Annotated in this window: 97 protein-coding genes and 1 pseudogene; 54 read left to right on the forward strand and 44 right to left on the reverse strand. The window is 71.7% G+C overall.

The annotated features are described in order from the left end of the window. The first annotated feature begins 105 nt into the window (after positions 1 to 105). The 7 genes from AB0D94_RS08135 (at position 106) to AB0D94_RS08165 (ending at position 4,543) form a co-directional block, all read left to right on the forward strand. Complete coding sequence (locus AB0D94_RS08135) at positions 106 to 357, forward strand: hypothetical protein (RefSeq protein WP_362047344.1); 252 nt, start codon at positions 106 to 108, stop codon at positions 355 to 357. After that, positions 354 to 545: a hypothetical protein gene (locus AB0D94_RS08140; RefSeq protein WP_362047347.1), complete on the forward strand. Its 192-nt coding sequence runs from the start codon at positions 354 to 356 to the stop codon at positions 543 to 545. Before AB0D94_RS08135 ends, AB0D94_RS08140 begins: the two co-directional genes overlap by 4 nt. Before the next feature lie 277 nt (positions 546 to 822). Further along, positions 823 to 1,320 carry a plasmid mobilization relaxosome protein MobC gene (gene mobC, locus AB0D94_RS08145; RefSeq protein WP_362047350.1) on the forward strand — a complete coding sequence of 166 codons (498 nt, stop codon included), beginning with the start codon at positions 823 to 825 and terminating at the stop codon, positions 1,318 to 1,320. A 15-nt stretch (positions 1,321 to 1,335) separates the two neighbouring features. After that, on the forward strand, positions 1,336 to 3,048 hold the full coding sequence (locus AB0D94_RS08150) for a mobilization protein (protein ID WP_362047353.1): 1,713 nt from the start codon (positions 1,336 to 1,338) through the stop codon (positions 3,046 to 3,048). Positions 3,049 to 3,151: 103 nt separating this feature from the next. Continuing rightward, positions 3,152 to 3,583, forward strand: a complete 432-nt coding sequence (locus AB0D94_RS08155) for a hypothetical protein (RefSeq protein WP_362047356.1) — start codon at positions 3,152 to 3,154, stop codon at positions 3,581 to 3,583. Positions 3,584 to 3,686: 103 nt separating this feature from the next. Next, on the forward strand, positions 3,687 to 4,361 hold the full coding sequence (locus AB0D94_RS08160; protein WP_362047359.1) for a hypothetical protein: 675 nt from the start codon (positions 3,687 to 3,689) through the stop codon (positions 4,359 to 4,361). Positions 4,362 to 4,399: 38 nt separating this feature from the next. Next, positions 4,400 to 4,543 (forward strand): hypothetical protein, encoded by a 144-nt coding sequence (locus AB0D94_RS08165; RefSeq protein WP_362047362.1) that lies wholly within the window; start codon positions 4,400 to 4,402, stop codon positions 4,541 to 4,543. Positions 4,544 to 4,817: 274 nt separating this feature from the next. On the opposite strand, the gene AB0D94_RS08170 is transcribed toward AB0D94_RS08165, so the two are convergent. The 3 genes from AB0D94_RS08170 to AB0D94_RS08180 form a co-directional block, all read right to left on the reverse strand. Beyond that, entirely contained in the window at positions 4,818 to 5,462 is a 645-nt protein-coding gene (locus AB0D94_RS08170; RefSeq protein WP_362047365.1) for a DUF317 domain-containing protein, read from the reverse strand. 150 nt (positions 5,463 to 5,612) lie between these two features. Continuing rightward, on the reverse strand, positions 5,613 to 5,939 hold the full coding sequence (locus tag AB0D94_RS08175; protein WP_362047368.1) for a hypothetical protein: 327 nt from the start codon (positions 5,937 to 5,939) through the stop codon (positions 5,613 to 5,615). Between the two features lie 138 nt (positions 5,940 to 6,077). Then, on the reverse strand, positions 6,078 to 6,437 hold the full coding sequence (locus tag AB0D94_RS08180; protein ID WP_362047371.1) for a DUF317 domain-containing protein: 360 nt from the start codon (positions 6,435 to 6,437) through the stop codon (positions 6,078 to 6,080). Between the two features lie 355 nt (positions 6,438 to 6,792). Between AB0D94_RS08180 and AB0D94_RS08185 the strand changes: the two genes are divergently transcribed. Next, complete coding sequence (locus tag AB0D94_RS08185; protein ID WP_362047374.1) at positions 6,793 to 7,233, forward strand: 6-carboxytetrahydropterin synthase; 441 nt, start codon at positions 6,793 to 6,795, stop codon at positions 7,231 to 7,233. 133 nt (positions 7,234 to 7,366) lie between these two features. Here AB0D94_RS08185 and AB0D94_RS08190 read toward each other — a convergent pair whose 3' ends face one another. Further along, the gene (locus tag AB0D94_RS08190) at positions 7,367 to 8,311 is read right to left on the reverse strand and encodes a hypothetical protein (protein WP_362047377.1); all 945 of its coding nucleotides are present in this window, start codon (positions 8,309 to 8,311) and stop codon (positions 7,367 to 7,369) included. Between the two features lie 293 nt (positions 8,312 to 8,604). Between AB0D94_RS08190 and AB0D94_RS08195 the strand changes: the two genes are divergently transcribed. Next, on the forward strand, positions 8,605 to 9,213 hold the full coding sequence (locus tag AB0D94_RS08195) for a 2'-5' RNA ligase family protein (RefSeq protein WP_362047380.1): 609 nt from the start codon (positions 8,605 to 8,607) through the stop codon (positions 9,211 to 9,213). A gap of 36 nt (positions 9,214 to 9,249) precedes the next feature. Here AB0D94_RS08195 and AB0D94_RS08200 read toward each other — a convergent pair whose 3' ends face one another. From AB0D94_RS08200 to AB0D94_RS08295, 20 genes are all read right to left on the reverse strand, one after another. After that, positions 9,250 to 9,783 (reverse strand): hypothetical protein, encoded by a 534-nt coding sequence (locus AB0D94_RS08200; protein ID WP_362047383.1) that lies wholly within the window; start codon positions 9,781 to 9,783, stop codon positions 9,250 to 9,252. Between the two features lie 41 nt (positions 9,784 to 9,824). Then, entirely contained in the window at positions 9,825 to 10,349 is a 525-nt protein-coding gene (locus AB0D94_RS08205; protein WP_362047386.1) for a hypothetical protein, read from the reverse strand. Positions 10,350 to 10,562: 213 nt separating this feature from the next. Further along, the gene (locus tag AB0D94_RS08210; protein ID WP_362047389.1) at positions 10,563 to 11,612 is read right to left on the reverse strand and encodes a SpaA isopeptide-forming pilin-related protein; all 1,050 of its coding nucleotides are present in this window, start codon (positions 11,610 to 11,612) and stop codon (positions 10,563 to 10,565) included. A gap of 79 nt (positions 11,613 to 11,691) precedes the next feature. Next, positions 11,692 to 13,380 (reverse strand): SpaA isopeptide-forming pilin-related protein, encoded by a 1,689-nt coding sequence (locus tag AB0D94_RS08215; protein ID WP_362047392.1) that lies wholly within the window; start codon positions 13,378 to 13,380, stop codon positions 11,692 to 11,694. Between the two features lie 105 nt (positions 13,381 to 13,485). Beyond that, complete coding sequence (locus AB0D94_RS08220) at positions 13,486 to 13,962, reverse strand: hypothetical protein (RefSeq protein ID WP_362047395.1); 477 nt, start codon at positions 13,960 to 13,962, stop codon at positions 13,486 to 13,488. A 20-nt stretch (positions 13,963 to 13,982) separates the two neighbouring features. Then, positions 13,983 to 14,834: a DUF317 domain-containing protein gene (locus AB0D94_RS08225; RefSeq protein WP_362047398.1), complete on the reverse strand. Its 852-nt coding sequence runs from the start codon at positions 14,832 to 14,834 to the stop codon at positions 13,983 to 13,985. A gap of 29 nt (positions 14,835 to 14,863) precedes the next feature. Further along, on the reverse strand, positions 14,864 to 16,072 hold the full coding sequence (locus AB0D94_RS08230; protein ID WP_362047401.1) for a hypothetical protein: 1,209 nt from the start codon (positions 16,070 to 16,072) through the stop codon (positions 14,864 to 14,866). 34 nt (positions 16,073 to 16,106) lie between these two features. Beyond that, complete coding sequence (locus AB0D94_RS08235) at positions 16,107 to 17,366, reverse strand: MFS transporter (protein WP_362047404.1); 1,260 nt, start codon at positions 17,364 to 17,366, stop codon at positions 16,107 to 16,109. Positions 17,367 to 17,449: 83 nt separating this feature from the next. Beyond that, complete coding sequence (locus AB0D94_RS08240; protein ID WP_362047407.1) at positions 17,450 to 18,745, reverse strand: MFS transporter; 1,296 nt, start codon at positions 18,743 to 18,745, stop codon at positions 17,450 to 17,452. 97 nt (positions 18,746 to 18,842) lie between these two features. Further along, entirely contained in the window at positions 18,843 to 19,700 is an 858-nt protein-coding gene (locus tag AB0D94_RS08245) for a helix-turn-helix domain-containing protein (protein ID WP_362047410.1), read from the reverse strand. A 50-nt stretch (positions 19,701 to 19,750) separates the two neighbouring features. Then, a complete protein-coding gene (locus tag AB0D94_RS08250) occupies positions 19,751 to 20,164 on the reverse strand; it encodes a hypothetical protein (protein ID WP_362047413.1) in 414 nt (137 codons plus the stop codon). After that, the gene (locus tag AB0D94_RS08255) at positions 20,165 to 20,608 is read right to left on the reverse strand and encodes a hypothetical protein (protein ID WP_362047416.1); all 444 of its coding nucleotides are present in this window, start codon (positions 20,606 to 20,608) and stop codon (positions 20,165 to 20,167) included. Continuing rightward, positions 20,605 to 21,048, reverse strand: a complete 444-nt coding sequence (locus tag AB0D94_RS08260) for a hypothetical protein (RefSeq protein ID WP_362047419.1) — start codon at positions 21,046 to 21,048, stop codon at positions 20,605 to 20,607. The genes AB0D94_RS08255 and AB0D94_RS08260 overlap by 4 nt, the downstream gene beginning before the upstream one ends. A gap of 38 nt (positions 21,049 to 21,086) precedes the next feature. After that, the gene (locus tag AB0D94_RS08265; protein ID WP_362047422.1) at positions 21,087 to 21,392 is read right to left on the reverse strand and encodes an SH3 domain-containing protein; all 306 of its coding nucleotides are present in this window, start codon (positions 21,390 to 21,392) and stop codon (positions 21,087 to 21,089) included. Positions 21,393 to 21,554: 162 nt separating this feature from the next. Then, positions 21,555 to 22,262: a hypothetical protein gene (locus AB0D94_RS08270; RefSeq protein ID WP_362047425.1), complete on the reverse strand. Its 708-nt coding sequence runs from the start codon at positions 22,260 to 22,262 to the stop codon at positions 21,555 to 21,557. A 56-nt stretch (positions 22,263 to 22,318) separates the two neighbouring features. Continuing rightward, complete coding sequence (locus AB0D94_RS08275) at positions 22,319 to 22,993, reverse strand: hypothetical protein (protein WP_362047428.1); 675 nt, start codon at positions 22,991 to 22,993, stop codon at positions 22,319 to 22,321. Beyond that, the gene (locus AB0D94_RS08280; RefSeq protein ID WP_362047431.1) at positions 22,990 to 23,628 is read right to left on the reverse strand and encodes a DUF3631 domain-containing protein; all 639 of its coding nucleotides are present in this window, start codon (positions 23,626 to 23,628) and stop codon (positions 22,990 to 22,992) included. The genes AB0D94_RS08275 and AB0D94_RS08280 overlap by 4 nt, the downstream gene beginning before the upstream one ends. Next, complete coding sequence (locus tag AB0D94_RS08285) at positions 23,625 to 24,122, reverse strand: hypothetical protein (protein ID WP_362047434.1); 498 nt, start codon at positions 24,120 to 24,122, stop codon at positions 23,625 to 23,627. The genes AB0D94_RS08280 and AB0D94_RS08285 overlap by 4 nt, the downstream gene beginning before the upstream one ends. Then, entirely contained in the window at positions 24,119 to 24,784 is a 666-nt protein-coding gene (locus AB0D94_RS08290) for a DUF4913 domain-containing protein (protein ID WP_362047436.1), read from the reverse strand. Before AB0D94_RS08290 ends, AB0D94_RS08285 begins: the two co-directional genes overlap by 4 nt. A gap of 132 nt (positions 24,785 to 24,916) precedes the next feature. Continuing rightward, entirely contained in the window at positions 24,917 to 25,672 is a 756-nt protein-coding gene (locus AB0D94_RS08295) for a site-specific DNA-methyltransferase (protein WP_362047439.1), read from the reverse strand. A gap of 284 nt (positions 25,673 to 25,956) precedes the next feature. Between AB0D94_RS08295 and AB0D94_RS08300 the strand changes: the two genes are divergently transcribed. The 30 genes from AB0D94_RS08300 (at position 25,957) to AB0D94_RS08445 (ending at position 52,519) form a co-directional block, all read left to right on the forward strand. After that, positions 25,957 to 26,109 (forward strand): hypothetical protein, encoded by a 153-nt coding sequence (locus tag AB0D94_RS08300; RefSeq protein WP_362047442.1) that lies wholly within the window; start codon positions 25,957 to 25,959, stop codon positions 26,107 to 26,109. A 395-nt stretch (positions 26,110 to 26,504) separates the two neighbouring features. Next, positions 26,505 to 27,617, forward strand: coding sequence for a C40 family peptidase (locus tag AB0D94_RS08305; RefSeq protein ID WP_362047445.1), 1,113 nt, complete (start codon positions 26,505 to 26,507; stop codon positions 27,615 to 27,617). Positions 27,618 to 27,772: 155 nt separating this feature from the next. Next, positions 27,773 to 28,087, forward strand: coding sequence for a DUF6112 family protein (locus AB0D94_RS08310; RefSeq protein WP_362047643.1), 315 nt, complete (start codon positions 27,773 to 27,775; stop codon positions 28,085 to 28,087). Beyond that, on the forward strand, positions 28,087 to 28,767 hold the full coding sequence (locus AB0D94_RS08315) for a hypothetical protein (RefSeq protein WP_362047448.1): 681 nt from the start codon (positions 28,087 to 28,089) through the stop codon (positions 28,765 to 28,767). Before AB0D94_RS08310 ends, AB0D94_RS08315 begins: the two co-directional genes overlap by 1 nt. 30 nt (positions 28,768 to 28,797) lie before the next feature. Then, positions 28,798 to 30,120, forward strand: a complete 1,323-nt coding sequence (locus AB0D94_RS08320) for an ATP-binding protein (RefSeq protein ID WP_362047451.1) — start codon at positions 28,798 to 28,800, stop codon at positions 30,118 to 30,120. Between the two features lie 81 nt (positions 30,121 to 30,201). Next, positions 30,202 to 31,662 (forward strand): SCO6880 family protein, encoded by a 1,461-nt coding sequence (locus AB0D94_RS08325; protein ID WP_362047454.1) that lies wholly within the window; start codon positions 30,202 to 30,204, stop codon positions 31,660 to 31,662. Between the two features lie 48 nt (positions 31,663 to 31,710). After that, on the forward strand, positions 31,711 to 32,172 hold the full coding sequence (locus tag AB0D94_RS08330; protein ID WP_362047457.1) for a DUF6238 family protein: 462 nt from the start codon (positions 31,711 to 31,713) through the stop codon (positions 32,170 to 32,172). A gap of 31 nt (positions 32,173 to 32,203) precedes the next feature. Then, entirely contained in the window at positions 32,204 to 33,694 is a 1,491-nt protein-coding gene (locus AB0D94_RS08335; RefSeq protein WP_362047460.1) for an ATP-binding protein, read from the forward strand. Positions 33,695 to 33,725: 31 nt separating this feature from the next. After that, positions 33,726 to 34,508, forward strand: a complete 783-nt coding sequence (locus tag AB0D94_RS08340) for a hypothetical protein (protein WP_362047462.1) — start codon at positions 33,726 to 33,728, stop codon at positions 34,506 to 34,508. A gap of 365 nt (positions 34,509 to 34,873) precedes the next feature. After that, the gene (locus tag AB0D94_RS08345; protein WP_362047464.1) at positions 34,874 to 35,113 is read left to right on the forward strand and encodes a hypothetical protein; all 240 of its coding nucleotides are present in this window, start codon (positions 34,874 to 34,876) and stop codon (positions 35,111 to 35,113) included. 11 nt (positions 35,114 to 35,124) lie between these two features. Then, entirely contained in the window at positions 35,125 to 35,889 is a 765-nt protein-coding gene (locus tag AB0D94_RS08350) for a glycosyltransferase (RefSeq protein ID WP_362047466.1), read from the forward strand. After that, the gene (locus AB0D94_RS08355) at positions 35,886 to 37,028 is read left to right on the forward strand and encodes a hypothetical protein (protein ID WP_362047469.1); all 1,143 of its coding nucleotides are present in this window, start codon (positions 35,886 to 35,888) and stop codon (positions 37,026 to 37,028) included. The genes AB0D94_RS08350 and AB0D94_RS08355 overlap by 4 nt, the downstream gene beginning before the upstream one ends. 27 nt (positions 37,029 to 37,055) lie before the next feature. Continuing rightward, positions 37,056 to 37,481, forward strand: a complete 426-nt coding sequence (locus AB0D94_RS08360) for a hypothetical protein (RefSeq protein WP_362047472.1) — start codon at positions 37,056 to 37,058, stop codon at positions 37,479 to 37,481. A gap of 196 nt (positions 37,482 to 37,677) precedes the next feature. Next, on the forward strand, positions 37,678 to 37,899 hold the full coding sequence (locus AB0D94_RS08365; RefSeq protein ID WP_362047475.1) for a hypothetical protein: 222 nt from the start codon (positions 37,678 to 37,680) through the stop codon (positions 37,897 to 37,899). 194 nt (positions 37,900 to 38,093) lie between these two features. Next, positions 38,094 to 39,233 carry an AAA family ATPase gene (locus AB0D94_RS08370; RefSeq protein WP_362047646.1) on the forward strand — a complete coding sequence of 380 codons (1,140 nt, stop codon included), beginning with the start codon at positions 38,094 to 38,096 and terminating at the stop codon, positions 39,231 to 39,233. Further along, positions 39,230 to 41,029, forward strand: a complete 1,800-nt coding sequence (locus tag AB0D94_RS08375; protein ID WP_362047478.1) for a hypothetical protein — start codon at positions 39,230 to 39,232, stop codon at positions 41,027 to 41,029. The genes AB0D94_RS08370 and AB0D94_RS08375 overlap by 4 nt, the downstream gene beginning before the upstream one ends. A 34-nt stretch (positions 41,030 to 41,063) precedes the next feature. After that, positions 41,064 to 41,561 carry a hypothetical protein gene (locus AB0D94_RS08380; protein WP_362047481.1) on the forward strand — a complete coding sequence of 166 codons (498 nt, stop codon included), beginning with the start codon at positions 41,064 to 41,066 and terminating at the stop codon, positions 41,559 to 41,561. Positions 41,562 to 41,666: 105 nt separating this feature from the next. Next, a complete protein-coding gene (locus AB0D94_RS08385) occupies positions 41,667 to 42,083 on the forward strand; it encodes a hypothetical protein (protein ID WP_362047484.1) in 417 nt (138 codons plus the stop codon). 96 nt (positions 42,084 to 42,179) lie between these two features. Then, positions 42,180 to 43,046, forward strand: a complete 867-nt coding sequence (locus AB0D94_RS08390) for a relaxase/mobilization nuclease (protein WP_362047487.1) — start codon at positions 42,180 to 42,182, stop codon at positions 43,044 to 43,046. Continuing rightward, complete coding sequence (locus tag AB0D94_RS08395; protein ID WP_362047490.1) at positions 43,043 to 43,696, forward strand: hypothetical protein; 654 nt, start codon at positions 43,043 to 43,045, stop codon at positions 43,694 to 43,696. The genes AB0D94_RS08390 and AB0D94_RS08395 overlap by 4 nt, the downstream gene beginning before the upstream one ends. Before the next feature lie 10 nt (positions 43,697 to 43,706). Further along, a complete protein-coding gene (locus tag AB0D94_RS08400) occupies positions 43,707 to 44,495 on the forward strand; it encodes a hypothetical protein (RefSeq protein WP_362047493.1) in 789 nt (262 codons plus the stop codon). A gap of 250 nt (positions 44,496 to 44,745) precedes the next feature. Continuing rightward, on the forward strand, positions 44,746 to 45,129 hold the full coding sequence (locus AB0D94_RS08405; RefSeq protein ID WP_362047496.1) for a hypothetical protein: 384 nt from the start codon (positions 44,746 to 44,748) through the stop codon (positions 45,127 to 45,129). Further along, complete coding sequence (locus AB0D94_RS08410; RefSeq protein ID WP_362047499.1) at positions 45,126 to 45,917, forward strand: DUF317 domain-containing protein; 792 nt, start codon at positions 45,126 to 45,128, stop codon at positions 45,915 to 45,917. Before AB0D94_RS08405 ends, AB0D94_RS08410 begins: the two co-directional genes overlap by 4 nt. Positions 45,918 to 45,969: 52 nt before the next feature. Continuing rightward, positions 45,970 to 46,335 carry a hypothetical protein gene (locus AB0D94_RS08415; RefSeq protein WP_362047502.1) on the forward strand — a complete coding sequence of 122 codons (366 nt, stop codon included), beginning with the start codon at positions 45,970 to 45,972 and terminating at the stop codon, positions 46,333 to 46,335. Then, entirely contained in the window at positions 46,326 to 47,156 is an 831-nt protein-coding gene (locus tag AB0D94_RS08420; protein ID WP_362047505.1) for a DUF317 domain-containing protein, read from the forward strand. The genes AB0D94_RS08415 and AB0D94_RS08420 overlap by 10 nt, the downstream gene beginning before the upstream one ends. 19 nt (positions 47,157 to 47,175) lie before the next feature. Then, a complete protein-coding gene (locus AB0D94_RS08425) occupies positions 47,176 to 47,769 on the forward strand; it encodes a hypothetical protein (RefSeq protein WP_362047508.1) in 594 nt (197 codons plus the stop codon). A gap of 38 nt (positions 47,770 to 47,807) precedes the next feature. After that, positions 47,808 to 49,049 (forward strand): ATP-grasp domain-containing protein, encoded by a 1,242-nt coding sequence (locus AB0D94_RS08430; protein ID WP_362047511.1) that lies wholly within the window; start codon positions 47,808 to 47,810, stop codon positions 49,047 to 49,049. Continuing rightward, positions 49,046 to 49,825: a DUF317 domain-containing protein gene (locus tag AB0D94_RS08435; RefSeq protein ID WP_362047514.1), complete on the forward strand. Its 780-nt coding sequence runs from the start codon at positions 49,046 to 49,048 to the stop codon at positions 49,823 to 49,825. Before AB0D94_RS08430 ends, AB0D94_RS08435 begins: the two co-directional genes overlap by 4 nt. 48 nt (positions 49,826 to 49,873) lie before the next feature. Next, positions 49,874 to 51,667, forward strand: a complete 1,794-nt coding sequence (locus AB0D94_RS08440; protein ID WP_362047517.1) for a TraM recognition domain-containing protein — start codon at positions 49,874 to 49,876, stop codon at positions 51,665 to 51,667. A gap of 141 nt (positions 51,668 to 51,808) precedes the next feature. Further along, the gene (locus tag AB0D94_RS08445) at positions 51,809 to 52,519 is read left to right on the forward strand and encodes a hypothetical protein (protein WP_362047520.1); all 711 of its coding nucleotides are present in this window, start codon (positions 51,809 to 51,811) and stop codon (positions 52,517 to 52,519) included. Between the two features lie 82 nt (positions 52,520 to 52,601). On the opposite strand, the gene AB0D94_RS08450 is transcribed toward AB0D94_RS08445, so the two are convergent. Further along, positions 52,602 to 52,781 carry a hypothetical protein gene (locus AB0D94_RS08450; protein WP_362047523.1) on the reverse strand — a complete coding sequence of 60 codons (180 nt, stop codon included), beginning with the start codon at positions 52,779 to 52,781 and terminating at the stop codon, positions 52,602 to 52,604. A gap of 167 nt (positions 52,782 to 52,948) precedes the next feature. Beyond that, positions 52,949 to 53,167, reverse strand: a complete 219-nt coding sequence (locus tag AB0D94_RS08455; protein ID WP_362047525.1) for a hypothetical protein — start codon at positions 53,165 to 53,167, stop codon at positions 52,949 to 52,951. Positions 53,168 to 53,436: 269 nt separating this feature from the next. On the opposite strand from AB0D94_RS08455, the gene AB0D94_RS08460 reads away from it, so the two are divergent. The 5 genes from AB0D94_RS08460 to AB0D94_RS08480 all read left to right on the forward strand — a co-directional run bounded on the left by AB0D94_RS08460 (position 53,437) and on the right by AB0D94_RS08480 (position 59,067). Next, positions 53,437 to 54,252: a hypothetical protein gene (locus AB0D94_RS08460; RefSeq protein WP_362047528.1), complete on the forward strand. Its 816-nt coding sequence runs from the start codon at positions 53,437 to 53,439 to the stop codon at positions 54,250 to 54,252. A 203-nt stretch (positions 54,253 to 54,455) separates the two neighbouring features. Next, positions 54,456 to 55,325 (forward strand): hypothetical protein, encoded by an 870-nt coding sequence (locus AB0D94_RS08465; protein ID WP_362047649.1) that lies wholly within the window; start codon positions 54,456 to 54,458, stop codon positions 55,323 to 55,325. Further along, positions 55,322 to 56,572, forward strand: coding sequence for a DNA cytosine methyltransferase (locus AB0D94_RS08470; protein WP_362047531.1), 1,251 nt, complete (start codon positions 55,322 to 55,324; stop codon positions 56,570 to 56,572). Before AB0D94_RS08465 ends, AB0D94_RS08470 begins: the two co-directional genes overlap by 4 nt. Next, positions 56,572 to 57,708, forward strand: coding sequence for a DnaB-like helicase N-terminal domain-containing protein (locus AB0D94_RS08475; protein ID WP_362047534.1), 1,137 nt, complete (start codon positions 56,572 to 56,574; stop codon positions 57,706 to 57,708). Before AB0D94_RS08470 ends, AB0D94_RS08475 begins: the two co-directional genes overlap by 1 nt. Positions 57,709 to 57,735: 27 nt before the next feature. Then, positions 57,736 to 59,067, forward strand: a complete 1,332-nt coding sequence (locus AB0D94_RS08480; RefSeq protein WP_362047537.1) for a DUF317 domain-containing protein — start codon at positions 57,736 to 57,738, stop codon at positions 59,065 to 59,067. A 60-nt stretch (positions 59,068 to 59,127) separates the two neighbouring features. Here the strand turns inward: AB0D94_RS08480 and AB0D94_RS08485 are convergent, their stop codons facing one another. The 5 genes from AB0D94_RS08485 to AB0D94_RS08505 all read right to left on the reverse strand — a co-directional run bounded on the left by AB0D94_RS08485 (position 59,128) and on the right by AB0D94_RS08505 (position 63,435). Next, the gene (locus tag AB0D94_RS08485; RefSeq protein ID WP_362047540.1) at positions 59,128 to 59,961 is read right to left on the reverse strand and encodes an aminoglycoside phosphotransferase; all 834 of its coding nucleotides are present in this window, start codon (positions 59,959 to 59,961) and stop codon (positions 59,128 to 59,130) included. After that, complete coding sequence (locus tag AB0D94_RS08490) at positions 59,942 to 60,682, reverse strand: aldo/keto reductase (RefSeq protein ID WP_362047543.1); 741 nt, start codon at positions 60,680 to 60,682, stop codon at positions 59,942 to 59,944. The genes AB0D94_RS08485 and AB0D94_RS08490 overlap by 20 nt, the downstream gene beginning before the upstream one ends. Before the next feature lie 17 nt (positions 60,683 to 60,699). Next, the gene (locus tag AB0D94_RS08495; RefSeq protein ID WP_362047546.1) at positions 60,700 to 61,923 is read right to left on the reverse strand and encodes a cupin domain-containing protein; all 1,224 of its coding nucleotides are present in this window, start codon (positions 61,921 to 61,923) and stop codon (positions 60,700 to 60,702) included. Between the two features lie 88 nt (positions 61,924 to 62,011). Then, on the reverse strand, positions 62,012 to 62,182 hold the full coding sequence (locus AB0D94_RS08500; RefSeq protein ID WP_362047549.1) for a hypothetical protein: 171 nt from the start codon (positions 62,180 to 62,182) through the stop codon (positions 62,012 to 62,014). 368 nt (positions 62,183 to 62,550) lie between these two features. Then, positions 62,551 to 63,435, reverse strand: a complete 885-nt coding sequence (locus AB0D94_RS08505) for a DUF5655 domain-containing protein (protein ID WP_362047652.1) — start codon at positions 63,433 to 63,435, stop codon at positions 62,551 to 62,553. Positions 63,436 to 63,880: 445 nt separating this feature from the next. Between AB0D94_RS08505 and AB0D94_RS08510 the strand changes: the two are divergent. After that, positions 63,881 to 64,764, forward strand: a pseudogene (locus tag AB0D94_RS08510) (IS5 family transposase). Between the two features lie 254 nt (positions 64,765 to 65,018). Next, complete coding sequence (locus AB0D94_RS08515; RefSeq protein ID WP_362047552.1) at positions 65,019 to 66,017, forward strand: AraC family transcriptional regulator; 999 nt, start codon at positions 65,019 to 65,021, stop codon at positions 66,015 to 66,017. A 393-nt stretch (positions 66,018 to 66,410) separates the two neighbouring features. Here the strand turns inward: AB0D94_RS08515 and AB0D94_RS08520 are convergent, their stop codons facing one another. After that, on the reverse strand, positions 66,411 to 66,692 hold the full coding sequence (locus tag AB0D94_RS08520; RefSeq protein WP_362047555.1) for a hypothetical protein: 282 nt from the start codon (positions 66,690 to 66,692) through the stop codon (positions 66,411 to 66,413). Positions 66,693 to 67,063: 371 nt separating this feature from the next. Next, on the reverse strand, positions 67,064 to 67,648 hold the full coding sequence (locus AB0D94_RS08525) for a hypothetical protein (RefSeq protein ID WP_362047558.1): 585 nt from the start codon (positions 67,646 to 67,648) through the stop codon (positions 67,064 to 67,066). Positions 67,649 to 68,363: 715 nt separating this feature from the next. Here AB0D94_RS08525 and AB0D94_RS08530 point away from each other — a divergent pair. Then, positions 68,364 to 69,347, forward strand: a complete 984-nt coding sequence (locus tag AB0D94_RS08530) for an XdhC family protein (RefSeq protein ID WP_362047561.1) — start codon at positions 68,364 to 68,366, stop codon at positions 69,345 to 69,347. Positions 69,348 to 69,591: 244 nt separating this feature from the next. Here AB0D94_RS08530 and AB0D94_RS08535 read toward each other — a convergent pair whose 3' ends face one another. Further along, complete coding sequence (locus AB0D94_RS08535; protein WP_362047564.1) at positions 69,592 to 69,918, reverse strand: plasmid stabilization protein; 327 nt, start codon at positions 69,916 to 69,918, stop codon at positions 69,592 to 69,594. A gap of 166 nt (positions 69,919 to 70,084) precedes the next feature. On the opposite strand from AB0D94_RS08535, the gene AB0D94_RS08540 reads away from it, so the two are divergent. Next, positions 70,085 to 70,480, forward strand: coding sequence for a DUF6479 family protein (locus AB0D94_RS08540; RefSeq protein WP_362047567.1), 396 nt, complete (start codon positions 70,085 to 70,087; stop codon positions 70,478 to 70,480). Between the two features lie 225 nt (positions 70,481 to 70,705). Here the strand turns inward: AB0D94_RS08540 and AB0D94_RS08545 are convergent, their stop codons facing one another. From AB0D94_RS08545 to AB0D94_RS08565, 5 genes are all read right to left on the reverse strand, one after another. Next, the gene (locus AB0D94_RS08545) at positions 70,706 to 71,590 is read right to left on the reverse strand and encodes an ATP-dependent DNA ligase (RefSeq protein ID WP_362047654.1); all 885 of its coding nucleotides are present in this window, start codon (positions 71,588 to 71,590) and stop codon (positions 70,706 to 70,708) included. Further along, positions 71,590 to 72,486: a non-homologous end-joining DNA ligase gene (ligD, locus tag AB0D94_RS08550; protein WP_362047570.1), complete on the reverse strand. Its 897-nt coding sequence runs from the start codon at positions 72,484 to 72,486 to the stop codon at positions 71,590 to 71,592. Before ligD ends, AB0D94_RS08545 begins: the two co-directional genes overlap by 1 nt. A gap of 148 nt (positions 72,487 to 72,634) precedes the next feature. Further along, positions 72,635 to 73,663, reverse strand: coding sequence for a Ku protein (locus AB0D94_RS08555; protein WP_362047573.1), 1,029 nt, complete (start codon positions 73,661 to 73,663; stop codon positions 72,635 to 72,637). A gap of 161 nt (positions 73,664 to 73,824) precedes the next feature. Then, the gene (locus AB0D94_RS08560; protein ID WP_362047576.1) at positions 73,825 to 74,805 is read right to left on the reverse strand and encodes a GNAT family N-acetyltransferase; all 981 of its coding nucleotides are present in this window, start codon (positions 74,803 to 74,805) and stop codon (positions 73,825 to 73,827) included. A 261-nt stretch (positions 74,806 to 75,066) separates the two neighbouring features. Further along, positions 75,067 to 75,924: a nuclease-related domain-containing protein gene (locus AB0D94_RS08565; RefSeq protein WP_362047579.1), complete on the reverse strand. Its 858-nt coding sequence runs from the start codon at positions 75,922 to 75,924 to the stop codon at positions 75,067 to 75,069. Between the two features lie 184 nt (positions 75,925 to 76,108). On the opposite strand from AB0D94_RS08565, the gene AB0D94_RS08570 reads away from it, so the two are divergent. The 3 genes from AB0D94_RS08570 (at position 76,109) to AB0D94_RS08580 (ending at position 79,000) form a co-directional block, all read left to right on the forward strand. After that, on the forward strand, positions 76,109 to 76,813 hold the full coding sequence (locus AB0D94_RS08570; RefSeq protein ID WP_362047582.1) for a hypothetical protein: 705 nt from the start codon (positions 76,109 to 76,111) through the stop codon (positions 76,811 to 76,813). Between the two features lie 106 nt (positions 76,814 to 76,919). Beyond that, a complete protein-coding gene (locus AB0D94_RS08575; RefSeq protein ID WP_362047585.1) occupies positions 76,920 to 77,735 on the forward strand; it encodes a hypothetical protein in 816 nt (271 codons plus the stop codon). Continuing rightward, a complete protein-coding gene (locus tag AB0D94_RS08580) occupies positions 77,732 to 79,000 on the forward strand; it encodes a HAMP domain-containing sensor histidine kinase (protein ID WP_362047588.1) in 1,269 nt (422 codons plus the stop codon). Before AB0D94_RS08575 ends, AB0D94_RS08580 begins: the two co-directional genes overlap by 4 nt. 63 nt (positions 79,001 to 79,063) lie before the next feature. Here AB0D94_RS08580 and AB0D94_RS08585 read toward each other — a convergent pair whose 3' ends face one another. The 3 genes from AB0D94_RS08585 to AB0D94_RS08595 are packed head-to-tail and all read right to left on the reverse strand — an operon-like array spanning position 79,064 to position 81,010. Beyond that, on the reverse strand, positions 79,064 to 79,333 hold the full coding sequence (locus tag AB0D94_RS08585; protein WP_362047591.1) for a hypothetical protein: 270 nt from the start codon (positions 79,331 to 79,333) through the stop codon (positions 79,064 to 79,066). Between the two features lie 10 nt (positions 79,334 to 79,343). After that, entirely contained in the window at positions 79,344 to 80,057 is a 714-nt protein-coding gene (locus AB0D94_RS08590; protein ID WP_362047594.1) for a helix-turn-helix domain-containing protein, read from the reverse strand. Between the two features lie 23 nt (positions 80,058 to 80,080). Next, entirely contained in the window at positions 80,081 to 81,010 is a 930-nt protein-coding gene (locus AB0D94_RS08595; RefSeq protein ID WP_362047597.1) for a diiron oxygenase, read from the reverse strand. Positions 81,011 to 81,178: 168 nt separating this feature from the next. Between AB0D94_RS08595 and AB0D94_RS08600 the strand changes: the two genes are divergently transcribed. Next, on the forward strand, positions 81,179 to 82,285 hold the full coding sequence (locus tag AB0D94_RS08600; protein WP_362047600.1) for a ferritin-like domain-containing protein: 1,107 nt from the start codon (positions 81,179 to 81,181) through the stop codon (positions 82,283 to 82,285). 29 nt (positions 82,286 to 82,314) lie between these two features. On the opposite strand, the gene AB0D94_RS08605 is transcribed toward AB0D94_RS08600, so the two are convergent. Further along, positions 82,315 to 83,775: a penicillin-binding transpeptidase domain-containing protein gene (locus AB0D94_RS08605; RefSeq protein ID WP_362047603.1), complete on the reverse strand. Its 1,461-nt coding sequence runs from the start codon at positions 83,773 to 83,775 to the stop codon at positions 82,315 to 82,317. Next, the gene (locus AB0D94_RS08610; protein WP_362047606.1) at positions 83,772 to 85,136 is read right to left on the reverse strand and encodes an FtsW/RodA/SpoVE family cell cycle protein; all 1,365 of its coding nucleotides are present in this window, start codon (positions 85,134 to 85,136) and stop codon (positions 83,772 to 83,774) included. The genes AB0D94_RS08605 and AB0D94_RS08610 overlap by 4 nt, the downstream gene beginning before the upstream one ends. A 96-nt stretch (positions 85,137 to 85,232) precedes the next feature. Between AB0D94_RS08610 and AB0D94_RS08615 the strand changes: the two genes are divergently transcribed. After that, a complete protein-coding gene (locus AB0D94_RS08615; protein WP_362047609.1) occupies positions 85,233 to 85,640 on the forward strand; it encodes a DUF6325 family protein in 408 nt (135 codons plus the stop codon). Beyond that, positions 85,640 to 86,011: an SHOCT domain-containing protein gene (locus AB0D94_RS08620; protein ID WP_362047612.1), complete on the forward strand. Its 372-nt coding sequence runs from the start codon at positions 85,640 to 85,642 to the stop codon at positions 86,009 to 86,011. Before AB0D94_RS08615 ends, AB0D94_RS08620 begins: the two co-directional genes overlap by 1 nt. Positions 86,012 to 86,280 lie beyond the last annotated feature (269 nt).

Below are 86,280 nucleotides of genomic sequence, written 5' to 3' on the forward strand. Positions count from 1 at the left end.
ACGTACCGGACCGACACCCCCACCGGACCGCCCCGCCCCGGACCGAAACCCGGACCGCGTCAAACTCGGACCGGCCCGGCTCGCCCCCGGACCGTCCGGGCGAAGGTGCATGCCGGACGGTCGGACCGCCGGACCGGACCGCGTCGCCTGTCCGAGGCCGAGGTCGTCGAGCTGGTCCTCCCGGACGTCCCCGCAGTCCTGGCGGCCGAGGGCAACGAGCAGATCACCAGGACACAGCTGCGGGGCATCATGCGCGCCCGCGGAATCCCCCTCGGCAATGAGCACATCGGTCCCGTCCTGACCGCGCTTCGGGCCGCCACCGCCTCCACATCCTCCGAAGGAGCCACCCGCCGATGAAGACGTGCGACCGATTCACCGACCTGAAGGCCGGATACGAACGCGACATCACGTTCCTGCACAACCACGCCGCCCGTCACGCGGGCAGCACCGCCTCGAAGTCGAGCACGCGTCACGCCCTGGCGGTGAAGCAGAACATGGCCAAGGCCCTCTCCCGCCATTACACGCGCTGCCCCCTGTGCGGGTGAGCTGACCGCTGCCCGTACGGCGGCCCGGACCAGCACCCGGGCCGCCGCCCCGTTCCCGCACCTCGCCTCCCGGAAGGAGCCGAAACGCCACATGACGTCAGCCGAGAACCCGCGCGAAGCGGAGCAGGACCAGCCCGTCAAACGGGCCGAGTCCCCCGAACGTGACCACCGTTCGCCCGGCACCAACTCGTACCCAGGAGGAGCAAGTTATCGGCCAAGACACTCTTCCCCGTCGGGGAAGCGCGTCTTGGCCAAACCCGCCCCAGGAGTGGCGGGAGTGGACCGGAGCCAGGGGGCACCGGTCCACGAGGCAGCGACCGAGGGCGGATCGCAGCCGGAGGAGAAGCCCGCAGCGCGACGCAAACGCCGCGCCACGAAGAACGCCTCCCGCAAGCGCTCGCCGAAGACCGCCGCCGACAAGCGCAGCTACGTGTGCAGCGTCCGCCTCAACGACGACGAGAAGCACCACCTCACCGCAGCTGCCGCAGCAGCCCGCACGAGCCTGCCCGCGTTCCTCGCCCGCAGCGCTCTCGCCGCCGCCCGCGACCCCGAGCATGCCGCCGGCGCCATCGCCGGCGAACGTGAGCTGATCTCCGAGATGTTCGCCGCCCGCCGACACCTCGGCCACGTCGGCAACAACCTCAACCAGCTGGCCAGGGCCATCAACTCCGGCGACCGACCGGCGGACGCCCACCTCGACGCGGTGCTGACCGCCGTACGCCGGGCCACCGACCGGGTCCAGGCCGCCACCGACCGACTCCTCGAACACCGCTAGGAACACCCACCCGTCATGGTCCCCAAGATCCACAAGCGCGGGACGCGCACTATCGGCCTGCTGTACTACCTGTACGGACCCGGCAAGGCCGAAGAACACGTCGACCCGCACCTGGTGGCGTCCTGGGACCACGCCGCCCCCGACCCCGGCCGCGACCCCGAGGCCACGTACAAGCAGCTGCAGCAGCTCCTCGACCAGCCCCTGGCCCTGCTCGACGAAAACGAGCGCCCGAAGAAGCACGTGTGGCACCTGTCCGTACGCAACGGCCCCACCGACCGGATCCTGTCCGACCAGGAGTGGGGCGACGTTGCCCGCCGCATGGTCGCCGCCGCCGGCATCGACGACCCCGAGCAAGGCGCGGGCTGCCGCTGGGTCGCCGTACGGCACGCCGACGACCACATCCACATCCTGGCCACCCTGGTCCGTGAGGACGGCTACCGGCCGGACCTCGACTTCGACGCCGTCCGCGTCCAGGCCGAAGCCCGCAGCCTGGAGCAGGAACTGGGGCTTCGCCGCCTCAACCCCGGTGACGGCACCGCCGCCAAGCGGCCCACCAGCGCCGAACGCCACAAGGCCGACCGCCAGGGCCGTGAGCGCACCGCCCGCGAGGAACTGCGCGAGACCGTCCGACGGGCCGTGGCCGGAGCCGAGAGCGAGAAGGAGTTCTTCGACCGCCTGGGCGCCGCCGGCGTTCTGGTGCGCACACGCGTCGCACCCTCCGGCGACCTCCTCGGATACAAGGTCGCGCTCCCCGGAGACGTCAACGCCCAAGGGGAACCGGTCTTCTACCCCGGCTCGAAGTTGGGCCCGGACCTGTCCCTGCCGCGGATCCGGGAGCGCTGGTCCGGCCGCCGGATTGGCAGCCGGGTTGCCGAGCAGACGGTGCCGTCGGGGCCCGCATCGGCTCGGCGCCGGGCGAGTACGGCGCTGTGGCAGGCGGTGCTGGTCATGGACGGGGCGGACGACGGGGTCGCGTCGGCGTACATCGCGGCTGCCGGTGAGGTCCTGGACGCGCTCGCGAAGACGTCCGCCGCCCACACCCGGCGCGAACTGCGAGAAGCCGCCTTCGTGTTCGAGCGGGCCTCCCGCTCCCACGTGCGGGCCGAACGCGGGCACGACCGCGCTCTTCGTCAGGCTGCCCGTGACCTCGTCTACAGCGGTCCTGCGCTCGGGCGGGGGGAGGACGGGGCGACGACCGCGATGGTGATCGACGCCGTGTTCTTCCTGGTTACCGTGGCCGCGCACTGGCACGGGAAGAAGGCACACGCTCAGCAGGCCGCTGCCGCCCGGCTGGCCGCCGAGCACCTGCGGACGGCCTATCGGGCCGCCGCCGCGCAACCGATGGGTGTACTGGCCGTACGGGGCCGGAGCCTGGCTCTTCCGGTGCTGCGCCGCCAGGTCCTCCGGGTCCGGGAGGCACTGCCGTCGGGGTTGGCGGAGCAGGTCCTGGCGGAGGCCGGGTGGGCGGCGCTGGCGGCGACCCTGGCCGATGCCGAGGCGGCCGGGTACGACGCCACCGCCCTGCTGGCCGATGCGGCGGCCCGCCGGGAGCTGGCGAGCGCCGAGTCGGTGTCCGACGTGCTGGTGTGGCGGCTGCGCCGCGCTGCGGACCTGCCGGCCGACGCCCAGGCGACGCCCCTGCCCGACGGCAGCTCTGTCCCGTCGGACCCCGCCGGACCGAAGGCCGGGAACCCGGCCGCGAAGGGCCCGCAGCGCCGCAGGAGGTGACCGGGCTTTCAGGAATTCGTGAGTTGCCGCAGCTGGGGGCGGTGGGGCACGCTTCATGACCCGCCGCCGTGTGCGGGGAGCCAACTCTGGGAGGGGAGCCCAAGTGTTCGGTCGCAGGAAGGCGAAGCAGGAGCGTGGGGAGCTGGGGCCGGCGGGTGTCCCGTGGCTGGCGTACCCGGAGCCGCAGTGGCCCGAGCCGACTAAGCCGGCGCCCGAACCCGCCCCGTCGGCTCCGGTAGTGGACGACTTCCTGCCGCCGGACTTCCGGATGGACACCGATGAGGAGCTGGCCGGCCGGTTCATGCCGTGGCGGCGCCCCCTGGTCATCGACGGTGAGGTCCGCGCCTGCCCGCAGTGCGAGGCGTACCGGGACTGGGTCATCCTGTGCACCCAGGGCCGGATCTGGCTGCGCTGCCGCGCCGGCCACGAGACCCCCGAGCCCCGACTGGACGTGGCCTGGTACAACCGCAACAGCGGCCCGAGTAACGGCAAGTTCGGCACGCTCGAGGAGGGCCTGCGCTCCCTCGACCACTGATCCAGCACACGCGCCCCTGGACCCCGACCCCCTGTATTCCTGCCCTGCCGCTCCGAGGAGGCGGCCACGGTCAGCCCACTCGCATCCGACCCAGGGAACCCGTATGCGCCTGCGCCATTCCGCCATCCTCACCAGCACCTGCCTCGCCCTCTGGGCCCTGACCGCCTGTTCCGCCCCGCCCTCCGACAGCGAGCCCGCCGCGGCGCGGGCGGAGACGCCCGCATCTACCGCCGGCGACCACGAAGTGCTGCCGCCGGAGCAGCTGGCGGACCGGCTGCTCACCTCCGACGATCTCGGCCCCGGCTACACCGCCCGCCCCGCCGCAACGACGACTTCGCCCGAGGCGTCCGTCGAGGGCTGCCCGCAGCTGGAACAGCTGGGCAGCGCTGCGGACAACCCGTACGCGATGTTCCCGAGCCAAGGGAAGCGGGTCTTCACTGGCCCCGGCGGCACTCAACTGACCGAGGAGCTGTACTCCGCCCCGCCCAAGGACCTCTCCGCGGGGGTCGGGCGCATCATGACCGCGATGGGAGCCTGCCCGTCCTACCAGCTGGTCACCCCCACCACCGTGGCGCAGGTCCGCACCCAGACGGTGCCGGTCCCCCGATCCGGTGACGAGCAGTGGGGGCAGGTCCTCACCGTCACCGCCGGCGGGCGGCGCACCATTGTCCAGCAGACTGTGATCCGCGACGGGGCCGTCCTCCTGGTCGTCTCCGGCAGCCCGGCGGAAGTCGCGGTCCACTGGCACAGCGCTCTGACCAAGGCAACGAATCGCTGATCCCCCCTGTGCCTCCCTTTCTTCTGTACGGAGGTCCCGTGACCGAGTTCATGTCCGCCGAGGCTCTCGCCCGGCTCGCCGCCGCCGGCGATCCGCAGGTGCGGCTGATGCTGGCTCTCGCTGCCCTCGGAGCAGACCAGACGCAGAATCCTTGGCGTCAGGTCCACCACGCGCCGCGGTGAAATCACGCTCCCGGAGAGCGAGCGCGCTACGGCGGCGTTCGCCGAGCTGCAGTTCCTGCTCGGCGCCGTCAACGCCAAGGCGGTACGCCGCTCCGGTAGACGTGCCCGTGCCGCCCACCTCACGGAAAGCCTGGCCGCAGGCGGGGCTCTCCCTGCTCCGCGCTGGCGCAGGCCCGGCGACCAGCCGCCCGGAGATACCGCGGGGCACGGCCGCTGACCGTACCTCGACGCAAAAGGCCGATGGCCGGACCCAAGGGGTCCGGCCATCGGCATATCAGACAGTCGGTTGCACAGTGAGCTGGCCCTCGCTGCTCTCCGGCAAGGTGTGGCGCAGCACCGGTACGGGCGAGGCCACAGAGGTGGCGAAGGCCGCGACGAGATCATGCGGCGTGCTGGCCGAGAACATGGCGGCCCACAGGAGCCCGCCGCCCATCCGCGGCTCACACCATGCCTGCCATCCCGCCGCTTCCGCTTCGGGATCGAGGACGAGCGGGTCGCCGTCCTGAATGCCCTCGTCCGGCAAGGTAGTCAAGACCATGCTGGCGGCCAGGCGCGGATCGGAGAAGGCGGTGGGGGTGTCGATGTCGCGGACCCAGCCGCCGCCCGCCAGCGCATCGAGAACCACCTGCGGTCCGGCGTAGCCGTGGGCGGGATCCGGGCGGTCCTCCAGGGCGAGCAGGAAGTCGGTGACGGCCTCGGGCGGGGTGCCGGCGGAGAAGTACGCATTCCACTGGGGAAGGCTGGCGGGGGTGGCTCGGGCGGAGACAGTCCACGCCACCGGCTGGTCACCCAGGAGGATGGGCTCGTCGGCCAGCACCCACTGCGCCCAGCTCAGTGCGTCCGGAGCGACGTACAGGACGGTGCTGCGAAGAACCTGCCGGGCGGCGGCCGACTCGTCGGGCTCACGCCGGCCTCTCACGAGGGTGAGGCTGGTCCAGCCCGCGGCGGTGAGTTGGGAGCCGACTTGGTCGGCCAGGAGGCCATCGTCGCCGGCGAGATGGCGCGGGGTGACCCAGAACGCGGGAAGGGAAGAGGAATCAGGGGACGGGGGCAGAAGTGCTCCTTGTCGTCAGGGGGTGTCGCGGCTCGTATCGTCGTCGGAGACGGCGCGCAGCCGCCGTCCACGGGCGGGCGGTTCGACCGGAGGCATCCAGGTAAGGGCCTCGGCGACCGGCCTGGGCAGGTTCCCGTATTGCACCGCCTCCGCGTCCTCGGCGAGATAGACGACCGGTCGCCCGTCCAGGTCCGCGCCCACGATCACGGTGCCCATCTTGTGGGCCATGGGGAAGAAGGGGTTGATCGCGAGCCGTACACGGGCGGAGGGGTCCGCCGCGGACAGGTGCTTCATCAGGTCGGCAACCGTCATCTCGGTACCGGGTTCGGGCTGAGGGGCCACGGTTCTCCTCACGGGTGGAAAGCGCTCTGGGGTGGTGCGGATGTGCGCCGCGCGACTTCCGGGAACGGACCCCGGAGGCACGAGCGAGCCGCTGGAGGACGGGAGTCGAGGTCCTGGCCGCCAGGCGGCGGCATGTCACTACCGTCGTCGAGCGGTGGCAAGCACTTCGGAAACGGTAGCGGCCACGAGCCGTGCCGGGGTTTGCGGGTCGAAGACGACACGGTAGCCGGGAACCTTGGCGGTGCCGGTGACGGCCAGGACCCAGCCCTCGTCCTCGGCTCCGGGCCGGCCATCGGGAAACCAGCCGAGATAGAGCCTGCCGTCGGCCGAGGAGATGTGGGTATCAGCCCGGTCGTCGACGATGAGGGTGAAGTCGCCGTTCGCCTCGGGGAAGCAGTCGATGACCTCGGTCGACTGGCCGGGCCCCAAAAGCCAACTATGCAAGCGCAACTTCTCAATCGTGGTACGGAATCCTGCGTTCGACAGCTCGACAGTCACAAGCATCACCTCTCTGACCTGGGAAGATTCCGAGTCCTGGGGAAGGTCGTCTAGGTTGACATGCACCGCAACGTTGCACCAGTCCTTGCGAGCTCTTTCCTGTCTGCCAACGGCGAACTCGACCTTGGGGCGGTGGCTCGTCCGGTCTCGGGCACGGCACACCTCACCCGTCTCGTTCGCACGCGACCACCAGATGGCCGATGCCTTGGATGCGATCGGCCGCGACCAGCAGAAGCTCCGCCGCGGCCCGTTCAGCCGGGCGGGTGGTCTGGCCTATTCGAGTACGGGCACGACTTCGCGATGGCAGACTCACCGTGGCTGGCCATCAGGGCAACGAGAACCAGGGGGACGGATTGTGAACGGCACCCTTACCAGCGGGCACACGCTCGAAGTGGAGATGTACCACCGGTACCCCGCACTACCCGGCTGGCATCCGTGCGCGAAGGCGCATGGGCACATCTACCGCGTTGAGGTGGAGCTGGCGGCGCCGAGGGACCTGGTGACGGAGGAGGTCACGGCTGAGCTACGGGTGGCCGTGGCTCTCCTGGGGCACGTGGACGGCCCGCTGTTCATGGTCTACGTCGACCAGCTCGAAGGCATCGACCAGACGCATCCGAACTCCGCCGCGCTCGCGGCCTGGGTGCACCGGTGGGTCACGGACAGGCTCCCCGACGGGTTCGGCGACTACCTGCTGGTGCGTGCCCGTGCGGGCGCTGTCGATGGTCGACCGGGGGTCCACCGTGGTTCGTTGGTGTCCGCCGAAGCCGACGCGAACCACGAAGGCCACAGCCGATGACCACGACGCGATCCGTTGACCGCGAGCATGGCGATGGGGCAACTGACCGGGTCGTGGCGCAGCTGTCCTGACAGGCAGCCCTCGGCACGGCGTGTCAAGAGAGAACGGCTTATCCCCAGAGTGAACGATCAGCTCACCCGCTGATCAGCCGGCGGATCCTTCCGATGACGCCTTCCTGGCCGACGAGCTCCGTCTGAGCGGCACGGAAGAATACGCTCTGGAGAGGGTCGCTATGGCGGGGCATGGACGCAGCCATGATCAGCAGGTCCTCGACGCGGCACGTGCCCTGCACGGAGGGGCGTACTCCCGTCGCCCGCGCAACGGCGAGCCGGACGTGGGCGGGACTCAGCCGCCAGTCCTGGGACACGTGTCCCTGCTCGCATTCGAACGTGGCAACGGGACCGTCCACCCGTACGACACCCACGCCGTCTTCGGACCGGCGCGGGCACTGTAGCGGCATGACACTGCCGCTGGTCACGATCCGGATCGTCGTGGCCTCGACCAGGAGAGGGCCAGACTCCACCAACGGCGCCGCTGCCCCCTGGCGCTCCAGGGGGGTGTAGTCGGTCAGGAATTCCGCCAGACGCTGGGCAGCTCGGCGCATGGGAGAAGGGCCCGGCACGGGCGGCTCGACATCGAGAGCAGCCATGCTCATGCCGGCGTACGCGATGTAGCGGTCCTTTGCCGCGTCGAAGATCCTTCGTAGCGGAGCAGTCTCTTCCGCCGATCGGACGTCGCGCACCTGACCTGTCGCGGTCAGGGCATCGTCAATCTCGTCAACGATGCGCGGCTCACGGTCAAGGGGTTCGTCGAGGGCTTCGCGCAGCTCCTCGACGGGCACCTCGTGTGGCAGCCGCTCCCCGGTGTAGGTCCGGGCGTACAGGAGGAGCGCGAGGGTGCAGAGCTCGCCTGGCGCCAGGCTCCCCTGTGTCCAGGGGCGCCCCGCGAGAATGCGGGCCGACTCGGTCACCGCGGCGAGCCATGGTGCGGGTGCTGACGCTGCGAGCAGCAGGCTCATTTCGAGATCGAGAGCGTAGGCGCTTTCGGTGGTGGGCTCGGGCGTGAAGGCGTCAGGCATGAGGCCATGGTGCCCTCTTCACGCCCGCGGCAGACCGTGATCACCGAAACTGAACCGGTTCCCGGGATGACGGACGCGAGGGTCGCTGAAGCGCCGGCAGGGCCGCGACGCGGAAGGTGCCCATCGGCAGTCCCCGGCCGGTGATTTGGTTCCGGCCATTTCGTCAGGAGCACCGCCGCGGTGGGTGACGGTCGCTACCCTCCCCGGGAGGGAGCGCAGACCAAGATGCAGCAGCAGGAGGATCCATGCGCCGCTTTACACCCGCCTTCAGGGGCGAGCCGTGGACTGAGGGAATGGGTGTCCTCCACGTTTACGTGCTGCCGCGGCACGACGTCGATGACGACCTGCTGGCCCTGGCGCACGCCTGCCGCCCCGCGCTGCTGGAGCACCCCATCGATCCTGCCTGCCCGCCCGAGCCCGGGGATCCGGGCACACTGCACATCACCGTGGAGATGGTCGCGGACGTCGCCTCTGCGGACATCGGCGCCGACGAGCGCCAGGACCTGATCCGCGCCCTGCGCAAGGAACTGGCCACAGTGGCCCCCTTCGACACCGAAGTGGGCCCGCCCATCGCCAACTCGGCCGGCGCCGTGTTCGACGTGTGGCCCGACGAGCAGGCGGTCATCCTCCAGGAACGGGTCCGGTCCGCGATCCGCGCCACCCGGGGAGATTCTGCCTTGCAGCACAATGGCGGTCGGCCGCACATGTCTTTGGGCTACAGCTGGGCCTCCGCCGACTCCGACGCCCTGAACAGCACCCTGCGCAACACCATCACCCCGCGCAGGGCCCCACTGCGGGTCGACGCCGTGCACCTGCTGGACGTGCGCTACGACATCGCACCGGACACCGGCGGCTGGCGCATGACCTGGGAGTCCCTCGCCGAGGTCCCCCTCACCGGTTGACCGCGGTACCCCGGTACGAGGCGGTGGTTGGGGGGTTCAGCTCCACTCGGTGGGGTCCTGCGGGTCCCGTGCTTCGTACTGGCCGGGCCGCTCCGCTGAGCTGATGCCGAGGCGGACTGTGTCCTGCCCCACCAGTGCGTCCAGCAGGAGGGGCGGGCGCGGGAGCAGGACGTTTCGCGGGTACTCGGCGGGGACGGCCAGCCGCTCCAGCCACCAGCGGGCCCACCCGTAAATCACCGACGGGTACAGGTCCGCCGGCCCCGGGTCCTCGCTGTGCACCATCACCGTGTACCCGGCTGGCTCCCAGACCGATCGCGGCTGGACCCGTACCCACACGAGCGCGCTCCGGTCGCTGGTCACCGCGCCGACAATCCTCGCTCCCGGATGGTCTTGTACCCCGTCGTGCAGAAGGTCGAAGGCCTTCTCGTAGGACGTCGAGCGGGCGTCCGTCACCACGACCGAGGCGCTCTCGCTGATCTTCGGGACGCCCGTCGGCGCCAGGAAGTGTGTGGTGGGGTGATCGTTCTGGAACTCGGGCTCAGGAGGCAGCAGGATAAGCCGGACCCGCACACCCTCATCTTCGGAGACCTCGGTCGCCACGGTCCTCGGGTTCACGCGGTGCCGCCGGTGAAGTCCAGTCGGTCACGCAGCGAGGGAGAGAGGACGTACCGGATGCCCTCCAGCGCCCCAATCCCCCAGCGTCGCAAGGCATCCTCGTCCACCCAGTCGGGGGCGTCGTCCGAGGGGCTGTTGTCGGTGCGCAGGATGCGCCACCGCGTGGCTACCGGGTCGTCGGCGTCGTCCAGGTCGTGCCCCAGCCGGACCAGCTGCGCCTCCCACCGCCTGACGACATCAGGGTCCGCCTCCCCCTGCCGTCGCTCCACGAGGTCCTCGATCTGACCGCGGTCGATATTGCGCGGGTGGGTATCCGTCTCGCGGGCCAGGATGTAGAGCAACGTAGCCAGTCCGGCAGCGCCGTCGGCAAGTTCCCCGCCATCCGGATCACGTTCGTACGCGAAGGAGCCGTCGGGCCATACCGGGCCGAGAATCTCTCGGGCGCGGTCCCATGCCGCTTGCCATTCCGCGGGACCGCCTGCACCTTGCCACCGTCGCGACCGCTCGTCCAGCATCGTCATAGGCCGCATTCTGCCGTCTCAAGGTGACCATCGACAGGACTTTCCGGGTCCTCGCCCGTGAGGACGGCGCGGCGGAATCACCGTCCTGCGGCCGTTTGAGCGTACGCCGGGCATGGGCGAAGGGCGCGAAGCTGACCTCCGGGCAGCTGCGGGATCCTCAACGCCAGGCGGCCCCAGGAACCTGTCTAGTTCCCGGGGCCGGTGGTGGTGAGGTCAGTTGTCGTCGGTCCGCCGGTGCTGGCCGGTGCCGGTCTCGCTGTCGTGGTTCTTGCGGCGGCGGGCGGCGTAGACGGCGCCGCCTCCGGCGGCGAGGAGAAGGCCGCCGGTTGCGAGGAGCCATCCGTTGGTGCTGTCGGCGCCGGTGTGGGCGAGGGAGCCTTCGGGCTTGTGGTCGGGTGCGGTGGGGGTCGAGGTGGCGGTGCCGATGTCCGGGCTGCTGGAGGACGATGCGGTAGCGGTGGGCTCCCCGGTGCCGGTTGAGGGCGAGGTGGTCGGCGTGGGCTGGGCGGTGGGGTCGCCGGTGGGCTTGGCCGTCGGCTTCCCGGTCGGGTCCTCGGTGGGTTTGGCCGTGGCCGTGTTAGTCAGGGCCACGGTGGTCTCGGCGCCAGGCTTGGCCGTGATCTCCACCGGGGTGGTCTCCAGCCGGTAGCCGGCCGGGGCCTTGGTCTCGGTAGCGGTGTAGGCGCTGCCGCTCTTCTTGCCGACGGGGAGCGGGGCCTTGGCGGTGCCGTCCGGGCCGGTGGTGAGGGTGAAGGCGCCCTTGTCGTCCTTGGCGTCCTTCGGGGCGATGTTGACGATGGCTCCGGCCAGGCCCTTGCCGGTGGCCTTGTCGGTGACCTTGAGGGTGAGGCCGGCGGACTTGTACGGGTCGGTGATCGCCAGGACCTGGGGCTCGCCGGGGGCGACGACGACATCCTGGTCAGGGACGGTGCCCAGCAGGGGGCTTCCGGAGGCGGTCTCCTTGAGGCGCACGACGCCGGGGGCGAGGTCGGAGAAGGCCAGGGTGCCGTCGGCGCCGGTCTTGCCCTCGGCGAGCGTCTTGCCCGCGGAGTCGAGCAGCTGGAAGGCGGCTCCAGGGGCGGGCTGGCCTTCGAGGTCCGTCTTGACGATGCGCAGTCCGGCCTTGTCCGCCGGCGCGGGGTCCCCCGGTTCCTTGGGGGCTTCGGCGGACGGGGAGGGGGCTGCGGTGGCGGTGGTGGCCGGGCCGGTCAGAGCGGCGGCGGTCAGGGCGAGCGCGGTGAAAAGGAGAGGGCGGTGCTTCATGAGGGGTGCTCCGGGCGGGATCGTGCGGTGCGGGACGGTGTGGTGCGGGCTCCGATAGCGGGGCCCGGCAGCGCGGGGGTCAGCTGGGGGCGTCGCCCGTACGGCGGCGGCGGTTAATCAGGTAGAGGCCGCCGCCTGCGGCGAGTAGGACGGTGGCTCCGCCGGCGAGCCAGGTGGTGGCGTCGGCGCCGGTGTGGGCGAGGGAGCCGGGCGGCGGCGTCGGCGGGGTTGTGGCCGGGGGTGTCACGGGCGGGGTGCTCGGGCTCGGCGGTGTGGTCGCGGTGGGCTTGTCGGCGAGGGTGACGGTGACGTCGGCGCCGGGCCGGGCGGTGAACGCGACCGGTGCGGCGTCGAGTTGGTAGCCGTCGGGGGCCTTGGTCTCGCTGGCCCAGTAGCGGGTGCCCGCCTTGAGCGTGACGTCGAGGGGGACGGTCGCGGTGCCGTCGGTCCCGGTGGTAAGGCTGGTGATCACCTTGCCGGGGGTGTGCTTGCCGGTCTTGTCCGTCTCGTCGGCGCGGATGGCGATGACCGCGCCCGGCAGGGTCTTGCCGGTGTTCTTGTCGGTCTTCTTCACCGACAGGCGGGCCTTCTTGAACGGGTCGACGAGGTCGAGGGGGTTGGCCTGGGCGGTGCGTCCGGCGGTGATCGTGATGGTCTGTTCGGGGATCAGGTCGTGGATGGGGCTGCCGGAGGAGGTCTCGCGCAGCCGGTAGGTGCCGGCGGGGAGCTTGTCGAAGACGAGGTTGCCCTGTTCATCCGTCTTGCCCGCGGCGATCTGCTTGCCGTCGGAGTCCAGGAGCTGGAACGTGGCGCCGACCAGGCGGGTGCCTTCCGGGTCCTTCTTGCGGATCGTCACGCCGCCGGTGGCCTCGCCGACGGTGATGGCGGCGGAGTCCTTGATGCTGGCGGTGTCCCCGGCGAGCAGCATCCGCTGGGCGGCCGGGTTCTTGGGGGTCAGGACCTGCAGTCCGATGGCGGGCAGCCCCTCGGCCGTCGCGGTGACGCTGGCCGTACCGGGCTTGTCGGCGGTGAACTCCCAGACTCCGGTGCCGTTGTCGTTGGTGGTGACCTTGCCGGAGGCGGTGCCGGAACCGGACTCGGCGAGCGCGACGGCGACCTTGGGGACCGGTGTGCCGGCGGTGGTGGTGACCTTCACCGCGACGGTGACCTTCGTCCCGGCGGTGGTGGTCTTCACCGACGGCGTGATCTGGAGGGTGTACGGGCCCGCGAGCTTCTTGGCCTCGGCGACGTAGCCCTGGGCGAGGGTGCGGGCGGTCGGGGAGACGACCGGATAGGCCAGGCGCTGCTTGCCACGCTCGCCGTCGAGGGCGTAGGTGCCGCCTGCCAGGTACTCGTACACCACGGCGTCCACCGCGGCGGCCTGGGCGTTGTCGCGGGTCTGCCCGTACTTGCCGATCACATACGCGGCCTGCGCCAGGTTCTCCTTGGTGACGGGCTTCCCGGTCACCGACGACGTCCAGGACGGGACCGGCTGCGGGTCGCCGTAGCCCCCGGCGTCGGCCGGGCCCTTGCGCTCGGGGTCGGCGCAGTAGGTCTCCGTGTCGCCGCGGACGGCCGGGCCGGGCGGGCCGTAGGCGCCGATGTGGCTGGAGGCCGCGTGCCCTTCGGAGTCGGGGATGGTGTAGCCGGGGCCCAGCACTGCGGGGGCGTCCGGGGCGGCAACGGCCTGCGCGGGCAGCAGGGTACCCGCGGCCAGGGCGGCGACGGCGACAGCCAGGTGAGCGGGTCGGGCGGAGCGAGGGCTCATATGTGGGAAGAGGTCCTGTCGGTGAAGAAGGGAATGAGGATGCGGACGTAGGTGCGTCAGCGGATACCGCGGGCCGGCGGCGGCAGCCGGGTGGGAGGGATCCGCTTACCGTGTCCGGGACGGGGAGGTCCGGGCCTGCGGCACCGGAGCCGTGACGGGATGCGGGCCGGTGCGTACCGGCGGGGCGCCGGGGATCCACAGGCGTACGTACTGGTCGATCGCGGCTCGCAGCCGGGTGACGCCGATGCCGGCCCACGGCGGGCGCTCGCTGTGGTTCCAGTCGGTGAAGGTGCCGTACCCGTCTTGGCCGGGCTTCCTGTCGCAGCGCCGGTCGCGGGCCTCGAAGGCGCCGTAGTCGGCGAAGGACAGTACGGCGGTGTCGATGCCCCCTTGTTCCAGGTGGACGACCTGCAGACGCAGCCCGTCGTAGCGCCCGGCGCGGATCGTGGGGGCGAAATCGATGCGCAGCCGCAGCGGGAGGTCCGGCACGGGGGCGGCGTAGTAGGCGTCGCCGACGACGGCGGCCTCGGGGTACGGCAGCGTGAGGTGGTCGGCGAACAGCTGCTCGGTGAACAGGGGCACAGGGCTTCCTCGTTGATCAGTCAGCGTCGGGCCGCGGGGCGCGCGGGCAGGGCAGCGGAGGGGGCGGTGGCGGTGCTCCAGCGCGGAACGCTGCCGACCGGGACGGGCGGACGGACTCCGAGGCGGGGGCGGAGGTCACGGGGAGTCGGCACCGGCGGACGGGGCGGCACGACGGGCGTGAGCTGGGCGAGGGCAGCGAGCCTGGGGTGGAGGCTCTGACGCCACCGGGCCGCGGGAGTCGGATCGGTGAAGGCTGCCGCCGTGGCCGCGATCAGGTGGGAGGGCGTACGGGGGCTGAAGGTGATATCCGCGCGGGTGCCCCAGCCCGGAGGGCCGGCCCACAGCTGCGTCCCGTCCTCCAGGTCGCGGCGCGAGCGGTTGATGTAGACGCCCGCGTTGCCGTCGGGGGAATCGAGTTCCACGGTGCCGAGCTCAGCAGCTCCCGAACGCTCCCAGCCAGCCGCGACCAGCGGTGCCACGCCGTCGCGCCAGTACGGCGACGGGGCCGTGAGGAAGCGGTCTTGGCCGTCAGCCCAGTCCTGGGCGAGCGCGGTGGTCAGGGCCGCGACGAGCTCGGGCGGGGTGTTCTGGTTGACGATCGCGGTCCACTGGGGTCCGGAGACGGCGTCCGGTGCGGCGCTGATGGTCCACAGGTCGTAGTCGTCTCCGGCCCAGCCGATCCGGATGCGGTGGTCCGGGCTGGTCACGACGAGCTGGTGCGGGCCTTCGTCGAGATGGTGGTGGGGCCAGTGCGCGACGGGCGCGAAGCCGGCATCGCCGTAGCCGGGTGATCCGGCGAGGTATCGGGGCGTGACGTGCACATCGCCGTCCACGGGAGTAGCGGCGGTGGTTCGGGGGGCGGGTGCGGGCAAGGGCGTCTCCAGGGCGGAAGGGGTGTCGGTCAGCGGGCGGCGAGGGCAGCGGTGGCGGCGATGACCGGGCGGGGCGCGATCGCGGAGGGCAGGACGGTGTCCGGCCTGCGGAGGGCGGCAAGGTCGGCGAGGACCTCGCGCTTGGCCTGGGCGCGCAGGGCCGGGGTGAAGACGTCCTCCGCGAGCCTGCCGTCCGCGGTCGCATACGGGCGGAGCCGGGCCAGGATGCGGGCGGCGGCTGCCGGGTGCTCGGCGACGAGGCGGTCGAGGGCTGCGTCCAGGGCCTGGGATCGCAGGTCGTGGTCGGGGGCGGCGCGGCGCCGGTCGGTGACGGTTCCCGCGTACTGGTGGATCAGTCGGGTGTGTTCGGCCCGGCGCTGCCAGATGGCGACCAGGAACCGGCGCGCGTTGAGGATCTTGAAGGCGTCCTGTTCGGGCATGTGGGAGAAGTCGCTGGGCAGGGCGCCCAGGGCGGACGGGCTGGAGGCGTGGGCCACCGGCACGGTCAGGGTGGCGAGTTCGTCCAGTGCCGTGTTCCAGCGCCGCTGCAGCAGCGGGTGGCGCAGCGCGGGGTCGCGGTCGTTCTGGTTGCGGGCGTCGTCAGCGACGGCGCTGCGGAAGGCTACAACTCCCCTGGCCAGCATCTGCTCCACGCCCGGTGTGCTGGGGGCGGTGAGGTGACCGTCGGCCCAGCCTTCCTCGATGGTGTCGAAGATGTCCTTGGCGAGCGGGCGTGCGGGCAGGCCCGCGGCGGCCTGGGCCTGGGCGAGGAGCTGGGCGAAGCGGGCCGGGTAGGCGTGGGCGAGCCACCCACGGGCGGTGGTAACCGTGTCAATGGCCGAAGTCCCCGCGGCAGCGCCGCGCGTACGGGCTTCGGCTCGGCGCAGCGCGGCGGTTTCCCCGTGGACCTGGTGGAGGGCGGTGCGTACCTGCCGCAGCTGGCGGGAGGTACGGGCGGCGCGGGGGTCTCGGCGGTAGATCATCCGCTCGGCAGCGACCTGCAGGTCGCCCTCGGCGAAGGTGAGGGCGTCGCGCAGGTCGTGGAGGCGGCCGGGGGTGTGGAGGAGGTCGTGCTGGGCGGGGCGCAGGTAGCCGGCGGCGTCGGCTATCGCGGCCGTCACCAGGTGATCGAAACGGTCCTGCAGGTAGTCAGTGAACGCTGTGCCGTCGAGGTCGGCGACTTCGCGCAGGCGGAGTCGTCGGTGCTGCGGCTGGGGAGAGTGGGTGGTCGCGGGCATCGTGGTCCTTTTCGAGTGTTCGGGGCTGGGGCGGTCAGGCGGGGACCGTCCGGCGGGTGGCCGGATGGGTGCGGAGTTTCGCGAAGGACACGGCAAGTCCGGCGGCCTGCAGGACGGCGCAGGCGGTGATGGCGTGGCCGAGCAGGTCGGGCGGGGTGAGCGCGACCAGGGCTCCGGCGAGGGGGAACGGAGCGAGCAGCAGCAGGATGATCAGGCTGAGGGTGCTGCCGAATACCTCGGCGGGGACGAGGTGGGCGCGCAGGGTGCGCAGCACCACGGTCATGCCGGCCTCGCCGGCCATCAGCAGTGCCACCAGGACCAGGAAGGTGGTGTAGGTGTTGGCGGCTGCCAGTGCCAGGCAGGCCAGCGAGGCGAGTGCGGCTGCGGTGGCGCCGACCGGCCACAGGCCGGCCCGGTCGATCGCGAACCGGGCGAGGGCGACCATGGCCAGGGAGGCGACGGCGGCGGCCGACCAGACGAGGCCGACCTGGCTGCTGGTGCCGCCGAGTTGTTGGATGACCAGGACGGGCCCGGCGGCCTGCACGAGGCCGATCGCGGTGTTCGACAGCACCAGCCCGACGCACAGCCAGCCCAGAGCGGGCAAAGAGCGCAAGGTCCGCCATCCGATCCGAAGGCCCTGGGCGACGGGGACCGGGGCGTCCTGGGGCCAGGCGGGGCGCTGGCGGGGGGCCAGGGCCGCGCCGAGCAGGGAGCAGGCGGCGATGGTCAGGAGCATTCCGGTGGCGCCGGTGTACTGCAGCAGGACGCCGGCCAGGGCCGGGCCGGCCAGTGTGGCGCCCTGGTCGATTCCGAGCAGGACGGCCTGGACGCGGTGGGCGTGGCCTCCGGCGTCCCGGCTCGCGGCGCCGCCTGCGGTCTCGGCCGCGATGTAGGAGAACTCCGTGAGGACGCCGGTCAACGCGGCGAGCAGCATGACCGTGGCGATGGCGGCGGTGCCGCCGACGGTGGGGAGCACGAGGGCGGCGGCCAGGACGACGAGCGCTCGCAGGACCGAGGCGATGCGCAGGATCCGGGTGCTGCCGAAGCGGTCTACGGCGGCGCCGGCGAGGGCGAACGCGCCGAGGCGGGGCACCCATTCGAGCATGAAGGCGATGCCGGTCAGGGTGGCCGAGTCGGTGACGGCCAGGACGAGGAGCGGGATGCCGTACGTGCTCATCGCGAAGGCTCCAGCGTCGGCGGTGCGCGGGACGTAGACGCCTCGTACGGGTCCGAATGCGGGGACGCGGACGTGTCGGCCGGTGGGTGGCCGCAGGGCGGCGTGCTTGGGAGGCATCGTGTTTCCGGGGAGGGTGGGACGGATACGTTCGGCGGCCGGACCGTCGCGGTGGTGACCGTCGGGTCGGGCGGTGACGGCCGTTAGTGGCCGGGGCCGTGAGCGGGCGCGGGGAATGCCTCGTGGGGGGCCAGGGCGTGTTGCCGGGAGCGGCGCGGGCGCCGGTGGCGGCCCAGGCGACGGCCGGGGCCGAGCTTGGGGCGGGCGACGATCAGCACGGTCAGCGCGGTGGCGGCGCCTGCTGCGGGCAGGGCGGCGAGGAGCGGCGGGCTGTGCGAGAGGGCTCCGGCGAGCGCGGTGCCGGCGGCCTGTCCCGTGCCGACCGCCAGGATCAGCCAGGCGTACGCCTCGGTGGTGCGGGAGGCGGGGGCCAGGGCGTCCACCGTGTGGAAGCCGTTGGTGATGATCAAGGTGAGGAACAGCCCCGGTACTCCGGCGAGCGCGACGGCCGCTCGGGGGCCGGGGTCGGCTAGCAGGGGCAGCCAGCCGAGAAGGAACAGGGTGCTGGTGGTGATCAGTTGGGTGGTTGTGGTACCGGGCCAGGTCCGGCGGGCGTAGACCAGGCCGCCCAGGAAGCTGCCGGTGGAGAACGCGGCCGGCAGTACCCCGGAGAGCGTGGCCATCTGGTGCGCGGCGGCCATGTCCGCGGCCCAGACGTTCATCGCGCCGAGCGCGAACCCGGTCCCCGCCAGTGCGGTGAACAACAGGACCAGGCCCGTGCTCATGAGGCGTCCGGCGCCCGAGGGACCGTCTGCGGCTGGGCGCCAGTACCGCGACGGGCCGGCGCTCAGGACGATGGCCGATCCCGCGAGCCCGAGCGCCGCCGTGGCCCACAGGGCGGTGTCGGGGTTGTGCGCGGTGGCCAGCCACGAGGCGAGCAGGGGGCCCACGATGTAGAGGAGCCCTTGGGAGCCGGTGTCGAGGCCCTGCACGACGCGGCGCCGCCCCGGATCGGGCAAGACCGTCGGCCACAACGCCCGCAGGCCGGCCTCCAGCGGTGGGGTGATCAGCCCCGCGAACCCCACGACCGCGGTCACGGCCGCCGGCTGCCCGTCCACCCCGATCCACGGGAGCGCCACCAGGCAGGAGGAGTTGAGCAGGACGGCCGGAACGGAGACGCGGGTCTGCCCGTACCGGTCCATCAACCTGCCCTTGACCGGCTGCGAGAGCCCCGAGGCCAGCCCGTAGATCGCGGCGAGGAGTCCGGCGAAGGCCAGCGACCCGCCGCCCGCAGTGATCCACAAGACCAGCGAGACGGGGACCATGCCGTTGGGCAGGCGCCCGATCAGGGTGCCCCCGAGCAGGCGGGCCACGTACCGGCTGCCCAGTACGGCCCCGTACGTGGCCGATGGAACGGTTGCGGTCAAGCGAGCGGTCAACGGGCGAGGCTTTCCGTCAGGGCTCAGCGCCAGGGCGCCGGAAGCGAAGGGGGTACCGGCGGCGGGCGGCCGGCAGGTGGCAGGGAGCGGCGGAGGTTCATCGGCTCGGTCCGCTGGTGGCTGCGGAGAACAGCTCGCCGGGCCGCCAGGCGGTAGCCGGGGCGGGGGCCGGCGGCTGGCGCACAGCGACGGCCTGACTGGTCTTTCGGGCCTGGTGAGCCGCCCACTGCCCGGAGCGGGCGGCGGCCGGGATACGGGGCGTTCCCCACACCGGGTGGGTCTCGGCGTCCGGGAGCGGGCGGGCGGTGGCCCAAGACGACAGGGCCCGGTAGATCGGGGCGAGAGCCTGGCCCGGGGCGGTCAACTGCAGGGAGGCGACGTCATCGCGGGAGACGGAGACGATGCCGTCGTCGATGAGCCGGCGGATCGGCGAGTAGATCGCGCTGGGACTGTGGTCGGCCATCGCCTCGGCCGAGAGCGCGGCCATGGTCGTGGTCCCGCGGGCCTTGAGGGTCCACAGCAGCACGGTGGCGTGCCGGTGGCCGATGACGGCGAGGGTGTCCTCGGCGTTCTGCGCGGCCGGGATCCGCTCCGGTTCGGTCTTCCCGGTCACGCGGTTGAGGACGAGGTTCTTCTCCAGGTGCGCGTCGCCCCAGCCCGCCAGGGCGGTCAAGGACGGCATCAGTTCCCGGCCGCGGGCGGTCAGGCCGTAGGTGACGTGCAGGCGGGTCTGGGCGGTGCGTTCGACGAGTCCGGCATCGGACAGCGCCCGCAGCCGCGGGTGGAGCTGGCCGTCGCCGAGCCACGGCAGGTGCTCCTTGAGCTTGGTGTAGCGCAGCGGACCGGGCTGGGAGGCCAGCGTCATCAGCACCCACACGCTCCAGCGCGGCGCGATCATCTCCAGCGCCTCAGCAACGCGGGGCAGGTCGGTAGAGGGCAGGCGGGCAGCAGCCAAGGCGAGAACTCCAGACAGGGATGGCGGAGAAGAAGGAAAAGGAGGGCGGGTCAGCGCGAGCGGGCGGGCTCGGAGGGCGCAGCCGGTGCGACAGCAGGAGCCTGGGGCGCGGCGAATGCCGGGGAGGTGACGTCGGGGACGCGGACCAGACTGTTCAGCACGTCGCCGAGGACCTGGGCGTGTGAGTCGCGGACGCTGACGGCGTGGGCCAGGCGACGGCTGGCATCGGCGATATGGCCGACGTCTGCGGATTCGATCGCACGGTCGGGGTGAGTCAGCCGGTGGAGCTGCTCGGCATGGAAGATGATGGCGCGGTCGGCGCACTGGAGGGCGTCGAAGCTGTTGAGCAGGGCGTGACGCATGCTGCCGGGTACGGCGTCCGCGGCGAGTTCGGCAACCGGGCGGCCGTAGAGGGCTTCGATCCGCTCGCCCGCCGCCCGGGAGGCAGCGTACGGATCGGGCACTCAGCCTCCCCGGACGGCCGCTCCGCCTCCGGCCCCCGCAGGGACCGGCGGAAGACTGCTGCTCACGGCTGCCGGCCGGAGCGGCCCCGTTGTGGCGGGCGGGCGTACTGCTGGCGGTGGCATCGCGGCGAGCAGCTTGTCCAGTGCGGTCCGGTACCCGCTGCGTGCTGCCAGCGCCGCTTCCAGCCACTCGGCGTCGAACCGCAGCGCGTCCGAGCTCAGCAAGTCCAGCTCCGCGTCGGGGGCCATCGCCGCGTGGACGCGGTCACGGACCCGTACGACCTGGGCCTCGGCCAGGGCGAGGAAGACGCGCAGCTCCAGGGCCCGGACCAGGGCCGGCGAGGCTCCGGGGCGGACCGCGCGCTCGTGGAGCTCGTTCAGCGGGCTGCCGAACACGCCCTCCAGGCGGGCGTCCTGGGTGCTGGGCCTGTGTCCGTCGCTCATCGGACACCGCCCCGGATCCGCGCGGGCTGTGCAGGAACGGGGGTGGGCAGCGTGGTTGTCACCCGGGGCCCGAAGCGCTGCTGGATGCGGGCCTGCTCGGCAGGGGCCTGTAGGAGGAACCGGAGCGTGATGGCCCGGCCGTCACGGGCGGCAACAGCGTGGTTCACCCGGTGGGCCAGCTGCATCACCGGATCGTCCAGCTGATCCCCCACCGCCGTGTCCAATGCCGCGACCAGGGCGTCCTCGGCAGCCTCCAGCACCTGCTGGGCCTGGGAGAGCAGTCCGTACCAGTGGACCGCCTGGGTGGCACCGGGATGAGCCTGGGGGGCGGCGTGGACGGCCTGGGCCAGCTCACTCAGGCCCAGGCCGAACTGGGCCTCGATCCGCGCGGCGAACAGGCCGAGCACGTCGCCGTCGAAGACGTCGGGGATGTCGGACACGAAAGGGGCTCCTGGAATGAAGGGAACGTACGGGCGGATCAGTTCGGGCGAAGCTGGTCGTCACGACGGAGGTCGCCGTCGTCAACCCAGCCGGTGACGCCCGAGGCGGTGGTGACGTGCAGCCAGGCGCCGTCGGTGACGGAAGCCGTGAACGGCTCACCCCGCCGCAGCACACCCACGGCCGTGGAGTCACCGTCGGCACGGGCGTGGACGGCGACGGCGAGCACCGGGTCAGCCCGCCGAGCCGTACCGGGCGCGACCGGGCTGAGTACCGCGGGGGCGGCGGAACGGGAGGGGGCGCTGCTCACGACGGTGGCGGTGATGGACGCGGGTGTGTAGCACACAGCGGATGGCTCCAGACCAGGCAGAACAACAGGAAGTGACCGCCCTCAGTGGGGCGGTGGTGTTGCAAAGGGTCCGGAGAATCCCCGGTTTCCGAAACCGGGGATCGGCGGCTATATTGCGCGCCGCCGGTCCGCCGAAACGGGTCTGGCCGAAGGCCGTGTTCAACGTCCTGGAGGCCGTCGGGAGCCCGGCGGCGCGGGTGTCGCCGGGGCGGTTGGGGCCAGGCTGCGGCGTGTGGTCGGAGCCGGCGGCGGTAGTGACGGGGCCTCCTCGTCCGACCATGCCTCCCACCACTCCACGACCGCCGGGTACGTCTCGAAGCCGCCTTCCCGCAGGGTGTGGGTGTTGGAGTCCCAGTCGAATCGCTCCAGCAGGATCCGGAACTCCGGCACCGCCTGGGGGTCAAGGGAGCGCAGCATCACGGCCGTCTCCACGGGGTCGCGCATGTCGGCGGTGTAGCTGGCGAGCAGGGCGAAGCGGTCACCGTCGCCGCGGACGCGTGCCTCCAGGGCCCGGGTGAGGTCGTCTGCGGGGTCGTGTACGCCCGCCGGCGGGCTGAGCGCGTCGGCGGGACAGCCGCGGGCTATCAGGTACGACTGGGCCATCGCATACAGCGGGAGTTCCTTGGAGTCGACCTCGAAGGTTCGGGTGCGCAGGTCGCGGGATACGTGGACGGCCCGCAGCTGCGGGCTTCCCGGAATGCCCCAGGTGGCTCCCTCGTCGAGCAGCACGAAATAGCTGTCGGTGGGCGTGCGGTACTCGCCGAGCACCTTGAAGGAAGAGATGCCGAGATCGCGGCTGTGCAGCTCGTGACCGTCATCGGCGGGCTCGAAACCGTCGAGTTCGTAGTCGGGTTGATGAAGAGGCACGTGCGGCGGACTGCTTTCTGCAGGGTCGGAAGAAGGCGGACTGCGGGCACCTGCCGTCAGTGGTGTCGGGCTGCTGCCGGCCAGGCTCCGGCCGGGCGGGCGGGCACGGGGGTAGCCATGGCGGGTGGACGGCGGGTGCCCAGCAGCGCGGTCCGGCCGGTGTCGGTCAAGGTGACCGGCTGGCCGACGGTCAGGGCCCGGGACGTGTCCCGGGTGAGCAGCCCGTGGGCCTCCAGGCGCTGGAACGACGGGAGTTCGACGAGACGGCCCTGGACGGTGCGGACCGAGACGCGGTGGGTGAGGAGGTGTTCGCGCATCGTGCCGCCGCCGGCGAGCGAGAGGAGCGCGGCGAAGTCGCGGGGCGTCAGCTCTTCGTCAGCGGGGGCGGGGGCCGGGGCGGCGGCCTTGACCGCCTCCAAGGCGGCAGCGACCCCCTCCTGCAGCCGGTCGCGGGCGGCCGTGGCCTGGGCCAGTTCGTGCACCGTCCGGCGCAGGCGGTCCAGGAGCGGGGTGTCCACGCGGTAGCTGCCGGACGACAGGCGTGTGAGCGCGTTGCGGTGGTAGGTGACCGCGCCCTCGGCAGTCACCAGTTCCCGGTGCACGGCAGCGAGTGCGGCTCGCTCCGCCGGGAGCAGCCCGCGGAGGTGGTCGTGGTGCAGGACGGCCAGGTCGCCGACCGCATGCTCGATGGCGGCGTCCAGGGCGGTTGCCGGGGATTCGCGGGTGGTCACGACGGTCGGCAGTCGCAGTCGGCCGGGATGGCGGCCAGGAGGGCGGAGCGGCGGTAGGACTTGCGGCGCCGGCCGTCGCCGTGGGTGATGTCGCGGCTGGCCACTTCGTACGGGCGCAGCAGGGTGGCCAGGCGGGTCTGGGTGAGTTCCGCGTACGGCCAGCGGCCCTCGGCGATGCCGGGCAGGGTGCGCAGCTCCGCGACGAGGTCGGCGGAGGACAGTGCGTCCGGGCTGCCGTGGAAGGCGAAGGCGTCCAGGCAGGCGGCCAGGATGCACGGGGCGGCGAAGGAGGAGACCGCTTTGCCGGCGGGGCGGCCAGGGACGGTCGGCGGCTGCTCGGAGTCGACGCACGGCGGGCAGCAGCTCTCCGCGCTCAGGAGGTGCGAGACCTGCCGGCCCGCCTTGGCGTGCTCGACCAGCAGAGCGCTCAGGTCGTCGAGTTCCTTGTCCTGCTCGGCGTCGGTGGTGGGCTGCGGTCGGCCGGCCCAGTCGCTCAGTTCCGCCTCAAGTTCCAGCTGGCGTTCGAACGCGTCCAGCAGGGCCTGGTGGCGCGGGTGCGGAGCCGGGCGGGGCTCGAGGAGGGTCGCCATCAGAGCCTGGATCAGGGAGGTGGACTGGGCGGTGAGGTTGGTCATCGCGAAGGACCCTTCGGGGAAGTCGTGGTGATACGGGCGGGTACAGGGAGTCCGGGGACCGGGAACGCTGCGGCGGGAGGCGCCGTCGTAAGCCCGGGATGCGGGCGGACTTGCGGTGAGAGGGATCGAGCCGCGTGCGCCCGGGGCCCGGCCGCGGGGCGGGGGCGGCCGACGCGGGCCCGGACGGTGTCGTAGATGTCGTGCCTGGCGCGGGGGCGTACGGCGACGACGTGTATGTCCGTGGGGTGGCTGGACCCGGGCGGGGCCGGGCGGTGGGCGTAGACGATGCGCCACTCGACGCGGGAGCCGAGGTAGAGCTTGCGGTACCCGGACAGCTCCCCGGTCAGCTTGCCGCCCCTCACCTCGGCGCGGACCACGTCCTGGATGAGGGCGAGCCCCAGGTCCCGCATGTCGCCCGGGGCCGCCAGCAAGTCGTTCAGCGCCTCAGGGTGGAAGGACAGCCCGAACGCCGGGGGCTGGGATGGGTGTGTCACGTGGCGGCCCCGACCGGCGAGGATCCGGCATCAGCCTGCTGGGCTTCGGCGTCGCGGGCGGCGGACTTCGCGGACGGGCCCGGGCCGCGCAGCAGGCGGTGCTCCGGACGCTCCGGGTCGGTCTGGCAGGCGCTCAGGGGCCCGCCGGGGGCTCGGACGTAGGCCAGGCAGTGGGTGAGGTAGTCCCGGTGCCACACGGCCATGCCGCTCAGGCCGGCCTCGGGGTCCTTGTGCTGCTGGTAGGCCAGCCACAGCGCGTGCAGCCACGCAACGACGTCGAGGTGCTCTTGCCACTGGTCGCACCACGGTGCGGCGGTGGTGACCTCGGCGCCGTAGACGTCCATGAGGTGGTCGTCCACCCAGTCGGTGAGCGCAGCCAGCTCGTCCTCGAACTCCTCGCCCTCCAGCTCCAGGATGGGCTTGGGGTCCGGCGGCGGGGCCGGGGCGGCGTACGGGGGCATGCCGGGGAATCCCGCGAAGGGCATGCTCACGGCCATCGGGTCGGCGGGCGGGGCGGAGGCCAGCGTGTCGATCAGGCGTGCCTGCTCGGCCGACTGGTCCAGCAGCTTGCGCACCGACGCCTCGATCGATTCGAGGTCGCCTTCCGGCAGACGGACCGGCTCTATTTCCCCGCCATGACGGGGCTCAGCAGATTCGGACACGAAAAGGGTTCTCCTTGCAGCCGGGGCCGTGGATTCAGTGGCTCCGATGGTCCGGAGAATCCCCGGTTTCGGAAACCGGGGATCTGCCGCTATATTCCGCCCCGCCGCAATCCGGCCGGTGATGCGGGCCGGTCAGGAGGTCAAGTCGAAATCGCCCTGGGAATGGACCTGCTGGAGGGTCTCGGTGAGGCGGTCGGATGCGACGGCCGCGTACTGACTGGTCTTCTCGATGCCGATGAAGCTCCGGCCCTCCAGCAGGGCGGCGACCCCGGTGCTGCCCGATCCGGCGCAGAAGTCCAGGACGGTGCCGCCCGGAGGGGTGATCTGCACCAGCTGCCGCATCACTTCAACGGGCTTCTGCGTGATGTGCCGGCGCGCCTTGCCCGAAGGCTGCGAGGCGCTGAACATCCCCGGCAGGTAGACGGGGTTCGCGGAGGCGTCGATCTTGCCCTTCGCTCCCCAGACGATGTACTCGGTGTCCTGGCGGAACTTGCCCTTCTGCGGCCTGGCCTGCGGCTTGTGCCACGCCAGGAGGCCCAACCAAAGCCATCCGGCCGCCTGGAAAGCATCCGTCGTGGCCGGCAGCTGGCGCCAGTCGGTGAACAGCAGCCCAGTGCCGCCAGGCTTCGTCACACGGTGGGCCTCGGTCATGATCTGCGTCAGCCACAGCGTGTACGAGCGCTGGTCCATGTTCTCGCCGGTGAAGTCCGGCAGGGCGTGCTGGGCGTCCGCGGAGACGTACTTCTGGCGGGCGGAGCGGCTCGTGCGCTCCTTCGCCGTCCGGCCGCCGCTGTTGTACGGCGGGTCGGTGATGACCGAGTCGGCGCAGCCGTCGGGCAGTGTCGCGAGCACGGTCAGCGCGTCGCCCTGGTGGAGGGAAAACGACAAAAGGGGACCCCAATTCGATGAGGGATGCGGGTGGAATGCTCCGGACCGCGCAGAGGCACACGGCAGTACAAGCCGGTGGCGCGCGGGGAGGCCCAAACTGTAGGTCACAATCCCCGGTTGGGAAGCATCGCGGGCCACGAAGCCCGGAATCTCGCGGATTTCGGCGGCGATTTCGGTGACCGGGGATTCGGGCTTACTGTCGTGTCACTGCCCGGCGGACACCGCCGATGGCGTACCCCTTCCCCCTTTCCCCTTTCCCCGCAGGAGGCCCCTGTGTTCCGTCCGTGACCCCGCACGCGGCCATCGCCGCCGCCCCGTCGCACCTCGCCCGCCGCAGACATGAGACGGAGACCGCCCATGTACCGCCCCTGCTGACCTCGCCCGCATCCCCCGCAACTCCGCAGGACCTGGAGGTCCCCCTGATGTTCCGCCCGTAACCCCCACCGGCCTGGTGCGCGAGGCAACGCCCACCTGGCACACCCAGATCCCCCTCGGCTTCCCGCCCCCGCACCGCTCCAGGAGTTCGCTGATGTTCCGCCCGTAAGACGCCCCCGCATCCCCCTTCTTCACCGGCCCGCCGCCGCGGCCCGATCCCTGCACCTTCCTGGAGGCACGCCCATGTTCCGCCCGTAACTCCCCACGTCCCGCCGGGTGCGTGAGGCAACACGCACCCGGGCCGGGGCCCTCCGCTCGCCTCCACCGCTCCGGCCGCACGGCCCTTCCCCTCTCACACCGTGCGGCCGGGGCCCACCCCCGAGGACCCATCCGTGACCCGTTCCTCCCCATCCCCGAGCACCATCCCCGCGGCCCGCCGACCGGAGGCCGCCCGGGAGTGAAAGGCATCGCCGCCGCGATCGGCGCGCTCTGCCTCTCCCCGTTCCTGCTGGCCGGCACCGCTGTGCTCGCCGCCGCCGCGAGCGACTCCTCGGGCCAGGGCACCTCCTGCTTCACCCAGTCGGTCGACACCGACGCCGTACGGCGCCAAGTCGCGTCCGTTCTCGGCGGATCCGGCGCCCAGAAGGTCCACGTCGATGGCCTTGACCTGCCCGACGAGCAGATACCCCACGCCCGCACCATCGTCGCCACCGGCATCACGCTCGAAGTGCCCGAGCGCGGCCAGATCGTGGCCCTGGCTACCGCCATCCAGGAATCCCGGCTGCGCAACCTCGGCTACGGCGACCGCGACTCGCTGGGCTTGTTCCAGCAGCGGCCCAGCCAGGGGTGGGGCACTCCCGCCCAGGTCCGCGATCCCGTCTACGCCAGCACGAAGTTCTACCAGGGCCTGCTGAAGGTCCCCGGCTGGCAGCAGATGACGATCACGCAGGCCGCGCAGGCCGTCCAGCTGAGCGGCTTTCCCGACGCGTACGCCCAGTGGGAGCCTCTCGCCCGCGCGCTGCAGCAGGCCATCGCCCCGACGCTGAAGGGTGCCCGGCCGCCCGCCGACGGCCAGACCCCGGGCCTCCCGGCGACGGACCCGTGCGCCCCGGGCGAAGACGGCAGCGGCTCCGGACCGATCCCCGAAGGCGCCGTCCCCAAGGGGTATTCGATCCCCGCCGACGCCGATCCCCGCGCCAAGACGGCCATCACGTGGGCCATGAACCAGCTCGGCACCCTCTACCAGTGGGGCGGCTCCTGCCTCGCGCCCCACGGCCCGGACCCCATGGGCCGGTGCGACTGCAGCTCGCTGACCCAGCAGGCGTACAAGAAGGCCGGGATCACCCTGACCCGGACCACGTACACCCAGGTCAAGGAAGGCAACGCCGTCCCGCTGAACCAACTTCGCCCCGGCGACCTGGTGTTCAGCCGCGGCACCCCCGCTGTCCCCGAGCACGTCGGCATCTACGCCGGCCACGGCTACGTCATCGAGGCCCCGCGCACCGGAAAGCCGGTCCGCTTCGCCACGGTCGCGGATTTCGCCGCCCACAGCGCACGCCGTCTCCCGTGACACCGGTCCGCCCGGCCAGCCCATGAGGCACCGGGCGGACCGGACCACCTTCGCGCCGCAGAGCGCCCCCTTCCCCTCCCCCTTCTTCCTGTTCCCCGGCAGGGCCCGTCGTGTCCTGCGCATGCAAGGAGCGCACCACCATCTCCCCCGCCAACCTGACCCCACCCCTGTCCGAACGCCTCACCCTGCTTGCCTACGATCCGGGGGTCTCGCCCAAGGGCGGCGGCCTGCCCGGCCTCGAAGTCCTGCGCACCGTCGTCAACAGCATCAACCTCTTCGGCATCGTCGCGGTGGTCGGCGCGCTCGCCGTCAGCCTCGGTGTGTGGGCCTGGGGCCACCACTCCGGCGGCCACCAGGCCGAAGCCAACGGCAAGAAGGGCGCCGTGGTCTCCGCGGGCGCCGCCCTCGGCCTGGGCGCGGCCAACGGCATCGTCGCGTTCTTCAGCGCCCTCGGCTCGCAGGTCCACTGATGAGGAAACGTTCCCTCGATGCTCTCGGCATCGGCTGGCAACCGCCCCGGCGCGTCATGCTCGCCGCCGGCGTCCTGGCCGCGCTGCTCGTGCTGGCCGGAGCCGTCGCCTGGTGGACAGGCCGCGGCCAGAGCACCGACGCGTCCGCCCCGCACACCGGGTCCTCCGCATCACCGAAGAGCACCTCGGCTCCCGTGCCGAAGCCGCCTCCTGGCGGGTCCAAGGTCGCCGGTCCGCCGCCGATCGCCGACCCGCTGGCCTTCGCCCGGGCGAGCGCGGTGATGCTGTGGACCTTCGACGCCCGCACCACCAGCCGTGACGATCAGCTCGCCGGCATGCACACCTGGATGACCGGCGAAACCGCGTACGCGGACTGGGACTCCGTCCAGGCCCAGATTCCCGACCCGCTCCTGTGGTCCCGGCTCAAGGACAACGCCCAGCACGCCAGCGCCACCACCTCCGAGGCGCACTTCCCCTCGGCGTTCAAGCAGGCCCTGGCCGAGAACCCGCAGGCGATCACCGAGGCGTACGTCTACGCCGTCACGGTCCGCGGCAAGACGCAGCTCGCCTGGGCCGGCGGCGGGGGCGGCGCCGAGGACCGCCAGATCACCCTCGCCGTCCAGTGCCGCCCCGGCAGGGACTGCCGCCTGGTCGCCGTGGCCCCACGCGTCGCCCCGTAGCCGTTCCCCTCTCCCCGAAAGGACGCCCGCGTGGGCTTCTGTGACCTGCCCGTCGCCGGCAGACTCTGCGCTGTCGGCGACGTGATCGACTTCGCCTCCGACCCCGTCGGCGCCATCGGGGACTGGATGGCGAAGAGCGCCGGCGACCTCGCCGCCGCCGCGGCCGACCTCGCCGCGAAGGCCATCAACCGGACCACCGACATCGACCTCGGTGCCGGCTGGTTCCGCGACAACTACGAGACGATCCTGCCCATCGGCCTGCTCTTGTTGGTCGCGACGTTCTGCGCCCAACTCGTACGGGCGGCCATCAAACGTGACGGCCAGGCCCTGACCCAGGCCGTCACCGGCACAGCCTCCGGCGTGCTGTTCGCGTTCTGCGCCATCGCCTTCACCACGGTGGCCCTCGAAGTCGTCGACGCGCTGTCCGACGGGCTCTTCAAGGCATCGGGGACAGACATGTCCACGGCCGTCAGGCGCGTCGTCAAGATCTCCCAGATCGGCGCCATCTCGGGCATGGGCTGGCTCGTCGCCGTCGTCGCCGCCTGCGCGAGCGCGATCGGGCTGTTCCTCTTCTGGGGCGTGATGATGGTCCGCAAGGTCGGCATCCTGATCTTGGTGACCCTCGCGGTCTTCGCGGGGGCCGGCGGCGGCTGGGAAGTCGCCCGCCGCTGGCGGCGCGGCTGGATCGAAGCCACCGCAACCCTCGTGGTGTCGAAGCTGCTGATGACCATCATCTTCGTGCTCGGCATCGCGGCCATGAGCAAAACCGAAGCCAAGGACGGCGTGTCCGCCCTCGCCGACATGGCGGCAGGCATGGTGATCATGCTCCTGGTGCTGCTCTGCCCGTACATGGTGTTCAAGTTCGTCCACTGGGCGAGCGAGAGCACCGACGGCGAGTCGATTCACCGAGCCGGTGGCGCGGGCGCCCAGATGGCCCGCCAGCACGCCGAGAACGCCGGGCGCAAGGCCGCTTCCGCAGCAGCCACTGCGGGCACCGGCGGCGCGGCGGCCGGCGCCGGAGCCGCGGGCGGCACCCAGGCCGCAGGGGGCGGAGGCTTCCCCGGCGACATCGCCGCCAATCCCACCGGCGGCATGAGCATGGACAAGGGCGACTCCGGAGGCGACAGCTCCGGCGGCGGCTTCCGTGACCTCATGGAGCAGTCCGGCACCCCGCAGAACCAGAGCGACACGGGTCAGGGCGGCGGCCAGGACAGCGGTCCGCCGAGCTGGGGCGGCGGGGGCGGTCAGCAGGGCGAGTGGAGCAGCAGTGCACCCTCCGATCCGATGCCTCCGGCCCACGGAGCCCGCTCCGCCGGTGACAGCACCCAGTCCACCTCGCCGACCGGCCTGTAACCCCACCAGCCCCGCCCGGGGCAGGGCCCGCCCTCTTCACCGCGCGCCCTGCCCCGGCCCGACCCGACCCGGACCCGAACCTTGTCTTCCGAAGTTCTCCCTCTCACTGTCAAGTTCCCCCACCGGTCCCGGCGCGGCATCCTGCTGGGCCTCAGCCTCCCCCAGCTCGTTCTCGTCTCATTGGCCCTCGCGCTCCTCCTGGTCACCGTGGTGACCTCCGGCCTGATAGGCGCCGTCGTCCTGGCTCCTCTGTGGATCACCACCGCCGTCCTGGTCGGGGTACGGCGGGAGGGCCGGTCCCTGATCGACTGGGCGCCGCTCGTTGCCCGCTACGCCCAGCGCCGCCGGAGCGGGCAGACGGTGTGGCGATCCCGGCCCATCTCCCGGCCCAGGGTCGAAGGGCTCCTCCACCTGCCCGGGACGACCGCGTCGCTGCGGGTGGCCACGGCCACCTCCGGTGCCGCCGCCGTCCACGATCCCCACCGGCAGACCCTGACCGCCGTCGCCAAAGTCAGCTCCCGCGCCTTCGCCCTGCTCGATCCCGCCACCCAGAACAGCAACGTCGCCGCGTGGGGCCGGGCGCTGGCGGGCATCGCCCGGACCGGGCATGTCGCCACCGTCCAGGTGTTGGAGCGCACCGTCCCGGACTCCGGCGACAGCCTTGCCAGGCACTGGGCCGAGCACGGCAACCCCCAGGCCCCCGTCGCCGGTCATATCTACTCCGCACTCGTCGAATCCGCGGGGCCCGCCGCCGCCCCGCACGAGGCGTACCTCGCCATCGCCCTGGACCTCAAGGCCGCGAAGCGGCTGGTCAGCCAGGCCGGGGGCGGACTCGACGGTGCCTTCACGGTCATGGCGCAGACCACCGCGTCCGTCTCCCAGGCCGCCCGCAGCGCCGGTCTGACCGTCACCGGGTGGCTGGGCCCGCGGGAGATCGCAGCTGTGCTGCGCACCGCCTACGACCCGGCCTCCACCGCCCGCCTCCAGCAGTGGTCCTCCACCGGCCGCGCCGAGGCCGACCCCGCTGCCGCCGGCCCGGTCGCCCAGGTTGAGGAAACCGACCGGGTGATCACCGACTCCGCCCGGCACACCACCTACTGGATCGAGAACTGGCCCCGGACCGAAACCCACGCCGGATTCCTGCACAACATCATGTTCAGCACCGGTGTGCGGCGCACCTTCTCCCTCATCTACGCCCCCCAGGGGATCGACTCCGCCCTGCGCGATGTCCAGCGCCGCAAGGCCGCGATCATCGCGGACGCCTCTGAGCGCCGCCGCCGCGGCCAGGTGGAGTCCGAGGCGGACAACGTCGAGTACGCGGACGTCAAGACCCGCGAGAAGCAGCTGATCTCCGGGCACGCGGACGTCGCGCTGACCGGACTGCTCACCGTCTCCGCCGACACCGACGCCCACTTGGACGCCGCCTGCGCGCAGATCGAAACGGCTGCCGCCGGCGCCCAGGTGGACCTGCGGCGTCTGATCTACCAGCAGACGGACGCCTTCACCGCCGGCGCTCTCCCCCTTGCCCGCAACACCCTCTAACCCGTCCGCCCGTCCGCCATCTTGGCGTCCATCCCCAGCGAGAAGCCCTTGTCACCTGACGACCGCCGCGACGCCCTCCCCACGAGCGACGCCCACCCGTATCTGCGGGCGGCCACCGCCGGCCTGCGCCACCACACGCGCACCCTCACCGCACAGACTTCCACCGGCGAGAGCGGCCGACCCTCCGACCGGCCTCACCTCGACAGCCTGCACGCCCACCTCACCGCCCTGCACCGCCTGCTGGACCAGCTCGCTGAACGCACCCGGCCCGAACGCCCCGCCTCCGGGCGACACCTGGCCACCGCCCACGCCCGCCTCTGGCAGGCAGCCGACGCCGTCCACGCGGCATTCCACCTGCTGCCCGCCTCAGCCCCCGGCGGCAGCGACTGCCACCCCGAGCGGCTCCCGGAAGGCCCGCCCGTGCTGACCATCTGCCAGCGCCACCTGGCCGCCTCCCACGCCGTACGGCGCAAGACCACGGCCGCTGACCTCGCCACCCCGGCGTCCTGAACACCTCCGCCCCGGAAACGAGCGAGCACCGTTGTCCCACCGCCGCGCCAGCGCGACCCCCCTGTTCACCCCGCACAACATCGACCGCGCCCAGCGCCGGGCCCTGCGCAAGCAGACAGCCCGCGCCGAAGCCCGAGCGCGCACCGCCGCCGGCCCCGAAGCGGGCCAGCACCCCACCGAGGCCGCCTACCCCGACGCCCTCTACCCGCTCGCCGGACGCCCCGGACCCGCCTCCGCCCGCGGCAGCCGCCTCAAGCTGCCCGCCCACCGCATGACCACGGCCGTGGCCAGTGCCGCCTATCCCTTCCTCGCCGAAGGCGGACTCGGCGCCGACGGCATCTACATCGGCCGCGACCTCCACGCGGAAGGCAGCTTCACCTTCGACCCCTTCAGCCTCTACGGAAAAGTCGAGGGCTTCACCAACCCGAACCTGTTGCTCGCGGGGGTGATCGGGCAGGGCAAGAGCGCCCTGGCCAAGAGCCTGGCCCTGCGCAGCGTCGCGTTCGGATACCGGGTGTACGTGCCGTGCGACCCGAAGGGTGAATGGAGCGCGGTAGCCGCCGCCTTGGGAGGCACGGCCATTGCGCTGGGTCCGGGTCTGCCCGGCAGGCTGAATCCCTTGGACTCGGCGCCCCGTCCGCCGTCCGTACCGGAGGCGGAGTGGGAAGGCGAGGTCCGTAAACGCCGTCTGCTGCTCCTCGGCTCCCTGGCCCGCACCGTCCTGGGCCGGGACCTGCTGCCCATGGAGCACACCGTCCTGGACGTCGCGCTCGACGCAGCCGCCGCCCGCGCAGCGGCCAGTGGCCGGCCCCCGCTGCTCGGCGACATCGCCTACGCCCTGGCCGACGGACCCGGCCTCGACCTCGCCGGCGGCCTGCTGTCCGGATGGCTCGGAGAGGCCGCCCGCGACCTCGCCCACGCCATGCGCCGCCTGGTCTTCGGAGACCTGGCCGGGATGTTCGACGCACCCTCCACCAGCGCCTTCAACCCGTACAGCCCGATGCTGTCAATCGACCTCTCCCGCCTCGGCGGTAGCGACGACACCGCCCTGGTCCTGGCCATGACGTGCGCCTCGGCCTGGATGGAATCCGCGCTCACCGACCCGTACGGCGGCCGACGGTGGGTGATCTACGACGAGGCATGGAGACTGATGAGGCATCCAGCCCTCCTGATGCGCATGCAGGCCCAGTGGAAGCTCTCCCGCGGCCTGGGCATCGCCAACGCCATGGTCATTCACCGGCTGTCAGACCTGCTCACCGCGGGCGACGCCGGTAGCCAAAGCCGGGCACTGGCCGAGGGGTTGCTCGCTGACTGCAGCACCCGCGTGATCTACCGCCAGGAGACCGACCAGCTGCACGCCGCCGCCGGACTCCTCGGACTGACCAGCGTCGAAACCTCCGCACTGTCCCACCTGAGCCGTGGCCGCGGCCTGTGGAAGGTCGCTGGCCGGAGCTTCGTGGTTCAGCACCAGTTGCACCCCGCCGAGCTGCAGCTTTTCGACACAGACGCCCGTATGCATTGATCCGCAGAATCGTTCAACCAACCGGGAACCCATGCCTTCAACACGCGCCGACCTGTCCCTGTTCGCCTCCGCGCTCGCCGCCCGTCTCCCCGGGCAGTGGACGAGCGGCTACCAGCGACACCTCACCTTCGAAAGCCAGTGCGCCACCATCGACCGTCTCTGGGACCGCGGTCATGTCGAATACATCGCCAGCCAGTACGTCCTGGGCCACGAGGCCATCCTCCACGGTCCGGACGGCCAGCACCTCTACGTCACCGACCGGCCGTTGCGACCGCGCCAGTTCGTCGTCGCTGCGCTGGGCCCCGACGTCGAGCCGCACCACTTCGTCGGTATCGAGGAACCCAGCGGGATCGCGGTCCCCAACGATCCCGTTCGGGCCGCCGCCCACATCGCACGACGACTGCTGCCCCGTTACGCAACCGCCCGCGACGCGGTGCGGCGCAGCCTCGTCGAGCGGCCCGAGCCCCCGCGCCGCACGGCCCCGCCGCAGGTCGACCAGACCCTCACCCTGACCTGGTACGAGGACGGCGCGCTCGGAGCGCCGTATGAGGACGTCCTGGAGGAAGCCAGGGAAACGCTCTACGTCCACGGATTCCAGTACGTGCCCCACCAGGCCGCGTTCCTCCTCCCCACCTCGGACGGCGAGGCCGACCGCGCCCTACGTCTCCAGGCCGTCGCACTCCGGCTCGCCTCAGCCGGGATCGGCGTGAACCTGCGTCACGCCACGCCCACCGCCACGATCCCGCCTCGCCCGCTGGCCGTGGCCCGGCCTGTGGCTGCCCTGCCCGCAGCCCCTGCCGCCCGCGCCCGCTGACCACCTGCACGAAGGAAACCGCCATCAGCACCCGCAGCTTCATCGCCCGCCCCACCCTCAAGGACGGCTACGAGGGCATCTACTGCCATTACGACGGCTACCCCGACCACCAGCTCCCCCTTCTGCTCGGCGCCGCCCGCTACCGCTTCGGCGGTGACCTCGACGCCCTGCGCCGGCACCTCATCGATGGCCCCCACGACTGGAAGCAGCTCGGCACGGACCTCCTGGACAGGGCCCCCGACACCGTCCGGGAGCGACTCGATCGCCACGGCGACCTCGGCCCGAGCGCACCCTTCGACAACGTCTTCAACGTCGACGGCACCCCCGCGAAGCCGATACCGGTCACCGACGCCAACGCTGACGCCATGGGTCTGGAATGGGGCTACGTCCTGCACGACCACGGCATCGAGGTCATCGCCCTGACCTGGTACGACAACGGCCCCATCGTGCCCTGGGACACCGACCCCCTCTCCCGGATCTCCGGAACCCCCTCACTGTGGGACCCGCTCCGGCCCGCGCCCATCCAGGCTCCCGCCACCCCACTGAAGATCACCAAGCCGGTCGCCCCGGCACCCGCACCTGCCCGACCGCGGGTCACCCGCTGAACGCCCCGCCCATGGACCGCACTCCGGAGAAGTCCCTGTCCACCCCACAGATCACCGTCGTCATCGCCACCCAGCTACGCCCCGAACGCCTGCCCTACCTGCAGGAGATGCACGCCAGCCTCACCCGGCAGACCGTGCCCTGGGAGGCCGTCCTCGTCCTCGACGGCGCCGACCCCGCCCTCGTACCCGCCCCGATCACCGCCGACCCGCGGATCCGGACCCTCGCCCTGCCCCGACCGGTCGGCGCCGCCTGCGCCCGCAACCTCGGCCTGAACGAGGTGCGGACCGAGTTCGTGAACTGGGCCGACGACGATGACGTCTTCCCCGACTGGAGCCTGGGCGGACGCCTGGAGTCCTTCACCGACGAGCTCGGGTGGGTCGCAGGATGGAGCGAGGACTTGCTACCGGACGGCTCCACGCGCCTGTGGGAATGCCCGGTCCCGCCCGGCCACCACGCCGCCGGCGACGTGGTGACCTACTGGCCCCGGCCGCAGGACACCATCCCGATCGGGCCGACGACCATCCTGGCCCGCACCCGTCTGGTCCGGGCGGCGGGCGGCATGGGCGGCCTGGTCCAGGGCGAGGACTACATGGCGGCCGTCGGCGTCACCGCGCTGGCCCCCGGCGTGCTCCTGCGGCTGCCCGTCTACCGGTACCGCAAGCACGACGGGCAGATGACCCGCGGCGAGCAGTACGAGGAGCTGGAGCTGGCCGCCCGCCGCCATGCCCACGCGTTCGGACACGGCCTGCGCAACGCCCTCACCAGCCGGGCATGAGCATGGACGACCGCACATCGCCCCGCCCCAGGGGCCTGGCGCAGATCATTCTCGCCCTCAGCCCGGCCGACGGTCTGGTCGCCGTCCCTGTGGGCGAGCAGTACCGGTGGGCCGACACCGCCCTGCGGCTCACGCCCGGATTCGATCGGCGCCCCGATGGCACGTACGCCCTGCGCGACGTAGACACCTCGAAACCCAACCTGCTTGCCCTCGCAGAGAACGCCCGCCGACACCGCGTGTTCCTCTTCGGCGGCGCCCGCACCTACCTGGGCGACTACGCCACCGCGCTGGCCGACGGCCTGCCCGGGACGTGGACGGTGAAGGTCGAGGTCTACGCCCACCCGTTGCGGCAGGAAGACCTCGTCCCCATCCTGTGGGACGCGGGCGAACTCATCGACTCCGTGGAGCACGCCCGCATCCCGTACGGCGTGCACCTCACCAACGGTGCCGGCATCGAACTCATCCTGGTCGAACGCCCCGGCAGCGCCCACGAGTACCTGCTCGGAGCCTTCGCCAGTGCCACCTTCGACGACAACTACGCCGACCCGCACGCCCCCAGCTCGGTCGTACTACCGTCCGACGCTGCCCATGCCGCCGGTCTGGTGACCGGCACGTTCCTTCCCGCGTACGAGCAGACCGTCCACGAACGGCTGCTGGCCGTAGTCGAAGCGGCGCACGGCAGGCTCGAGGAACTCCATGCGACATGGACGGCAATCCAGCAGTCCGGCCGCTACAGCGACGGCATCCGCTTGAACCCGGCCGCGCTCGGACACATCGCGCAGCAGTACCTGGAAGAAGGCTCCGTGGAGTGGCGCCGACTGCGCCCCCACGCCGCTGAGCTCCTCTCCCGTATGCGCCCCGCGGCGGGCGCCGAGGACTCCGCCTCCCTGGACCGCCTCCACGAGCTCCTTCACTCGGACGCGGCGATCTCCTCGTGGCCGGCGGCGCCATCCGAGTCTGCCGCCCTGCCGCCCGGCACGGTCGAGACCCTCCGCCGGTGGCGCACCGACGCGCCAGCCCTGCTGCGGCAGGCTCGCGCCACCCGACCCGTCGGCCCTGCGACCACGGTCCGGCTCGCACTTCCCGCTGCAGGCAAGGCTGCTCCATTTGTCCCCGAACGAGCGCTCCGCAGCCGATGACCTCCCCCGACCCATCAGGACGCCCCCATGCAACCGCACTTCCATTTCGGGCTGCACGCCGAGCACGGTGTGGTCGCCCGTCCCACAACAGCCATCACTTCCCACCTCGCGGCCTGGTACCTGGAGCGCGAGCAGTTCGAACCAGTACCGGGCCGAGCGGATCTGTTCCGGCTGACCCAGCCCGATCACGACCTGCGGCGCCGCACCCGACAGACCGTCCATGATCTCCGCCGGCAGGGGTTCATCGTGCAGGCGGACCTGTCCCTCGATCCAGCACAGACCGCCCCGCCGAACGCCCCGATCCACGCGAACTACGCGGCCGAACGACTGGCCCGCATCGCCCGGGCCGCCGCCGCCCGCCCCCCGCAGCACCGCGTGAACGCCTCCCCCGTCGCGTCCATGCCCGTACCCGCGCTCGGCTCCCACTCCTCGGCAGCCAGACGAACCCGGTGACCACGGCGGGCCCCTCCTCGGCCGTGAGGCCCGCCCTGGAGCATGTCGGCAGTCGTTGCCCATCGTTCGCGGTCAGCAACGAACCGTTGATGTGCTGGAAGCTCCGGGACCGCCTCGCCTTCGCCCAATACCCCACTGCTTTCCCGCCACCACAGATAGGAGATCCGCCTTGCCCGAAGCACAAGCAGAGCCGTTCATGACGATCCGGCACACCATCACCGGCGAGATCACCACCACCGGCTACAACGCCGCCGCCCGGCGGATCCTGCTCCAGGACGGCTTTGAAGAGACGCCAGGATGCGCCTGCCGAGCGACTGAACCCGGTACGGAGCGGACCCACGGGCCTGCTCGGCAGCCAGCGAGCTGCTCGTCGCCGGCCGTCCCGTGCACCTGGACCGAGCCCTCGGCCGGCCGGTGAGCGCCGACGGTACGCCCCGGTCGGCCTGGTCTCCGATGTCGGCACAGTCCGTGATCCGCTCCGAGAGCGGCCAGCCTCTCCAGAGCATCACCAACCCCGTCCGAAACCGCACCTATTGAAGGGCCCTCGTTTTGACCACACCCGGACCGCCTACCAGTTCAGCGCGCACCAAGGGCGGCGAACTGCGGGCCAAGGTGGCCCGACTGCTGGCGGACCGGCCGGCGGACACGCTCACCATCGGGGAGATGGCCAGGCAGCTGGGCCATTCCCACGGCGCCGTCCGCAACGCCGCCCTCACCCTTGTGCGACGCGGCGAGGCCGACCAAAGCGGAACCGGACAACCGGAGTTCCGCGCGAACGCGAGAACCGCCGCAGCCGCGCAGACCGCTGTGATCAGCCCACCGGGCACCCACTCTCCCCGCGCCCAGGCGGCCACAGCCCGCACGATCACTCCCGCAGCAGCCACGCCCAGGCAGACCGGCCCGATCCGCCGCGCGGGGGGCCAGGTCTACCACCCCCGGGAGCTGGCCGATCTGCCCGACGTCGAGGCGCTGAACCGGCTGCGTGACGCCGACGTGCCGGTGCTGCTCTACGGCCCTCCGGGCACCGGCAAGACGTCGTTGGTGGAGGCGGCGTTCCCGGACCTGCTTACCGTCGCCGGTGACGGCGACACCACGGTCGGCGACTTGATCGGCGAGTACACACAGGCCGACGGGGGAGGTTACGTCTTCCAGTACGGTCCGCTGGTCACCGCGATGACCGAGGGCCGCGCCCTGCTGATCGACGATGCCACCTTGATCTCGCCGAAGGTCCTGGCGGCGCTGTATCCCGCGATGGACGGGCGCAGGCAGATCCAGGTCAAGGCCCACAAGGGCGAGACCATCAAGGCCGAGCCGGGCTTCTACGTGGTGGCGGGGCACAATCCCGGCGTCCACGGGGCGGTTCTGACGGAGGCGCTGTCGTCCCGGTTCAGCGTGCAGATCCAGATCGGCACGGACTATGACCTCGCCCTGGCGCTGAAGATCGACGCCCGGGTGGTCCGGGTCGCCCGGCATCTCTCCCGCCAAGTCGAGCTCGGTGAGCTGGGCTGGGCCCCCCAACTGCGGGAGCTGCTCAGCTACCAGAAGACCGAGGCCGTCCTCGGCACCAACGCCGCGCTCGCGAACCTCGTCGGCATCGCTCCCCTGGAGGATCGCGACGCCGTCGCCGACGCCGTCATCAAGGCTGTCGGCGTCAAGAAGGTCGCGCCCCTCACCCTCGGCAAGCAGCTTTCCGCCTCGGCCGTCCGGAAGGCGGGCATCGCTGGTTCCGCACTCCGGGGCCGCTCGCGATGAGCGCCCACCAGCACGTCCAGTCCCCCGCCACCACGCGGGACGACGACGCCGAGCTCGCGCGATGGGACGACGACGGCGCCCCGCCCGCGCAGCCCCGTTCCTCCCCGGACGCGTGGCTGCGCGTGGGAGCCGAACTCGGCGATCGGCTGGTCGCCCTCTCCGGCCGCCAGGACCTCCTCGTCACCTGCCGCCCCGGCACGCGCAGCGGCGCACCGGCCGCGTTCTTCCCCACGCTGGGCGAGGTGGAGTTCGACGCCGGCCTGTTCGCCCCGCTGAAGCCTCACGAGATCCATCCGCGGATCGTGGGGGACGAGGAGCGGTATCCCGCCGCCTGGGGGGTGTTCGTCCACGAGGCCGCGCACGCGGCCCACTCCATGTGGACGGCGCCTGCCGGAGCGAACCCCCGTGTCGTCGAGGCCGCGCTCCTGCTGGAGGAGAGCCGTGTCGAAGGCGCACACCTGATCACGCGGCCCACGGACCGCACCTACCTGCGCACCAGTGCCCGGACCCTGGTCGTGCCCGACATCGCCAACCCCACCCTCCAGGGCATCGAGCACGCCGCCGCCGTGGCGGCCCTGGTCCTCGGTCGCCGTGACGTCGGCATCCTGGACGCCGGCGAGACCCGGGCCGTCGCCGATCTGTGCGAAAAGGTGCTGGGCGCAGACCTGCTGGCCACGCTCACCCGCATCTGGACCGCAGCCCACCAGTGCGCCGACCACGACGCCACGACCATGCTCTCGCACGCTCAAGAATGGTGCGACGCTCTGAACATCGCGGCCCCCGCCCTGCCCGTGCCGGAGAACCTCACCGATCTGCTGTCCGGCGCCGTGGGGGTCGTCATGGACAGCACGGCGGCCACCGACGCCGCCGACCTCGCGGCACAGGCCGCAGCGACCGACGCCAAGGCCGCGCAGTCCAAGGCGCAGGCTCAGGACCGCGCCCAGCGGGCCGGCCAGCGTCGCAAAGCCGCCGCCACCGCCAAGTCGGTCTTCAACGCCCGCGGCACCACCGTCACCCCCGACGGCAAACCGGCGCCGTACAGCAACCCGGTCACCGGCACCCGCAGGCCCACCGCCGCCGAGCAGAATGCCGCCGCACGCCTGAGCCGCGCCCTGCGTGCCGCCGCCTACCGCGAGCGGACCGAGGAACGGACCACCAGCCCCACCCCGCCCGGCCGCCTCAACATGCGCGCGGCCCTCGCCCGCGACGCTCAACGCGCGGCCGGGTCGGTCCCCACCGCGGAACCGTTCACCCACACCCGCCGCCGGAACTCCCCGACCCCACCGCTGCGCGTGGGTATCGCCGTCGACGTCTCCGGCTCCATGCGTGCCGCCTGCGCGCCCGTCGCGTCCGCTGCCTGGATCGTGGCACGCGCAGCAGCCCTGACCGACCCCGACTCACGTACCGCCACCATCGCCTACGACATGCACCTGACCGCATTGACCCGACCCACCCACCGAGCACCAGAGCGCGTGACGACGTTCAATGCCAACGGCGGCAACCACAACCTCGGCGACGCCATCGACGCACTCGACCACGGCCTCGAACTCAGCCGCCCCGGCGCCGGCCGCCTCCTCGTGATCGTCACCGACGCCCAGTACAACAGCGACGAAACCGCTCAAGCCGTCACCCGCGTCAAGCAGCTAACGACCGCCGGCTGCGCCGTACTCCAGCTCACCCTCACCGCGAAGTCCCGCCACTTGCCGGGGACCACCTTGCTGCACCTACCCCGGCCCTCCAGCGCTCCCGCCGCCATCGCCACGGCGGCCACAGACGCCATCCGCAGAACACGCTGAGACAACACAGAAGACAGAAAGCAGGAACAACCACATGGCAGTCCCCACATCCTTTGAGATCGTCCACAGCTGTGGACACACCAACACCCATGACCTGTCCAGCCGTTCGGCGGACCAGCGCGCCGGATACGCCCGCTGGCTCGCCGCCCGGCAGTGCACCGACTGCTGGCGGGCCGACCATCAGGCGGATGCCGCCAGCACGGCGGAGTGGCTTGCCGCCAAGCGCGCAGACGAACAGGCCGCCGCAGCGGACTGGGCAACGCAGTTCGACATGCCGCCCCTGGAGGGTCCCGAGAAGATCCTGGGCTGGGGTGAGCGCACCCGTCACCAGCTGGTGACCCGCGCGTACGCCGCCCTAGTTACCGAAGGGACCTGGGACGAAGCCGACTGGGCCCAGTTGGAGGAGCAGGTCCGGCTGCTGACGAGGGCCGGGTGGTGGGTCGACCAGCGCGAGGCCGATGGGACCGATCTGCCCGAGCTGCTGGAGGCCGCCGACGACCGCGACCGGCCCACTGAGAACCCGTTCCGGTAGGCGCGCGGCGCGGAATATAGCGGCGAAGTCCCGGTTTCGGAAACCGGGGATTCTCCGGACCCTTTGTCTTCCACCGCCGCCCAGCGCCTTCGTGGAGGACCCTCCGTGCCCGAGACCCGCCCCGTCTACCTGCCGCCCGACCCGCTCACCCCAGATCGGGACATCACCCACCAGCACTTCCGCCCCGGCGAGCATGTCGTGATCCTCAAGGGCGCCGCCGGCGGAGAGCTGTGGGGCGACGCGATGAAGGTCGTGGCGCCCTCCTGGCACACCCCCACCGACGAAGACGGGTGGCGGCTGCTCGACCCCAACGGCGGCGACCGCTCCTACGTCACGGCCCACCCCCGCTACCTGGTGCACCTCTCCAAGCGGTGCCCGGAGTGCCTGATGCACCAGAAGGCGCTGCGGGAGTACCTGGCCAAGCGCCTCGGGGACGGCGAGGAGGTCGTGGACTGCGGCTGGTACTCCCTGACCGCCCTCAACCAGCTCGTCCACGTCGCCGACGCCCGGCCCGGGCGCTGACCACGGCCATACCGCCGCCCCGAACGCGCCGGCCTTCTGCCCTCGAAATGCAACCCCCCGAGCGAGACCATGATCATTGCCATCCACTCCCGTGATGTGACCGCCGATGAAGCCCTCGCCGAGGCGCTCGGACGGGAAATCAGCATGGCCGAGGGCCTGACCACCGAGCCCGGTGGCACGGTGGTGGCCCACTCGAACCGGCTGGACCACTACGCCGATGAGGACGAGACCTGGAGCTCGGCGACGTGGGCCGACCATCTCGCCGACCCGTCGCTGGAGCACCCGCTCACCTCCGGGCCCGACGGCGACCGGCGCGCAATCCTCCACGTCACCGCGCACATGCATCCGCTGGACCGGGAGCTGAACCACGCTGAGTGGTCCGAGATCGGCTACCGGATCGCCCGTGTCGCCGGCATAGCGCCACCCGGCGACGACCAGGCATGCCAGTGGATCGCCGTCCAGGCCCAGCCCGGCCGCCTGGACGTGATCGCCAACCTCATCCGCCTCGACGGCACCTGGAGTGCCCAGCCCCGACGCCTCCTGCAGACCCTGGTCGCCGAGGCGCGGAACATCGAGGCTGATCTCCTCCTGCACTCCAGCCACCGGCAGACCTCCGCACGCCAGGACCCGGCGCCCGGTCTGGAGCACGTCGTCTCCCCGCGGGTGCCGATCGCGACCGGCCCGCTCGCGGGCATCCTGCGGCAGCTCGCCGCCGAGCAGTCCGGCCCGATTGCAGCGGTGCGTCAGCTCGTGGAAGAGGTCGGCCGACAGGCCGCCGCGCTGCCCGGCGACCAAACCGACGCCGCCGCACGGGACTTGTTCTGGGCAGCCCGCCGCCTGTACGGGCTGCAGGAGCAGCTGGGCGATATCGCCTCGCGACTCCAGCCGCCCGCACCTCCGGCCGCTCTTGCTCCGGCCCGGCCGGTACAGGCGCCTGCAGCATCGCGGGTGGCAGCCAGGTGAACGAGCCGGTCACCCCGCGCAAGGCGCCTCCCGTCACGGTCGCCCGGGACACGGACACCGGCCGGATCATCGCCCGCGGCGGTGACGGGCTGGCCCACGGCATCCTGGAACGAACCTTCTTCCTTCGTGAAGTTCACGACGCGACCTGGCATCGGATGTCGCCGACCGTTCTGCCGGCGGACCAGGCCGCAGTGGCCCAGCTCGCCGTCGCCCGGCTCCAGGCCGCGGGGTACCAGGTCGAGGCCGACGCCGAATGCGCGACGCCGACGACGCAGGACCGCTACGTGACGGACGGCCGGTCCATTGCCAACCTCGCTGCAGCCATCCGCGAGGCGGCCAGCCCGGCCGAAGTGTCTGACCGGCTGGAGGAAGTGACCGCCGCGCACGACGGCATCCTCGCCTCCCTTGACCAGCTCCTCCACTCCCTGGCCGCCGTCTACGACGGCCTCGGCGGACCTGCGGACCGGCACGTCGCGGCCCGCATGCGCTACCTGGCCGAGCACCGGCTCGGTCCCATCACCGCCGACCTGCTCCATACCCGCGCAGAACTCGCCGACCGCACCACGGCCCCAGCTCGGCCGGGCACAGCCCTCCCCGCTGCCGCCCCGCCGGCCACACCCGCGCCTACCGCCTCCGGACGGACCCGATGACCCCCGCCCCATGTTCGAGGAGCCCATGCCCGCCCCCCGCACCCTGCCCGACGACGACAGCCGCGACGTGGAGTCGTTCGCCACCATCCTCTCTGAGGAACTCCCCGGGAACTGGACCGTGCACCATCACCAACACCATCGGCACGACGACCAGTTCCTGCATGCCGAAGAGGTCTGGGACCTCAACGAAGTGGCCGCCGCCCTCGCCGAGTACGCCCTGGGCGCAGACGCCCACCTCATCCGCGACGACGGCACCCGCCTGTACGTCACCCTCCATCCCCGGCACGAAGAGGAGTTCCTGGTGGCCGCCATGGCTCCGTCCGGCGCCGCCCCGGAGGCGTTCGCCGGGGTCCGCGAACCCGACGGGATCGCCGTGCCTGCCGACCCCGAGCGCGCCGCCCGCGCCATCGCCGCCGACCTGCTGCCCCGTTACGACGTCGCTCTCGCCCAGGTCCGGCACAACGCGATGAACCCCCCGCAGCCCCTCCCGGCCCCCGGTGCTCAGGTGCAGCAGGTGGTGATGACCTGGCTCGAGGACGGTTCCCTCGCGGCCGTCACCACCGCCCGGCCGGCAGCCGAAGCCCTGGTCTCCGAAGGGTTCGTCTGGGACACCGCGGCAAGCGCGTACGTGCTCTCCGGGGATGACACCCGGTCCCAGGGCCACGCCGTCCAGGCGGCCGGAGCCCGCCTCGCCCGCCTCGGTATCGCCACCGTGCTGCGCGCTGCCGCCCGCCCTGCCGCGGAGGCCACGCTGCCCGCTGCGCCGCCCGGTGCCCGGACCACCGCCCGCACCCGGTGACCCGTACGCACCGGCCATCCACCGATACCCCCCGCAACCGGCGCCGCGTCCCACCGCTCGACGCCGCCAGCCGCCCGAGGCTCGCCCGTTTCCTGCTGCGCCGGTACCTGCGCGCCGCCGTAGTCAAAGCCGCAGGCAGCGACCTGCCCCGGCCCGAACGGCCACCGCGCGCCGCCGCGCCGGCCGCCCTCAACCACCGCCGTACCCGCTGACCGCCGTCGTGGGTACTGCACAGCCCCCTGGACCGCCCATGACCCCACCCGCCACCGCGCTCACCGGCAGCATCACCCGTCAGCTCGACCAGCTCTCCGCGCACCTGTCCCAGGCCGGGCCGCAGCAGGCCGCACAGATCCTCCAGCAGGTCCTGGACGCCGAGAACGGCGTCCTGGGCAGGCTGTCGGCCCTGGTCGGCACCGGCACCTACGTGACCAAGCACCATGCCCAGAGCGGCGTCTTCCCCGCGGAGATGTGGCTGGCCCTCGGGCGCACCGCCAACACCCTGCACGACCTCGCCCTCGACCTCGACGAACACCAGGAAGTGTTCGAGGAGATCGCCTCCCGCCGAGCCCTGACCACGTCCTCTCCGACGGCCACGCAGGCCACCGCCCTCGTGACGCGGGGGAGGCACCGTTGAGCAAGAGAGCGCAGTGGTCCGGCTGGGGTCAGGCCCAGCAGGCACAGCAGCACTACCTGGTCGAGCCTCGCTACCTCGCCGGCGGCGGGGACCTGCGGCACGTCGGCGAGTACATGCGCGCGTCGGGGTGGAAGGACATCACCCGCCAGTCCGGCACGATGCTCGCCTTCGACTCGCCCGACCAGATGGTGCGCGTCGCCTACCAGCCGCCGGGGGGCTGGCAGGTTCACGGGGCCGCGCACGGACATCAGCCGGCCTGGCAGGTCACCCTGACCCCGCAGACCCCGGTGGAGATCGTCGCGGGCCTGACCGACGCTCTCACCAAGCCGCGCTCGGCGCACGCCCCAAACGTGTGGGCGCCGCTCACCGGGAATTCGTGGAGCGTGCAGCGGGAGGACGGCCACTTCGTCGCCCAGAGCCCCGACCGGCATGCCGTCGTGCAGTACGTCAAGGCCGACGGGAACGGAAGTCAAGAGCACTGGTGGGTCGGCGCCCGCAACGAGCACGGGCCCGTGTGGAACGTGCAGGCCACCGCAAGCACCCCGCTGCACCTGATGCAGTCCCTGACTACGGCCCTGGCCGACCCGGAGCCGGTGATGCGCCCGCTCGGGCACGTACCGCTCAGCAACCGCATCCGTGTCACCTCCGTGTCCGTCCTGCCCGACCAACTCGGCGCCTGGCAGCAGGCCCGTCTCTCCGCCGCCCGCGCCGCAGCCTGGAGCCGCAACTGGGTCTCCTCCCGCGCGCGCACCGGCACCAAGGCGTCCGGCCACGCAAGGACCCGATGAACCGCCCGGCTCCCCGGCGCCGCTGAACCGCCCTCATCCCTTGGAGCTTTCGATGGCTGACGCACACACCACCCGGCTGACCGCCGAGGACATCCGTGCCTCCGCACACACCCTGCACCGCCTCACCGCACACCTGCGGACCGGCCCACACCTGGACGAGGCCCTCGCCTTGATCGCGGCGCTCGTCGACGCGGACACCGGCACCGCCGTCCGCCTCGGCGAAGCCCTGCGCGGCATTGCCCGCTACCTCGCACAGGAGACCACCGTCCCCCGCACCGACACCGTCGAGGCGACCCTGGGCGAGTACATCGAGGCCGCATCCGTCCTGCAGGACCTGCGCCTGCTCGACCTCACCCTCGAACCCCTGCGCACCGCACCCGTCCGTACCGGACCCTCCGTGGCAGCCCCGTGGCAGTAAGCCCCGCCCAGCGGGCCTCCTACGCCAACGACCACCACACGAAGATCCCTTTCGAGAAGTCACCCCGCGCCCTCGCGGGACCCGGCGACCCCCGTCACGTCACCCACGCCCTGCTCGCCTCCGGCTGGACCCTGACCTCCGCCCCCGGCGACCCCCGGATCACCCTGACCGGCCCCGACGAGGCCCGGCACCAGATGGCGATTGATCCGTTCGCCTCCGGCTCGCCGTGGCGAATCCAGTCCGCCGACTGGACGTGGAACGCCTCCTTCGACCGGATGGTGCCGGCGGAAATCATCGCTGGATTCACCGACGGTCTTCTCCACGGACCGCGCCGGGGCGACATCGGCCCGTGGGAGCACATGCAGAAGGCCGGTTGGGCTGTGGAACGCCAACCGGATGGCACCGGCCAGGCCCTCTCGCCCGCCCCGGAGCTACCGGTCCGCGTCGAGCTGCGCCCCATCTTCAACGACTCGTCCGACCACTTCGCGTGGCGCATCACCCAGCCCGACCACATAGGCATGCCGGTCTGGAAGATGTGGATCAGCGGCCCGGTCCCGGACCACCTCATGGCCGGCCTGGCCGAACAGCTCGTCTCCGACGCTCCCGTCCTGCGCGGCATGTACGACCTCGATCACTACAGCGCCCGGCAGGAGCCCAGCCTGCTCACGCCCCAGCAGGCGGTCGAGGCCCACTTCACCCGCATCGACGCCGCACAGGCCCGGGGCCGCTCCCAGCGCCGCACCCGCCTCACCACCCGCTTGCCGGCCCCGGCCGCCGCCCCGGCAGCAGCTGCCGCGTCCTCCCGCGCAACGCGCCCTTAACCCCTCCGAAGGCCCGCCCGTGCCCCACTCCGCTCGCCCCGGCATCGTCTCCGTCCCCGGTCACCGAGAGATGATCCGCCGCCTGTCCGTGTTCCTCCGCGCGGCGGACTCAGCGCTCGACGCCTGGGACCTGTACTCCGACGAGCACGCCGACCTCGACGGCTGGCCGTACGACATTGAGGCATACGACGACCGCAAGGCCGAGCGGGACCGCGCGGTGTGGATGGCGTTCAAGCCCGTGCGCGAGGAGGCCGGCGTCCTGCTCGACGCGGCCGAAGCCGACCTCGGCCGGATCCCCATTCCCTCCGTCCACAACCGGTGGGCCTGGCAACTGGCCCAACTGCGCGACGCACTCGACCAGATAGCAGCCACCAGGACGGAGTATCGAGAACTCCTCGCTGCCCATCCTCATGCGAGTCCCGAGGCCAGAGATGCTGCAGTCGACGCCCGCAACGCGGAGGCATGGAGCGCCCTGTACAGCTGGTCCGTCCACGGCCGCGCCGTCCTGGAGATCCACACCACCGCCGCGCGCACCACCCCGGGCCTGCGAATCACGGCCTTCGCGCCGCCGCCTGTTCCACCCGCCAGCGCCAGTCACACGACCCGCCGCTGAACCGCCCCCTCTCGTTTCTCTTCTGCCTTGGAGTCCGCTTGTCCCTGCGCCCGCTCGTTCTCGTCGTCGCCCCGGGTGACGACATCTATCGCGGCTACTGCCTTCGCCAGGTCGCCGACGCGTACGACGTCGCCGTCATCACCACCGGCCCCCTCACCTGGGAGCAGCCCCACGTCGTCGACCACGAGATCGTCGAGGACTTCGAGGACGAGGCCGGCCTCTTCGCCGCCGGGGAGGCGCTCGCCGCGCGCCACCTGGTCGCGGGCGTGGTGACCTGGGCGGAAGGGCATCTGACCGCAGTGGCCCGTCTGGCCGAGCACCTCGCTCTCGCCACTACCAGCGTGGAGTCGGTCCGCACCTGCCGGGACAAGGCCGCCAGCCGCGCCGTCTTCGCCACCCACGGCGTTCCGTCGGCCCAGTCCACCGCAGCGAACTCCCTGGACGAGGCGCTGGCTGCGGCCAAGGCCATCGGGTACCCGGTCGTCGTCAAGCCCGCCTCGGTCGGCGGCAGCATCGGCGTCACCAAGGCCGAGACGCAGCACGACCTGGCCGCGGCGTACGCCTTCGCCACCCGAGGTGTGCAGCTCCACGGCGGCGACAACACCGTCGTCCTCGTGGAGGAGTACCTGTCCGGCGAGGAAGTCAGCGTCGAGTGCGTCACGTACCAGGGTGTGACCACCTCAGTGGCGGTGACCCGGAAGGAACTCGGGCCGGAGCCGCTGTTCGAGGAGATCGGCCACACCCTGGCCGCCGACGACCCGCTGCTGGCCACCGTCGCGCCCATCGCCGCCTCGGCGGTGGAGGCGACCGGCACCGTGAACGGCATCCAGCACGTGGAGCTGCGGCTCACCACGTCCGGGCCCCGCGTGATCGAGGTCAACGGCCGGATCGGCGGGGACTGGATCGGCTGGGCGGTCTGGCGGGCCACCGGCCTGTCGCTGCCGCGGATCGCCGCCGATCTCGCCGTCGGCCAGGCCCCCGACCTGACCCCCACCCGGCAGGAGGCCGTCGCCATCAAGATCCTCTACGCCCCCGCCTCCGGCACCCTGGCCCAGCGGGCCATCCCCGGCAACTTCGCGGAGACCGCCGGGTGGGTGCACGGCCCCGCCTGGCTGATGGCGGAAGGCGACGAGGTCCTCCTGCCGCCCGAAGGCGACCTCGACTCCGCCCGCGTCGGCCTGTTCGCCACCCACGCCGACACCCTCGACCTCGCCATCGCTCGCCGTACCATCACCGCCAACCACATCGCCCTCACCGTCACCGCCGACGGACAGCAGTGAGCGAGCCCGGCAAGCCGCCGGTACTGGCCCAGGTCGCTCCGCGCTACCTGGCCGGCGGCGGGGACCCCCGTTGGGTGACCGCCCCGCTGCAGCAGGCGTTCCGCTGGCGGGCAGCGCACCTCCCGCTCAGCCCGGTCGTACGGCTGACCCGCCGCGACCACCAGACCGAGCTGCTGCTCAACCCAAGCCCGGACGAGCACTGGTGGACCCTGCGCCACACCGGGGCCGACAACGATGGCAAAGCGTGGACCATGCTCTTCGGCGCTCGTACTCCCGCCGAGATCGTCGCCACCGCCACCGATGCCCTCACCACCAACCCCGCCGTGAACAGCCCGGCGGACCCGCTCCAAGTCCTGGAACAGGCCGGATGGCACCGCTCCATCCTGGACCACCGCGTCGACTCACCCGACGAGTTCGTCACCGTCTCACGCCACCCCCTCGGCGCCGTGCACATCAAGGTCACCGCCTTCGACGGCCCCTGGGCCTCCGAGCCGACCGCCCGACCGGCCTGGCGGGCGTACTTCTCCGACCACACCCCGCCCCACCTGATCGCCGCGGTCCTCGCCGGCCTCGCGTCCCCGGAACCGTTGCTGCGCGACGAGAAGGAGATGGCCTCCTTCCTGCGCTACAGCGTCGGCATCGCCCGCGAACGCGTCCCCGCCCAAACGGCCGAGGACGCCCTGTGGGCCCGAATCAACCGCCTCACCGCCCACCACACCGGCCAGCCCCTGCCTCCCCAGCCGCCCGGCGGGCCGCTGCCGCGCCGCACCCGCTGAACCTCTCCCTCTTTCCCGCCACCGTCCCCTCACGGAACAGCGCCGCCCTTGCCCCAGCCCAACCCCTCCTCATCCGACGGCTACGACATAGCCTTCAAGGTCCTCTTGGGCCTGTTCGCCGTCGCCATCCCCCTCGCCCACATCGCCTGGCTCAGCGGGAACCTCACCGCCCTGCTCACCGGACACCCCTGGGCCGTCTACCGGCCCGCCGACGCCCTCATACGCCCCGACCAACTCTGGCCCGGCCTGGGAGAAACGTCCCTGCTGATCGGTGCCCGAATCCTTCCCGTACTCGCCCTGATCGCCCTCGCCGCTGTCGGCGGCGTGTGGTGGAGGCGCCACAAGGGCACCTTCGGCGGGAAGAACAAGCGCCGGGTCCAGGGCACCGCGAAGGCACGGGACATCGAGCCGCTGCTGGCCAGCGCGATCACCGCCAAGGCCCGCAGCCTGCGCCCCAGCCTGAAGGACGCCGACCGCATCGCGGCCTCCGACACCGGAATCCTCCTGGGCAACCTCCAGGGGACCCGGACCGAGATCCGCATGGGGTACGAGGACGTCGCGGTGGCGATCATGGCACCGCGCTCCGGGAAGACCACCTCGCTGGCGATCCCGTCCATTTTGGCCGCGCCCGGCGCCGTACTCCTGACCAGCAACAAGGCCGCCGGTGACGCCTATACGACCTGCTTCGACGCCCGCTGCAAGGTGGGACGGGTGTGGTCGATGGACCCTCAGCAGATCGCCCACGCCCCCCGAACCATGTGGTGGAACCCTCTGTCGGACGCGAAGTCCCTGGAGGGCGCAAACCGGCTCGCCGGCCACTTCCTCGCCGCCTCCGTGGACGCGAGCCAGCAGGGCGACTTCTGGTCCAAGGCCGGATCCAACATCTTGGCGCAGTTGCTCCTGGCCGCGGCCCTCGACAACCGCCCGATCACTGACGTGATGCAGTGGCTCGCGTTCCCCGCCGACCGCCGACCGCTCGACATCCTGCGCGACCACGGATTCACCTCCGTCGCGGCCCAGTTGAAGGGCACCGTAGAAGGCCCGCCGGAAACCCGAGACGGCATCTACGAGACCGCGAGACAGTACGCGTCCGCCCTGCTCAGCGCCGACATCGCAGCCTGGGTGACCCCCCAGAAGGACGTACCGGAGTTCCGCCCGGCCGAGTTCGTAGCCTCCACCGACACGTTGTTCCTTCTCTCCAAGGACGGTGGCGGCGGAGCCTCTGCGCTGATCGCGGCGTGCGCGGACTCGGTGATGCGGGCCGCGACCGCCCGAGCCGAACGTACCGGCGGACGTCTCGACCCGCCCATGCTCGCGATCCTCGACGAGGCCGCAAATGTGTGCAAAATCAGCGACCTCCCCGACTTGTACTCGCACCTGGGCTCGCGCGGAATCATCCCGATAACGATCTTGCAGTCCTACCGGCAGGGGCAGAAAACCTGGGGCGACGCGGGGATGGACGCCATGTGGAGCGCAGCCACGATCAAGGTCATCGGGTCCGGCATCGATGACCCGGACTTCGCGGACAAGCTCTCCCGGCTGATCGGCGACCACGACGTGGAGACGAAGTCCACCAGCATCTCCGAGTCGGGCAAGTCCACCTCGATCAGCATGCGACAGGAGCGGATCCTGCCCGCGGACCGGATCCGTGCCCTACCCAAGGGGACCGCCCTGCTCTTCGCGACCGGCCTGCGCGCCGCCATGCTCGACCTGCGCCCCTGGTATCTCGAGCCGGGCGCCGGTGAACTCGCCGCGGCGTCCAAGGCCGCCTCCGACGCCATCACCGCCCGCGCCATCTCCAAGGCCGCGCCCACGCAAGCCGACTTCAAGAAGGCCGCCTGACGGCACCCGCCCAAGCACCCCGCCCCTAAGGAGCTCCCCCTGCCTCACGAACTCCCCAACGACGACGAACTGTTCACCCTCACCCAGCGCCTGCTTTCCAGCGCGTTCCGGCTCGATGAGCTCCAGCGGCAACGCGGCGCGGTGCCCGAGCGGCTACAGGAGACAGTCCGGGCCGCCAGCGCGCTGCACCAGACCTCGCTGGTCGCCGGCCAGCTGCTCACCAAGGCCGCGCTGGGCGACGCGGCGACCACCTTCGACGGCCGAGAGGCCATCGCCCTCCTCCGCCATCTCACCGAGGCGGCCTCACTCGCCGCGGTACGCGCGGCGGACACCGTCTCTGCCCTCGCCCACAACGACACCGCGTCCGCGGGCATCCTCCTGGAGCAGGCTGCCGCCCACCTGGCCGGGACCCCGTCGGCGGTCCAGCTCGTCAGCAGCGCTCTGCTGCGGCACGAGGGCTACTTCCACGCCCACGACCGCGCCGCCCGCGAGAACCTCGGGACGGGACAGGGCGCCGTCAAGATCAGCGAAGCCCAGCGGAAGGCGCTCGCTTCCCTCGCCCGAGGCGACGGCGTCCTTCGCGAGGCGAGCAGCGGCCTGCGCGAAGTCGTGGCGCCCCTGGCCGCGTACGTGTCCGTACGGGCCTCCACGATCGACGCCCTCGCCTCCAGGGACCTGCTTACCCTCACGCCGCTCCCGACGCAGCCGGACCACTTCGGCCTGCGTGTCACCTCCGACGGCGTTCGCTCCCTCCTCGCCGCCGCTCCCCGTCCACCCCGCAGCCCGTCCCTCACCGCTCCCCTTGCGGCACCGGCGCCGAAGGCAGCGCCCCTCGTTGGCCCGCGCCGTTGACACCCCCCCTTTCGTCTCACCAGGAAGTCCTGCACCTTCACAACGCTGCCCACCAGCTTGAACTGGCCTCGATCTCCTGCCACTACATCGCCGCGTCCATCGAACGCAGCAGCGCACCGGCAGAGCACCAGAGCAGTCGGGTCCGCCCCTCGACGTTCGCCTTCCCGGCTCCCACGTCGGCGTCCAGCGCCGCTCTGCCCGCCCAGCCCGGCTCCCCGCGCAGCCGATAGCTCCGCCACCGGCAGCCGGCGCCCTCACCCACCCGCAGGAGTTCTCACGTCCCCGACCGATCCCACCGGCAGCCCCACGCCCGCCGACATCGCCCGCGCCCTCGCCACCCGCATCTCCACCGACCCGCCGCCCCCACCCCATGTCGTAACCGTCCACTTCGGGCTGCTGCGCGGCGCCGAATCCCGCTACGGAAACCGCTCATCCGGCGGATCCGTACTCGGCCTCGCCAACGCCCTGCACGCCGAGCTGTACGGCCTGCCGGGCGAACGCCCTCCGCTTCCCGGCGCGCTGGACGAACTGCTCCAGGCCACCGGGCACGACGACGACCAGAAGCTCGTGCTCGGACAGGTCGCCACCCAGCTGGAGGCCGCCGCCGCACTCATTGAGCGGGCCCGTCACCAGGCCCGCTGGCACCACCTGCCGGAGACGGTGGCCTCCCGCCTCGTGACCAGTCAAGCGCTTACTCAGCACCTGTCCGCCGAACTGCGGCAGCTGGCCCCGGCCTTCACACCGAGCGCCGCCACTCCCCCCGCACCGGCGCCGGCCCTCCCCATGCCGGCCCCGACTGCCGGAGCCCCGGTCCGATCCCGTCCCTGAACCACCCGGCCCCGTCCCGGACACCCCGACTCGCCACCGTGCGTCCCCCTGCCGCTCCGGTACCGCCCCCACCGAAAGCCCTCCTGCCCATGCCCGACGATCTCCTGTTCGACGTACCCGAGCCGCTCACCCCCGTCGAGCGACTGCTCACCCTCGCCGGCGAATTCACACGGCACAACGACACCATCGACCTCATCCGGCCCACCGCGGATTCACCTCCAGACCTGCAAGCCCACGCCGGTTCGGCGAATGACCTGGCCCACGACTCCCTCACAGCGGTCAAGTCGGTCTACGACCAGCAGTTGTACGCGAGTGCCGACCTGATCGACGCCCTGGTCCGGATCAAACAGCTCGCCTACCTCAGCAGCGAGGCCGCCCGCCACCTGACCGAGGCGCAAGAAGCACTCGCCGCTGCGCCCGAGCACTCCGGCCTACCCGAAGGCGTCAGCCGCCAGATCCAACTGGCGCAGGAGCTGACCGCCCTCGCCGCGGGAGCGGTCGTCGAGTCGGCCGCCACCGTCGCCCGGGAAACACAGCGGCGACGACCTGCCGCCGCCACGGCAGCCGACGGCCTGAACACCGCCGAGCTCGCTGCGCTCCACGCCGCCGCCCGAGGCCATGTCGTGATGGCCCAGAGCATGGGCCGCGAGTACGTCCACAGCCGCGACCACCGGGTACGGATCAGCACCCTGCGCTCCCTGGAGAGCAAGGGGCTCATCGCACGCGAGCCCGGCTCCGCGCCGCCCGCCTTCTACGGCGGGCCGCCTCAAGACCGCATCGGCCTCACCCGCGGCGGCACGGGCGCCGTGGCGGCACTCCTCGCCGCCCCCGCCGCCGCCCCGACCGTCTCGGCCCCCGCCGCAGTCCCGGCCCCCACGGCGCCGGCGCCCGCACGAAACCGCTGACGGCGAGCGTCTCCTTCCCCCCGACCCGCCCCATGCCGATCCCGCCGAGCCCCGCGGCGGACGGCAGCACCTCGCAAGGACCCCCCATCCCCACCACCACCAGGCCCCTCGCCACGCCCCGACGAACGCCTCCCGCCGGCGAGACCACCACCCGCCCGGCCCTGCGCGCACTGTCGCTAGGTGCCGGGATTCAAAGCTCGGCCCTGCTGTGCCTGTCCGCGGACGGCACCCTCCCCAAGATCGACATCGCGGTCTTCGCCGACACCGGCTGGGAGCCGAGGAAGGTGTACGAGCACCTCGACCGCCTCGAACGGGAAGTCGCCGCACCGGCAGGAATCCCGATCGTTCGCGTGTCCTCGGGCAACATCCGCGAAGACGCACTAAACCCGAGCCACCGTTTCGCCTCCATGCCGCTTTACATCCTCAATAAGGACGGAAAGCAAGGGATGACCCGGCGGCAATGCACGGGTGAATATAAAATCAAACCGATCAAGAAAAAGATCCGCGACATCCTCGGATACCCCTATCCGACCAGGGTACCGAAGGGTGTATTCGTCGAGCAGTGGGTCGGCATCAGTACGGACGAATTCCATCGGGCGAAGGACTCCGGCGTCCAGTACATGCACAACGCCCATCCACTCATCGATATGGGCTGGTCAAGGTCGGACTGCGTCCGCTATCTGAGCAACCTCGGTTTGGCTGACACGCCCAAGTCGAGCTGCCTAGGCTGCCCTTTTCACGGAAATGCCCAGTGGCGGATCATCAGAGATTCCTCCCCGGGCGAGTGGGCCGATGTCGTCGAATTCGACGCGGCCATACGCCAGGGCAACGCCCGCGCGAACGCGAACGGAAACCGGCTGCTCGGACAGGCTTATCTGCACCGATCCCGGGTGCCGCTTTCCGAGGCCCCGATCGACCATGTCACCGCCGCGGAGTGGGCTGCCCTGCAGCAGGAGACCGACGTACGGGACGCCGAGGAACTCGAAGCCGGGGTCGTGGACGGCTGCTCGCCGTGGGCCTGTCGGGGCGAGCAGAGCTCACCGGACCGCGACGGCTTCGGGCTGGCCGTATGAGAGACCTCGTCCTGGACCTCTTCGCCGGTCCGGGCGGCTGGGGGCACGCCCTGCACGTCCTGGGGGTGCGCGACGTCGGCCTGGAGTGGGACGAATGGGCCTGCAAGACCCGTGCGGCAACCGGGCAGACCACGATCCGCACCGACGTCGCGCTCTACCCTGTCCGCCCCTTCGTCGGCCGAACCCGCGGCCTGATAGCGAGCCCGCCCTGCCAGGCGTGGAGCATGGCCGGCAAGCGCCTCGGTCTGGTCGACCAGCCCCTCGTCCACCAGGCCGTGGCAGACCTGGCCGCCGGACGGGACACCCGACCCCAACTCCTCTCAGCCTGCCAGGACCCGCGGTCGCTGCTGGCCGCCGAGCCGATGCGCTACCTCCACGCCCTGCACCAGGCCGGCCAGCCGGAATGGGTGCTGATGGAAGAGGTCCCGGACGTCGCACCGCTGTGGAAGCAGTACGCCGCGGTGCTGCGCACCTGGGGGTTCTCCGCCTGGAGCGGCATCTTGAACGCGGCCGACTTCGGTGTGCCGCAGACCCGGCGGCGGGCGATCCTCATCGCCTCCCGTACGCGCCGGGCGGTCCCGCCCGAACCCACGCACGCCAAGTTCGTCGAACCGGAGTCCCTGTTCGGGCCCGGCCGGCACAAGTGGGTGTCCATGGCTGAGGCCCTCGGCTGGGGCCGCACCGACGGTCCCGTGCCCACCGTGTGCGCCGGCGGCGGTCCCGGCGGCGGACCGGAACCCTTCCCCTCCGGCTCCCGCAAGACGCTGTCCGACGCCCGCGACCGCGGCGCCTGGCAGAACCCCCCGCACCGCCCGACGCCCGGCCGGAATCCCAAGATCGCATCGCCGTGCTGGTGCGGTGCCGGGTCGTCGCCCTCGTCACCGCACTGCGCGGGAGAAGGGGACTGGGTCTTGCGCAGCAACAGCCAGGCGAACGCGGCGGTCCGCGCCGTCACCGAGCCGGCCGCCACTCTGTTCTTCGGGAACCGGGCCAACGAGTGCGTCTGGACCACCCGGTCCACCACCCCCGCGGGCTCAGCGGCAGAGGGAGAACCGCCGGCGATCCGGATCACCGCCGAGGAGGCCGGGATCCTGCAGTCCTTCCCGGCGTCCTACCCGTGGCAGGGCAACAAGGGCCAGCGCTTCTCACAGATCGGCAACGCGGTACCCCCGCTGCTCGCAGCCCACTTGATCGCGCCCCACGTGGAACGCACGGTCAGCCGCGACGACTTCGTCCTGGCGGCGTGATGACCAACCACGCCCGCACCGAGGCAGAGGCAGAGCTCCCCGAGGACCCAGCGCCGACGCCGGTGGTCCACTACGCCGAGCAGGCGCTGCTCGGCGCCCTGCTCCTAGTCCCCGAGAGGCTGAAGACCATCGGGCTCCTCGAGCCCGAGCACTTCGCCAACACCGCCCACAGCGCACTGTTCGCGGCGATGCGCACCGTGTCCCCGCCCGCCCCCGAGGTCCACCGCACCAGCCCCGTGTGGCCGAACCAGCTCCTTGCCGCCGCACAGCCCCAGGCCCGAGCGCTGACGGCGGCCTACCTTCACCTCCTGATCAGCGTCTGCCCCACCGATGCCCACGCCCCGGCCTACGCGCAGATGGTCCGCTCCGGACACGCCCGCCGCGTCCTGCGTCAGCACGCCGGCTTCCTCGCCCAGGCCGCCCGTACCCCCGGGCCCGACCCGGCCGGGGTTGTCCTCGCCCGGGCCGACCAGCTCGCCGTCTATCTCGACGAGCTGGCCACGGCCTTTCCCTCCCACCCCGGTTCAATGCCCCGGACCCCGCCTGCTCCCGAACCGGCAGCGGAGACGTCCACGGAGGCGGAGGACCAGGAGCGGATGCTGCTCGCCACAGCCACCGCCCACCCCGAGGAACTGCCCCGGATGCGGTGGCTGCACGAAAGCGACTTCACGGTCCCCTCGCACGCCGCCCTGTTCGCCTGCCTGACCACACTTGCCCGCCGGGGTGCACCGGTGGACCCCATCACCCTGCTGTGGGAAGCCCAGCAGCGCGGCTTGCTCCACAAGGGTTTCGGGCCCACCGAGTTCCTCGACCTGGTCTCCCACCCCGCCGGGGCACCCGAGCACTGGGGCCAGAAAATCCTCCAGCGCGCTCTCCTCAGCCAGGCCGCCTCCGTCGCGGCCCGCATCGAAACGCTCACCGCGGACCAGGCCACCTCCGTCCACCAACTGGCCACCGGCAGCCGGCGCGCCCTCGCCGCACTGTCATCCACCCGGGCTCGCTGGCACCAGGCCACCAGCTACCCCGTCGAGAACGCCCCCGCCCCTCAGCCCACGGCATCGCGTACTCCATCCGTCCGCAGCCCGACCGCACGAGCCGGCCCCGCCACGCGCACCCCGGCCCGGCCCGGCCGATGACCAACCCACCCCAACCGAAGGCCCCTCATGTCTCACGCCGCCGCCGACGCCCACATCCGATTCACCCTCCACCCGGACCACCACCCGAGCGTCATCGCGACGACATCCGGCCCCACGAGCGACGCCGCCCGCTCTCACCTGCACGACCTCGGCTTCCGCAGCACCGGCCCGGACACCATGGTCCTCGCTCGCATCGATCACGAGGAGCCGTACTACGCCAACGCCGCGGCCACGCAGCTGAGCCGGTATGGCTTCACCGTCGAGATCACCCCGCCCCTCCAGGAAGAGATCGACACGGAGTGGTCCTGGGGCAACTACCCGTACCCCTGGTGCACCCGCGACGAAGTCCGCGAGGTGAGCGCCGAGGCCCAGCGCATCCACGACGACATCGCCGAGGGCCGCTTGATCATCCAACTCCACGCCGACGACGGCCACACCACCGTCGCCGTCGGCACCTACACCAGCGGCCTTCGCCGCACCATCCACCTCCACGGAGAGAACCACCTCCGTCAGATCACCCAGGAGTACGACGACGAAGCAGAGGCACTCGGCGAGTTCCACAAGCTGTACACCGTCGCCGTCCGTCCCGGCCCCGCTCCTCTAACCGAACGCGAGCAATCCGCACGCAACGCGCTCACAGCCAGCATCCGAAACGAGAACGCGCCTGCCAGGAACCTCGCAGGGGCCGCCGCCACGTCGGCCGTCAAGGCTGCGGCGCCGCCGACCGCCGGCCCCGGCGAGCACGAGGCGTTCCTCGCATCCTTCCTGGACTCCAGCCCTCAGTGGGAGAAGTACAGGACCTGGAGCGACGAGACGACCATCGTCTCCCACGAAAGCCTGACCTCCAGAGCCGAGTTCGACCACGAGGCCCGCCATCGCACGGACACCGCCTGGACGTTCGCCGAGTACGACGGGCCTGTCGGCGAGAGGCTTTGGCGTGCCACGGTTACCGTCGGCACCCCCGTCCCCCTCATCCAGGCGATGCTGAGTCACCTCGATGCCCCGGTCCCCATAAGCGCCACAGAACCGCACTCCGCGCTGCAGGATGCCGGATGGCACCCTGCTAGCCACCCGGCGCGTACCACCTGGCAAGCACCGAACCGCAGCATGACCTTCGAGCACACCCCCCGCTCGAACGACGAGGGGTGGGCCATGTACGGCGGGGAGGACCTTAATAAGATCGCCTGGGCTATCCGCCTCTCTCCTGGTGTTCCGCACGACCTGCTTGCTCGGCTCACCGAAGCCGCCTCCGACCTGTACGAAGCGACCGGGCATCCGGCCGTTCGCCAGCGGCAGCCGGCGCCCGTTCCCCGGCTCCCTGCCGTCGTGCCTTGCCCGCGTTCTCGTGTTGTTCGCTGACCGGTGCCGTCCGCAACGACGCGGCACCGCTCCGGATGCTGCGTCCGGGCACTGGCACATTCAGGTCAGCGACTCCAGCAGGTCTGTCGCCGCCGCCTGGGCCAGCCCGGTCAGCGGGGTGGTCTTCCCCGTACGGCGATGCACACGCTCGACGTTGGCACACAGCATTAGCCGGGCCAGGCGGCCGGCCCGGGTACCGAGGACATCGGCGAACTCTGCCAGCACCCGACTCGCCAAGGCCGGCACGGGGAGGGACGCCGACCACAGGCAGGCCGCGTCGTACCCGACCGGCGCCATGCCCCAGCTCTCCCAGTCCAACACGGTCAACTCCGGGCCGGTCAAGTTGGCCCATCCGATGTCCCCATGGGCACATGCCCACTCGGTGACGGTCGTGTCGACCTGGTCGCCGTATGCCTCGCGGATTCGTCCGGTCAGATGGTCCTGGCCGAGACCGACCCGCTCCGTGGGGTGCCCGGCCAGCGCGACCAGGGCGTCGCGGAGTTCCACCCACCAGGTGGGCGGTAGCTCTGGGTCGCGGTCGACGCTGCCGGTCGGGGAGATGGACGGCGAGGCGGCGAGGCTCATCTCATCGACCCGCCACACCACGCCCCGGGCCGGATCGTGCCATTGGGAGCCGGCGAACCATTCCGGGCGCGGCACCCCGTGCACGGCGACCGACGCCTCGATGCCGGTCCAGGCCGCCGAGCTGAGCCGTTCGGGGCGGCACCACGCCAGCCGTAGCCACGTGCCCACCTCGGTCTCGAAGCCGGCCGTGCCGTTGAAGCGGGAGTAGTGGCCACGGGTAGGGTCCAGGACGCGGCCGGTGCGCTTCTGGGCCTCGGCCAGGACGTCGTCGTGCGCAACGGTGCGAAGGTCATCCAGGGTGGGCTGCACGTAGGTCTCCTTTTCCGTGGGCCCTGGCCCGTAGCAGTTCCCGGTACTCGCCGATCATCTGCGTGCTCGGCACGAGCCGGACAGCGGCGGCGAGCTCGTCGAGGTGGCCCGGGCAGGATGTGCCCACGGCGACGCGGGAGACGGCGGGGAGGGCGAATGCAGCGGCAAGTCCGGCCTGCACGGCGGTCGCTTGCTGACCGGGCTGCAAGAACACCGTGGCATCGACCTTCGACCAGACCGGATCGGACGGGTTGCCCGCAAAGGGTGCCATACCCCAGACGTCGTCCGCGCCGAGCATGGTGGTGAACTGCTCCCCGGCGTACAGCACCGGTTCGGATACGGAGAGGCCGGCGCGCACCATCACCACGTCCGGCCTCACCTTTACCTCAGCTGCCGCGTGGACGAGCGGTCTCGGATCCCAGGTCGCAATTCCCCAGGCCCGGCACAAGCCCCTGCGGACGCAGGCGGCCAGGGTCTCGCAGGCGTCGGCGAGGCGGTCTGGGTCGTGCTCGGGGTTGTGGAGGAGCACCGTGTCGGGTGTCCTGCCCAGGGTGTCTGCTGATTCGGCGACAGCCTGGTTCAGGCGGACAGGATCGAGGCTGTGTCCGTCGGGGAAGTAGCCGACCTTCGTCGACACCTCGAACTCGTCCAGCAGGGGGCCGGCGACACGCCTGAGGACCTGATGGCCGGCGAAGCGGTCGTAGTTGAAGGCGGTGTCCACCGCCCGGACACCAGCCGCTAGCGCTCGTTCGAGGACACGGCGGGCCGGAGCCACCCGGTATAGCCCGAGGACAACTCGTCGGTCAGCTCCGCGCACAGCCCCTCCCGGATCAAGATGTCGGCGAGCTCCCGGGCGTCGGTCCCGGTCTCGATGGCTGCCTGTTCGATGTCGACCGGCGCCCCTGACAGCATCAGCCGGATGGCCTGCTCGGCCTTGGCGTGGAGCGTGAGCTGTCGGCCGGAGGCGGTGACGCGAAGGTGGTCTCCAACGTGTTCGATCAGCGGCGGGAAGTCGGTTACGCATACCAGCCCGCTCGGCGGCCCGAACAGGCCCCCGGTCTGCACGTGCCTGGCTGCGGGGCGTTCTCGTTCGCGGGCGGCCAGGAATGCCGCTGGCGGGAAGTCCGCAGCCAGTCGGCCGACCGCACCCATGAGCGCCTGCTCCTGGTCGGCCTGGGCGGCGACCGGGGCCCACCGGTCGAGGTCGGCGCGGAACACCTCCTCGCGTCGACACTGGTCCGTCAGCCATGTCAGCCAGTTCACACCGGTCCGCTTCACGAATCCGAACGTGACGTGCAGGCTGTAGCCGCTCCCACGGTCGGTGCGGGTGGCTTGGTGCCAGTGCCCGCGTGGGATGTGCATGACGTCGCCGGCGCGGAGTGTGCCCTGCCAGATCGATGTCTCCGGGGGCGTGTTGTTGGGCTCGGCGTCCCGGTACATCGGTACCGGCCGGGAAGCCCCACGCACGTCCCACGACTTTTCCCCGGCGAGCTGGACGATCACGACGTCATGGTCGTCCCAGTGCAGCGCGAAGCCGGCCGCGTCCTGCGTCGTCAGGTACGCGTTTACCTGGACGAGTTCCCTGGACCACCACTGAAGCGCCCGGCATGCCGCCTCCAGCACCGGGTCGAAGAAGTCGAGCTCGTCGAGCACCAGCGTGGCACCGTCCTGCATCAGCGCCCCGAGGCGGGTCATGTTCGCGAACCGGATGCCCTGACCGCGCCGGGTCACAGTGTCTGTGAGGTACTCGTGAGGATGGAGCTCTCGCCCGCTCTGGAAGGCCCGGAACTGGGGATGCGACAGGCCGCGCCGCATGATGGTGTCCAGCAGTCGGGCCGGGGTCATCAGCCGGGCCGCCAGACCTGGATCGGGCAGAGCTCCGCGGGCAAACGCGCTGCCCATCGGCTGGGGGCCGTGCCAGCCGAGTGCGGACTCGATGGCGCTGACAAGCTGGTGGTGCACGACGTCCTCCAGAGGGGGAAAGCCGGCCGGGCCCGCCGCCAGGGCGGGCCCGGGGTAGGGAGCTGGACCACGAGGGACCGGGGCGCTGCTACGCCTCGGGGTGGTTCAGGCCGTCGCGGTTCTCTCCGTCATCGCCGGCAGACGTCCCGGTCGGGTCGGACTCCTGGGTGTCGAAGCGGTCCTGCACACGGGCCAGGTGCTCAACGGCGATCAGCAAGCCGGAGGAACCGGCGCTGTCGAGGTGTTCCTGCTTGGGCATGGCGTCTTCGCTCGCTTCCTGTGAAGTGGGCTGCTGACGTGCTCGGAACCAGGAACCCTGCCCGCTCGAACGCATGTACGCAAGGGCGTGTCCAGGCCATCTCGGAGCACACAACACCGGAGCGGTCGCCGCACCTCAGGACACTCGGGCAGCGCGGCGCCGACGGCAGGGACGTGGCAGCGCGATACATAGCCCACGATCCCCGGTTTCCGAAACCGGGGATCGTCCGGATGATGAAGCACTCCACCGCCACGTCCACAGTCCACCCACCGAAAGGCCCGTCCACAGAGACCCCAGAGCAATGCACACCTCAAGCAGGCCCCACCTCGCCGCCGCGAGCCGTGGTACGGCAAACGGACTGGCGATGGCTAGGCCGCGGCGTAGGACTGCCGGAACAGGTCCGCCGCCCGCTCCACGTCCCGGTCCGAGCGCAACTGGACCTCCAGGTCACCCGTCCCATGGTGCCCGAGCCCGGTCACGTCCCGGGTGAAGCCCGGTACGAGGTCAACGGCTGTCGGGGCGGCCTTGAGGTACACGAGGAGCTTGTCCTGCCTCGCCGTGACGCACGCGAAGTTCCGGAGTCGCTGGTACGCGTCGTACTGCTTACGCTCCACCTTCGACACGTCCTCGCCGAGCCCCAGCAGCACCTCATCCACCGCCGCCGCCAGCTCCGCCACCGCCCCGACCGACCTCCGGTCCGGTGTCGCACCAGCATGACGCCGACGAGGGCCGGAGGCCGCTTTGCCCTGGGCGGCAGCCGAGGCGACCGTCTCGAGTGCGATGTGGTGGTCGCCGTACAGCCGGTAGCGGACCAGGTCGATCGACCGCCGGTGCTCGCGGACCGCGTGCAGGTCGTAGCGGGTGAAGCCGCCGGCAACGCAGATCAGCCGGGGCGCACTCCAGAGCACCTGCGAAGCGGCCGTCGCCCCGAGGCGCTCGCGGACCAGGGCCTGGAACTCAGTCCGGTGATCCATCAGCCACGCCATATAGAACAAGCCCTGCGAGAGGACCCCTGGGTCAGTGGCGCGCTTGAATTCCACGATCACGGGCGCCCCGTTCTCGTCCAGCCCGAGCGAGTCGATACGCCCGCCGTGCACGGGGCCGGTGCTGTACTCGGTAGCGAGGAACCTGACCCCGAGCATGACCTCCATCGCGCTCTCGACGAGGGCTTGCACATCAGCCTCGACCTCGGCCAGATGCGGCGTGACCTCGGTCACGCCGTTTGTCGTATGGAACAGCTTCAGGCCCGACACCCCCCGGTTCGTGTAGTTGCCGAGCGGGAACACTCCGGGGGTGTGGGATTATTTCCAGCGGCTTACGCGAGACCGGCGATGCGGCCGTAAGCTGACAACTTGCACACTTTGGACAATTCAATCTGGCGGGACATGCGCGGGACCGCGAGCCTGACAATGCGTCACATAGCTCTCTGACCTGCGAAAACTCGGAATTTCGCGACGGCCTCCGGAGCCGTGTGCGCAGGTTCGAATCCTGCCGGGGGCACTTCTGCTGGACCAGCGTGAAACACCCGCTGACCGGCACGAGTGCCGAGCATGAAGACCTGGACCCAGTCCCACTGAGTCCAGGTCTTTGTCGTTGTTGCGCACTGGTCGCGATAGACCTGCAACCAGAGCCCGGCTCCGCCGGCCCATCAGCCGCTCCGTCCAGGCCGTTTCCTTCAGATCATCGGATCGTTGGTTGATGTGTTCGTTGACTGACGTCCAGTGGGCACGCATCGAGCCGTTGCTGCCGGACCGGACACCTCGGCGGGGCGGGCGGTGGCGGGATCACCGACAGGTGATCGACGCGATCGCGTTCAAGTACCGCACCGGGACACCATGGATGGACCTGCCCGAGGAATTCGGCTCGTGGAACGGCGCCCACAACCGACTGCGCATGTGGGCCGCGGACGGGACCTGGGCGAAGGTATTCACCGCCCTACTCACCCAGGCCGACGCCGAAGGCGACCTCGACTGGGTCGTCGCGGTCGACTCCACCATCGTGCGTGCCCACCAGCACGCCGCCGGGGCCCGCCAAAAGGGGACCCGGCTGACGAGCCGGACGACCATGCACTCGGACGCTCCCGCGGCGGACTGACCACCAAAATCCACCTCGCCGCCGACAGCCGATGCAGGCCGTTGGCCTTCGTGCTCACGCCGGGCCAGGCCGGCGACGCACCCGCATCCGAGCAGGTCATGGCCCACTTACGGGTACCCCGGCAGACAGGCCGTCCCAGAACCACCCCGGACGTGGTCTTGGCGGACAAGGCCTACTCGTCCCGGACGATCCGCCGGCATCTGCGGCGCAGCGGAATCCGGGCGGTGATCCCACAGCCCGCCGACCAGGTCGCCAACCGCAAGCGGCTCGGCGGCCGGCCACCCGCCTTCGACCGCGAGGCCTACAAGCAGCGGAACACCGTCGAACGCTGCATCAACAAGCTCAAGCAGTGGTGCGGCCTGGCCACGCGCTACGACAAGACCGCCATCATCTACCTCCCCGGACTCCACCTCGCCGCCGTCTTCATCTGGTCAGCGAGGCAATCCGAAGGAAACTGCCTAGACGGCCTGGTCCCGGCACTGAGCTGACGCCGCCCGAAACCCCCGTCCTCGGGCGGCATCAGCTCAGTGTCGGGACCGCGAGAGGCCCCCGGTCGTCGGCGGGGACTCCGGTTTCCCGTCCCCTCACCGACCCTCCGGCGTCGCCCACTCTGCCAAGCCCCGGAGCACCGCGCATTGGCCTGGCGTGCACAGTGTCTTGACGGAGAGTCGCCCCGCCGCCCGCACCCCGGGGCCCCGGCTCTTGTTGCGCGGGCCGCCACGGCCGGTGTAAACCCGTGATCATGCTGCCCGAGAGAACGTTCCGCAGCGCGGAACTAGCGCCCGCCGACCGTTTCGAGAGCTGGCGGGCCCTCATGTCGGAGACGCATGCGCCCATGGAGATGCGCAGTGAGCACGCCGCCGACTTCTGGGTGAACCAGCGCGTCATCTCGCTCGGCGGGATCACGGTCTATCCGATGGAATGCCGCCCCCTGACCTTCCAGCGCACACCGAAGCTGATAGCGAGGTCGGACCCCGAGGCGTTCCACCTCTCGCTGATCAAGCGCGGGGCGGGAGCGGTCACCCTGGGCAAGGACACCGTGGTGCACGGTGTGTTCGACATCCACACCAGTGACACATCACGGCCGTTCGAGATCAGTTCCGGCCCGCATTCCGTCGAGATCATCGGGGTCGAGGTACCCAAGGCGCTGCTGCCGCTGCCCCCGCACACCGCCGGCCGGGTCATCGGCAAGCGCATCTCGGCCAGGGAGGGAATGGGGGCCCTGCTGGCCACCTTCCTCGACCAGGTGACCAAGGACAGCCGGTCCTACCGGCCGGCCGAGGGCCCGCGCCTGAGCGGCGTACTGGCCGATCTCGTCGCCTCGCTCTTCGCCGGCGTCCTCGAAGCGGACCGGTCCTTGACCCCGGAGACGCACCGGCGCGCCCTGGCGCTCCGCGTGATGGCCTTCATCCGGGACAACGCCGACGATCCGCTGCTGGACGTCCCCGCGATCGCCGCCGCCCACCACATCTCCGTCAGCTATCTCCACCGGGTGTTCCAGCAGGAGGGGGACGGGGCGACGGTCGCGGCCTTCCTTCAGGGCCAGCGGCTCGCGCGGGCACGCCAGGACCTGGCGGACCCGCTGCACCAGGGGGTGCCCGTGCACGTCATCGGCGCCCGGCGGGGCTTCCGGCACGCGTCCGCGTTCAGCCGGGCGTTCCGCGAGGCCTACGGCCTGCCGCCAGCGGCCTTCCGCGGGCAGGCCCGGGCGGAAGACCTGGCCGGGGCGGACGCCTCCTAGGCCGTCTCTTTCGGATCTTGCCGGGGCGGCGAGGTGCGGTGCCGGGCGGCGCGGGCCCGGCAAGATCCGGAAGAGACGGCCTAGCTCGGATCTTGGCTCATCGCCCCAGGTCAGCCACGGGAACGCCGAAGACCCCCGGACAGGTCCAGGGGCCTCGCACCGTATCGGCACTCGCTCGCGATCACTCGTACTCGCGCAGCAGATCTTCGGTCCGCCGGTTGCCCACCTCCTGGCGGCCGTCGAGGTACTTCGCGCACCGACTGCATCCCTGAGGGCCCTCCCGGCATTGCTGTGGAATGACATTCTGCCCAAGCTCATGACCGTCTGGCGGGGGTGCGAAGCAACAACGAGGCCGGAATGGCCGCGGTTGACCAGTCCGGCTGGAGCTACGGATCAGATGCTGTCGGCTGTGTCCAGCTCGGCCTTTCGCCGGCGGGCGTAGCCCTCCGGGTCCCGCTTGATGGTCATGACCTCTTCGACCTGAATGCGGATTGGCCAGCAGTACTGGGCGTCGCACGAGCGCGGGAAGCTGCCGTCGATGAGCGAGATGCCGCTGAGCACTACCCAGCCGTCATCGTCAATCTCCGTGCAGAGAACCGGGTGGAAGAAGCAGTCCTCGTAGACGTCCCCCACCCGGATGCCCGCCGGGTTGCGGGGGTCCATCGCGTCGTTCATGCCGCACAACATGCCATGGCGGGCACAGAGGCGCTGAAACGAACGGCTGAGTTTCGTGAGAGAGAGAGAGAGGGGTGGGGTTGGAGCCCCATCGGGTTCCCGGAGCCCGGCAGACTCGGGGTCCCCTGTCCGGCCACCCCCCTTGGCCGCCGTGTTCCTCAGCGGAACCATCGAACCGGCCCATCACGTAGTGGGAGGCTAACGCCCGGCACTGACAGCGCTCAGCCGCCGCCGACCGTGCGTGTGCCAGACACTTGCCGAGGGCGGGTGCCAGGATGAGTCACGGAGCTGCCTCTGGCGCCTGCTTTCGCAGTTCAGGAGCCGGATGACATGGGCAAGTTCGGTGATTCCCAACTTCGTGGTCACCACCGCTACGACCCCAGAAGCGGCTCATGGCGGTGCCAGACGAGGTACCGATCCTCCCGGCGGAGTTCAGCCGAGCCCCACTCGACCCTCATCACGCCACGCCCCATGGAGCAGGCGTACGCCACCAGGACCAGGCCGATGTCTGGCGGCAGCTGAGCGAGAGCCCGGTGGGGCTCCGGTTCATCGAGATCGAGGCCAAGGTCCAGCTCTTGCTGAAGCGGCTCAGGGCCATGGCGCCTGATGAGCTCCGCTCGCAGCCCAGTGTTGCTCTTGAGGCGTGCCGAAGTCACCGGTGCGTCGAGTTTGGCGTAGCAGATCGGGTAGATCACGTGACCCGAAAGGATCACCACGGTCCGCGCTTGGAGTCGCACCGAGGCGGACCCTGGCAGGGGAGCCAGGCCTGCCAGCAACTCCTCGTACTGGACCGCATAGAGCCCGTGGCCGTATGCCTCGAGCGTCTGCGTATGGACGCCCTGATGGCCGTTTCGTGCTCGCTCATGAGCCCGCACGAGGCAGGCCGGGATGATCTCGGACACCGACTCGGCCAAGTCGCCGAACGTCTTGCGCGCCCATGGTGTCACCAAAGCCACGCCGTACCACCCTTCCCCCAGGAAGCGCCGATGCGCCGAGCAGTAACTTCCCCAAACCGTCGACCGGAGGGGGTTGTCACACAAGGGCGCACAGGGGGCGCGGTATGCGCACCTTCAGCTCACCAGTTCGCGGCCTGTCCGTGGACCGGCGGCGCAGGTTCGAATCCTGTCGGGGGCACTTCGCCGGAAGTGCCCGACGACCCCGCCATCGTCGCCTTCGCTGATGGCGGGGTCGTCTTCTTCTGTGGGGCCGGATGTGCCGAGCGCGCCCATGTGACGTACTGCGAGGCCTCTTTGCGGGACGGGCCTCGCCTCATCGGCCAAGGTCGGCCACCGGTAGCCGGTGAAGGCCCCGGGATCTTCGGGGGCTTGGGGCGTGCCGGCTCGCTCGCGTCGTCCAGTTGGACATGGCCCCGTCCCCGGACTTCCTGCCCGGCCCGGTAGTAGGTCAAGGAGGAGGGCGCTCAACCACCCTCGCGGTGGTGGGACGGGATTGTGTCCCGCGCGGGCGGGGTTCGGGGGGCCGGGTGGGGTGGGTTCGGGGGCTGGTTGGGGTGGGGTTCCGGTGGTCTGTACGAGGGGGGTGGGGTGGGGTCTGTGGGATTGGGGGATGGGTAGGGGTGGGGGGTGTGCATAGGGTGGTTGTTGAGGCCGCTCTGTGCCGTTGACCTGGCGCTTTGCGGGGAGTGAGCTCTTATGGGATGGGGCGGCACAGATGCGTGAGCTGGTGGAGACGGCCCGGCAGTGGCTGGCCGAGGGGCGGGACGGGTTTCTGGCCCGGCCCGTGACCGAGCAGGGGTTCGGGCCGCGGGATCCGGCCGGGGCGCTGCTCGTCGATGCGCGGGGGGAGTGCGTCGGGGCGCTGTACCGCGGGGTATTCAACGCCGAGCTCGTCGCCGAGGCCGGGGCCATGGCGCCGGGGGCGACCGCGCGGGTGTGCGAGGTGTCCGTGCGCGGGGCCGAGGCCGTGGCGGCGAAACTGACCTGCGGCGGGCAGGCGGAGATCCTGCTCCAGCCGCTGACCGCGATCCCGGCCGAGTGGTGGGAGCTGCTCGGGGAGGGTGCCGGGGTGGCGTTGGTGACCCGGCTGAACGAGGCCGCCGACCAGGCTGTCAGCGCGGCCGTACGGGCCACGGACGCCCCGCGGGACGATGCGGGGCGGCGGGCCGGCGAGCTGCTGGCCACGCGGCGGCCCGGGCGGGACGCGCTGTACGGGGAATCCGGGCTGGTGCTCGTTGAGGCGTACCCCTCGGCCCCGTACGTGGTCATCGGCGGCGGCGGTGAGCTCGCCGAGATCATCGAGCGGCAGGCCGCCCTGCTGGGCTGGGGCGCCGAGATCGTGGAGACTGCGGCGGGGGCCGAGAAGGCGCTCGACGACCACCGGGACGCGGCCTGTCTGGTGCTGCTCAGCCACGAGCCCGACTTCGACGTCCCGACCCTGCGCTCCGCGCTGGACCTCGGGATCCCGTACGTGGGGGCGCTCGGTTCCCGGCGGACCACAGCGCGGCGCCGGGACGGGCTGATCGCGGCGGGGGTGGGCGAGGCGCAGCTGGGCCTGGTGCACGGGCCGATCGGGCTGGACCTCGGCGCGCGGACGCCGGCGGAGACGGCGCTGGCCATCTGCGCGGAGATCGTGGGCGTGCTCAGCGGGCGGGAGACGCGGGCGCTGCGCGACTCCGACGGTCCCCTGCGGGGCTGACCCCCCTGCGGGGCTGACCGCACCGGGCGCGCAGAGGTGTTGGTGCCCGGCGCCGCACACTTCGCCTCGCGCGGCCTGGTGCCGCGTGGCGTGGCTGTGGCTTCGCGCCGCGTGGCCTGGCGTCGCGTGACGGTCCTCGCCTACGGAAGGCGGGCACTGCCTGGCGCCGTCGTCTCTGTGAGCGCCTCGGACTATCCGCGCGTGGGCCTCTACGTGAGGCCTGCGCCGGGGGCGTGGCGCTGGGTCAAGTCGTGCCGAGGGCGCGTTTGAGCTGTGCCTTGGTCATGTCCGAGCGGCCGTGGATGTTGCGGCGGCGGGCCTCCGCGTAGAGCTGCTCGTACGTGGGTCCCTGCGCACCCGAGTGGGAGTGCAGGCCTCCGCGCCGACTGGAGGACATGTCCTCCAGGGATTCCTTGCTCGCGGTCTTGGACTCGCCGGCCCGGGCGCGTTCCTTGTTGACCGTGCGGGCGGCGATCTCCTTCGCCCGCTTCTCGGACACGCCGCGCTGCTCGGCGCTCTCCTTGATGTGCTCGTACTGGCGCTCCCGCTTGGGGGAGGATCCACGGGGCATTTCCGGGCCTCCTTCCGGATCGAAGATCGGGGGTCGAGGATCGGGGGTCGAGGAGTCGGGATTCGGGATTCGGGGTGCCTCTGGCCCTCTGGCGCTTACCCCAAATGCCGCAACGTATCCGGGCCAGAATGGCGCATATCGGACAGAAGTGCGGGAAAATAGCTCCATGGACACGATCCTGAGCGTGGACTCGACCCTCACCGACATCGCGTGGTTCCTGGTCGTCGGAATCATCGTGGCGGGGTTCCTCCTCGGCGCCTTCTGGCTGGGCAAGAAGATCCGGGCGCAGGAACCGGCACCGCCGACCGCCGAGAGCCAGCCACACCTGCCGGAGGGCGGGGCGGTCTACGAGGTGCGCGAGGAACGCGAGCACGTGGAGATCCCCGAAGGCGGCCTGAGGCCGCACGAGATGCAGGGCTACGGAAACTTCGGCTCCACCACCTCCACCCATCCCGAGGAGGACAGGGCCCGCCGGGAGTCCGGCTTCAAGCATCCGGAGGGGCCACCACCGCACGCCCAGCCGGGGGCTCCGCCGGACGCGGGGCGCGGCGCCCACAGCTGACCACCCCAAGCTGACCACCCCAAGGTGACCACCCCAAGGTGACCACCCCAAGGTAGTGACCACCCGCAGCTGACCCTCAGCTGACCGCCCTCAGCCGACTCCTCCCCCCGACGACCACCCGAGCCGCCCAGACCCACACAGACCACACAGGCCACCCGAAGCCATCTGAGCCACCCAGGCCCCCGAAGCCCCACAGACCATCCCCTGACCCGCGCCCCCCGCGGGTCAGGGGTCTGTCCGCAGCCGCAGCACCTCCGGCGGCGGGTGGCGCGCCGAGGTGTGCCGGACCTCCGCCGTGAGCGGCGGGTCCAGTGGCCGGAAGGTGACCTCCCCTAGCCCGATCGCCGTGACCGTGGCCCCCGCCGGGGCGGTGTCCGCCCGGTCGGCCACGGCCGCCGCCACCTCCGTACGCAGCGCCGCCGACAGCGGGCTCGACACCAGCGGCGTCTCCTCCCCCACCGGCAGCACCAGCACCAGGGCCAGCGGCCGCCGCGGGGTCCCGGTGTATCCGACGACCGCCGCGTCCCGTACGTCCGTGTGGCGGAGCTTCTGCCAGCCGCGCCGCCCGGCTGGGTAGGGCTGGTCCAGCCGTTTGACGACCAGGCCTTCGATACCGCTGGCGGGCAGGGTCTCGTACCAGGTGGCGGCCAGTTCCGGGTCGGTCGTCATCGGCACCGGCTGGAGCGGGGGCCCGAGCGGGAGCAGCAGGTCGACCAGGAGGGCCCGGCGCCGTTCGTACGGGCGTCCGCGCAGGTCGAGCCCGGCCAGTTCCAGTACGTCGAACGCGGCGTACGAGGCCGGCAGGCTCTGCGCGAGGACGGCGGCCCGGGCGGCGGTGGCGGCCGCCCGGCGCTGTACGAGGGCGAAGTCCGTCCGGCCCGCGCGCCAGACCACGACCTCGCCGTCGAGGACGGTGCCGGCGGGCAACTGCCGTGCGGCCGCGGCCAGGTCGGGGAAGGCATTGGTGACGATCCGCCCGGAGCGGGCCTGGAGCACCACGTCCTGCTCCGAGCGGAGCACGACGAGCCGGTGGCCGTCGAACTTCGGCTCGTAGGCGAGGCCCGCCCCGCGCGGCAGGGTGCGTACGGCGGTGGCCAGCGCGACCCGGATCACGGCCGGTCCCCCGGCAGCCGCCCCGCGCGGCCGGGGTCGGTCAGCGGGGCGAAGAGGTCTCCGTCGCGGTCCAGCCGCGGGGCGATGTCTCCGGCGAGGAAGATCAGGTCGGCCGGGTTCCGGCAGGCCTCGACCTCCGCCCAGGAGACCGGGGCGGACACCGTCGGGCGGGCCCGGGCGCGCAGGGTGTAGGGCGCGGCGGTGGTCTTGGCGGCGGCGTTCTGGCTGTGGTCGACGAAGACCTTGCCGGGGCGCAGGGCCTTGGCCATGCGGTGCACGACCAGGTCGGGGAGCTCGCGCTCGGCCTCCTGGGCGAGGAGCTTCGCGTACGCCGACACCTGCTCGGAAGGGGTCGGCTCCAGGGCCACGGCCAGGTGCATCCCCTTGGAGCCGGAGGTCTTGGCGTAGGCCTCCAGCCCGTCGGCGGCGAGCCGCTCGCGCAGCCAGAGCGCGGCGGCGCAGCACTCGACCACGGTGGCGGGCGGGCCGGGGTCGAGGTCGAGGACCAGCCGGTCGGCGACGGCCGGGCGGCCGGCGGGCCACTGGGGGGTGTGGAACTCCACGACCAGGTTGGCGGCCCACATCAGGGTGGCCATGTCGGCGATGACCACCTGTTCGGCGGAGAGGTCCTCGGAGCGGGGCACCGGGGTGGTCTTCACCCAGTCGGGCGTGCCGGGCGGCGGGTTCTTGGTGAAGAAGAGCTGGCCGTCCGGGCCGTCGGGATAGCGCAGGAAGGACACCGGGCGGTCGTGGACGTGGGCGAGGAGCGGGACCGCGACGGTGGCGTAGTAGTGGAGCACCTCGCCCTTGGTGAAGCCGGTCTCCGGGTACAGGACCTTGTCGAGGTTGCTGAGCGCGATGCGACGGCCCTCCACCAATGTGATCGGCGTCATACGATGAGACTGCCACGAATCAGGAGGAACCGTGTGATCCATTGAGGAACCGCGCGATCCATTTGGAACGGGGCGATCTCCTTCGGCCTGGTCGGCATTCCGATCAGGTGAGCGTGTCGGTGTGCGAGACGTGTGGCGCGGGGTGGTTTCAGGCGGAGGCCCGCTTGGTCGTCTTCTTGGCCGCGGTCTTCTTCGCGGTGGCCTTGGCCGTGCTCTTCGTAGCGGCGGTGGTCTTCTTCCCGTCGGCTTCCTTCGGTGATGCGGCGGCCTTCTTCGCCGTGGAGCCTGTCGCCTTCCTGGCCGGCGCCGCCTTCTTCGCCGGAGCCTTCTTCGCTGTCTTGCGGACGGGCAGGGTCCGGACCTCTGCCTCCGTCTCCCCGGCAGCACCGCGCTCCCCGCGCGACTCCTTGGCCGCGCGGACGCTGTTCTCCAGGGCGGCCATGAGGTCGATGACCTTGCCACCCGTCGGGGCGGCTTCCTCTTCGTGCGGCAGCTCGACACCCTGGAGCCTGGCTTCGATCACCTGCTGAAGGGCTTCCTGATACTCGTCGTGGAGGGTCGACAGGTCGAAGTCCTGGGACAGCATGTCCATGAGGGACCTGGCCATCTGCAGTTCCTGGGGCCGGATCGTGACGTCCCCCTCCGGCGCGACGCCGGCGGCGGGCCGGACCTCGTCGGGCCAGAGACACGTCTGCAGCACCAGCGTGTCCTCGTGCACGCGGAGCACGGCGAGTGACTCTCTCGACCGGATGGCGATCTTTGTGACGGCGATCTGTCCGGCCTCGGTCAGAGCTTGCTTGAGCAGGGCATAGGGCTTGGCGGCCGCGCGGTCGGAGGTGCCGACGTAGTAGGCCTTGGAGAACATCAGCGGGTCAATGGTCTCGGCGTCTACGAATGCCAGCACGTCGATGAGCTTCTTGCTGGGGAGGGGGAGGTCGGCGAGGTCTTCGTCGGCCAGCATGATCATGCTGCCGTCCGGGGCCTCGTAGCCCTTGGTGATCTCTTGGTACGGGATCTCGACGTCCTCGGCCTCGCAAACGCGCCGCAGCCGAACCCTGGAGCCGTCCTTCTCGTGCACCTGGCGCAGCGGGATGTCGTGCTCCTCCGTGGCCGTGAAGAGCTGGACCGGGATCGTGACCAGCCCGAACGATATGGCCCCCTTCCAGGTCGCTCTCATACCGGCGCTCCTTCCCTGGGACCCTCAGGCTAAGCCGAGGTCAGACGCCGCGACACTCGGCGACACCGCGAGGCTGTCCGGGCGGTCGGGCGGTCGGGCGGTCGGGCGAGGCGACGGCGCAGTCCACCAGGAGGAGAAGCCCGGTGGCCAGACGGGTGGTCTCAGCGCCAGTCGTCGATCACGTAGGCGTCGGGGTGGCTGTAACCGGGCTCGTTGGGCCGGTGCATCGTGACGCCCTGCAGCCCGGTGCGGAAACCACGGTCGATCATGCGCCGATAGGCATCCGGGCGGCCCAGGTTCATCCCGGCGTCCAGCTGACTCAGCCCGCGCTCGGCCGCCAGTTGCTCACATGCGTCGAGCAGTCGCTCGAAGCGGTCGGCGGCCTCCGGGCCAGGGCGTACTGCGCCGAATTTGACGAAGCACACGTCCTCGCCGGCCTCCGATCCGGCTCCGCAGTGGCAGACGGCCAGGCCATCGAGCTCGGAGCCGCCGCCCTGGAGCAGGATGGTGTCGCCAAGTCCCTGCGTGTGCACGGCGACGATCTCGCGTTCCAGGTCAAGGCCCTCGTACACGGCCCCGGTCAGTGCGCGACATGCACCGAGGCAGGCGGGCTGCTCGGCGGCAGGCAGCTCGCTGTACATCACCCGGCCGGGGACCGCGGCGCTGCCCGCGACTTGCTTCTTCATGACGGCCGTGAGGAATCGGGGCCAGAAGCCGTAACGGCGGTAGAGCTCAAGGTGCTTGGGACTCTGCGAGAAGGTGAACAGGCCCAGGTGGCGGTTCCCCCAGGTGGCGAAGCAGTCCATGACCGGATCCATGAGGCGCTTGCCGACGCCCTGGTCCCACAGGTCCGGACGCACGGTCAACGGTCCGAAGAACCCGACGCTGCCCCAGTTGGTGGCGAAGTTCGTTCCGGCCAGTTCACCCTCGATCGTCGCTGCGAAGGCCGCTTGCGGATCGGCCGCCCAGCGTGTGCGGACGTAATCGGCGGTCTCGAAGAACGTCTTCGGCTCGGGGAACCCGAGGAACGTCCCGAAGGCGACCCGGAAGATCTCATCGGCCTGATCCAGGTCCGCCTCGGCCAACGGGCGGACTGACACCAGGCCCGCGACGGTCTTCCCCTCCGCTGCCGGTGAGGTCATCGCTCTCTCCTTCTCGGACCCCCGTTTCATCACACCACGAGCAGCACCGCACGGCGATGCGAAAGATCCGCCGGCGGCCAAGGCCGGTGACCGAGCCCGATTGCCCTGCCTCCCCGCCTGTGAGCGCAGGACGCCGACACCGATCTCCCGGGTCGGTCCAGTGCTCGGGTGAGTTCGCGATCGGCAGCCCGTGCTGCTTGCAGGTCTTCCGTTCGTTCGTCGAGCCGGCCCTGCAGATCGACTACTTCACGGTGTCCTTCCTCAAGGCGTGCCGACGCCGTTCGAGAGCCGGGGTGGGCCCGGGCGTGGTGCGGTGGACGTCGGCTGGAGCCAGGTGCGGGAGTCGCGGGCGCGGGCGAAGAGGGCTTCCACCACCGGGAGTTCGAGGGTGGCCGGGGATGCGGCGAGGTCCGGGGCCGCCGTGAGCGGGTGCAGGACGCGGATGTCGCGGACGGTCGGGGCCACATCGACGCGGGAGGCGTCGACCACCGCCAGGGCCGGGGTGACCCGGGCCGCCAGGGCGCGGGTGGCGCGGGCCGCGGCGCGGCGGGTCCAGCGGGGGTCCGGGCGGGGGTCGGCGCGGCCCACGGTGAGCAGGAGGTCCCCGACGGCCGCGCGCTGGCGGCGGCCCGGGACCGTGCGGACGCAGAGGACCCCGCCCGGGCCGATGAGCAGGTGATCGATGCGGCCCAGCCCGGGGAGGGGGACGCAGTGCAGGATCCGCCAGCCTCGCGCCTCCAGGCCGTCGAGGGCGTCGCCCATCCGCTGCTGGGCCGCCAGGTCCTGGCGGACGCGGTGACGGGCGCGGGCGCCCGCCGAGCCGTGGTCCAGTTCCCCCAGCAGGGCCTCGCCCGGCCGGTTCGGGGCCAGGTCCGCGTCCGGCGGGAGGGACAGGCTCAGCAGGTCGGCGGCCGTGGGGACCGGGGGCGGGCCGATCGAGACCGTCCCGGTCAAGTAGGGGCGCAGCGCCTCCAGTACGGCCTCGCGGTGGTCGTCCGCGAGGACGCTGATCCGGTTCGCCTGCCGGTCGTACCAGGCCACCGCACGGCCGTCGGGCAGGTTGACGTACAGCCGGCCGCGGCCGGGCCGGCCGCTCGGCAGCACTCTGAGTCCCCGCATCGCCCTCACCCCCGGCGTCCATGGGAGCAGCCGGAGCGCCGCGCGGCAATCCCCCGGTTGTGTAACGACTCCGCCGGGACCCTGCGGCCTCGCTGTTACAAGAACGGGGCTCGGCCGCAACGGCCGGGGCCTAGGTTGGTGTCACCTGGACTCGCCAGGCCCTGAACGCACCGAAGGACTCCCCGTGAGCACCGTCCGCCGCCGCACTCTCGTTCGCGCCGCCGCCGTGACCGCATGCGCCGGAAGTCTGCTGGCGCTTCCCGCCGCCGCGGCTCTCGCCGAGGGGGTCCCGGCCGCCTCGGCGGCGCACTCCGCCGCCCCGCAGCGGACGCCGGTCAAGAGCCTCGCCCTCGCGGACGGCGTCTCCACGGCGAAGGTCTACCGGATCGCCGAAGGCGTCTACCGGGCCGACATCCTGACCGCCGACGGCCGCACGGCCGCCACCCTGACCAGCCGTGACGGCGTCACGGCCGTGGGCTCCGCCGGCGAGCTGCACGCCGCGCTGGACTCCGGCGGGCGGCTGACCTCCTGGGTGGGTGACGCCTCCGCGAAGAACGGCGGCCACGCCGTCGAGGGCGACGGGTACAAGACCGGGACCCGGAGCGGGCAGGTCGTCGCCGCCTCGGTGCCGCGTACGGACTCCGGTGCGGACGGCCGCGGCGAGTCCGGTGCCCCCTCCGGAAGCTCCGGCACCTCCACCGACTCCACCGACTCCGGCGGCGACAGCCGTTCCGTCGCCGCCGCCCGCGGCGAGGTGCTGCGCCTGAAGACGCTGGCCGACGGACCCGGCGAGGGTGTGCTGCTGCTGGCCGCGGGCGGCGGCATCGCCGCGGTGGGCGCCGCCGGGCTCGGCTTCGCGATGCTGCGCCGGGGGCGTACGAGCGACTGACACTGCCCCGGGCCGCATGACGGACCACTGGGCCAAAAAGGATGAAACTCCGCATAAGGTTGGCGTGACCGACCGTCGTACCGCGGACAGAAGGGCGCAGCGGCCTGTGAAGACCTCACCCTTCCGTACGACTCCCTCCGCACCGCAGGCCCGGGCGGTCCGGCCGGGCCGGGCGGCCCTGTGGCTCCCGTCGGCCCTGCTGCTCCTGCCCCTGCTGGCGGGCTGCGGCGAGGCCGGCGGCCTGGTCGGCGCCGGTCCCACCCCCACCGCGAGCGGGCCCGTCCACCTGTGGCCCGACCGCCGGCCGGCCTCCGTACCGCCCGCCGACCCGGGCGGCGCCCCGCCGGAGTACGTCCAGGGGATCCCGCCCGTGCGGGAACAGAACGTGCACGAGGTCGATCCCCTGGCCCTCGTCCAGGCCGAGGTGCGGACCCACCCGGACGCCTTCAGCGGCGCCGACGGGATGCCCGCGCAGACCGCCGCCGCGATCACCGCGTGCGGGAAGGAGGGCCAGGACGCCGCTAGGTGCCCGGTGCTGACGCCGTACTACCGGGACCTCACCGGCAACTCCAAGGACGAGCTGATCGTCGGCATCGAGCTGCCGGACCGGATGATGTCGGTACGGGTGTACACCGCGGACCCCGACGGCCGGCTCAACCGGATCATGGCGACCACACAGACCGTCATCTCCGTGGAACTGGCCGGGCGGGACGTGATCCTGCGCGTCCCGAGCGGGAACAACGGCTACGAGCTGATCACCGCCTGGTCCTGGGACGAGAAGCAGCGCAGCATGCTGCCGACGCGCGAGCAGATCGTACGGGTGCCCGCGAACCCCCAGACCCCGGTGAGCCCCAGCCCCGAGCCGCGCGAGCCCGGCGAGCCGGACGAGCCGCTCACGCCGAGCGTGCTGAGCACGCCGTGAAGCCGCGGCTGCCCGCCTGGACGGCCACGCTGACCTGGAAGTCGGCGTGCTTCATCGTGGTGATGTGCTGCTCGCTGGCGGCGGTGCTGGGTGTGCTCGTGCACGTGGAGGTGACCCGCCAGACCGTGGCCACGGCGCGGGAGAAGGCCCTCGCCAAACTGCACGACGCCTCCCGCGCGTACGAGGCCGGCGAGGCCCTGCCGCCCGGTTCCGGGCTCGACCCCGACGGGCTGCCGCCGGGGCTGCGCGCGCTCGCACTCGGCGGGAACCGCGGGACGGTCGTCGCCGACTACGGGGGCCGCCCGATGATGTGGGCCGCCGCGCCCGCGGACGGCAAGGCGCTGGCCACGGTCGTCGACTACGGCCAGAGCGCGCGCACGATCAGCGGACTGGACAACGCCATCATCGGCTCCTCGGTCCTGGCGATCGGCGGGACGCTGCTGGTGGGGGCGTTCGCCGTGACCCGGGTGACGCGGCGGCTGCACCAGACGGCGACGGTGGCCCGGCGGATCACCCAGGGCGACCTCGACGCACGCGTCGGGGATCCCCGTACGAAGGACCCTTCGCGGCATCAGGACGAGGTGGCGACCGTCGCCGGGGCCCTGGACACCATGGCGTCGAGCCTGCAGGCGAAGCTGCTGAGCGAGCAGCGGTTCACGGCGGACGTCGCGCACGAGCTGCGCACGCCGCTGACGGGGCTCCAGGCGGCCTCCGAGCTGCTGCCGGAGGGGCGGCCGACGCAGCTCGTCCAGGAGCGGGTCCGCACGATGCGGCAGCTGACGGAGGACCTGCTGGAGATCTCGCGGCTGGACTCCCGCAGCGAGCAGGTCGAGACGGACCTGCACCAACTGGGCCGGCTGGTACGGCGGGTGGTGCGGGCGTCCGGGACGGAGACCGAGGTGGTGATCGTCCGGGACGCGCACGTGGAGACGGACCGGCGCAGGCTGGAACGGGTCCTGGGGAACCTGGTGGCCAACGCCCACAAGCACGGGCGCGCGCCGGTGGTCCTGACGGTGGACGGTCCGGTGGTCAGCGTGCGGGACCACGGGGACGGCTTCCCCGAGTACCTGCTGGCGCACGGCCCGCAGCGGTTCCGTACGGAGCCCGGCGCCGGGGTGAAGGGGCACGGGCTCGGGCTGACCATCGCCGTCGGGCAGGCGGCGGTGATCGGCGCGCGGCTGGAGTTCCGCGCGGCGGAGGGGGGCGGGGCCCTGGCGGTCCTGACCCTGCCGGACCCCGGCGGGGTTGCCCAGCAGGAACCCTGACCCGGCCAGTCCCGGGTCCAGGCCCAGGTCCCGGCGCGGCAGGGTCCCTGGCCGGCCACGGCGCTACGGGCGGGGCGTCTTCGTCCAGGGCCAGCGGGGCTTCGGCTTCACGCCCGACGGGCTGTGGACGTACTTCCACCCCTTCTGGAGGTGCAGCCGCTTCGAGTAGCCCGACGGGACGCGCTCGTACAGGAGCACCGTGGGGGGGCCACCGTCGGCCGCCGGGACCGGGATCTCGTACCACTTCGGGGGGTGGCCGGTCGGGCCGAGGAGGATCGGGAGGACCCGGCCGTCCATCGGGCCGCCCTCGAAGGGGGTCGGTTGGCTTCTCACCCCACCAGTGTCACAGGAGGTGGGCCGCCTCCGAGACCACCGGTATCACGCGCCGGGCCAGGACCCCGACCGGGCCGTCCGCCGATTCCAGGGCCAGCGCCGCGCGGGCGGCGGCGGCCGTCTCCGCGTCGGTGGCGGCGGTGGCCGTCAGCAGGGCGACGAACTGGTCCACCAGCCAGTCCCGGAGCTCGTCCACACCGGGCTGCTTGCCCTCGTCGATCCAGATCAGCGAGGCCGCCTCGACCGCCGTGATCCAGGTGCGGACCATCATCCGCAGCCGGGGTCCGGGAGCGGGCACCCCGAGGTGGAGGAGGATCTGCTGCGCGGCGGCCCGGCGGATGCCGTCCACCGTCGCCGTGGTGCGGGAGGTCTCCACGACGCTGCCGCCCTGGAGGAGCGCCGCGAAGCCGGCGTCGTGTTCGTCGACGAAGGCCAGGTAGCGGTCCAGGGCCCGGGTGAGGCGCTGGGTGAGGGGGCCGTGCTGCGGTTCCGCGAAGCAGAGTTCGAGGAGGTCGGCCGCCGAGCGCAGGGCGGCCTCGTAGAGCTGCTGCTTGCCGCCGGGGAAGTAGCGGTAGACGAGCGGGCGCGAGACCCCGGCGGCCTCCGCGACGTCGTCCAGGGAGACCTCCTCGGGCGCCCGGTGCGCGAACAGCGAGAGGGCCGCGTCGAGGAGCTGGGCCCGCCGCTCCTCGACGCTCAGCCTGCGGTACGCCCGTACGGTCATGCCCGCAGACTAGACGAACCCTCCTACGCGAGGAGTCCCGAGCTCTGCCACAGCCTGCGGCCGACCCCGCGCAGCACGCCGATGTCGTCGAGGAAGTCGGTGAGCCGCTTGGCGCCGCTCTGCATGACCTCGCGCCGGTGGCCGCTCGCCTTGACCTGGGCGAGGGCTTCGCGGCGGTCCAGGCCGATGTTCTCGTAGACCTGGGGGTTGACGAAGGCGAGCGAGAAGACGCGGGCGGCCTCGCCGCAGCTGATCCGGGTGAGTTCCTGCTCCCAGCGCGGGGCGGTGACCATCTGGCGGCGCAGCTCCTCGCGGGCGTAGCGGACGTGCCGGGCCTCCTCGATGACGTGGATGCGGGTCACTCCGCGGACGAGGGGCTGGACGCGCTCGTCCGGGAAGGTCAGGCGCTGCATCCAGTCGAGTATCTCCTCGCCGAGGAGGGTGCAGGCGAAGGAACCGGGCGTGGTGGAGACGGTCTTGAGGATCCGCGCCAGGTTGTGGTTGACGCGGGAGACCGGGTACGCGGGGGCGCCGGCCTTCTGGATCATGCGGGCGAACATCATCGAGTGGCGGCACTCGTCGGCTATCTCGGTGAGCGCGTAGCGGACGTGGTTGCTGGTCAGGGACTTGTCGTAGATGTGCCGGACCAGGAGCTGCATGAGGATGATCTCGAACCAGATGCCGAGCGAGCCGAGCGCGGCCGCCTCGTGGCGGGAGAGGTCGATGCGCTGCTCCTCCCCCATCTTCTTCCACAGCGGGGTGTCGTAGAGCGAGAGCAGCTCGGGCGGCCAGTAGTACTTGCCCTCGATCACCGGGGCGTCCCAGTCGAGTTCCTTGTCGGGGTCGAAGGAGTGCTTGGCGGAGGATTCGAGCAGCCGCTCGGCGATCTGCTCGCGGTCCTTGAGCAGGCCGAGAGCGTCCCTCAGCGCGGCTCGATCGGTCACGGTCGTCATGGCTTCGGACACCTCGTGGGTGAGTTACCGGCGGTCACCGCTTATGAGACTGCCCGTCAGCAAGACCGTCAATCCCCCGCGCACCACTTGTTGACCGACCGTCTACCAACGTGTGACCCTGCCAACCATCCACTCCTGTACGGCAGTACGTGAGACGAGGTGGCGTCAGTGTCGACGCACGAGCTCTACACCAACGGCCCGGGCGAGGGCGTCTGGCAGGTTCCCGCCTCCGGCTCGGCCCGCTTCAACTGGGAGTACGACGGAGGCCGCGAACGGCTCCTCGCGCTCTACCAGAAGGGCAAGGACAAGCAGTGGGACGGCGCCAAGCGCGTCGACTGGGACATCGAGGTGGACCCCTACGATCCGCTCGGCACCCCCGACGAGGTGCTCACCCTCTACGGCACGCGGCACTGGTCCGGGCTCACCGAGAAGGACAAGGGCGAGCTGCGCCGGCACTACGCCTCCTGGCAGTTCAGCCAGTTCCTGCACGGCGAGCAGGGCGCGATGGTGTGCGCGGCGCGCATCGTCGAGTCGGTGCCCGACCTGGACGCGAAGTTCTACTCCGCCACCCAGACCATGGACGAGGCCCGGCACGCCGAGATCTTCGGCCGCTTCCTGCACGAGAAGGTCGGGATGCTCTACCCGATCAACGACAGCCTCCAGGGGCTGCTGGGCGACACCCTGCGCGACTCCCGCTGGGACATGCCGTACCTGGGCATGCAGGTGTTGATCGAGGGGCTGGCGCTGGCCGCCTTCGGCATGCTCCGCGACACCACCGACAAGCCGCTGCCCAAGCAGATCCTCGCCTACGTGATGCAGGACGAGGCCCGGCACGTGGCCTTCGGGCGGATGGCGCTGCGGGACTACTACCGGCAGCTGACGGACGCCGAGCTGCGCGAGCGCGAGGAGTTCGTGATCGAGGGCTGCTACCTGATGCGGGACCGGCTGCGCGGGGTGGAGGTGCTGGAGAACTTCGGCGTCCCGAGGAAGGAGGCGGAGCAGTTCACGGAGCAGTCGGAGTTCCTGCACCTGTTCCGCAAACTGCTCTTCAGCCGCATCGTGCCCTGCGTGAAGGACATCGGGCTGTGGGGCGAGCGGCTCCAGAAGGCGTACCTGGACATGGGCGTCTTCGAGATGGGTGACTCCAGCCTCGACCTGCTGATGAGCCAGGACGAGGAGATCGCCGAGGCCCTGGACCGCGAGCGGTTCGCGGCCGAGGAGCGGGAGCGGATGGCGGAGGTCGAGGCCGCGATCGCCTCGGGCGCGGACACGTAGCCCGCGCCGGGAGCTCCGTACCCGGCGCTTCATCCTCCGGACAGCGCGGCCCGCATCACCGCCCGGGCGATCGGCGCGGCCGCTCCGTTGCCGCTGATGTCGCCCCGGACCGCCGACGCGTCCTCGACCACCACCGCCACCGCGACCCCCGGCACGGGCGCGTCCCGCGCCTTGGCCCAGGAGATGAACCAGGCGTACGGGGTGCCCGCGTTGCCGACGCCGTGCTGCGCGGTGCCGGTCTTGCCGCCGACCACCGCGCCGGGGATCGCCGCGTTCTTGCCCGTACCGTCCTCCACCACCTTCACCATCAGCTCCTGGAGCCGCAGGGCGGTGGCCGGGTTCATCGCCCGGCCCAGGGTGCGCTGGTCGGCGCGGCGGACCGGGTCGCCGTCGTCCTGCGTGGTCCGGTCCACCAGGTACGGGTTCTTCACCTCGCCCCCGTTGGCGACCGCGGCCGCCACCATCGCCATCTGCAGGGGCGTCGCCTTGGTGTTGAACTGCCCGATGGAGGACAGCGCCAGCTGGTCCTGGCTCATGTCCGTGTCGAAGTTCGACCGCGACACCCACGAGGGCACCCGCAGCCCCTCGTCGTTGAACCCGAACCGCTGCGCCGCCTCCACCATCCCCCGCAGCCCGACCCGCACCCCGATCTTCGCCATCACCGTGTTGCAGGACCACTGCACCGCCTCCGCCATCGAGGCGTCCTGGCAGCCCTTGGCCGCGTTCGGCAGCAGGGTGCTGGTCCCCGGCAGCGGATAGGGGTCGGGGGTCTCGGTCGGCGCGTCCACATCGGTGACCACACCCGCGTCCAGCGCGGCCGCCGCCGTCACGATCTTGAAGGTGGAGCCGGGCGGATACGTCTCGCGCAGGGCCCGGTTGAGCATCGGCTTCGACGGGTCCGCGTTCAGCCGCGCCCAGGCCTCCTCGGCCCGCGCCCCCGTGCCCGAGAGCACGGAAGGGTCGTAGGAGGGGCTGCTGACCAGCGCGAGGATCTTCCCGGTGGCCGGCTCGACGGCGGCCACCGCCCCGCGCTTGCCCGCGAGCCCGGCGTACGCGGCCCGCTGCACGGCGGCCCGGACGGTGGTCGCGGCGTCCCCGCCGGCGGGCCGGCCGCGCGCCAGGTCGTACCAGAGCGGGAACGCGGACAGGCCCGGATCCGTCCCCGACAGGACGGCGTCCTCGGCGCGTTCGACGAAACTGGTCCCGTAGGTCTGGGAGGAGAAGCCGGTGACGGGCGCGTAGAGCGGGCCGTCGGCGTACGTCCGCTCGTAGCGCAGCAGCTGGCCGCTGTCGCGGGAGCCGGTGACGGGCCGGCCGTCGACGAGGATGTCCCCGCGGGGTTCGGCGTACCGCTCGATCGCGGGGCGCTTGTTGGCCGGGTTCGCTCCGTAGGCGGCGGACTCCCAGACCTGCACCCGGGCGATGTTGACCAGCAGGGCGACGAGCAGCAGCGCGCAGAAGTACGCGCACCAGCGGATGTAGCGGATCACTCGGCGCCCTCCCGCGGTTCGGGTCTGCGCGCGCTGTCGCTCAGCCGGACCAGCAGCGCGACGATGATCCAGTTGGTGACGACGGAGGAGCCGCCCTGGGCCAGGAAGGGCATGGCCATGCCGGTGAGCGGGATGAGCCCGCTGACCCCTCCGGCGATCACGAACACCTGGAGCGCGACGATCGAGGCCAGCCCGGTGGCGAGCAGCCGGCCGAAGGGATCGCGCAGCGCGAGCCCGGTGCGGAAGCCGCGGGAGACGAGGAGCCCGTAGAGCAGCAGGATCGCGGTGAGGCCGACCAGCCCGAGCTCCTCGCCCGCGGTGGCGAGGATGAAGTCCGACTTGGCGGCGAAGCCGATGAGGAAGGACTGGCCGTGGCCGAGCCCGGCACCGAGCAGGCCGCCGGCGCCGAAGGCGAAGAGGGACTGGGCGAGCTGGCCGGGTCCTTCGCCGCGGTCGATGGAGGCGAAAGGATTCAGCCAGTCGTCCACGCGACTGTGCACGTGCGGTTCGAAGGTCCCGACGGCGTACGCGCCCACCCCGGCCAGGACCAGGCCGATCGCGATCCAGCCGATCCTTCCGGTGGCGGTGAACAGCATGATCACGAAGAGGCCGAAGAACAGCAGCGAGGTCCCGAGGTCCCGCTCCAGGACGAGCAGGCCGACGCTGAGCAGCCAGATGGTGAGGATCGGCCCGAGGACGCGGCCGGGAAGGAGGCGGAGCTTCCAGAAGAGCCGGCGGCCGGTGAGCGCGAGGGCGGTGCGGTTCGCGGCGAGGTAGGAGGCGAAGAAGACGGCGAGCAGGATCTTGGCGAACTCCCCCGGCTGGAAGGACAGTCCGGCGAACCGGATCCAGATGTGGGCGCCGTTGACCGCCGGGAAGAAGACCGGGACGAGCATCAGGGCGAGGGCCGCCGCGACCGACAGGTACGCGTAGCGCTGGAGCACGCGGTGGTCGCGCAGCAGCGCCACGACGAGGACGAAGAGCGCCACCCCGAGTGCGGACCAGCGCAGTTGGTCCCCTGCGGTGAGGTGGGCGGGCGTGGTCACGTCGAGGCGCTGGATGAGGATCAGGCCGAGCCCGTTGAGCAGGAAGGCGATCGGCAGCACGAGCGGGTCGGCGTACGGGGCCCTGAGCCGGACGGCGAGGTGGGCGAGCAGCGCGGTGACGGCGAGGCCGGCGGCGTAGCGGGCGGCGGGGCGCGGGATGTGGCCGGTGGTGGCGAGGCCGACGTAGAGGTAGCCGAGGACCGAGACCAGGACGGCGCCGGCGAGGAGCGTCAGCTCGACGCCGCGGCGCTTGGGGGCGCGGGCGTCGGGAGGTGGGGGCGCGGGCTCCGCCACCTTCGCCGTCAGAGCGGTCATACGCGAAACGTAGCAAGCAGAAGGATGCTATGTCCGCTTATGTCATAGTGTGCCGAAGAGTCGTCAGAATCGGTCAGGAGTGAGGAGCCGAGGCACATGGGACCTGTGGAATTCATCGTCCTCGCCTTCCCGGAGGAGCAGCTGCGGGTACCGGCGGTCGAGGCCGTGATGGGACTGCGCAAGACCGGGGTGGTCCGGCTGATCGACGGGCTCGTGGCGACGAGGACCGCCTCGGGCGACGTACTCGCGGCGGAGTTCGACGAGTTCGTGGAGCTACGGGGGCTGCTGACGGGCCGGGAGGCGGCGCGGCTGATCGGGCCGGAGGACGTCCAGGAGGCGGCGGGGCTGCTGGAGCGCGGGAGCTGCGCGCTGCTGCTGGTGGTCGAGCACGTGTGGGCCGAGGACGCGGCCATCGCCGTACGGGCCGCGGGCGGCCGGATCGTCGGGTCGGTCCGCATCCCGCCGGACCGGGTCGCACCCGGCCCCCGGGCGGGGGTGGCCTGATGTTCATCCGGCCGGTGGGGGTGACGGTGACCCCGGCGGACCGCCCGCCGGGCCGGCCGCTCCTACGGGGCCTGCTGGCCCGCGCGGCGGGCGCGCCGGAGGCGGGCACGGTCCACCCGGACACCCCGCCCGACCGCCCCGCCCCGGCCCCGCCGGCCCAGCCGGAGCCCGCGGACCAGCCCTGGCCGGAGGAACCACCCTGGCCCGACGAACAGCCCTGGCCCGACGAACCCGCGGGCACGGACTCCCCGCCCCCCGGCCCCGGCCTGGCGGCGGAACTGGCCCAACTCGCCGACCTGACCCGCCAGGGCCACCTGACGCCGGAGGAGTTCAGCAGGGCGAAGGCGCGGCTACTGGGGGGCGGGGGGTAGGGGGCTTCGGGGGGCGGGGGGTAGGGAGGCGGGGCGGGGCTTCGGGGGGTGTGTAGCGGCGGGGCGGGATGCGGGGGTGGGGCGGAGGCTCCGGGAGGCCCGTACCGGTGGGACGGGATCTCGGACGCGGGGCGGTGGCTGGGGGGCGTGTACCGGTGGGAGCCGATCAGAGATGGTTTGGGGGTTTCCCGTCAGTCCCATCGTCTCTCCGTGTCGGGCCGGCCCCTCAAGGGCGCTCCCTGCGGTCGCGTCGCTTCGCGATGGCCTGC

The sequence above is a fragment of the Streptomyces sp. NPDC048255 genome (assembly GCF_040652415.1).
Classification (GTDB): Bacteria; Actinomycetota; Actinomycetes; order Streptomycetales; family Streptomycetaceae; genus Streptomyces.

Excerpts from the sequence above, each read along its gene's own strand:
- AB0D94_RS08345 (WP_362047464.1), top strand. The coding sequence starts at position 34,874 with ATGGGTCTGGAATGGGGCTACGTCCTGCACGACCACGGCATCGAGGTC.
- AB0D94_RS08610 (WP_362047606.1), bottom strand. The coding sequence starts at position 85,136 with ATGACCGCTCTGACGGCGAAGGTGGCGGAGCCCGCGCCCCCACCTCCC.
- AB0D94_RS08160 (WP_362047359.1), top strand. The coding sequence starts at position 3,687 with ATGCGCCTGCGCCATTCCGCCATCCTCACCAGCACCTGCCTCGCCCTC.
- AB0D94_RS08215 (WP_362047392.1), bottom strand. The coding sequence starts at position 13,380 with ATGAGCCCTCGCTCCGCCCGACCCGCTCACCTGGCTGTCGCCGTCGCC.
- AB0D94_RS08555 (WP_362047573.1), bottom strand. The coding sequence starts at position 73,663 with ATGAGAGCGACCTGGAAGGGGGCCATATCGTTCGGGCTGGTCACGATC.
- AB0D94_RS08590 (WP_362047594.1), bottom strand. The coding sequence starts at position 80,057 with ATGACCGTACGGGCGTACCGCAGGCTGAGCGTCGAGGAGCGGCGGGCC.
- AB0D94_RS08540 (WP_362047567.1), top strand. The coding sequence starts at position 70,085 with ATGGACACGATCCTGAGCGTGGACTCGACCCTCACCGACATCGCGTGG.
- AB0D94_RS08210 (WP_362047389.1), bottom strand. The coding sequence starts at position 11,612 with ATGAAGCACCGCCCTCTCCTTTTCACCGCGCTCGCCCTGACCGCCGCC.
- AB0D94_RS08190 (WP_362047377.1), bottom strand. The coding sequence starts at position 8,311 with ATGCCTGACGCCTTCACGCCCGAGCCCACCACCGAAAGCGCCTACGCT.
- AB0D94_RS08405 (WP_362047496.1), top strand. The coding sequence starts at position 44,746 with ATGACCCCACCCGCCACCGCGCTCACCGGCAGCATCACCCGTCAGCTC.
- AB0D94_RS08535 (WP_362047564.1), bottom strand. The coding sequence starts at position 69,918 with ATGCCCCGTGGATCCTCCCCCAAGCGGGAGCGCCAGTACGAGCACATC.
- AB0D94_RS08375 (WP_362047478.1), top strand. The coding sequence starts at position 39,230 with ATGAGCGCCCACCAGCACGTCCAGTCCCCCGCCACCACGCGGGACGAC.
- ligD (WP_362047570.1), bottom strand. The coding sequence starts at position 72,486 with ATGACGCCGATCACATTGGTGGAGGGCCGTCGCATCGCGCTCAGCAAC.
- AB0D94_RS08515 (WP_362047552.1), top strand. The coding sequence starts at position 65,019 with ATGCTGCCCGAGAGAACGTTCCGCAGCGCGGAACTAGCGCCCGCCGAC.
- AB0D94_RS08565 (WP_362047579.1), bottom strand. The coding sequence starts at position 75,924 with ATGCGGGGACTCAGAGTGCTGCCGAGCGGCCGGCCCGGCCGCGGCCGG.
- AB0D94_RS08195 (WP_362047380.1), top strand. The coding sequence starts at position 8,605 with ATGGGTGTCCTCCACGTTTACGTGCTGCCGCGGCACGACGTCGATGAC.
- AB0D94_RS08315 (WP_362047448.1), top strand. The coding sequence starts at position 28,087 with ATGAGGAAACGTTCCCTCGATGCTCTCGGCATCGGCTGGCAACCGCCC.
- AB0D94_RS08530 (WP_362047561.1), top strand. The coding sequence starts at position 68,364 with ATGCGTGAGCTGGTGGAGACGGCCCGGCAGTGGCTGGCCGAGGGGCGG.
- AB0D94_RS08560 (WP_362047576.1), bottom strand. The coding sequence starts at position 74,805 with ATGACCTCACCGGCAGCGGAGGGGAAGACCGTCGCGGGCCTGGTGTCA.
- AB0D94_RS08595 (WP_362047597.1), bottom strand. The coding sequence starts at position 81,010 with ATGACGACCGTGACCGATCGAGCCGCGCTGAGGGACGCTCTCGGCCTG.
- AB0D94_RS08500 (WP_362047549.1), bottom strand. The coding sequence starts at position 62,182 with ATGCCCAAGCAGGAACACCTCGACAGCGCCGGTTCCTCCGGCTTGCTG.
- AB0D94_RS08140 (WP_362047347.1), top strand. The coding sequence starts at position 354 with ATGAAGACGTGCGACCGATTCACCGACCTGAAGGCCGGATACGAACGC.
- AB0D94_RS08520 (WP_362047555.1), bottom strand. The coding sequence starts at position 66,692 with ATGAACGACGCGATGGACCCCCGCAACCCGGCGGGCATCCGGGTGGGG.
- AB0D94_RS08340 (WP_362047462.1), top strand. The coding sequence starts at position 33,726 with ATGCCTTCAACACGCGCCGACCTGTCCCTGTTCGCCTCCGCGCTCGCC.
- AB0D94_RS08255 (WP_362047416.1), bottom strand. The coding sequence starts at position 20,608 with ATGAGCGACGGACACAGGCCCAGCACCCAGGACGCCCGCCTGGAGGGC.
- AB0D94_RS08350 (WP_362047466.1), top strand. The coding sequence starts at position 35,125 with ATGGACCGCACTCCGGAGAAGTCCCTGTCCACCCCACAGATCACCGTC.
- AB0D94_RS08365 (WP_362047475.1), top strand. The coding sequence starts at position 37,678 with ATGACGATCCGGCACACCATCACCGGCGAGATCACCACCACCGGCTAC.
- AB0D94_RS08280 (WP_362047431.1), bottom strand. The coding sequence starts at position 23,628 with ATGACCAACCTCACCGCCCAGTCCACCTCCCTGATCCAGGCTCTGATG.
- AB0D94_RS08415 (WP_362047502.1), top strand. The coding sequence starts at position 45,970 with ATGGCTGACGCACACACCACCCGGCTGACCGCCGAGGACATCCGTGCC.
- AB0D94_RS08480 (WP_362047537.1), top strand. The coding sequence starts at position 57,736 with ATGTCTCACGCCGCCGCCGACGCCCACATCCGATTCACCCTCCACCCG.
- AB0D94_RS08615 (WP_362047609.1), top strand. The coding sequence starts at position 85,233 with ATGGGACCTGTGGAATTCATCGTCCTCGCCTTCCCGGAGGAGCAGCTG.
- AB0D94_RS08475 (WP_362047534.1), top strand. The coding sequence starts at position 56,572 with ATGACCAACCACGCCCGCACCGAGGCAGAGGCAGAGCTCCCCGAGGAC.
- AB0D94_RS08460 (WP_362047528.1), top strand. The coding sequence starts at position 53,437 with ATGCCCGACGATCTCCTGTTCGACGTACCCGAGCCGCTCACCCCCGTC.
- AB0D94_RS08235 (WP_362047404.1), bottom strand. The coding sequence starts at position 17,366 with ATGCCTCCCAAGCACGCCGCCCTGCGGCCACCCACCGGCCGACACGTC.
- AB0D94_RS08380 (WP_362047481.1), top strand. The coding sequence starts at position 41,064 with ATGGCAGTCCCCACATCCTTTGAGATCGTCCACAGCTGTGGACACACC.
- AB0D94_RS08470 (WP_362047531.1), top strand. The coding sequence starts at position 55,322 with ATGAGAGACCTCGTCCTGGACCTCTTCGCCGGTCCGGGCGGCTGGGGG.
- AB0D94_RS08205 (WP_362047386.1), bottom strand. The coding sequence starts at position 10,349 with ATGACGATGCTGGACGAGCGGTCGCGACGGTGGCAAGGTGCAGGCGGT.
- AB0D94_RS08150 (WP_362047353.1), top strand. The coding sequence starts at position 1,336 with ATGGTCCCCAAGATCCACAAGCGCGGGACGCGCACTATCGGCCTGCTG.
- AB0D94_RS08355 (WP_362047469.1), top strand. The coding sequence starts at position 35,886 with ATGAGCATGGACGACCGCACATCGCCCCGCCCCAGGGGCCTGGCGCAG.
- AB0D94_RS08360 (WP_362047472.1), top strand. The coding sequence starts at position 37,056 with ATGCAACCGCACTTCCATTTCGGGCTGCACGCCGAGCACGGTGTGGTC.
- AB0D94_RS08230 (WP_362047401.1), bottom strand. The coding sequence starts at position 16,072 with ATGCCCGCGACCACCCACTCTCCCCAGCCGCAGCACCGACGACTCCGC.
- AB0D94_RS08620 (WP_362047612.1), top strand. The coding sequence starts at position 85,640 with ATGTTCATCCGGCCGGTGGGGGTGACGGTGACCCCGGCGGACCGCCCG.
- AB0D94_RS08400 (WP_362047493.1), top strand. The coding sequence starts at position 43,707 with ATGTTCGAGGAGCCCATGCCCGCCCCCCGCACCCTGCCCGACGACGAC.